The sequence below is a fragment of the Arthrobacter sp. BPSS-3 genome (assembly GCF_044628475.1).
Lineage (GTDB): Bacteria > Actinomycetota > Actinomycetes > Actinomycetales > Micrococcaceae > Arthrobacter.
Map to the genome: position 1 here is coordinate 56167 of NZ_JBIMMV010000008.1, position 108690 is coordinate 164856.

The 108690-nt window shown below is 70.5% G+C and carries 115 protein-coding genes and 1 pseudogene (2 of these 116 cut by a window edge); 57 read left to right on the plus strand and 59 right to left on the minus strand.

The window, feature by feature from the left end:
* The 3 genes in view from ACFVY3_RS13045 to ACFVY3_RS13055 are tightly spaced (at most 54 nt apart) and all read left to right on the plus strand, a layout consistent with a single transcriptional unit that may run on beyond the window.
* A protein-coding gene (locus tag ACFVY3_RS13045; protein WP_400160028.1) for a hypothetical protein crosses the window boundary here: on the plus strand, positions 1-64 show its final stretch. 263 nt of this gene lie to the left of the window's left edge; only the last 64 of its 327 coding nucleotides appear in the window; the start codon falls outside the window, past its left edge; it ends in the stop codon at positions 62-64.
* Positions 61-969: a serine/threonine-protein kinase gene (locus ACFVY3_RS13050; protein ID WP_400160029.1), complete on the plus strand. Its 909-nt coding sequence runs from the start codon at positions 61-63 to the stop codon at positions 967-969. Before ACFVY3_RS13045 ends, ACFVY3_RS13050 begins: the two co-directional genes overlap by 4 nt.
* A gap of 54 nt (positions 970-1023) precedes the next feature.
* Entirely contained in the window at positions 1024-1836 is an 813-nt protein-coding gene (locus tag ACFVY3_RS13055; RefSeq protein ID WP_400160030.1) for a putative protein N(5)-glutamine methyltransferase, read from the plus strand.
* Between the two features lie 158 nt (positions 1837-1994).
* Here the strand turns inward: ACFVY3_RS13055 and ACFVY3_RS13060 are convergent, their stop codons facing one another.
* From ACFVY3_RS13060 to ACFVY3_RS13075, 4 genes are all read right to left on the minus strand, one after another.
* Positions 1995-2399 (minus strand): YtxH domain-containing protein, encoded by a 405-nt coding sequence (locus ACFVY3_RS13060; protein ID WP_400160031.1) that lies wholly within the window; start codon positions 2397-2399, stop codon positions 1995-1997.
* A gap of 124 nt (positions 2400-2523) precedes the next feature.
* Complete coding sequence (locus tag ACFVY3_RS13065) at positions 2524-2787, minus strand: GlsB/YeaQ/YmgE family stress response membrane protein (protein WP_290256973.1); 264 nt, start codon at positions 2785-2787, stop codon at positions 2524-2526.
* A 174-nt stretch (positions 2788-2961) separates the two neighbouring features.
* Positions 2962-3171 carry a dodecin gene (locus tag ACFVY3_RS13070; protein ID WP_290256972.1) on the minus strand — a complete coding sequence of 70 codons (210 nt, stop codon included), beginning with the start codon at positions 3169-3171 and terminating at the stop codon, positions 2962-2964.
* Between the two features lie 90 nt (positions 3172-3261).
* The gene (locus ACFVY3_RS13075; protein WP_400160032.1) at positions 3262-4113 is read right to left on the minus strand and encodes an SGNH/GDSL hydrolase family protein; all 852 of its coding nucleotides are present in this window, start codon (positions 4111-4113) and stop codon (positions 3262-3264) included.
* A 145-nt stretch (positions 4114-4258) separates the two neighbouring features.
* Between ACFVY3_RS13075 and ACFVY3_RS13080 the strand changes: the two genes are divergently transcribed.
* The gene (locus ACFVY3_RS13080) at positions 4259-4516 is read left to right on the plus strand and encodes a metal-sensitive transcriptional regulator (RefSeq protein ID WP_290256971.1); all 258 of its coding nucleotides are present in this window, start codon (positions 4259-4261) and stop codon (positions 4514-4516) included.
* Between the two features lie 52 nt (positions 4517-4568).
* On the opposite strand, the gene ACFVY3_RS13085 is transcribed toward ACFVY3_RS13080, so the two are convergent.
* Positions 4569-5279, minus strand: coding sequence for a FadR/GntR family transcriptional regulator (locus tag ACFVY3_RS13085; protein WP_290256970.1), 711 nt, complete (start codon positions 5277-5279; stop codon positions 4569-4571).
* A 169-nt stretch (positions 5280-5448) separates the two neighbouring features.
* Between ACFVY3_RS13085 and ACFVY3_RS13090 the strand changes: the two genes are divergently transcribed.
* From ACFVY3_RS13090 to ACFVY3_RS13130, 9 genes are all read left to right on the plus strand, one after another.
* On the plus strand, positions 5449-6936 hold the full coding sequence (locus tag ACFVY3_RS13090; protein ID WP_400160033.1) for a four-carbon acid sugar kinase family protein: 1488 nt from the start codon (positions 5449-5451) through the stop codon (positions 6934-6936).
* 29 nt (positions 6937-6965) lie between these two features.
* Complete coding sequence (locus ACFVY3_RS13095; RefSeq protein ID WP_400160034.1) at positions 6966-7859, plus strand: NAD(P)-dependent oxidoreductase; 894 nt, start codon at positions 6966-6968, stop codon at positions 7857-7859.
* A gap of 86 nt (positions 7860-7945) precedes the next feature.
* The gene (locus ACFVY3_RS13100) at positions 7946-9412 is read left to right on the plus strand and encodes a GntP family transporter (RefSeq protein ID WP_400160035.1); all 1467 of its coding nucleotides are present in this window, start codon (positions 7946-7948) and stop codon (positions 9410-9412) included.
* On the plus strand, positions 9412-10284 hold the full coding sequence (locus tag ACFVY3_RS13105; RefSeq protein ID WP_400160036.1) for a class II fructose-bisphosphate aldolase: 873 nt from the start codon (positions 9412-9414) through the stop codon (positions 10282-10284). The genes ACFVY3_RS13100 and ACFVY3_RS13105 overlap by 1 nt, the downstream gene beginning before the upstream one ends.
* Positions 10285-10341: 57 nt before the next feature.
* Positions 10342-10746: a DUF1304 domain-containing protein gene (locus tag ACFVY3_RS13110; protein ID WP_400160037.1), complete on the plus strand. Its 405-nt coding sequence runs from the start codon at positions 10342-10344 to the stop codon at positions 10744-10746.
* A 99-nt stretch (positions 10747-10845) separates the two neighbouring features.
* Positions 10846-12180 carry an acyltransferase gene (locus ACFVY3_RS13115; RefSeq protein ID WP_400160038.1) on the plus strand — a complete coding sequence of 445 codons (1335 nt, stop codon included), beginning with the start codon at positions 10846-10848 and terminating at the stop codon, positions 12178-12180.
* On the plus strand, positions 12177-12521 hold the full coding sequence (locus ACFVY3_RS13120; RefSeq protein ID WP_290256963.1) for a GNAT family N-acetyltransferase: 345 nt from the start codon (positions 12177-12179) through the stop codon (positions 12519-12521). The genes ACFVY3_RS13115 and ACFVY3_RS13120 overlap by 4 nt, the downstream gene beginning before the upstream one ends.
* Positions 12522-12604: 83 nt before the next feature.
* Positions 12605-13486, plus strand: a complete 882-nt coding sequence (locus tag ACFVY3_RS13125; RefSeq protein ID WP_400160039.1) for a hypothetical protein — start codon at positions 12605-12607, stop codon at positions 13484-13486.
* A gap of 77 nt (positions 13487-13563) precedes the next feature.
* On the plus strand, positions 13564-14349 hold the full coding sequence (locus ACFVY3_RS13130; RefSeq protein ID WP_400160040.1) for an SDR family NAD(P)-dependent oxidoreductase: 786 nt from the start codon (positions 13564-13566) through the stop codon (positions 14347-14349).
* Here the strand turns inward: ACFVY3_RS13130 and ACFVY3_RS13135 are convergent.
* The 3 genes from ACFVY3_RS13135 to ACFVY3_RS13145 form a co-directional block, all read right to left on the minus strand.
* A complete protein-coding gene (locus ACFVY3_RS13135; protein ID WP_400160041.1) occupies positions 14342-15406 on the minus strand; it encodes an FUSC family protein in 1065 nt (354 codons plus the stop codon). The two genes, ACFVY3_RS13130 and ACFVY3_RS13135, sit on opposite strands and share 8 nt — an antisense overlap.
* Positions 15407-15599: 193 nt before the next feature.
* Positions 15600-17183, minus strand: a complete 1584-nt coding sequence (locus ACFVY3_RS13140) for an MFS transporter (RefSeq protein ID WP_400160042.1) — start codon at positions 17181-17183, stop codon at positions 15600-15602.
* A gap of 257 nt (positions 17184-17440) precedes the next feature.
* Positions 17441-17932 (minus strand): GNAT family N-acetyltransferase, encoded by a 492-nt coding sequence (locus ACFVY3_RS13145; protein ID WP_400160043.1) that lies wholly within the window; start codon positions 17930-17932, stop codon positions 17441-17443.
* Positions 17933-18011: 79 nt separating this feature from the next.
* Here ACFVY3_RS13145 and ACFVY3_RS13150 point away from each other — a divergent pair, with 79 nt between their 5' ends.
* Entirely contained in the window at positions 18012-18269 is a 258-nt protein-coding gene (locus ACFVY3_RS13150; protein WP_290256956.1) for a hypothetical protein, read from the plus strand.
* 46 nt (positions 18270-18315) lie between these two features.
* Here ACFVY3_RS13150 and ACFVY3_RS13155 read toward each other — a convergent pair whose 3' ends face one another.
* Positions 18316-20838: an ATP-dependent DNA ligase gene (locus ACFVY3_RS13155; RefSeq protein WP_400160044.1), complete on the minus strand. Its 2523-nt coding sequence runs from the start codon at positions 20836-20838 to the stop codon at positions 18316-18318.
* 40 nt (positions 20839-20878) lie between these two features.
* Between ACFVY3_RS13155 and ACFVY3_RS13160 the strand changes: the two genes are divergently transcribed.
* The gene (locus ACFVY3_RS13160) at positions 20879-22015 is read left to right on the plus strand and encodes a Ku protein (protein WP_400160045.1); all 1137 of its coding nucleotides are present in this window, start codon (positions 20879-20881) and stop codon (positions 22013-22015) included.
* A 36-nt stretch (positions 22016-22051) separates the two neighbouring features.
* On the opposite strand, the gene ACFVY3_RS13165 is transcribed toward ACFVY3_RS13160, so the two are convergent.
* From ACFVY3_RS13165 to ACFVY3_RS13195, 7 genes are all read right to left on the minus strand, one after another.
* On the minus strand, positions 22052-22339 hold the full coding sequence (locus ACFVY3_RS13165) for a Rho termination factor N-terminal domain-containing protein (RefSeq protein WP_377971229.1): 288 nt from the start codon (positions 22337-22339) through the stop codon (positions 22052-22054).
* Positions 22340-22490: 151 nt separating this feature from the next.
* Positions 22491-22796 carry a hypothetical protein gene (locus ACFVY3_RS13170; protein WP_400160046.1) on the minus strand — a complete coding sequence of 102 codons (306 nt, stop codon included), beginning with the start codon at positions 22794-22796 and terminating at the stop codon, positions 22491-22493.
* A gap of 112 nt (positions 22797-22908) precedes the next feature.
* Positions 22909-23187: an HPr family phosphocarrier protein gene (locus ACFVY3_RS13175; protein WP_400160047.1), complete on the minus strand. Its 279-nt coding sequence runs from the start codon at positions 23185-23187 to the stop codon at positions 22909-22911.
* Between the two features lie 46 nt (positions 23188-23233).
* Positions 23234-25288, minus strand: a complete 2055-nt coding sequence (locus tag ACFVY3_RS13180; protein ID WP_400160048.1) for a fructose-specific PTS transporter subunit EIIC — start codon at positions 25286-25288, stop codon at positions 23234-23236.
* A gap of 2 nt (positions 25289-25290) precedes the next feature.
* A complete protein-coding gene (locus ACFVY3_RS13185; protein ID WP_400160049.1) occupies positions 25291-26277 on the minus strand; it encodes a 1-phosphofructokinase family hexose kinase in 987 nt (328 codons plus the stop codon).
* Positions 26274-27086: a DeoR/GlpR family DNA-binding transcription regulator gene (locus tag ACFVY3_RS13190; protein ID WP_400160050.1), complete on the minus strand. Its 813-nt coding sequence runs from the start codon at positions 27084-27086 to the stop codon at positions 26274-26276. The genes ACFVY3_RS13185 and ACFVY3_RS13190 overlap by 4 nt, the downstream gene beginning before the upstream one ends.
* Positions 27087-27375: 289 nt before the next feature.
* The gene (locus tag ACFVY3_RS13195; protein WP_290256947.1) at positions 27376-27639 is read right to left on the minus strand and encodes a DUF6458 family protein; all 264 of its coding nucleotides are present in this window, start codon (positions 27637-27639) and stop codon (positions 27376-27378) included.
* Positions 27640-28010: 371 nt separating this feature from the next.
* On the opposite strand from ACFVY3_RS13195, the gene ACFVY3_RS13200 reads away from it, so the two are divergent.
* The 5 genes from ACFVY3_RS13200 to ACFVY3_RS13220 all read left to right on the plus strand — a co-directional run bounded on the left by ACFVY3_RS13200 (position 28011) and on the right by ACFVY3_RS13220 (position 33954).
* Positions 28011-28628: an alpha/beta hydrolase gene (locus tag ACFVY3_RS13200; protein WP_290256946.1), complete on the plus strand. Its 618-nt coding sequence runs from the start codon at positions 28011-28013 to the stop codon at positions 28626-28628.
* A gap of 142 nt (positions 28629-28770) precedes the next feature.
* The gene (locus ACFVY3_RS13205) at positions 28771-29796 is read left to right on the plus strand and encodes a LacI family DNA-binding transcriptional regulator (protein ID WP_400160051.1); all 1026 of its coding nucleotides are present in this window, start codon (positions 28771-28773) and stop codon (positions 29794-29796) included.
* 85 nt (positions 29797-29881) lie between these two features.
* Entirely contained in the window at positions 29882-30625 is a 744-nt protein-coding gene (locus ACFVY3_RS13210; RefSeq protein ID WP_377971238.1) for an HAD family hydrolase, read from the plus strand.
* 59 nt (positions 30626-30684) lie between these two features.
* Positions 30685-33015 (plus strand): glycoside hydrolase family 65 protein, encoded by a 2331-nt coding sequence (locus ACFVY3_RS13215; RefSeq protein ID WP_400160052.1) that lies wholly within the window; start codon positions 30685-30687, stop codon positions 33013-33015.
* A gap of 183 nt (positions 33016-33198) precedes the next feature.
* Entirely contained in the window at positions 33199-33954 is a 756-nt protein-coding gene (locus ACFVY3_RS13220) for a class I SAM-dependent DNA methyltransferase (protein ID WP_400160053.1), read from the plus strand.
* A gap of 199 nt (positions 33955-34153) precedes the next feature.
* Here ACFVY3_RS13220 and ACFVY3_RS13225 read toward each other — a convergent pair whose 3' ends face one another.
* Positions 34154-35164, minus strand: a complete 1011-nt coding sequence (locus ACFVY3_RS13225; RefSeq protein ID WP_400160054.1) for an isopenicillin N synthase family dioxygenase — start codon at positions 35162-35164, stop codon at positions 34154-34156.
* Positions 35165-35545: 381 nt separating this feature from the next.
* Between ACFVY3_RS13225 and ACFVY3_RS13230 the strand changes: the two genes are divergently transcribed.
* The 4 genes from ACFVY3_RS13230 to ACFVY3_RS13245 all read left to right on the plus strand — a co-directional run bounded on the left by ACFVY3_RS13230 (position 35546) and on the right by ACFVY3_RS13245 (position 39256).
* Positions 35546-36919: an NAD-dependent succinate-semialdehyde dehydrogenase gene (locus ACFVY3_RS13230; RefSeq protein ID WP_400160055.1), complete on the plus strand. Its 1374-nt coding sequence runs from the start codon at positions 35546-35548 to the stop codon at positions 36917-36919.
* A gap of 229 nt (positions 36920-37148) precedes the next feature.
* The gene (locus ACFVY3_RS13235; RefSeq protein ID WP_290256933.1) at positions 37149-37967 is read left to right on the plus strand and encodes a hypothetical protein; all 819 of its coding nucleotides are present in this window, start codon (positions 37149-37151) and stop codon (positions 37965-37967) included.
* Positions 37951-38700 (plus strand): LamB/YcsF family protein, encoded by a 750-nt coding sequence (locus ACFVY3_RS13240; protein ID WP_377971254.1) that lies wholly within the window; start codon positions 37951-37953, stop codon positions 38698-38700. The genes ACFVY3_RS13235 and ACFVY3_RS13240 overlap by 17 nt, the downstream gene beginning before the upstream one ends.
* A gap of 7 nt (positions 38701-38707) precedes the next feature.
* Positions 38708-39256, plus strand: coding sequence for a GNAT family N-acetyltransferase (locus tag ACFVY3_RS13245; protein ID WP_400160056.1), 549 nt, complete (start codon positions 38708-38710; stop codon positions 39254-39256).
* Positions 39257-39274: 18 nt separating this feature from the next.
* Here ACFVY3_RS13245 and ACFVY3_RS13250 read toward each other — a convergent pair whose 3' ends face one another.
* Together ACFVY3_RS13250 and ACFVY3_RS13255 are read right to left on the minus strand one after the other, a co-directional pair.
* Positions 39275-39694: a hypothetical protein gene (locus tag ACFVY3_RS13250; protein WP_400160057.1), complete on the minus strand. Its 420-nt coding sequence runs from the start codon at positions 39692-39694 to the stop codon at positions 39275-39277.
* Between the two features lie 67 nt (positions 39695-39761).
* Positions 39762-41072 (minus strand): DUF445 domain-containing protein, encoded by a 1311-nt coding sequence (locus tag ACFVY3_RS13255; protein ID WP_400160058.1) that lies wholly within the window; start codon positions 41070-41072, stop codon positions 39762-39764.
* Between the two features lie 50 nt (positions 41073-41122).
* Here ACFVY3_RS13255 and ACFVY3_RS13260 point away from each other — a divergent pair, with 50 nt between their 5' ends.
* On the plus strand, positions 41123-42010 hold the full coding sequence (locus ACFVY3_RS13260; RefSeq protein ID WP_400160059.1) for a glycerophosphodiester phosphodiesterase: 888 nt from the start codon (positions 41123-41125) through the stop codon (positions 42008-42010).
* 24 nt (positions 42011-42034) lie between these two features.
* Here ACFVY3_RS13260 and ACFVY3_RS13265 read toward each other — a convergent pair whose 3' ends face one another.
* A complete protein-coding gene (locus ACFVY3_RS13265; RefSeq protein WP_290256928.1) occupies positions 42035-42181 on the minus strand; it encodes a hypothetical protein in 147 nt (48 codons plus the stop codon).
* Between the two features lie 93 nt (positions 42182-42274).
* On the opposite strand from ACFVY3_RS13265, the gene soxR reads away from it, so the two are divergent.
* Positions 42275-42793 (plus strand): redox-sensitive transcriptional activator SoxR, encoded by a 519-nt coding sequence (gene soxR, locus ACFVY3_RS13270; RefSeq protein ID WP_290256927.1) that lies wholly within the window; start codon positions 42275-42277, stop codon positions 42791-42793.
* Between the two features lie 39 nt (positions 42794-42832).
* Here soxR and ACFVY3_RS13275 read toward each other — a convergent pair whose 3' ends face one another.
* Together ACFVY3_RS13275 and ACFVY3_RS13280 are read right to left on the minus strand one after the other, a co-directional pair.
* Positions 42833-44425 (minus strand): ABC transporter permease, encoded by a 1593-nt coding sequence (locus ACFVY3_RS13275; RefSeq protein WP_400160060.1) that lies wholly within the window; start codon positions 44423-44425, stop codon positions 42833-42835.
* Positions 44418-45329: an ATP-binding cassette domain-containing protein gene (locus tag ACFVY3_RS13280; RefSeq protein WP_400160061.1), complete on the minus strand. Its 912-nt coding sequence runs from the start codon at positions 45327-45329 to the stop codon at positions 44418-44420. The genes ACFVY3_RS13275 and ACFVY3_RS13280 overlap by 8 nt, the downstream gene beginning before the upstream one ends.
* A 159-nt stretch (positions 45330-45488) precedes the next feature.
* Here ACFVY3_RS13280 and ACFVY3_RS13285 point away from each other — a divergent pair, with 159 nt between their 5' ends.
* The 4 genes from ACFVY3_RS13285 (at position 45489) to ACFVY3_RS13300 (ending at position 47449) form a co-directional block, all read left to right on the plus strand.
* On the plus strand, positions 45489-45941 hold the full coding sequence (locus ACFVY3_RS13285; protein WP_400160062.1) for a hypothetical protein: 453 nt from the start codon (positions 45489-45491) through the stop codon (positions 45939-45941).
* Positions 45938-46696, plus strand: coding sequence for an AzlC family ABC transporter permease (locus tag ACFVY3_RS13290; RefSeq protein WP_290256923.1), 759 nt, complete (start codon positions 45938-45940; stop codon positions 46694-46696). The genes ACFVY3_RS13285 and ACFVY3_RS13290 overlap by 4 nt, the downstream gene beginning before the upstream one ends.
* A complete protein-coding gene (locus tag ACFVY3_RS13295; RefSeq protein WP_377971270.1) occupies positions 46693-47004 on the plus strand; it encodes an AzlD domain-containing protein in 312 nt (103 codons plus the stop codon). Before ACFVY3_RS13290 ends, ACFVY3_RS13295 begins: the two co-directional genes overlap by 4 nt.
* A gap of 79 nt (positions 47005-47083) precedes the next feature.
* Complete coding sequence (locus ACFVY3_RS13300; RefSeq protein WP_400160063.1) at positions 47084-47449, plus strand: hypothetical protein; 366 nt, start codon at positions 47084-47086, stop codon at positions 47447-47449.
* Positions 47450-47511: 62 nt separating this feature from the next.
* Here ACFVY3_RS13300 and ACFVY3_RS13305 read toward each other — a convergent pair whose 3' ends face one another.
* The 3 genes and pseudogenes from ACFVY3_RS13305 to ACFVY3_RS13315 form a co-directional block, all read right to left on the minus strand.
* Complete coding sequence (locus ACFVY3_RS13305) at positions 47512-48438, minus strand: NADP-dependent oxidoreductase (RefSeq protein ID WP_400160064.1); 927 nt, start codon at positions 48436-48438, stop codon at positions 47512-47514.
* A gap of 174 nt (positions 48439-48612) precedes the next feature.
* Positions 48613-48694 (minus strand): annotated as a pseudogene (locus ACFVY3_RS13310) (YkvA family protein); the annotation flags it as partial.
* 223 nt (positions 48695-48917) lie between these two features.
* On the minus strand, positions 48918-49586 hold the full coding sequence (locus tag ACFVY3_RS13315) for a helix-turn-helix domain-containing protein (protein WP_364136106.1): 669 nt from the start codon (positions 49584-49586) through the stop codon (positions 48918-48920).
* A gap of 84 nt (positions 49587-49670) precedes the next feature.
* Between ACFVY3_RS13315 and ACFVY3_RS13320 the strand changes: the two genes are divergently transcribed.
* A complete protein-coding gene (locus tag ACFVY3_RS13320) occupies positions 49671-50024 on the plus strand; it encodes a thiamine-binding protein (RefSeq protein WP_290256914.1) in 354 nt (117 codons plus the stop codon).
* Between the two features lie 8 nt (positions 50025-50032).
* Here the strand turns inward: ACFVY3_RS13320 and ACFVY3_RS13325 are convergent, their stop codons facing one another.
* The gene (locus ACFVY3_RS13325) at positions 50033-50257 is read right to left on the minus strand and encodes a hypothetical protein (RefSeq protein ID WP_400160065.1); all 225 of its coding nucleotides are present in this window, start codon (positions 50255-50257) and stop codon (positions 50033-50035) included.
* A complete protein-coding gene (locus ACFVY3_RS13330) occupies positions 50254-51696 on the minus strand; it encodes a glycosyltransferase (protein ID WP_400160066.1) in 1443 nt (480 codons plus the stop codon). The genes ACFVY3_RS13325 and ACFVY3_RS13330 overlap by 4 nt, the downstream gene beginning before the upstream one ends.
* Positions 51697-51895: 199 nt before the next feature.
* Here ACFVY3_RS13330 and ACFVY3_RS13335 point away from each other — a divergent pair, with 199 nt between their 5' ends.
* From ACFVY3_RS13335 to ppsA, 5 genes are all read left to right on the plus strand, one after another.
* Positions 51896-52990, plus strand: a complete 1095-nt coding sequence (locus tag ACFVY3_RS13335; RefSeq protein WP_400160067.1) for a hypothetical protein — start codon at positions 51896-51898, stop codon at positions 52988-52990.
* Positions 52984-54423 carry a PIG-L family deacetylase gene (locus tag ACFVY3_RS13340; protein ID WP_400160068.1) on the plus strand — a complete coding sequence of 480 codons (1440 nt, stop codon included), beginning with the start codon at positions 52984-52986 and terminating at the stop codon, positions 54421-54423. Before ACFVY3_RS13335 ends, ACFVY3_RS13340 begins: the two co-directional genes overlap by 7 nt.
* Positions 54420-55214 (plus strand): glycosyltransferase, encoded by a 795-nt coding sequence (locus ACFVY3_RS13345; RefSeq protein ID WP_400160069.1) that lies wholly within the window; start codon positions 54420-54422, stop codon positions 55212-55214. Before ACFVY3_RS13340 ends, ACFVY3_RS13345 begins: the two co-directional genes overlap by 4 nt.
* A 142-nt stretch (positions 55215-55356) precedes the next feature.
* Complete coding sequence (locus ACFVY3_RS13350) at positions 55357-58005, plus strand: cation-translocating P-type ATPase (RefSeq protein ID WP_400160070.1); 2649 nt, start codon at positions 55357-55359, stop codon at positions 58003-58005.
* Between the two features lie 62 nt (positions 58006-58067).
* Positions 58068-60467, plus strand: a complete 2400-nt coding sequence (gene ppsA, locus ACFVY3_RS13355) for a phosphoenolpyruvate synthase (protein WP_400160071.1) — start codon at positions 58068-58070, stop codon at positions 60465-60467.
* A gap of 22 nt (positions 60468-60489) precedes the next feature.
* On the opposite strand, the gene ACFVY3_RS13360 is transcribed toward ppsA, so the two are convergent.
* From ACFVY3_RS13360 to ACFVY3_RS13375, 4 genes are read right to left on the minus strand one after another with little or no spacing between them, the layout of a single operon-like run.
* A complete protein-coding gene (locus ACFVY3_RS13360; protein ID WP_400160072.1) occupies positions 60490-60825 on the minus strand; it encodes a carboxymuconolactone decarboxylase family protein in 336 nt (111 codons plus the stop codon).
* A gap of 12 nt (positions 60826-60837) precedes the next feature.
* Complete coding sequence (locus ACFVY3_RS13365; RefSeq protein ID WP_400160073.1) at positions 60838-61695, minus strand: aldo/keto reductase; 858 nt, start codon at positions 61693-61695, stop codon at positions 60838-60840.
* On the minus strand, positions 61692-62126 hold the full coding sequence (locus tag ACFVY3_RS13370; protein WP_400160074.1) for a cupin domain-containing protein: 435 nt from the start codon (positions 62124-62126) through the stop codon (positions 61692-61694). The genes ACFVY3_RS13365 and ACFVY3_RS13370 overlap by 4 nt, the downstream gene beginning before the upstream one ends.
* 11 nt (positions 62127-62137) lie before the next feature.
* Positions 62138-63403, minus strand: coding sequence for a multidrug effflux MFS transporter (locus ACFVY3_RS13375; protein WP_400160075.1), 1266 nt, complete (start codon positions 63401-63403; stop codon positions 62138-62140).
* Positions 63404-63504: 101 nt separating this feature from the next.
* On the opposite strand from ACFVY3_RS13375, the gene ACFVY3_RS13380 reads away from it, so the two are divergent.
* Complete coding sequence (locus tag ACFVY3_RS13380; RefSeq protein ID WP_400160076.1) at positions 63505-64371, plus strand: helix-turn-helix domain-containing protein; 867 nt, start codon at positions 63505-63507, stop codon at positions 64369-64371.
* Positions 64372-64384: 13 nt separating this feature from the next.
* Here ACFVY3_RS13380 and ACFVY3_RS13385 read toward each other — a convergent pair whose 3' ends face one another.
* Positions 64385-66271, minus strand: coding sequence for a heavy metal translocating P-type ATPase (locus tag ACFVY3_RS13385; protein ID WP_400160077.1), 1887 nt, complete (start codon positions 66269-66271; stop codon positions 64385-64387).
* A 168-nt stretch (positions 66272-66439) separates the two neighbouring features.
* On the opposite strand from ACFVY3_RS13385, the gene ACFVY3_RS13390 reads away from it, so the two are divergent.
* Together ACFVY3_RS13390 and ACFVY3_RS13395 are read left to right on the plus strand one after the other, a co-directional pair.
* A complete protein-coding gene (locus ACFVY3_RS13390; protein WP_400160078.1) occupies positions 66440-67459 on the plus strand; it encodes a polysaccharide deacetylase family protein in 1020 nt (339 codons plus the stop codon).
* A gap of 74 nt (positions 67460-67533) precedes the next feature.
* Positions 67534-70698, plus strand: coding sequence for an HAD family hydrolase (locus tag ACFVY3_RS13395; RefSeq protein WP_400160079.1), 3165 nt, complete (start codon positions 67534-67536; stop codon positions 70696-70698).
* Positions 70699-70741: 43 nt separating this feature from the next.
* Here ACFVY3_RS13395 and ACFVY3_RS13400 read toward each other — a convergent pair whose 3' ends face one another.
* The 6 genes from ACFVY3_RS13400 to ACFVY3_RS13425 all read right to left on the minus strand — a co-directional run bounded on the left by ACFVY3_RS13400 (position 70742) and on the right by ACFVY3_RS13425 (position 75952).
* A complete protein-coding gene (locus ACFVY3_RS13400; RefSeq protein ID WP_400160080.1) occupies positions 70742-71746 on the minus strand; it encodes a zinc-dependent alcohol dehydrogenase family protein in 1005 nt (334 codons plus the stop codon).
* Positions 71728-72573, minus strand: coding sequence for a universal stress protein (locus ACFVY3_RS13405; RefSeq protein WP_400160081.1), 846 nt, complete (start codon positions 72571-72573; stop codon positions 71728-71730). The genes ACFVY3_RS13400 and ACFVY3_RS13405 overlap by 19 nt, the downstream gene beginning before the upstream one ends.
* A gap of 76 nt (positions 72574-72649) precedes the next feature.
* Positions 72650-73822 carry a YihY/virulence factor BrkB family protein gene (locus tag ACFVY3_RS13410; RefSeq protein ID WP_400160082.1) on the minus strand — a complete coding sequence of 391 codons (1173 nt, stop codon included), beginning with the start codon at positions 73820-73822 and terminating at the stop codon, positions 72650-72652.
* Between the two features lie 80 nt (positions 73823-73902).
* Positions 73903-74478, minus strand: a complete 576-nt coding sequence (locus ACFVY3_RS13415; RefSeq protein WP_400160083.1) for a DUF3618 domain-containing protein — start codon at positions 74476-74478, stop codon at positions 73903-73905.
* 14 nt (positions 74479-74492) lie between these two features.
* Positions 74493-74924: a phage holin family protein gene (locus ACFVY3_RS13420; RefSeq protein ID WP_400160084.1), complete on the minus strand. Its 432-nt coding sequence runs from the start codon at positions 74922-74924 to the stop codon at positions 74493-74495.
* Positions 74921-75952, minus strand: a complete 1032-nt coding sequence (locus ACFVY3_RS13425; protein WP_400160085.1) for a hypothetical protein — start codon at positions 75950-75952, stop codon at positions 74921-74923. Before ACFVY3_RS13425 ends, ACFVY3_RS13420 begins: the two co-directional genes overlap by 4 nt.
* 194 nt (positions 75953-76146) lie before the next feature.
* Between ACFVY3_RS13425 and ACFVY3_RS13430 the strand changes: the two genes are divergently transcribed.
* The gene (locus ACFVY3_RS13430) at positions 76147-77109 is read left to right on the plus strand and encodes a spermidine synthase (RefSeq protein ID WP_400160086.1); all 963 of its coding nucleotides are present in this window, start codon (positions 76147-76149) and stop codon (positions 77107-77109) included.
* Here the strand turns inward: ACFVY3_RS13430 and ACFVY3_RS13435 are convergent.
* A complete protein-coding gene (locus ACFVY3_RS13435; RefSeq protein WP_400160087.1) occupies positions 77106-78014 on the minus strand; it encodes a LysR family transcriptional regulator in 909 nt (302 codons plus the stop codon). The genes ACFVY3_RS13430 and ACFVY3_RS13435 overlap by 4 nt on opposite strands.
* Before the next feature lie 163 nt (positions 78015-78177).
* Here ACFVY3_RS13435 and ACFVY3_RS13440 point away from each other — a divergent pair, with 163 nt between their 5' ends.
* The 3 genes from ACFVY3_RS13440 to ACFVY3_RS13450 all read left to right on the plus strand — a co-directional run bounded on the left by ACFVY3_RS13440 (position 78178) and on the right by ACFVY3_RS13450 (position 81162).
* Positions 78178-79554 carry an MFS transporter gene (locus ACFVY3_RS13440; protein ID WP_400160088.1) on the plus strand — a complete coding sequence of 459 codons (1377 nt, stop codon included), beginning with the start codon at positions 78178-78180 and terminating at the stop codon, positions 79552-79554.
* 55 nt (positions 79555-79609) lie between these two features.
* Complete coding sequence (locus tag ACFVY3_RS13445; protein WP_400160089.1) at positions 79610-80359, plus strand: 3-hydroxybutyrate dehydrogenase; 750 nt, start codon at positions 79610-79612, stop codon at positions 80357-80359.
* A 170-nt stretch (positions 80360-80529) separates the two neighbouring features.
* The gene (locus tag ACFVY3_RS13450) at positions 80530-81162 is read left to right on the plus strand and encodes a flavin reductase family protein (RefSeq protein ID WP_400160090.1); all 633 of its coding nucleotides are present in this window, start codon (positions 80530-80532) and stop codon (positions 81160-81162) included.
* Between the two features lie 31 nt (positions 81163-81193).
* Here the strand turns inward: ACFVY3_RS13450 and ACFVY3_RS13455 are convergent, their stop codons facing one another.
* Positions 81194-81496 (minus strand): DUF4193 domain-containing protein, encoded by a 303-nt coding sequence (locus ACFVY3_RS13455; protein ID WP_290256887.1) that lies wholly within the window; start codon positions 81494-81496, stop codon positions 81194-81196.
* A 241-nt stretch (positions 81497-81737) separates the two neighbouring features.
* On the opposite strand from ACFVY3_RS13455, the gene ACFVY3_RS13460 reads away from it, so the two are divergent.
* Complete coding sequence (locus ACFVY3_RS13460; RefSeq protein ID WP_400160091.1) at positions 81738-83144, plus strand: rhodanese-like domain-containing protein; 1407 nt, start codon at positions 81738-81740, stop codon at positions 83142-83144.
* A 149-nt stretch (positions 83145-83293) separates the two neighbouring features.
* A complete protein-coding gene (locus ACFVY3_RS13465) occupies positions 83294-83500 on the plus strand; it encodes a DUF4177 domain-containing protein (RefSeq protein ID WP_290256885.1) in 207 nt (68 codons plus the stop codon).
* Between the two features lie 40 nt (positions 83501-83540).
* Here ACFVY3_RS13465 and ACFVY3_RS13470 read toward each other — a convergent pair whose 3' ends face one another.
* From ACFVY3_RS13470 to ACFVY3_RS13495, 6 genes are all read right to left on the minus strand, one after another.
* The gene (locus ACFVY3_RS13470; protein ID WP_400160092.1) at positions 83541-83924 is read right to left on the minus strand and encodes an STAS/SEC14 domain-containing protein; all 384 of its coding nucleotides are present in this window, start codon (positions 83922-83924) and stop codon (positions 83541-83543) included.
* 139 nt (positions 83925-84063) lie between these two features.
* Positions 84064-84825, minus strand: a complete 762-nt coding sequence (locus ACFVY3_RS13475; protein ID WP_400160093.1) for a sulfite exporter TauE/SafE family protein — start codon at positions 84823-84825, stop codon at positions 84064-84066.
* Positions 84822-85430, minus strand: coding sequence for a rhodanese-like domain-containing protein (locus ACFVY3_RS13480; protein WP_377972544.1), 609 nt, complete (start codon positions 85428-85430; stop codon positions 84822-84824). The genes ACFVY3_RS13475 and ACFVY3_RS13480 overlap by 4 nt, the downstream gene beginning before the upstream one ends.
* A 181-nt stretch (positions 85431-85611) precedes the next feature.
* Positions 85612-85914, minus strand: coding sequence for a rhodanese-like domain-containing protein (locus ACFVY3_RS13485; RefSeq protein WP_400160094.1), 303 nt, complete (start codon positions 85912-85914; stop codon positions 85612-85614).
* Positions 85915-85997: 83 nt separating this feature from the next.
* A complete protein-coding gene (locus ACFVY3_RS13490; protein ID WP_400160095.1) occupies positions 85998-86345 on the minus strand; it encodes a metal-sensitive transcriptional regulator in 348 nt (115 codons plus the stop codon).
* A gap of 2 nt (positions 86346-86347) precedes the next feature.
* Positions 86348-86659 (minus strand): rhodanese-like domain-containing protein, encoded by a 312-nt coding sequence (locus ACFVY3_RS13495; protein WP_400160096.1) that lies wholly within the window; start codon positions 86657-86659, stop codon positions 86348-86350.
* A gap of 134 nt (positions 86660-86793) precedes the next feature.
* On the opposite strand from ACFVY3_RS13495, the gene trxA reads away from it, so the two are divergent.
* Positions 86794-87159: a thioredoxin gene (gene trxA / locus ACFVY3_RS13500; protein ID WP_400160097.1), complete on the plus strand. Its 366-nt coding sequence runs from the start codon at positions 86794-86796 to the stop codon at positions 87157-87159.
* On the opposite strand, the gene ACFVY3_RS13505 is transcribed toward trxA, so the two are convergent.
* A complete protein-coding gene (locus ACFVY3_RS13505; RefSeq protein WP_290256877.1) occupies positions 87156-87299 on the minus strand; it encodes a hypothetical protein in 144 nt (47 codons plus the stop codon). The genes trxA and ACFVY3_RS13505 overlap by 4 nt on opposite strands.
* Positions 87296-87931 (minus strand): hypothetical protein, encoded by a 636-nt coding sequence (locus ACFVY3_RS13510; RefSeq protein WP_400160098.1) that lies wholly within the window; start codon positions 87929-87931, stop codon positions 87296-87298. The genes ACFVY3_RS13505 and ACFVY3_RS13510 overlap by 4 nt, the downstream gene beginning before the upstream one ends.
* 171 nt (positions 87932-88102) lie before the next feature.
* Here ACFVY3_RS13510 and ACFVY3_RS13515 point away from each other — a divergent pair, with 171 nt between their 5' ends.
* Positions 88103-88555, plus strand: a complete 453-nt coding sequence (locus ACFVY3_RS13515; RefSeq protein WP_400160099.1) for a hypothetical protein — start codon at positions 88103-88105, stop codon at positions 88553-88555.
* On the opposite strand, the gene ACFVY3_RS13520 is transcribed toward ACFVY3_RS13515, so the two are convergent.
* The 3 genes from ACFVY3_RS13520 to ACFVY3_RS13530 all read right to left on the minus strand — a co-directional run bounded on the left by ACFVY3_RS13520 (position 88552) and on the right by ACFVY3_RS13530 (position 89801).
* On the minus strand, positions 88552-89142 hold the full coding sequence (locus tag ACFVY3_RS13520) for a DinB family protein (RefSeq protein WP_290256874.1): 591 nt from the start codon (positions 89140-89142) through the stop codon (positions 88552-88554). The genes ACFVY3_RS13515 and ACFVY3_RS13520 overlap by 4 nt on opposite strands.
* Before the next feature lie 130 nt (positions 89143-89272).
* Positions 89273-89464, minus strand: a complete 192-nt coding sequence (locus ACFVY3_RS13525; RefSeq protein ID WP_290256872.1) for a helix-turn-helix domain-containing protein — start codon at positions 89462-89464, stop codon at positions 89273-89275.
* Positions 89465-89507: 43 nt separating this feature from the next.
* Entirely contained in the window at positions 89508-89801 is a 294-nt protein-coding gene (locus tag ACFVY3_RS13530; RefSeq protein ID WP_400160100.1) for a hypothetical protein, read from the minus strand.
* Between the two features lie 270 nt (positions 89802-90071).
* On the opposite strand from ACFVY3_RS13530, the gene ACFVY3_RS13535 reads away from it, so the two are divergent.
* The 4 genes from ACFVY3_RS13535 to ACFVY3_RS13550 all read left to right on the plus strand — a co-directional run bounded on the left by ACFVY3_RS13535 (position 90072) and on the right by ACFVY3_RS13550 (position 94871).
* The gene (locus tag ACFVY3_RS13535; protein ID WP_400160101.1) at positions 90072-90896 is read left to right on the plus strand and encodes an IclR family transcriptional regulator; all 825 of its coding nucleotides are present in this window, start codon (positions 90072-90074) and stop codon (positions 90894-90896) included.
* Positions 90897-91057: 161 nt separating this feature from the next.
* Positions 91058-92842, plus strand: a complete 1785-nt coding sequence (locus ACFVY3_RS13540) for a urocanate hydratase (protein ID WP_400160102.1) — start codon at positions 91058-91060, stop codon at positions 92840-92842.
* A gap of 9 nt (positions 92843-92851) precedes the next feature.
* Positions 92852-94444, plus strand: coding sequence for a histidine ammonia-lyase (gene hutH, locus ACFVY3_RS13545; RefSeq protein ID WP_400160103.1), 1593 nt, complete (start codon positions 92852-92854; stop codon positions 94442-94444).
* 190 nt (positions 94445-94634) lie between these two features.
* Positions 94635-94871: a hypothetical protein gene (locus tag ACFVY3_RS13550; RefSeq protein WP_290256867.1), complete on the plus strand. Its 237-nt coding sequence runs from the start codon at positions 94635-94637 to the stop codon at positions 94869-94871.
* An 87-nt stretch (positions 94872-94958) separates the two neighbouring features.
* Here ACFVY3_RS13550 and ACFVY3_RS13555 read toward each other — a convergent pair whose 3' ends face one another.
* On the minus strand, positions 94959-95213 hold the full coding sequence (locus tag ACFVY3_RS13555; protein WP_400160104.1) for a hypothetical protein: 255 nt from the start codon (positions 95211-95213) through the stop codon (positions 94959-94961).
* Between the two features lie 191 nt (positions 95214-95404).
* On the opposite strand from ACFVY3_RS13555, the gene ACFVY3_RS13560 reads away from it, so the two are divergent.
* The gene (locus ACFVY3_RS13560) at positions 95405-96709 is read left to right on the plus strand and encodes a cation:proton antiporter (protein WP_400160105.1); all 1305 of its coding nucleotides are present in this window, start codon (positions 95405-95407) and stop codon (positions 96707-96709) included.
* A 57-nt stretch (positions 96710-96766) separates the two neighbouring features.
* Here ACFVY3_RS13560 and hutG read toward each other — a convergent pair whose 3' ends face one another.
* Together hutG and ACFVY3_RS13570 are read right to left on the minus strand one after the other, a co-directional pair.
* Positions 96767-97759 (minus strand): formimidoylglutamase, encoded by a 993-nt coding sequence (gene hutG, locus ACFVY3_RS13565; RefSeq protein WP_400160106.1) that lies wholly within the window; start codon positions 97757-97759, stop codon positions 96767-96769.
* A gap of 170 nt (positions 97760-97929) precedes the next feature.
* Positions 97930-99372: an NCS2 family permease gene (locus ACFVY3_RS13570; protein WP_290256863.1), complete on the minus strand. Its 1443-nt coding sequence runs from the start codon at positions 99370-99372 to the stop codon at positions 97930-97932.
* A 113-nt stretch (positions 99373-99485) separates the two neighbouring features.
* Between ACFVY3_RS13570 and ACFVY3_RS13575 the strand changes: the two genes are divergently transcribed.
* Entirely contained in the window at positions 99486-100121 is a 636-nt protein-coding gene (locus tag ACFVY3_RS13575; RefSeq protein ID WP_400160107.1) for a copper resistance protein CopC, read from the plus strand.
* A gap of 25 nt (positions 100122-100146) precedes the next feature.
* On the opposite strand, the gene ACFVY3_RS13580 is transcribed toward ACFVY3_RS13575, so the two are convergent.
* Positions 100147-100818 (minus strand): FAD-binding protein, encoded by a 672-nt coding sequence (locus ACFVY3_RS13580; protein ID WP_400160108.1) that lies wholly within the window; start codon positions 100816-100818, stop codon positions 100147-100149.
* 307 nt (positions 100819-101125) lie between these two features.
* On the opposite strand from ACFVY3_RS13580, the gene ACFVY3_RS13585 reads away from it, so the two are divergent.
* The 4 genes from ACFVY3_RS13585 to ACFVY3_RS13600 all read left to right on the plus strand — a co-directional run bounded on the left by ACFVY3_RS13585 (position 101126) and on the right by ACFVY3_RS13600 (position 105343).
* A complete protein-coding gene (locus tag ACFVY3_RS13585) occupies positions 101126-102163 on the plus strand; it encodes a universal stress protein (RefSeq protein WP_364136219.1) in 1038 nt (345 codons plus the stop codon).
* Between the two features lie 66 nt (positions 102164-102229).
* Entirely contained in the window at positions 102230-103366 is a 1137-nt protein-coding gene (locus ACFVY3_RS13590; protein ID WP_400160109.1) for an outer membrane lipoprotein carrier protein LolA, read from the plus strand.
* 80 nt (positions 103367-103446) lie between these two features.
* Positions 103447-104421: an ABC transporter ATP-binding protein gene (locus ACFVY3_RS13595; RefSeq protein ID WP_400160110.1), complete on the plus strand. Its 975-nt coding sequence runs from the start codon at positions 103447-103449 to the stop codon at positions 104419-104421.
* Positions 104422-104593: 172 nt separating this feature from the next.
* Complete coding sequence (locus tag ACFVY3_RS13600) at positions 104594-105343, plus strand: ABC transporter permease (RefSeq protein WP_400160150.1); 750 nt, start codon at positions 104594-104596, stop codon at positions 105341-105343.
* Between the two features lie 13 nt (positions 105344-105356).
* Here the strand turns inward: ACFVY3_RS13600 and ACFVY3_RS13605 are convergent, their stop codons facing one another.
* The 4 genes from ACFVY3_RS13605 to ACFVY3_RS13620 all read right to left on the minus strand — a co-directional run.
* On the minus strand, positions 105357-106802 hold the full coding sequence (locus ACFVY3_RS13605) for a C40 family peptidase (RefSeq protein WP_400160111.1): 1446 nt from the start codon (positions 106800-106802) through the stop codon (positions 105357-105359).
* A 195-nt stretch (positions 106803-106997) separates the two neighbouring features.
* Positions 106998-107432 carry a metallopeptidase family protein gene (locus ACFVY3_RS13610; protein WP_400160112.1) on the minus strand — a complete coding sequence of 145 codons (435 nt, stop codon included), beginning with the start codon at positions 107430-107432 and terminating at the stop codon, positions 106998-107000.
* A gap of 9 nt (positions 107433-107441) precedes the next feature.
* Entirely contained in the window at positions 107442-108434 is a 993-nt protein-coding gene (locus tag ACFVY3_RS13615; protein ID WP_290256854.1) for a DMT family transporter, read from the minus strand.
* A gap of 89 nt (positions 108435-108523) precedes the next feature.
* Positions 108524-108690, minus strand: partial view of a LysR family transcriptional regulator ArgP gene (locus ACFVY3_RS13620; protein ID WP_400160113.1) — the final stretch only. It continues 715 nt past the right edge of the window; 167 of the gene's 882 nt are visible here — the last part of the coding sequence; the start codon falls outside the window, past its right edge — the gene reads right to left on this strand; its stop codon occupies positions 108524-108526.

Genomic DNA, 108690 nt, shown 5'->3' on the forward strand with positions numbered 1-108690 from the left:
CTCCTGCGGCTTCCAAGTCGACGGCATCCTCCACCCCTCCAACGCACTGGCCTCCCTTTCGTGAGCGCCGTTCCGGTCACCGAGACCCTCCTGCCGGCAGCCGGGCTGCCCGGCCTCGACGCCAGCCTGCTGGCCCTCCCCAACGAACCCCAGGGCCGCTTTCTGGTCCACGAGCGGCTGGGCCGCGGCGCAACGTCCACGGTCTACCGCGGCAGCGACCTCGCCACCGGCCGGCCGGTCGCCATCAAGGTCGCCGAGGGGCCGGCCGAAAAGGACGCCTCCCGGATCCTCGACGAGGCACGGGTCCTCGCCTCCCTGGACCACCCCGCCGTCGTCCGCTTCGTTGCGGCCGGCACCGTCCCCGAGGGCGACCGGTGGGCCGGCCGGCCTTACCTGGTGGAGGAATATGCCAGCGGCGGAAGCCTGAGCGACCGCATCCACCAGGGCGCCACCGAGCCCGCCGCCGTCGCGTCGTGGGCCGCCGATGCCCTCGCCGGCCTCGACCACGTCCACGGCAGGGGCCTGGTCCACCGGGACATCAAACCCGCCAACATCCTCGTTAGCCAGCTGCGGCGCAGCTCGGTACGGCTGGCCGACTTCGGCATCGCCGTGACGGCCGGCACCACCCCCGAGGCCGGCATGTCCTCCGGTACGGTGCACTACATGAGCCCGGAGCAGGCCAAGGAACAGCCGCTCCACCCCGCCACCGACATCTACGCCCTGGGCCTGGTGCTCCTCGAGTGCCTCACGGGGGAGAAGGCCTATCCGGGGACCCCGGTGGAGTCGCTCGTGGCCCGCACCCTCCGCAGCCCGGCGATCCCCGCCACGCTGGGCAACGGCTGGACCGGCCTGCTGAAGTCGATGACGGCCATGAACCCCGCGGACCGGCCCAGCGCCGCCGCCGCCCGCAAGAAAGTCCTTCGGCTGGTACCGGCACGCCCGCAGCCGTCCCTCCGGGTGGTGGGCTGACCCCGACCGCACCGCTAGCATGAAGTTCCCTACCCGCGGCGGACGGAACGGCCCATGCAGCACACCGGTACCCGGCGGCAGGACATCATTCGGCGGCTCCGCAGCGCCGGCTGTGTCTTCGCCGAAGAAGAAGCTGACCTGCTGCTCGGCGCCGCCGCGGACACGGATCAACTCGAAAGCCTCGTGGACCGCCGCGTCGACGGGCTCCCGCTGGAACACCTGCTGGGCTGGGCGGACTTCTGCGGGCTGAGAATTGCCGTGGATCCCGGGGTCTTCGTCCCCCGCCGCCGCACGGAATACCTCGTCCGGCGCGGAGTGACGCTGCTGCGGGAGCTCGACGCCGGTCCCGGGCGCCCACCCTTGGTGGTGGACCTGTGTTGCGGATCGGGAGCGGTGGGGGCGGCGCTGTTGGCGGCCGCCGGCCCGCTGGAGCTGCACGCTGCGGACCTTGACCCCGCCGCCGTCGCCTGTGCGCGGCGTAACCTCAGTGCAACCGTCGCCGCTGTCCACACCGGCGACCTGTTCGAAGCCCTGCCCGAGGAGCTGCGGGGTCGCGTGGACCTGCTGGCGGTGAACGCGCCGTACGTGCCCACCGATGCCATTGCCGGAATGCCCCCGGAGGCCAGGCTCCATGAACCCCGGATCTCGCTTGACGGGGGAGTGGACGGCCTCGCGCTGCACCGGCGTATTGCGGCCGGCGCCACGGACTGGCTCGTCCCGGGCGGCTGGCTCCTAATCGAAACCAGCCGGAGCCAGGCCCGCGCCGCCCGTTCCATCTTGACGGACAACGGCTTCGCCGCCCGGATCCGCACCTCCGCCGCGCTCGATGCCACGGTGGTGGAAAGCCGACTGCCGCCCGGAGCGTAACTCCGGGCGGCAGTCGTGGCCTCTCCGGTCGGGTGAACTCGCGCGGGGTCGGCCCTTATTTCGCTGCAGTCCCGGATTCTCGCTGCGGTTTCGGGCGGACGCACCCCGGATCCGGCGGGCGCCTGTCCGAAACCGCAGCGAAAACCGCTAGCTGCGGCCTAGTTCGGCGTGACGTGCTTCGGCGCCTCGTCGGTGCCGAGGTTCGGGGTGCCCACGTGGGTGCTGTGCGCCGGGATTGCGCCCGTGGGTTCTGCCGTGGCGGTGTCCTCACGAGGGGCGGCGTCGGCTGCGTTCGTGGCGCCGTCGTCCGCTGAGCCGTCGTGGTGGACCTTCGAGGTGATGACCGTTCCGGCGCGGCGGGCCGCCTCGGCCAGCTGGCCCGATACTTCCGGGGCCTTGTCCTTGACCGCTTCAGCGGCCGCGGAGACGCCGTCCTGCACCGGCTTGCTCTGCCAGAGTTCCGACGCGCGGGTCTTCAGCTTCTCGTACGCGGCGCGGCCCGAGCGGGACCCCAGGATGTAGCCGGCGGCAAGGCCTGTGCCGAAAACAAGTTTGTTCTTCATACTGCGCTCCTATTCCGTGCTGATTTGTGGATATCCGCGGCGGCCGGATGACCCCCGGCGGATATCCGGGAACAAAAAACCGGCCCCGGGAGTAAATCCCGGAGCCGGTTCCTGGTGCTCCGACTTAGCGGTGCGAACGGCGGGTGATCATGCCGTAGATGAGCAAAACGATGATCGAACCAACGATCGCCAGCAGCCAAGTGGTCAGCGAGAAGAAGTCCTGCAGACCGGTGCCGAAGATTGCGCTGCCGATGAAGCCGCCCAGGAGGGCGCCAACAACGCCGAGGACCATCGTGATGACCCAGCCGCCGCCCTGACGGCCCGGCAGGATGGCCTTGGCGATTGCGCCGGCGATGAGACCCAGAATCAGAAATCCGAGAATACCCATTTGCTGTCCTTCGCTTTCTGTTGAGGAGACACCCGGGTTGCCGGGTGCGCTTCGTCCTTCTGGGTAAATACTAATCATGCTTACTATCAAATTGCCACCCGGGCGGAGGAAATCGCCGCAAGGGAGATGCAATCGTTAGCAGGCGTCCAGCAGAAAGCACGGCAAGACGGCGGGTCAGCGCTCCAGCCGGAAGCCGAGTTTGATGGTGACCTGCCAGTCGGCCACCTCGTTGTTTTCCAGGTGCCCGCGGATCTCCTTGACCTCAAACCAGTCCAGATTGCGCAGGGTCTTGGCGGCCTCGGCGATGCCGTTACGGACGGCCGCATCGACGCCCTCCGTCGAGGTGCCGACTATTTCGGAAATGCTGTAGGTGTGGTTGGACATCTTCGCTCCTCGGGATCGTCGTCGGTCCGTTGACCCGGCCGCGGCGGCCGGGGGCCGTCCCTGCAGGCTAGCGGACCGGACCGCCCCGGACTAGAGGCTGCCGGCGGGGGAAGCGGTCACCCGCAGTACCGGGCCGGGGTCCGGGCGCTTCGGCGCGGCCGGGCTCTCGGGCGGGTGCGGCCGGAGCCGCTGGGCCATCCACGGAAACAGATAGTGCGTCGCCCAGGACAGGTCCTCGGTGCGGGTCTGGCGCCAGCCGGGCGCGGGCAGCGGCTTGGGTCGCAGCGGCACCAAGGTGTGCGGAACCTGCAGGGTGTCCAGCACCATGCCCGCAATGGTGTGGTGGCCCAGCGGCGAAAAATGCAGCCGGTCCGGGTCCCACATCCGCGGATCGCTGAGTTCCCGCATGGTCCACAGGTCCGCGATCACGCCATGGTGGCGTGCCGCGATGGTCCGAATGTTCTCGTTGAACACCGCCACCTTCCCGCGGATGCGGCCAAAAACGGGCGTGTGGCCCCAGTCGGGGCCGGTGAAGATCACCACGGTCGCCCCCGTGGCGGACAGGGCGGCGACGGCGGCGTCCAAGTCGACGGCGAGACGGTCCGGGTCGCGGCGGTGGAAGACCAGGTCGTTGCCGCCCGCGGAGAGCGTCACCAGATCCGGCTGCAGCGCGATGGCCCGCTCCAACTGCAGGTCGACGATCTCCTGCAGCACCAGGCCGCTGACGGCGAGATTGGCGTAGGAAAAGTCGGCACGGAGGGCGGCGAGCTCCTCCGCAATCCGGTCCGCCCAGCCGCGGATGCCGCCGGGACTGCCCGGTTCAGGGTCCCCCAGGCCGGCGGTGAACGAGTCACCCAGGGATACCAGCCGCTTCCAGTGGCCGCCGCCCGGCGCGTCGTTGCCGAAGGGGAGTGCCGGATCGAGGAATGCTGCCGAGTTCACAAGCTCAGAAATACGCCCGGACCGACGCCGGGGCAAGGTACTTTCGGCCCCCACGGGGGGGATTCCCGATACCTGCCGGGGGTATGCATGATACGGCAGGGGGTATATGATAGACGGTAATCCACCACTTTTCCGGGAGGCTCCCATGGAACTCGATCCCACGGACATGAAGTCCGTCATTAACCGGCTTCGCCGCGCCCAGGGCCAGCTTGCCGCCGTGACCCGCATGCTCGAGGAGGGCCGCGACTGCAAGAGCGTCGTGACCCAGCTCGCGGCCGTCTCCAGCGCCCTCGACAAGGCCGGCTTCTCCATCATCGCCACCGGCCTGCAGCAGTGCATGCAGCAGGAGGACCCCAGCCTGGACCGCGCCGAACTGGAGAAGCTCTTCCTCTCCCTGGCCTAAACAGGCTTGGGGCGCCGATAGCCCGGCCATTGGGCGGCATGAAGAGGCGGCGTCAGCCCGCCGGGGCCGCCAGCACGTAGGTCCGCAGGTCATCCAGCGTCTGCTGCATGTGGGCGTCCATGGCGTCGCGCGCCAACCTCGGGTCGCGGGTGGCCAGTGCCGCCGCAATCTTTCCGTGGTGCTCGATCGCGTGGGCCTGGATCTCACGCACCTCGGAGGTCTGGGTCCGGCGCCGCTCAAGGACCCGGTGCAACGGCGCGAACAGCACCGCCGCGAAAACATTCTCCGAAGCGCGCAGGATCAGGTCGTGGAAGGCGAGGTCCGCGGCGACGAAGGCTGCGACGTCGTGGTGTTCGTGGGCGGCGCGCATTGACTCCACCTGGCCGCGGAGGGTGTCCAGGTCGGCGTCGCTGATCCGCGAGGCCGCCAGTTCGCAGGCCCCCGATTCCAACATCCGCCGCAGTTCGATGAGCTGGACCGCCGTGGCGGCGTCGTTGGTGCCCTCCGAGGCCGCGCGCAGCACGGCCTCCAGTGATGCCCAGCGGCTCAGCGGGTTGACGAACGTGCCCCGCCCGCGCTCGACGCTCAGGATGTGCTGGGCCTCCAGGGTCTTGATCGCCTCACGGACGGTCATCCGGCTCACGTCGTGCCGCGCGCTCAGCTCGAGCTCGCCCGGGACCGGGGAGCCGGGCGGGAATTCGCCGGCGATGATGCGGTCCAGCAGCTCGTCGGCCACGACGCCTACCAGCGATTTCCTAGCCAAATCTCCCCGTCCAACGTCATCCACACGCGTGCCCGACAAGTCTACTTGCGCGTCTCTGTGCCTTATGCCACACTAACACTCACTTGTTAGATGTCAGACATCTTACAAATGCGGTTGGAGACCAGCCGCGCAGATTCCACCGCAACAGAGTTTCCACAATGGAGTGCACGTGCCCTTAGCAGCAGAGCCCTTAGAGGCAGATGTCCTGGCCGCCTTTCCGGCGGAGGTCCCGGTACCGGCAGCCCTGGTGGCCGACGGCGTGGCCGCGGCCGCCGCGGCGGGCCCCCGCACCCTCGTGGTGCTGGATGATGACCCCACCGGCACCCAGTCCGTCGCCGACCTCCCCGTCCTGACCCGGTGGGAGGTGGAGGACTTCGTCTGGGCCTTCTCCCACCGCATCAACGGCCGTCCCGCGGACGCCGTCTACGTCCTGACCAACACCCGCAGCCTGGACCCGGCCGAGGCCGCCGCCCGCAACGAGGAAATCGTCCGCAACGCGCTCGCCGCCGCGCAGGCCGAGTCCCTGAGCGTGGGCTTCGTCAGCCGCAGCGATTCCACCCTCCGCGGTCACTACCCGCTGGAGCCGGACGTCATCGCCGCCACCGTCAGCGCAGTCGACGGCGGGGCCACAGACGGCGTCGTGATCGTCCCGGCCTTCCCTGACGCCGGCCGCGTCACGATCGGCGGGGTGCACTACATGCGCGCCGGCGCCACCGGCCGCCTCACGCCGGTGGCAGACACCGAGTTCGCCCGCGACGCCAGTTTCGGCTTCGCCAACTCCGAGCTCGCCCGCTACGTCGAGGAAAAGTCCGGCGGCCGCTTCAGCGCCGGCTCCGTGATCGTCCTGGACCTGGACACCATCCGGGCCGGGGACCCGCAGGCCTCGGCCCGCGCCATCGCGGACGCCATCGACGCCGCCGTCGACTCCACCCCGATCGTGGCGGACATCGTCTCCGAGAACGACCTCCGGCTCCTCTCCCTGGGCCTGCAGGAGGCAGAACGCCGCGGCAAGAAGCTGCTCTACCGCGTCGGCCCGCCGTTCGTCCGCGCCCGGATCGGGCAGGAAATCCGCACCGAACTCACCGGCGCCGAGGCCTACGCCGGGAACCAGCCCTCCGGGGCCGGCGGCCTGATCGTGGTGGGTTCGCACGTGGGCGTCACCACCCGCCAGCTCAACGCCCTGACTGCCCAGCACGGGTCGGCCCGGATCGTGGAGATCGACGTCGAACAGCTCCTGGACGACCGCGCCGAGGAGCACCTGGACGCCACGGTCGCCCGCGTCGTCGACGCCCTGCACGGCGCGGACGTCATCCTGCACACCAGCCGCCTCCTGATCAAGGCCGACGACGCCAGGGAGAGCCTGCGGATCGCCCGCACCGTCTCGGCCGCCGTCGTCGCGGTCGTCAACCGGACGCTGAAAACCTTCCCGCCCCGCTTCGTGATCGCAAAGGGCGGGATCACCTCCTCGGACGTGGCCGCCCACGGCCTCGAGATCCGCCGCGCGATCGTCCGCGGCCCCATGCTCCCGGGCATTGTCTCCCTCTGGGAGCCGGTCGACGGACCCGCCAAGGGCATCCCGTACGTCGTCTTCGCCGGCAACGTCGGCGACGACGAATCCCTCGCCCAGGTCACGCGCAAACTCAGCGCCACCTTCTAACCAGCCGCACCCTTTCAACGGAGAAAACCATGAACTACCAAGTCACCGTCCTCGGCCTCGGCGCCATGGGCCTGCCGATGGCAGCCCGGCTGGCCACGGAACTGACCGTCCACGGCTTCGACATCGCCGAGCCCCGCCTGCGGCTCGCCGAAGAGGCCGGCGTCCGCACCTTCGGCTCCGCCCGTGAGGCCGCCGAGGGCGCCGACGCGCTGTTGCTGGCCGTGCGCAACGGCGAGCAGCTGGACGAGGTCCTCTTCGGCGCAACCGGCGTCGCCGGGGTCCTCAAGCCCGGTGCCGTCGTCATCCTCGGCAGCACCGTGGGCACCGACGCCGTGCCCGCCACCGTGTCCCGGCTGGCCGAGTACGGCGTCAGCCTGGTGGACGCCCCGCTCTCCGGCGGCCCGAAGCGCGCCGGCGAGGGCGACCTGCTGATCGTCGTCGGCGCCGAACCCGCCGCACTGGAAGCCGCCCGCCCGGTGCTGGAACTGCTCGCCTCCACCCTGACCGTGGTGGGCGACAAGCCCGGCGACGGTCAGGCGCTCAAGACCGTGAACCAGCTGCTGTGTGGCGTTCACATCGCCGCCGCGGCCGAGGCGATGGCCCTGGCCGACGCCCTGGGCCTGGACCAGGCGAAGACCCTCGCCGCCCTCGAGGCCGGCGCCGCCGGGTCCTTCATGCTCTCCAACCGCGGCCCCCGCATCCTCGAGGCCTACACCGAGGACGGCGCGGAGGTCCTGAGCCGGCTGGACATCTTCGTCAAGGACATGGGTATCGTCGGCAAGGCCACCCGCGCCGCCGGGCTCGCCGCGCCGGTCGCCGCCGCCGCCGAACAGCTCTACCTCCTCGGTCAGGCCCAGGGCCTCGCCGCCGAGGACGACTCGGCCGTCATCAAGGTCGTTGCCCCCGCAAAGCGCACCGCCTAAGCCTTCCGACCCCCGACCCCGGCCGCGGCGGCCCCCAACGCCGCGGCCGGCCCCCTCCCTCCCGCCTGTCAAAGGAGACACCCTCGATGAACCCCCTGCTCAATTCCCTGATGGTGGGCGCGGCCGACGCGCCCGTCATCAAACCGGCCGTGGAGCTGGGCACTCCGCTGCTGCTGACCATCGCCGCCGCCGGCGTCGCCCTCCTGCTGGTGCTGATCATCCGCTTCAAGATCCAAGCCTTCGTGGCCCTCCTGACGGTCAGCATCCTGGTGGCCGTCGCCGCCCAGATCCCGCTCAAGGACGTCTTCACGGTCGTCTCCAACGGCGTCGGCAGCACCATGGGCAAGGTCGCCCTGCTGATCGCCCTCGGCGCCATCCTCGGCCGCATGATCGAGGTCTCCGGCGGCGTGCAGTCCCTCGCGGACCACTTCACCGCGAAACTCGGTGCCAGGCGCGTGGCCGTGGCCCTCACCGCCGTCGGCTTCCTCGTCGCCATCCCCGTGTTCTTCGAGGTCGGCATCATCGTCCTCGTGCCGATCGTCTACGCCTTCGCCAAGATCGCCAAGGTCCACCCGGTGAAGTTCGGGCTGCCGATGGCCGGCATCATGCTGGCAATCCACGTCGCCGTCCCGCCGCACCCGGGCATCGTGGCCGGCGCGGGCGTCTTCGGCGCCGACATCGGCCTGATCGCCCTGATCTCGCTGGTCATCTGCGTCCCGCTGGGCTTCCTGTCCTACTGGGTGGCCTCGATCATGAACCGCAGGGACTACGAACTGCTGCCCGCGGTCAAGACCCAGGTGGACGAGTTCGGCACCAAGTCCCTGGTGAAGGTGGGCCACGACGGTCCCGGCGCCGCCGCCGTCGCCCCGCCGCGGCCGGGCCTGATCATCTTCCTGATCGCCACCCCCATCGTCCTGATCCTGCTCGGCACGGTCGGCACCCTCACCATAGCCAAGAGCAGCGCCTGGTACGGCATCGCCTCCTTCGTCGGCAACCCGTTCTTCGCCCTGCTGGTGGCCGTTGCGCTCTGCTTCTTCCTGCTCGCCGTCCGCCGCCGCTGGTCGCTGACCGAGACCGGTGAAATCTTCGAGGGCGCGCTGCCCCCGATCGCCTCGATCCTCATGGTGGTGGCCGCCGGCGGTGTGTTCGGCAGCGTCCTGCAGGTCTCCGGCATCGGCCAGGCCCTCTCCCAGACCCTCGACACCCTGGGCGTGCCGCTGCTGCTGCTGGGCTTCATCATCTCCCTGGCCCTCCGCGCCGCGCAGGGCTCGGCCACCGTGGCGATCGTGACCACCTCCGGCCTGCTGTCCTCCGCGGTGGCCTCCGGCGGCTACACCCCGGCACAGATCGCGGTGCTGGTCATCGCGATCGGCTTCGGTTCGCTCGGCCTGTCCCACGTCACCGACGCCGGCTTCTGGGTGGTGGTCCGCTACTACGGCCTCACCGTCGCCGACGGCCTGCGCACCTGGACCGTGCTGACCACCGTGCTGGGCGTGGCCGGCTTCGCGCTGACCTTCGTGGCCTGGCTCCTGGTCTCGGGCCTCAGCGCCTGATGCGTACTCGTCTGGACACCCTGGTCGCCGGCGCCCTGCAGCAGGGCTCGGCCGTCCCGGCCTTCACCTGCTACGACTTCACGACGGCGCTGGCCGTGGTGGGCGCGGCGGAGGAGGCCGGGCGGGGCATCATCCTGTTGGTGGCGCCGAAGACCGCGGGGACCCCCGAGGGGTTGCGGCTGATCACGGCCCTCCGAGGCCTGGCCGACCACGCCGGCGTCCCCGTCGCGGTCCAGCTGGACCACGCCGCGGACCCGCAGCTGATCCTGGATTCCGTCGACGCCGGGGCCGATTCGGTGCTGGTGGACGGCTCCGCGCTGCCCTACGAGGAGAACATCGCCCTGGTCCGGGACGTCCGGGCCCGGCTCGAAGCGCAGGGCAGGGACGACGTCGTCATCGAGGCCGAGCTCGGCGGCCTGGCTGGCGACGAGGACCGCGCCTTCGGCCCCGACGCCGGCGGGAACGCCGCCGGTGACGAGGCGGGCCTGACCGATCCCGGCCAGGTGGAGGACTTCGTGGCCCGCACCGGCGCACGGCTGCTGGCCGTGGCCGTGGGCAACGTCCACGGCAAATACCGCGGCGAGCCCCGGCTGCGCTGGGACGTCCTGCAGGAGGTGGCCGTGCGGGTCCGGGTGCCGCTGGTGCTTCACGGCGCCTCCGGGATTCCCGCCTCCGAGCTGGCCAAGGCCGCTGCGATGAACGTGGGCAAGGTCAACTTCAACACCGAGCTGCGCACCGGCGTGCTGCAGGCCCTCACCGAGCAGCTGCCCGCGCACCGGGCCGACGGCGAGAACCTGCAGGGCCTGCTGGGCCACTGGACCGGCTCCGCCCGGAGCTTCGCGGCCGCGTCCCTGGCCGCCCTGGCCCGGTAGCACGGGTACCCGGCCACGCAGGAAGTCTGCAAAGCGGCGGGAGGCTAGGATCAACCCATGATCCTGGCCTCCCTCGTCTTTGCCCTGCTGGCAGCCCTGCTCCACGTCTACATCTTCATCCTGGAGTCCTTCCAGTGGACCCGGCCCGCGACCTGGAAGCGGTTCGGCCTGGCCTCGCAGACGGACGCGGAAACCACCCGCCCCATGGCCTACAACCAGGGCTTCTACAACCTGTTCCTGGCCATCGGCGCGTTCGTGGGCGCCGGCTGTGTGGCCCTTGGCGGGTCCGGGACGTCCGCGGCCGTGGTGGGCTGGACCCTGGTCCTCAGCTGCTGCGGCTCGATGCTGCTGGCGGCCCTGGTGCTGGCCCTCAGCGGCAGGAAGTACCTCCGGGCCGCTGCCACCCAGGGCACCCTGCCGCTGCTCGCCGTCGTGCTGGGCCTCGCCGCCATCCTCGCCTAGCCCCGCCCTTCCGCACTCGGCACCTCCCGCCCTTACCCCGGCGCACGGCGCTGGGCCACAATGGTGCTATGGACAGCGTGAGGGCGGTGTAGCCCCGCCATGGCCGGGGGCTCCGGGCAGCGGGGGACCGGATCCCGGAGCACGGACGGCCGTGATCCGGCGATCGACCTCGCCCGCCTGTTCTGCCTGGCCCTGGTGGTGGTTGGCCACACGCTGATGGTCAGCCCGGTGCTGCACCCGGACGGCACGGTCACCTCGGAGAACACCCTTGGCAACGAACACTGGTTTGAGCCCGTGGTCTGGGTGCTGCAGGTGATGCCGCTGTTCTTCGTGGCCGGGGGCGTGACCGGGCTCTACGCGTGGCGGCGGCTGCGCTCCATCGGCGGAACGGCCTCCGAGTTCATCCAGTCCCGTCTGCTGCGGCTGATCCGCCCGGCCGCGGTGCTTCTGGCGATGATGTTCACCGGTCTGTGGGCGGCCCGGTTGGCGGGGGTGGACCCGCAGGTGGTCCAGCTGCTGGCCAGCGGCGCGGGCATGCCGCTGTGGTTCCTGGCCGCGTACCTCGCCGCACAGCTGAACCTTCCCTGGCTGGCCGCCCTGCATACGAGGGCACCGTGGCTGACGCTGGCCGGGCTGGTGGCGCTGGTGGTGGCCGTTGACTGTCTTCGCGGCGCGGTGCCCGGCCTCGCCTACGCCAACATGGTGTTCCTCTGGTGCGCCGTGCAGCAACTCGGTTTCCTGCTGGCCGACGGGACGCTGCGGCTGGGTCCGGCAGCCCTGCTGGGCCTGGTGGCCGGCAGCAACGCCGTCCTGGGCGCCGCGGTGGTGCTGCGCCTCTACTCGGGGAACATGCTGGTGAACCTCAACCCGCCCAACCTCACCCTCTTCCTGCTGGCCGTCTCACAGGCCGCGGCCCTGCAGCTGCTGCGGCCCTGGCTGGTCCGGCTGGCGGCCCTCAGGCCGGTCGGGGCCGTCCTCGCCGCCGTCGGCCGCCGGTCTATGACCATCTACCTCTGGCACCTGCCGCTGATCGCTGCCCTCTCCGGGCTGCTCCTGCTGACCCGCCTGGCCCTGCCCGCCGGCGGCAGCGCCGCCTGGTGGTGGACCCGTCCGCTGCTGCTGCTCGCCGTCGCCCTCCTGCTGCTGCCCGTCCTGGCCCTCTTCGGAAGGCTGGAGGAGCGGCCGACGGCGCCCGGGCCGCCCCGGTCCCGGCCGGCCACCGCCGTGGCCACCGCCGCCGTCGTGGTCTTCCTGCCGGTGGTCCAGGCCGCCGTCAACGGACTGACCGTGGGGCTGCTGGGCGGCGGTGCCGCCTGCTTCGCGCTCGCCGCCCTGCTGCTGGGCCGCATACCGGTGCGCGCCCCGGCGCCCGGTCGGCACGGTGCGGGGGACCCATTGCCACCCCCGGAGATACATGCCAAGGTCGAACCATGACCGAGAGCGCGGCAAGAACCGAAGACACCTTTGGCCCGGACGTCACCACCACCCGCAACGACGCGCTGCACCGGTACGAGCTGCACGTCGGCGGCGAGCTCGCCGTGCAGGCCCGGTACATCGACCGCCCGGGTCACGTGGACTTCACCCACACGGAAACCGAGGAACGGTTCGCCGGCCGGGGACTGGCCAAGGTGCTGGCGCACTTCGCCCTGGACGACGTCGTCGCCTCCGGCAAACGGATCATCCCGCACTGCCCGTTCATCTACCGCTACCTGCGCAAGCACGAGGGATACAACCAGTGCGTCGACTGGCCGGAGCAGCCGCCCGCCGGTGCCTGACAGCTTGTGAGCCCGGCAACAAGCTCGTATGGTTAGCTCTGAGTTATGCAGTTGGCTCACGGACGTGTCTTTTGGAGTATCCCGTGAACCACAAACTGCGTGTGCTTGTCCGTGTTGATGCCGATACCGGCCACGTGACCCTGGAAGCCTCAGGGTGCCTCACCCAGGACAGCTACCCCGCCCTGCTGCACATCATGCGGCGTTCCAGCCGCCTTGCCGCCGGTGCGGACGTGACCCTGGACCTGTACGGCGCCTCCCACCTCGATCCCGAGATCCTGCTGTCCCTGAGGGAATCCTCGTCCGCCCGGGCTGAGGGTTTCGCGCTGGAACTGCTGGAGCCGGCGGAACTGCCGGTCTGCCTGGCCCACGTGGGGCCGGCCGCCGGGGAGCTTGCCGACGACGACGAAGCCGGCGCCCTCAGCGACGACCGGCTGGGCGCGCCGTCCACCACCGCCGACGTGGACGAGGACCCGGTGGAGACCGGGGAGCGCATCCAGGGCCTGGAGCTGGCCCAGTACTTCGAGGGGACCCTGGACCCGGCGGTGACCGTGCGGGCACTCTCCGACGACGCCCTCGGCCAGCTGGCCGACGCCCTGTACAGGCACCTCGACACCACCCACCCCTCCTTCGGCGCGCACACCTGGTATGACCTCGCCGCCGAGGAACTGCAGCACCGCCACCGCCGTGAGGACGGGCTGCCCGGGGCCGGCTCCGCCGAGCTGACCTCCGGGCTGGCCACCGACGCCTCCGCAGAGCTGACCCCGGAGGACATCTCCGCCATGGACCAGGCCGCCGAGATGCTCGCCGGGGAAGACCTCGACGAGGCCGATCCCTCGGCCACCGAACGCGCCGCGGCCGAACTGGCCGTCCGAACCCAGGACCGTAACCCGCTCCGGGCTGCCGTCGACGGGGATAACGACGACACCCCCGACGGCGAACGCGCCGCCGGCCCAATTTCCGCCTGAGCCGTTTCTATCCGAGTCTGATGTTGCCTGAGCCTTTTGTGCCTGATTGCAGGCGGGACCGGGACTAGGCTTCAGCTATGACAGCAGAGACCCCCGGAGCCACGCCCGCATCCACTGCCCTGGTCACCGGCGCCACCGCCGGGCTCGGGGCCGAGTTCGCCCGCCAGCTGGCCGAGCAGGGCCACCGGCTGGTCCTCGTGGCCCGCGACGCCGGGCGGCTGCGTGCCGTCGCCGAGGAGCTGGAGAACAGCTTCGGTGTGACGGCAGAGGTGCTCCCGGCCGATCTGACCGAGGACACGGGCGTTGCCGCCGTCGTCGCGCGCCTCGCCGATCCCGCCCGCCCGGTGGAGATCCTGGTCAACAATGCCGGCATGGGCCTGCTCCGCTCGTTCGCCGAGAACCCGATCGAGGACGAGAAGCGCCACCTCAAGCTTCACGTCGAGACGGCGATGGAGCTCTCGCACGCCGCCCTGCAGGGCATGCTCCAGCGGGGCTCCGGCCGAATCATCAATGTGGCCTCCGTCGCCGCGTTCCTGCCGCGGGAAACCTACTCGGCCGCGAAGGCCTGGCTGCTGAGCTTCAGCCGGTGGGCCAACATTGCATATGCCTCGCGGGGCATACAAGTGACGGCCGTCTGCCCCGGCTTCACCCACACCGAATTTCACGATCGGATGGGCATGGATAAGTCCGTGGCGCCGTCCTGGATGTGGCTGAGCGCTGAACAGGTGGTCCGTGAGGGCCTGGCGGACAACGCCCGTGGCCGTGGCGTATCCATCCCCAGCCGGCGCTACAAGGCGCTGGTCGCAGCCGCGCGGCTGCTGCCGGCGAAGCTCGTCGCCGGACCTCCCCGGCGGGCTAAGTAGCGGCCCGGCGGCGGATCAGCAGCACGACGGCGATCCCCACGCAGGCGCCGAGCAGAGTCTCCACCGCCCGTTCGGCCACCAGCAGGTGCGGATCGGCCGGCGAGGAGAGCTGGGTCATCAGCAGGATCACCGGGGTGAAGAACACCATGGCCAGCCCGTAGTGCCGGGCCATGAACAGCTCCGTGCCGAATTGCAGCACGATCACCAGCACCGCAACGGTGGCGGTCTCGCTGCCGGGGAACAACCGCAGCGGCGAGCCCGCCCAGGGGAAGAGCACTGCCGCCACCACCAGCAGGCCCAGCAGCGTGCCCACGATCCGGTGCAGGCCTCGGTAGACGCTGCTCGGCAGGTCGGCTCCGGCCAGCGGCACCGCCGCCGCGGCCATGGCCCAGTGCGGGTGGCCGCTGCCGCTGAGGACCCCGATGCTGCCGGCCGCCCCGACGGCGGCCAGGTAGCGGGCGGCGTGGATCCAGGCCGCCCGGCGGCGGGCTCCGCGCAGGGGCGGCACGGTCCGTCCCGCGCCGCGCACCCAGGCCCGGGTGCGGAGCCAGCCGGCGAAGCCGACCAGGATGGAGAACGCCGCGGACCCGGCGCCGATCAGGACCGCAGCCGGTCCCGGAACGGGGGTGGGGATGGACGCGCACGCGCCGAGCGCCAGGAGGCCAAAGAACGGCCCGTTCGGTTTCAGGTTCACCCGGTCCGCGAAGAGTGAGCCGACGGCGGCGAGGCCGGACTCCACGGCCACGAGAGTCCAGGAGTGCAGGTGGTTGACCGAGAGCAGCACGCCCACGGCCAGGCCGCCCACCAGGACCAGCGCTGCCTGGAGTTGGTGCCGGAGCCTGAGCTGGTGCGGTTCGGAGCGGCCGTACATGCCGGTCAGGGCACCGAAGACGGCGTAGACGATCAGGTCCGCCCGCCCGGCGGCCAGCAGTGCCAGCGAGGGAACGGCGACGCTGAGCGCCACGCGTAGCGCCGAGGCGTGGTCCCGGTTGGCCGGTCCCAGCGAGTGCAGACCCTTGGCGTGGCGGAGCAGGGAGGACAGCGGCGTGGACAGCAAGCGGACCTCCTGCGGTGTGTTGTGGTGGGGAAGCGGGTGGGGGAGAGCGGATAGGGGTCGAGGCCGGGACGGCATCGAAGCGGGCCGGGAGCCGCCAAAGGCCCGCCGCGGCCGCCGCCCCGGTGGGGACGGACGGGCCGCGACGGGCCTCGGAGGGCGGGGCGCTGGGCCGGGGTGGCTAGGCCGGGGGTGGCTAGGCCGGTGCGCCGACCTTGCCGCCGTCGGCGTCGCCCGCGGCAACCAGGGGCATATCCATGTGTTCCAGGTCGATCAGCGGGTTCTCATCCTGGGTGGCGACCAGTTCCCGGGCCTCGGCCTGGGTGTCCACGCTCGGCATGGAGCCGGGCAGCGGCATCTGGGCGGATTCGCGCAGGAAGTAAATGGCGACGGCGCCGATCGCCGAGGTGGCCATCAGGTAGTACGCCGGCATCATGTCGTTGCCGGTGGCCGAGATCAGGGCCGCGACGATGAACGGCGTGGTGCCGCCGAAGATCGCCACCGAGAAGTTGTACGCGATGCCCATGGCGCCGTAGCGGCTGGCCGTCGGGAACTGGGCCGGCAGGGCGGAGGCCAGGTTGGCCACGTAGAACGTCACGGGGAACGCGATCAGCGCCAGGCCCGCCAGGGTGGACCAGATCTCGCCGACGCCGATCAGCATGAATGCCGGGGTGGCCAGGACCACGGTGCTGATGGCACCGATCCAGAGCACGGGCCGGCGGCCGATCCGGTCGGAGAGCTTGCCGGTCAGCGGGATGCAGAGGCTCATGACCACCAGTACAGGGATGGTCAGCAGGGTGCCGTGCACCTCGTCGTAGCCCTTGGACTCGGTGAGGTAGGTCGGCATATAGGAGGTCAGGGCGTAGCCGGCGGTGTTGGCCGCGGCCACCAGGATCATGGCGGTGATGATCGAGCGCCAGTAGGCCTTCACGATGCCCACCGGTCCCTTGGAAGCGGCGTCATCCGCGGCGGAGGCGTCCTTGGAGAGGTTCTCCTGGGCATCCAGGGTGGCCTGGAACTGCGGGGATTCCTCGATCTTGCTCCGGAAGTACACGGCGACGGCGCCGAGCGGGCCGGCCACGAGGAACGGGATGCGCCAGCCCCACTGCTCCATGGTGTCCTGGCCCAGGGTCAGCTGCAGGACGGACACCAGCGCGGCACCGAGGGCGAAGCCCAGGTAGCTGCCCATGTCCAGGAAGCTGGCGAAGAAGCCGCGGCGCTTGTCCGGGGCGTATTCGCTGACGAAGGTGGTGGCGCCGGCGTATTCGCCGCCGGTGGAGAAGCCCTGGATGAGCTTGAAGACCACCAGCAGCACGGCGGCCCAGATGCCGATCTGCGCGTAACCCGGGAGCAGGCCGACGGCGAAGGTGCTTGCCGCCATGATCAGCAGGGTCGCGGCCAGGACCTTCTGGCGGCCCACCTTGTCGCCCAGCCAGCCGAACACGACGCCGCCGAGGGGGCGGGCAATGAACGTGGCAGCGAAGGTGCCGAGCAGGAAGAGGGTCTGGACGGTCTTGTCCGCCTCGGGCAGGAAGACCGGGCCCATGGTGGTGATCAGGTAGCCGAACACGCCGACGTCGTACCATTCCATGGTGTTGCCGACGATGGTTCCGCCGAGGGCCTTCTTCAGCATCGGCTGGTCAACGACGTTGACGTCGGACTCGCGGAGCCGGCGGCGGCGGAGGCGTGGCTTCTTGGCGGCGACGGGTGCGCCAGGGTTGGTTCCGGCGGCGTTGGCTACGCCTGCGGAAGAGTCGGTCGTGCTTCGGTCTTTGGGCATTTGGGAGGCTCCTGTGGAGGTCATTTGCTTGCGACTTCTAGCTGCCCCGCTCTGGGCAGGCTCTCAATTTTACGGGATTTCCGTAGTCATTCCGATTTTTGTGCCGTAGGATGACCCTTTTTCGGCAGCCGGACGCCCGGGGCGGGCGCGGAGCCGTGGCCGCATATTCCGCGTCATCACTGGGAAGTAAGCAGTGGGCTTATTAGTTTGGTAACAATTGGGCCGCGACCGCCCCGAAGCCCCGGATTTCGGGAGTTTTACCGCCGTTCCAGCCTGATTTCGGGGAGCTCGAACCAGTCCTTGGGGAGCAGTTTCCGGGTGCCGTCCGGGGTGAAGCCGTGCCGGGCGTAGAAGGCCCGCGCCCGGGGGTTGTCTTCGAGGACCCACAGGTAGGCCGGGCCGGGGCCGACGGCGGCGTGCAGCAGGGCCGCGCCGAGGCCGGAACCGTAGGCGCCCCGCAGCGTGTAGATCGCGTAGAGCTCCCGTTGGTCCGGCCGGTCCTCGTCCCGTCCGGGGCCGCCGTGGGCGAACCCGACGATCCGGCCGCCGTCGTCGAGGGCGATCACCGGCGCGGACGGGCCCACCAGGGAGGGCCGCCGATTCTCCGTCCGCTCCGGCAAGGAGGCGCGGCGGGCGGCGAAGAACTCCGCCGGGAGGACGTGGGAGTAGCACTCCTCATGGGCCAGCGTGTGCATCTCGACCAGGGCTTCGGCATCGGCGGGCGTGGCCTGCCGCAGGTGGTATTCCATGCCCCCAGCCTAGAGACATGGCGACGGCGGCAGACCTACCATGGTGGGACGCTTCATTTCATCGCGGAAAGGAAGAGTCATGGCGGATCATCACTCGAAAGAGCAGCTTGAGCCGGAGGTCGCCCAACACCTCACCGAGTCCATGGACAAGGTCCCCGGCCCGGAGATCAAGCGGCCGGCCCCGCCGTCGCCGGCGGACGGCCACCCGTGGCCGGACGGCAGCGGCAAGCACCACCACCCCAGGGACCGCGACTCCGTCCACTCACAGCAGGGCCAGCAGGTGGCCGACGCCGCCATGCACCGCCAAAGCCGGCCGCAGATCCCTCACCACGACTAGGCCGGGTTTCAGACGGTGGCCGCCGTCGGATTGTCCGGGCCCGCCGTCAGCCGGATTCGACGACGACGTCGGCCGGATTTTTGTCCAGCCTCCAGCCGCGCCAGACGGGGTGGCGGAGCTTCCCGGTGCCCGTCCACTCGCCGAACGTCACCTCGCCCACGAGCTTGGCCGAGACCCAGTGCGCGTCGGCGGCGTCCGCGGCGGGCACCTCGTCGAAGGGTGGCGTCTTGCGCGGGATCGCGTCAAGGGTCCGGCGCATCTCGGCGAGCTCGCGGGTGCTGAAGCCGGTTCCCACGCGGCCGACGTAGCGGAGTCCCGAACCGTCGGGGATCCCCACCAGGAGGGACCCGACGGTGTCGCTCCGGCCGCCGTTGCCCGGCCGCCAGCCGCCCACCACCACCTCCTGGGTCCGCTCGAATTTCAGCTTCAGCCAGGACCGGCTGCGCTGGCCGACGTAGCGGCCGCCCGTGCGCTTGGCCATGATGCCCTCGAGGCCCAGTTCCTGCGCGCTCTCGAGCAGATGCCCGACGTCGGCGTCGATCACCTCGGAGAGCTGCACCGGGCAGTCGCTCCGGGGCGCGGCAGCGAAGAAGGCATCCAGCCGTTTCCGCCGGGATGTCAGGGGACGGCGGCGCAGGTCCTCGCCGCCGTCGGTGAGGAGGTCGAACAGCATCAGCCGCACCGGGGTGGCGGCCCGCGCCTTGGCCACGTCGCCGGCCTTGGTCAGCTTCATCCTGCCCTGCAGCAGCCCGAAGTCGGGCCGCCCGGACGGGCCGACGGCGATGATCTCGCCGTCGGCGGCGAAGTCCTGCGGTGGCCAGCAGGACCGGTCCGTCAGCTCGGGGTAGCTGGCGGACATGTCGATCCCGTTGCGGCTGATCAGGCGGATCCGCTGCGCGTCGCCGAGTACCAGGGCCCGGACGCCGTCCCACTTGAGCTCGAACTGCCAGTCACTGTCGGTCAGGTCCCCGCGCGTTCCCGGGCTGGCCAGCATGGGGGAGAGCTGGGCCGGATCCGGGGCTGCGGCCTCCGCCGTGCCGCCGTCGCGGTCGTCGCCCGCCCCGCCTTCGTCGTCACCCTCTCCCTGCCCGCCACCGTCCGGCCCGGGTCCGTCGCCGTCATTCGAATCCTCGTGGTGTTCCTTCGCCTCGTCCATCAGGTGGATCAGCCACTGGTCCTTGGCCTTGCCGGTGTGGATGAGGGCGAAGCGCCGGCTGCCGCCCAGCCCGCCGCCGTCCTGCCCGGTGAGCGTGGCGATGACCTCCTTGCCGGCGATCCACTTCTCGCACTCGTACGTTCCGCGGTCCCAGATGCTGACGGTTCCGGCGCCGTACTGGCCCTTGGGGATGGTCCCCTCGAAGTCCGCGTAATCCATCGGGTGGTCCTCGGTCTGCACCGCCAGGTGGTTCTTGGCCTTGGACACGGGCACACCCTTGGGCAGCGCCCAGGAGACCAGCACGCCGTCGCGCTCCAGCCGGAAGTCGTAGTGCAGCCGGCTGGCGTGGTGTTCCTGGATGACGAAGCTCTCCCGGCGGGTTTCTTCCGCGGCGCGGTTGCGGTGCCGCTCGGCGGTGAACGGTTCCGGGGTGGCGGCGGCGTCGCGCTTGGTGCGGTACTTCTCCAGGCGCGGGTCGGTGTCCCCGCCGTCGCCCGGGGCAGCGGCACGGGCGCCGCCGTCGTGCTTTCCGGAAATCACGGCGAACGGGTCCTTGCCGGCGGCCGCCCGCTTCATCACCTCGCGGTAGTCCAGCTGGTGCAGGGTCGGCGCCGCGAGCTCCCGCCAGGTGCGGGGCGCGGCGACGGTGGGCCGGAGCCGGCCGCGCAGCGAGTACGGGACGATCGTGGTCTTGGCCGCGTTGTTCTGGCTCCAGTCGACCAGGACCTTGCCGGTGCGGAGGGTCTTCTTCATGTCGCTCACGGCCAGGTCCGGGTGGTCGGCCTCGAGCGCCCGGGCCAGCTCGTGGGCGAAGTCGGCGATCTGGTCCGAGCTTTGCGTGCCGTCCAGGGCGGCGTAGAGGTGGATGCCCTTGCTGCCGCTGGTCACGGGCACGGGGTCCAGGCCCAGGTCCCGGAGGATGGCCCGGGCCAGGGTGGCCACTTCCACACATTCGGCCAGGCCCGCGCCCTCGCCCGGGTCCAGGTCGAGGACCAGGCGGTCCGGGGGCAGCGGATCGCCGCCGGAATCCACCCGCCATTGCGGCACGTGGATCTCGAGGGCGGCGATCTGGGCCAGCCAGGTGAGGGTGGCCGGATCGTTGACCAGGGGGTACTGGACGGTTCGGTCCTTGTGGGTGATGGACGCCCGCGGCACCCAGCCGGGGGTGGAATGGTCCAGGTTCTTCTGGAAGAACATCTCCCCGGGCACGTCCGCGGTGCCGACGCCGTGCACCCAGCGTTTGCGGGTGGCCGGGCGGTCCGCGGCGGCGGGGATCAGGACGGGTGCGACGGCGGCGTAGTACGCCAGCACGTCGGCCTTGGTGGTGCCGGTCTCCGGGTACATCACCTTGTCCAGATTGGTCAGCACCAGCTCCCGGCCGTCCACCCGGACCCGTTCCTTGCCCTCAGCCACGGGGCTTCACCTCCGTGCCGGTCTGGTGTTCACTTGAGCCATGAGAGCCATCTGGAAAGGCGCGATAGCGTTCGGCCTGGTCAACGTCCCCGTCAAGGTCTACAGCGCCACCGAGGATCACGACATCAGCCTGCACCAGGTGCACAACGCCGACGGCGGGAGGATCCGCTACCAGCGCCGCTGCGAGGTGTGCAGCAAGGTCATCGACTATGAGGACATCGACAAGGCGTACGAGGACGATGGCCGGACGGTGATCCTCAGCCGCGAGGAACTGAAGTCCATTCCGGCGGAGAACAGCCACGAGATCGAGGTGGTGCAGTTCGTCCCTGCCGACCAGCTGGACCCGATGATGTTCGAGAAGAGCTATTACCTGGAGCCGGATGCCAAGTCGCCGAAGGCGTACATGCTGTTGCGCCGGGCGCTCGAGGACACGGACCGGGTAGCGGTGGTCCAGTTTGCGCTGCGGGAGAAGACCCGTCTGGGCGCCCTGCGGATCCGCGGCGACGTGCTGGTCCTGCAGAGCCTGCTCTGGGCCGACGAAGTACGTGAGGCCAACTTCCCGGCCCTGGAGACCACCGTCCGGATCTCCGCCCAGGAGCGGGAGATGTCCGCTGCCCTGGTCGATTCGATGGCGGCCGACTTCGATCCGGCGCAGTTCACCGATGACTACCAGCTCCAGCTGCGGCAGCTGATCGACGCCAAGATCGAGCAGGGCGACTCGCTGGACACGGAGGAGACCTTCGGCGCTCCGGCGGCGGAGGCGGGCACCGGCGAGGTGATCGACCTGATGGACGCCCTGAAGCGGAGCATCGAACGCAAGCGCGGCGGCGGGTCCGACGGCGAAGCCTCTGAGGGCTCGTCCGGCGGGTCCGGGGGCGCCACGTCGGGCACGACGAAGACTGCCGCCGCCAAGGCTGGCACCGCCAAGACCGGCACCGCTAAATCCGGCACCGCCAAGACCGGCACCGCTAAATCCGGCACCGCCAAGACCAGCGCAGCCAAACCCGCGGCCGCGAAGACGGGCACCGCGAAGTCGGCCGCCGGAACGTCGGCCGGAACCAAGTCTGCCGGCACCAGAACTGCCAGTACAAAGACGGCCGCTGCCAAGACAGGCGCCGCTAAGACCAGCGCCGCCAAGTCCGGGACCGCGAAGACGGCGGCGCGGAAGGGCGCCTAATCCGGGGGCGGCCGCCCGGGGCAGCGCCGACACCGCCTAGGAGTTCCGCAGAGCGGAGATGAGCTCGCTCTTCTTCTTGGCCGAGTAACCGGTCAGGCCGATTTCCTTGGCGCGCTTCTTCAGTTCCGGGACCGTCCAGTCCTCATAGTCGCCGGAATGGCCGCCCTTGCTGCCCACGTTGGAACGCCCGCGCTTGGCCGCGGCGTTGGAGATCCGTGCCGCCTTCTGCTTGGAGGCGCCGTCCTCGAGGAGCGCCTCATACATCTCGGGGTCCTTGATGCTGGGGCTCTCGGAGCCCTGCGGTGCGCCCTTCTTGGTCGGCATGCCTACCCCTCCTGATCGGTCCTGAACCGTCCTGAATCCGTGCGGCGCCGGAGCCGGCCGGCCTCCTGCGCCCTTCCTGCCCACGCTAATCACGGGCGGAAGCGAACACAAGCATTTCGTCAGCATGCTGACCAATCGTCTGTGGGGCCCGTTACATCCGGGAACCGTGGTGACCTGCGCGGCGTCGTCCCAGCCGGAAGCCGAGCCAGAAAGCCAGTGTGAGTAGTCCTGCCCCCACCAGCAGGTAACCCGCAAGGGCCAGGTCGTCCATCAGGATGAAGTCGCCCGAGAAGAATGACTGGTCGGCCAGCGGGGCATAGGCAAACCAGCCGGCACTCCGGCGCGGTGCTTGGAGTGCGGCAATCCCGGCGGCGATGGCTGCCATCCCAAGGAGCGGCACTAGGAGTACTTGCCAGCGAAAGCGCGAGCCGGCCGGATGAGATTCCCCCGAAGTCATGGCCCCAGCCTAGCTCCGCCGCCTTGCATCCCAAGGAAGCCCGGGCCTTAAAGCGAAAGGCCGCCGCCCCGTCCCGCGAGGGGAGGGGACGGCGGCCTTCCGGCGTCGGTGACTACTCGGCGTCGTGGTCCGTTTCGAGGATCTGGACCAGGCGGTCGAGGGCGGCGTCGGCGCCGTCGCCTTCGGCCCGCAACACCACAACCTCGCCGTGCGAGGCGCCCAGGCTCATCAGCGAGAGGATGCTGGCGGCGTCCATGGCCTCCTCCGCGGGTTCGCCGAGCCGGGCGATGGTGATCTCCAGATCGAACTCGCCCGCGGCCTCGGCGAAGATGGCGGCCGGGCGGGCGTGCAGGCCCACGCGGCTGGCGATGGTGGCGTTACGTTCGGTCATTGTTGCTCCTAGATTTTCAGCGTGGAATGGTCTGTGGTGAACCGGCTCAGACGGTGACGGGGACCGGTTCCACCGTATCAACGGTCTTCTTGACTGCCCAGCGCTTCAGCGCGATCACCGACAGGGCGGTAACCACGGTGCCGACGGCGATCGCAACGACGAACATCAGGAAGTTGTCGATGGCGAAGAAGACGAAGAGTCCACCGTGCGGGGCCTTGGATCCGACGCCGGCCGCCATCGAGATGGCTCCGGTCACCGCGCCGCCGAGCATGCTTGCGGGGATGACGCGCAGCGGGTCGGCCGCGGCGAACGGGATGGCGCCTTCGGAGATGAACGAGGCACCCAGCAGCCAGGCGGCCTTGCCGTTTTCCTGCTCGGCCAGGCTGAAGAGCTTCTTGTTCAGGACGGTCGAGGCCAGGGCCATGGCCAGCGGCGGAACCATGCCGGAGGCCATCACGGCGGCCATGATCTGCCACGGGGCCTGGTTGTCGATCGAGGCGGCGCCGAGGCCGGCGACGGCGAACGAGTAGGCAACCTTGTTGACCGGGCCACCGAGGTCGAAGCACATCATCAGGCCGAGGATCACACCGAGGGCGATCGCGCCGGCGCCGGTCAGGCCGGAGAGCCAGGAGTTCAGGCCGTTGGTGATGGCCACGATCGGGCCGCCCAGGATGACGAACATCAGGCCGGAGGCCACCAGCGAGGCCACCAGTGGGATGATCACCACGGGCATCAGGCCGCGCAGCCAGCGGGCCACCTGCAGGCGGCCGATCACGAGGGCGATGTAGCCGGCCAGCAGGCCGCCGACGATGCCGCCGAGGAAGCCGGCACCCATGAAGCCTGCGACGGCGCCCGCGACGAAGCCGGGGGCGATGCCCGGACGGTCGGCGATCGCGTAAGCGATGTAACCGGCCAGCGCCGGGACCAGGAAGCCCAGCGAGAGGGCGCCGATCTTGAACAGGACGGCACCGAGGTAGGCGCCCAGCGGGCCCCAGGCGTTGTCCGGGTACTGGGTGGGCAGGTTGAAGAGGGAGTTCTGCAGGACGATGTTGTCCGCGAACTTCGTGATCAGGTAGCCGCCCATGAGGAAGCCCAGGGCGATCAGCAGGCCGCCGCCGGCGACGAACGGGATCATGTAGCTGACGCCGGTGAGCAGGGCCTTCTTCAGCTTCTGGCCGACGTGCTCGCCGCGCTCCTCGGCCTCGTGCTCGGCCTGTTCCTCCGCGCCGAAGTGCGGGACGCGGCGGGCGTTGGGGTTGTCCGCGGCGGCGAGGGCCTCCTGGACCATCTTCTCCGGCTCGTCGATGCCGCGCTTGACCGGGGCGTTGATGACGGGCTTGCCGGCGAAGCGCTCCTTGCCGCGGACGTCGACGTCGACCGCGAAGATCACCGCGTCGGCGGCGGCGATCACGGCCGGGTCGAGGGCCTTGGCGCCCGAGGAACCCTGCGTCTCGACCTGCAGGTCGACGCCGACCTCCTTGGCCGCGGCGACGAGGGAGTCGGCGGCCATGTAGGTGTGCGCGATGCCGGTGGGGCAGGCGGTGACGGCGACGAGGCGCTTGGCCCGCGCAGCACCGGCGGTGCCGGCAGCAGCGGCGCCGGTGGCTGCGGCTGCCGGTTCGGCGGGAGCTGCGGCGTGGGCGGCGGGCTTGTCGGCCAAGGCACCCTCGACCAGTTCCACGACCTCGGCCTGGCTGGACGCGGCGCGGAGGGCGGCGGTGAAGTCCTTTTTGATCAGGGACCGGGCGAGCTTGGAGAGCAGCTTCAGGTGCTCCTGGTCGGCGCCTTCCGGGGCTGCGATGAAGAAGATCAGGTCCGCCGGGCCGTCCTTGGCGCCGAAGTTGACCGGGTTGGAGAGGCGGGCCATGGCCAGCGTGGCCTCCGTGACCGCCGTCGAGCGGCAGTGCGGGATGGCGATGCCGCCGGGCACGCCGGTAGCGGTCTTGGACTCACGGGCGAAGGCGTCGGCGAAGAGGCCCTCGACCTCGGTGGCGCGTCCGTTGGCTGCAACCTTGCCTGCCAGGTGCCGGATCACGTCCTCGGGTGAAGTGCCGAGATTCTGGTCGAGCTCGACCAGTTCGGGAGTGATGAGCTGGGTCACTGTCAATCCTTTGTCAGGGCCGTGATGGTTACGGCATCGGGGGTGGTTTGGTGCACTGCCGGGACTCGGGAGCCGGGCAGGGAGGCGGCGGCGGCACCGTGGGCCACCGCCTGACGAAGGCAATCAGCCGGGACGGCGCCCTGGCTTGCGGCGAGCAGGTAGCCGGCCAGCGACGAATCGCCGGCGCCCACCGTGCTGACCGCGGTGACCGGCGGGTGCGTGGCGAGCCACGCGCCGTCGGCCGTCACAAGAACCGCACCCTTGGAACCGAGGGTGGCGAGTACGGCACCCACCCCGGAGCGGACGACGGCGGCGGCGGCCGTGGCGGCTGCCTCCGGGTCGGCCTCGAGCTCCTCGGCGGACTTGTCCGTGGCGAAGCCGGCCGCTGCAGCCAGTTCCGCCAGTTCCTCGGCGTTGGGCTTGAGCAGGTCCGGCATGCCGAGGGGGTCGCCGGAGACCGCTGCGGCGAGGGGTTCGCCGGAGGAGTCGACGGCGATGAGGGGTGCCTCGGAGCCGTCGTGGGTGGAGCGCAGCCGCCGGGTGACGGTGGCGTAGAAATCGGCCGGGACTCCGGGCGGGAGTGAGCCGGCCAGGACCACCCAGCTGGCGCCGCGGGCGGAGTCCAGCAGCAGCCCGATCAGGGCCTCCTGCTGTTCGGCGCTCAGCACCGGGCCGGGTTCGTTGATCTTGGTGGTGACGCCGCCGGGTTCGGTGAGGGCCACGTTGCTGCGCAGTGGCTCCCCGATCGGCAGGGCGGCGAAGGGTACCTCGGTGTCCCGGAGCCCGGCCAGGACCGGGTCGGCCTCCGCGCCCGGGAGCACGGCGAGGGTCTTCAACCCGGAGGCCACGAGGGCCCGGGAGACGTTGACGCCCTTGCCGCCGGATTCCTGCCGGACGGAGAGGGCGCGCTGGACTTCGCCGCGCTGCAGGGGACCCGGGAGGGCGACGGTGCGGTCCAGGCTGGGGTTGGCGGTGAGGGTGACGATCATGCGACCACCACCTCCACTCCGGCATCCGAGAGTGCGGCCGCGAGGGCCGGACTGGGGTTCGAGTTGGTGATCACGGTGTCCAGATCTTTCAGGGAGGCGAACTGGACCAGCGTTTCCGCGTCCAGCTTGGAGGAGTCGGCCAGCACCACGATGCGGCGTGCCGAGCGGACGAAGGCGGCCTTGACGGCTGCTTCTTCAGGATCGGGAGTGCTCAGCCCGAAGGCCGCGGAGATGCCGTTCGTGCCGATGAAGGCGATGTCCGGGCGGATCCGGCCGGCGGCTTCCACGGTGGACTGGCCGACGGCGGCCTGGGTCAGGCCGCGGACCTTGCCGCCGAGCAGGTGCAGGGCGATGCCGGTCTCGCCGGAGAGCTTGGCCGCGATCGGCAGGGCGTGGGTGATGACGACGAGTTCGGCGTCGGCACCGTTGCTGCCGGCGCCGGTGGTGCCTGCCGCCGAGCGGGCGGCCAGCATGCCGGCCAGGGCCTCGGTGGTGGATCCGGCGTCGATCAGGATGCTGCCGGAACGGTCCTCGGGGATCAGGGCCAAGGCCGCCGCGGCGATCCGGGTCTTCTCCGAGGGGCGCTGGACCGTGCGTTCGAGGATGCTCTCCTCGGTGGTGCTGATCCGTTCGGGGGAGACGGCGCCGCCGTGGACCCGGCGGACGCTGCCGGCGGCCTCGAGGGCGGCCAGGTCGCGGCGCACGGTTTCGGTGGTGATGCTGAAGCGCTCGGCGAGGTCCGTCACGCTGGCCCGGCCGCTGGCGGCCACGAGCTCAACAATCAGTTGCTGGCGTTCCTCGGCGAACACTTGCCCTCCATTGCGGCGTTGACGTGGCTGCGGATCCTGCTGGCCCCAACTTCGGTGACCGCTGTCACATCGAAGTGGAATTGATTGACTTTATCTTTGATCATGTGGCTTTGTCAACGAAAAACCACAAGAACAAAGAACGTTGGTGTGGGGGTTTAGGTGGCGGGGCCCGGAGGGGTGGGGCGGATGCTGCTTAAACGCCGGATGCCGGGCCGGACCTGTGGGGTCCGGCCCGGCATCCGGGCGGTGCTATGCGGGGGCTGCGCCCGCCGGGATGGCGGGCCTCTGGCTAGATGCCGGCGTCGCGGCTCTCGTTGCGGGTAATGGTCTCGCCGGTGTTGGGGTCAACCACCGAGCGGGTCTCGCTGACGCGGCGGGTGCGGCTGCGGCCGGGGGAGGCCAGGATCAGCGAGGCGATCAGGCCGATCACGCCGACGATCATCAGGATGTACCCGATCATGGTCTGGTCCACGTTGGGGATCAGTCCGGGGGTGATGGCCCAGGCCAGGATGGCACCGAGGGCGATCAGGAAGATGGAGGATCCGATTCTCATTTCTTGCTCCTTAGGGGTCCGGATGGACGGTGTCACTGGCTGAGTCTGGTGAAGTCCTGTGGTGCAGTCGGTATCGAAGAGTCCGGGTCGCGACCAGGGCCGCCGCCTGAAGGGCTGCGGCCAACGCTAAGCATGCTGTCCATTGTCACGCTACAGCCCGGCACCCCCGGATACAACGATTTCGGCCCCGGCTTGATGGAAAAACTGCAGGTGAGGGCGGTTTTTCGCGTCACTTCCGGGTTTCCGCGCCCCTTCCGGACCGGCGCGGCCCGGACCTGGGGTGCGCCGGTCCGGAAGCGCAGCGGATTTCCGGAACCGGCGCGGCAGGCCCGGTTCGACGGCGCGGCCCGGGTTCTCGCTAGGCTGGCCGGATGGAGACGGTTGCCTGGTCCAGGCCGGAGGCGGAGCGGGAGGGCACCCCGCTGCTGGTGATGCTGCACGGTTACGGCACGGACGAAACCCGGATGTCGAACCTTTTCGGCAGCCTGCCGCCCGAGTTCACCTGCGCCGCACTGCGGGGTCCGAAGGTGATCGGCGACGACTACGGCTGGTTCCTGCTGGACTACTTCCTCACCCACGACTTCGCGGACGTGATTTCCGCCGCCAACCGGGTCTTCGCCTGGATCGACTCGGTCAAGGACCGGCACAGCAGCGTCAGCCTCCTCGGCTACTCCCAGGGCATGGCCATGGCCAGCACCCTGCTGCGCCTGCGACCCGAAGGCTTCCGCGCCGCCGTCGGGCTCTCCGGGTTCGTACTGGAGAACGAACTGCTGGCCATGAGTGAGTCGTTTGAGGCCCGCCCGCCGTTCTTCTGGGGCCGGGACAAGGACGACGTCGTCATCAACGACGCCGCCACCGAACACACGGCCGAATGGCTGGAAGAGCACACCCAGCTCACGGCCCGCAGCTACCCGGGGATGGGGCATTCGATCTCGGCGGCCGAGCTGGTGGACGTGGGGGCGTTCCTGCGGCACTACGTCCTGCGTTGACGGAGCCCGGGCCCGGCGGATAATCCATTCGATGGCCCGAATCCGGGTACTTGCGCCCTGTTTTTATAAGCGTTTACACTCTAATTTGGCCAATTTGATCGGCCCACTACTTGCTGGGGAGAAAGGTCTAGGCCCGTGTCGCATGGCTAAGGCACCGCGCGTGACCATCCAGGACGTGGCAGCCCTCTCCGGGCTCTCGATCTGCACCGTCTCCCGTGCACTCCGCAACCTCCCCAATGTGTCCGAAAAGGCGCAGGCCAAGGTCGCGGACGCGGCAGGCAAGCTGGGCTACCGCGCATCCAGCGCAGCCTCCCGCCTGGCCGGAGGCTCCACCGGCGCCGTCGCCATCATCGTTCCCACCGCCACCGCGTGGTTCTTCGCCCAGGCCGTCGAGGCCGCGGAGGAGGTCTTCGCCGACAGCGGCTACGATACGGTGCTGATCAGCCTCCGGAACCGGCCCAGCGTGCAGCGCAAGCTGTTCAGTGACTTGGCCGGACTGGCCCAGCGCGTGGACGGGGTCCTGCTGCTCAACGTGGCGCTGGACGCCGCCGAGGTCGCGGCCCTGGAGGACTGCGGCCTCGCCGTCGCCAGCGTGGGCATGCAGTCCGTGCCGTGGGACAACGTCGGGATCGACGACGAGGAAGCGGCTCGGAAGGCCACCGGCCACCTCCTGGACCTGGGCCACTGGGACCTGGCAATGCTGGCCGGCACGGAGCCGCCGTCGAGCATCGTGGTCACCGCGGACGCCCGGCGCCGCGGCTTCGAACGGGCGCTCGCGGAGCACGACCTGACGCTGGACCCGGACCTGGTCCTGGATGCCGGCTCCAGCATCGAGGGCGGCCGCCGGGCCATGACCGAGCTGGTCGAGAACCGCAGGCTCCCCTCCGCCGTGTTCGCCGGCTGCGACGAAACGGCCTTCGGTGCGCTGATGGCCCTGCGCGACCTGGGCATGTCGGCGCCGAAAAACGTCTCGATCATCGGGATCGACGACCATCAAATGAGCTGGTTCCTGGGCCTGACCACCGTGGCCCAGCCGGTCGCGGACCAGGGCGCCTTCGCCGCGAACCTGCTGGTGGAGCGCCTGCTCCGGCCGGAACCGCCGGCCCGCACCGTTCACCTGCTCGAGACCAAGCTGGTGGAGCGGCGCAGCACCCGCCGACGACGCTGACCACACCCCCGGCCGCGCGGCCGGGCAGCAGACCCCCGGCTCCACCCCCGAATCTCTACATCCGTCTGGAAGGACACCCGAACCCATGACTGCCACTTCCCCCGAGGCCCTGCCGGCCGACGCCTTCGCCGGCGCCTCCGCCGTCCTTTTTGACCTCGACGGCGTGCTGACACCCACCGCGGTGGTCCACGAGCGCGCCTGGCAGGAACTCTTCGACGGGTACCTCAAGGACGTCCCCGGGGCGCAGGCCTACCGGGAGAGCGACTACTTCGACCACATCGACGGCAAGCCCCGCTTCGACGGCGTCCGCGACTTCCTGGCTTCCCGGGACATCGTTCTGCCCGAGGGCCCGGCCGACGACGACCCGGCCCACGACACCGTGCACGGCCTGGGAAACCGCAAGAACAAGGTGTTCAACGACATCGTCGCCGCCGGCGGCGTCCAGCCCTACGAGGGCTCGGTGCGCTTCATTGAGGCCGCCCTCCAGCGCGGACTCAAGCTCGCCGTCGTTTCCTCCTCCCGCAATGCGGTCCCGGTGCTGAAGGCGGCGGGACTCTCGGACTACTTCCCGGTGGTGGTCGACGGCGTCGTCGCCCTCTCCGAAGGCCTGCCCGGCAAGCCCAGCCCGGCCACGTACCAGTACGCGGCCCGGCTCCTGGAGCTGCCGAGCGAGGAATGCATTGTTGTCGAAGATGCCGTCTCCGGTGTCCAGGCTGGAAGCGCGGGGAGCTTCCACTCGGTCATCGGCGTGGACCGGGGAGCGGGCCGACAGACCCTGCTCGACGCCGGCGCCACCCTCGTGGTCAGCGACCTCGCCGAGCTGCTCTAGCCCGCAGCCGCCACCCACCCCACCCGCACCAGACCCTCCGCCCCAGAAGGACCCCCACCATGGCTCTCATCACCTCGGACCGCGCCAGGTTCCCCAACGACCCCTGGCAACTCGTGGAGACCGCCCACGTCCCCGGCAACGCCGGCACCCTGGAGACCCTGTTCAGCCTCGGCAACGGCCACCTCGGTATCCGGGGCGCGCACTGGGCCGCCGCCGACGCCGAACTGCCCGGAAGCTTCATCAACGGCTTCCACGAAATCTGGGACATCAAGCACGCGGAGAACGCCTATGGCTTCGCCCGCACCGGCCAGCGGATCCTCTACATCCCCGATGCCAACAACTTCGCGGTGGTGATCGACGGCGAGATGCTCAGCCTGGAGGAGTCCACGGTCCTGGACTACCGGCGCAGCGTAAACTTTGCCACCGGCATTTACGAGTGCCGGATCGTCTGGCAGTGCCGGTCCGGGTCCACGGTGACCACCACCGAACGCCGCGCCGTGGGCTATCAGGCCCGCGGCACCCTCGGCATCTCGCTGGAGGTCTCCGCCGACCGCGAGATCTCCGCGGACGTGACCTCCGCCGTCGTCAACCGCCAGGACCAGCCGGTGGAGGACCACTCCGCCCACGACCCGCGCCGCGCCGGCCGGCACGCCGGACGCGTGCTGCTGCCGCTCCGGCTCGACGGCGGCGACGGCTCGCTGCGCCTCTCCTGGGAGGCCGCGGAGTCCCGGCAGCGGCTGGGCATGGCCGTGGACCACTGGACCTCCGCCAACGTCCAGCCCTTCGACACCCAGGTGGACCAGGACGACAGCAGCGTCCGTTACGTCCTGGCCGTCAGCCCGGACCAGCCGTTCCGGCTGGAGAAGAGCGTCAGCTACGCTGTGGCCCGCGGTGTGGAGGAGGACCCGGCGGAGACCGCCGAGCGCGAGCTGTTGCCGGTGGCGGACATCTTCGCCCAGAGCGAGGCGCACTACCGCGAGTACTGGACCACCAGCGACATCGTGGTGGGCGGCCGGTCCGAGCTGCAGCAGGCCATCCGCTGGAACCTCTTCCAGCTGGCCCAGGCCACGGCCTGCGCCGACGTCGCCGGCATCCCCGCCAAGGGCGTCTCCGGCTCCGGTTACGACGGGCACTACTTCTGGGACCAGGAGGTCTACCTCCTGCCGTACCTGACCTACACGAACCCGCACAACGCCCGGCAGGTCCTGGAATTCCGTCACGAACTGCTGCCCGAGGCGCGGGTCCGGGCCAAGGAACTCAGTGTGGACGGCGCGCTCTTCCCCTGGCGGACCATCAACGGCCTGGAGGCCAGTGCCTACTACGCTGCCGGCACCGCGCAGTTCCACATCGCCGCCGCGATCGCCTTCGCCACCAACCGCTACATCTGGGCCAGCGGGGACGCGGCCTTCCGCGAAACCCAAGGCTCCGAGCTGCTGATCGAGACCGCGCGGATGTGGGCCTCGTTGGGCTTCTTCGGCAAGGACGGGCTGTTCCACATCCACGGCGTGACCGGCCCGGACGAGTACACCGCCGTCGTCAACGACAACCTCTACACCAACGTCATGGCGCGCTTTAACCTGCGTGCCGCCGCGGCGCTGGACCACCCGGGGATCGACGACGCCGAGCGCGAACTGTGGGAGCAGGCCGCCAACCGGATGCACCTGCCCTACGACGGCGACCTGCAGGTCTACTCCCAGGACAACGACTTCATGACCCTGGAGCCGTGGGACTGGAACACCCCGCGCTCGAAGTACCCGCTGCTGCTGAACTTCCACCCGCTGGTGATCTACCGGCACCAGGTGCTCAAGCAGGCGGACACGGTGCTGGCGATGTTCCTGCAGTGGCAGGACTTCAGCGCCGAGGAGAAGCGCCGGGCGTTCGACTTCTACGACCCGATCACCACCGGGGACTCCACCCTGTCCGCCTGCGTGCAGGGAATCATGGCGGCCGAGGTGGGCTACGGCAAGGCCGCGCTGGACCACTTCCTGCACGCTGTCTACATCGACCTGGACGACACCCACGGCAACACCATCGACGGCGTCCACATCGCCTCGACCGGCGGCGTGTGGAGCTCGCTGGTCAGCGGTTTCGCCGGCCTCCGGGACCAGGGCGAGGTGCCGTACTTCGATCCGCGGCTGCCCGCCGAGTGGGATTCGCTGGACTTCCACCTGAAGCTCCGCGGCGGCCTGCTGCACGTGCAGCTGGACCACCGGGAACTGCGGCTGGCCATGGTCGATGGCGGCCCGCTGGAGGTCGACGTGCGCGGTGAACGCCGCACCGTCGGGGCCGACGCCGTGTCCTTCGCCGTGCAGCCGGTGGAGAGTCCCGAGCCGACGGTCTTCCCCGGCCCGGCGACGGCGTCCATCCCGGTGATCCACGCGGCGGGGTAGGGGAGCAGGAGGCTAGCTCCTCCCCGCGCCCACTTCCTCGTGCCCGTTTCGACGGTTCCCCGCGGATTCGACGCTTCTGAGCGTCTATCCGGCAGGGAACCGTCGAAACGGCGGGCGCTGAAGGGCGGTCCGGGAACGCCCACTCTCCTTCCGGACCGGGGTTCCGGGTGCAATAGTGGCGGGATGATCAACCAGCAGCAGCTCTGGGACGCCGACGCCGCCTCCCGCTATGACACACCCGGCGAGGGGATGTTCGCCCCGGAGGTGCTCGAACCGACAGTCGAGGTCCTTGTGGAGCTCGCAGCCGGGGGACGGGCGGTCGAGTTCGCCATCGGAACCGGCCGGGTGGCCCTTCCCCTGGCCGCGGCCGGCGTCCCGGTGACCGGCATCGAGCTCTCCGATGCCATGATCGCAAGGCTCCGAGAGAAGGCCGGTCCGCAGGAGATTCCCGTGGTGCGCGGTGACATGGTGGAGGCCTCGGCGGGGGAGGGCTTCGCCCTGGCCCTCCTGGTCTTCAACACGATCTCCAACCTCCTGACGCAGGAGGAGCAGGTCCGGTGTTTCCGGAACGCCGCCCGGCATTTGGCCCCCGGCGGATGCTTCGTCGTCGAACTCTGGGTGCCGCAGCTGCGCTCGCTGCCGCCCGGCCGCGGGGCTACGGTGGAGGTCAGCGAGCCCGGATACCTGCTGGTGGACACCTACGACGTGCTCCAACAGCTGGTGGTCTCCCACCATGTGCGGTTCGATCCGGAGGTTTCCGGCGGCCGAGAGGCACGGATGGGCCGCACGCCGCACCGGTACATCTGGCCGGCGGAGCTGGACCTGATGGCGCGGCTGGCCGGCTTCGAACTGGAGTCCCGCTGGGCGGACTGGGACCGGAGCGAGTTCACGGCGGACTCCCGGAGCCACGTCTCGGTCTACCGGCTGCCCGCGGGCTGAGGCCTGCGCCAAACGGCGGACGACGGCGGCACGCGGCGGCGCTGGCCTCGCCGTCGTCGAACTAGCCAAACACTGCCCGTTTCGACGGTTCCCCGCGGATTCGACGCTTCTAGGCGTCTATCTGGCAGGGAACCGTCGAAACGGCGAGAGCGTGCGCCCCGAGGGTTCGGTCCAGGCGGCGGAAGCGGAACGGCGGAACCTACCCCTGCAGGTCGGCATGGTGGATGGCGGCGACGTTCGGATGTGCCCGCAGCCGGTAGCGCAGCGCGTTATCGCCGTAGGTTTCCAGGATGGGGCTGTCGGTCGGATCCACGGACAGGCCGCGGGCCTTCTCCTGGAACTCCGGGTTCATGGCCAGCTGCGGCATGGTGGCGTCCAGCGCCGGGTTGTAGAAGAACGGCAGTGAGATCCGGTCCGTGCCCCTGGCCGGGGAAATGACCCGGTGCAGCGTGGCCTTGAGGTAGCCGTTGGTGGCCAGTTCCAGCATCTCGCCGATGTTCACCACGAAGGTTCCGGGCACCTGCGGCGCGTCGATCCACCGGCCCTGGTACTCCACCTGCAGGCCGCCCTTGTCCGGCTCCACCAGCAGGAGGGTGAGGACGCCGCCGTCGCGGTGCGAGCCGACGCCCTGCTTGGGTTCGTCGCCGGATTCGCCCGGGTAGCGGACGATCTTCAGCATCGGGAACGCGCGGTCACCGAAGGCGTCGTCGAAGCTGTCCTCGGGGGCGCCCAGGGACACGGCCAGCGCGCGGAGCAGGTTCAGCGAGATCGTGCTCAGCTGGTCCGTCCAGGCCGCGACGACGTCGCGCATCCCGGGCAGCTCCGACGGCCACAGGTTCGGGCCCTCCAGCCGCCAGTAGTCGGCGACGCCGTCGCCCGCTTCCACCGCGGGCCGCTCGACGCCGATGTCGATCTGCTCGCGCCAGTCCACTGCCCGGTCCGTGAGCTCGGCGCCCATCCGGGTGTAGCCGCGGAACTGCGGGCTGTGGATGTTCTCCACGGCGAGCTTCTGCTCCTCCGGCAGGTCAAAGAACCGCCGGGACGTCTCGAGCATGGCGTCCACCAGGTCCTGGGGGATGCCGTGGTCGGAAAGGTAGAGGAACCCGACGTTGTGCATGGCGTCGCGGAGTTCGTCCCGGAACCGGGAGGATTCCTCCGGCCCGGCGTTCAGCCGGGAGTAGTCCAGAACGGGGAGTGATTCGAGTGACACGGTCCTATAGCCCTTCGTGGCGCGATGTGGAAATCGAAGTCCTTAATTTCTTCAACGTTACGACCGGATGCCCGCGGCGGCAGCACTGCATTTCGAAATGCGTCACCGCCTTGTGCGGGCCGGGGCGATGGGGTATTTCCGACGACGGCGGTGCGTCCAGCGGCGACGCCGGCGCCAACGGCGGACCCGCCGCCGGCGTGCAGGAGATCACGGTTGGAATACAGCCGGGGACCGCGCGGTTGCCGCCTAAAGGATGGGCCGCGCACCTGCTGCGGCCAGTCTTCACCCGGGGCGGGGACCGCCGCGCGGCGCCGCATCGGCGTCGTTCGCGGCCCGCGCCCACACCGGCTCAACCCAGCCAGAAACGGAGATGGTGGACCAATGACTGCCTACAAGACAGTGAACCCCGCGACCGGAGAGACGGAAAAGGAATTTCCGCTCGCAACGAAGGAAGAGGTCGAGACGGCGCTCGCCGCCGCGCAGCAGGCGTTCCTCGAGTGGCGCAAGGCGCCCGTGGAAGAGCGCACCAAGGTGATCGCCCGGGTCGCCGAGCTGTACCGGGAACGCCAGGACGAGCTGGCGCGCCTGATCGCCAAGGAAATGGGCAAGCCCGTGGTCGAGGCCCGCGGCGAGGTCAAGCTGGTCGCCTCGATTTACGACTACTACGCCTCCGAGGGCCCCGAATTCCTCAAGGACGAACCGCTGGAGGTCAAGGGCGGCGGCGACGCGCTCGTGCGCTCCACCCCGATCGGCCCGCTGCTGGGCATCATGCCGTGGAACTACCCCTACTACCAGGTGGCCCGCTTCGCCGCGCCCAACCTGGTCCTGGGTAACACCATCCTGCTCAAGCACGCCGGCAGCTGCCCGCAGTCGGCCCTCGCGATCGAGGCGATCTTCCACGACGCCGGGCTGCCGAAGGGCGCCTACACCAACCTCTTCCTGGACAACGACCAGGTGGCGGAGATCATCGCGGACTCCCGGGTCCAGGGCGTGTCCCTGACCGGCAGTGAGCGGGCCGGCGCGGCCGTGGCCGAGGTCGCCGGGCGGAACCTCAAGAAGTACGTCCTCGAGCTCGGCGGCAGCGACCCGTTCATCGTGCTCGACTCCGATGACCTGGACGCCACCGTCAAGGCCGCCGTCGGGGGCCGCATGGGCAACGCCGGCCAGGCTTGCACCGCGTCCAAGCGGTTCATCGTCCTCGAAGACCTCTACGAGCCGTTCGTGGAGAAGTTCACCGAGCGGATGGCCCGGATCAAGCCCGGCGATCCCCAGCAGGAAGACACCCGGTTCGGTCCGCTGTCCTCCCAGAGCGCCGCGGACGGCCTGGTCGAGCAGATCCAGGACGCCGTGGACAAGGGAGCCACCCTGCGCACCGGCGGCCACAAGGTGGACGGCCCCGGCGCCTTCGTGGAGCCCACCGTCCTCACCGACGTCACCCCGGAGATGCGCGCGTTCTCCGAGGAGCTGTTCGGCCCCGCCGCCGTCATCTACAAGGTGGCCAGCGTGGAGGAAGCGATCGACCTGGCCAACGGCTCGCCCTACGGCCTGGGCGGATCGGTGTTCAGCGCCGACCCTGCGAAGGCCCAGGACGTCGCCGACCAGCTGGACACCGGCATGGTGTTCATCAACTCGGTGGCCCAGACCCAGGCTGACATGCCCTTCGGCGGCGTGAAGCGTTCCGGCGTCGGCCGCGAGCTGGGCCGCTTCGGCATGGACGAGTTCGTCAACAAGAAGCTCATCCGCACCCCGCGCTAAACGCCGACGGCGCCGCCGGCCGCCGTGCGAAAAGCTTCGGCGCTGCCGGCCACTCACGGCCGCGGGGGGGGGGGGGGGGGGGGCTCCCCTCTCCTCCCCCTTCCCGCTCCCCCCCCCCCCCCCCCCCCCCCCCCCCCCCCCCGCGCCCGTCGCCGTGCCCGATGCGGGCGTGGCCTAGTCTTTAACCTAGGACAACGTTCAGCACCCTTATGGTTTATGAGAGGCGATGATGGCCAAGCGCAGCAACCCGGCGATGAAGATTGCCCAGCAAGCCGCCCACAGCGCGATGTTCGACGCCGAGGGCAAGCCCAAGCCCGGCGTGCACAACGTGCTCCTGCGGGCCGTGGAGATCCAGCGGCCGCTGGTCCTGGCGAACCTGCGGAGGCTGCAGAAGAAGCACCCGCACGCCAGCGCCGCGCAGCTCGCCGCGATCCTGGAACGCAACTACCTCATGGCCGTCACCGGGGGAGGTGCCCTGGTGGGCGGCTCCGCCGTCGTCCCCGGCGTCGGAACCGTGGCCGCGCTGGGGCTCTCCGCCGCCGCGACCGCCGGCTTCCTGGAGGCCACCGCCCTGTTCGCCACGTCCCTGGCCGAGCTGCACGGCGTGCGGCTGGAGGATCCGGAGCGCGCCAGCACCCTGGTCATGGCGATCATGCTCGGCGAGGAAGGCACCACGCTGCTCAGCTCCCTCAGCGGCCAGGCCGCGGGCCAAGGCAAGGGCCCCACCCAGGCATGGGGTTCCCTGTTCGCCCGGCGCGCCCCGCTGGCCGGCTTCGGTTCGGTCCGCGAGCAGATCCAGCGGGCCTTCCTGCGCAACCTGCTCAAGCGGCAGGGCACCGCGTTCCTTGGCCGGGCGCTGCCGTTCGGCGTCGGCGCCGTGGTGGGCGGTGTCGGCAACCGCATGATGGGCCGCGCCGTGATCGAGAACGCCAAGGAGGCCTTCGGGCCCATGCCCATCACCATTCCCGGCGACCTGCACTCCGCTGACATGAACACGGGCGACGCCGGAACCGGGCTGAAAGGGGCGCGCGGTGGATCTGAACGCTGACCTCGGGGAGTCGTTCGGCTCTTGGACCATGGGCGACGACGCCGCGATGTTCCCGCTGGTCACCAGCGCCAGCGTCGCCTGCGGGCAGCACGCCGGTGACCCGGTGACCATGCTGGACACCTGCCGCGCGGCCTACGAACTCGACGTCCGCGTCGGCGCCCACCTGGGTTACCCGGACCTGGGCGGTTTCGGCCTGCGCGCCATGGACATCAGCTTCGATGACCTGTTCGGCTCGGTGCTGTACCAGCTCGGGGCGCTCGACGGCGTCGCGCACGCTGTGGGTGCCTCCGTGGACTACGTCAAGGTCCACGGCGCGCTGTACGACCGCACGGTCCACGACGAGGAGCAGGCCTCCGCCGTCGTCGCCGCCGTCCAGGCCTACGATCCGGGCCTGCCGGTCCTGGGGCTGGAGGGGTCCGCCCTGCTGCGGCTCGCCGCCGAAGCCGGCAGCCCGGTCTTCCACGAGGCCTTCGCGGACCGCGCCTACCGTCCGGACGGCACCCTGGTGCCGCACCTGGAGAACGACGCCTTCATCGAGGATCCGGACGAGATCGTGCGGCGGGCGGTTCGGCTGGCGCTGAAGGGCGAGGTCGAGGCGATCGACGGGACCGTAGTGAAACGCACGCCGCACTCGCTCTGCCTGCACGGCGACACCCCCGGCTCGGTGGCTGTGGCCGCCGCCGTTCGCTCCGCGCTGGAGCAGGCCGGCGTCGAGCTGGAATCCTTCGCATAAGTACGCCGTGGACGCCGTCGCGCGCACGCCCCCTGTCCGGACCGCGGACCTGAACGGTCCGGATGCCGCCGCTGTTGGCGGGCTGGTGGCCGCCTACCTATTGCAGACCGAGCGGGAAAAGGCGGCGCAGCTTGGCGGAGCGCCGTTTTCCGGGGTACTTCCGGAGCGGTACCGCCGTGAGGTGGATGACCCGGCGGGAGCCTATGCCGGCGCGAACGTCCTCGTGGCGGACGCGGGGACGGGACCGGCCGGCGTTATCACGGTTCACCGCGCCGGAACGGCCTGGGAGATCAAGCGGATCGGGGTTAGTCCGGCAGCCCGCGGCCTGGGGGTCGGTGCGGCATTACTCGACGCCGCGCTGGAGTTCGCCGACGAGGCCGGGCACGATCCCGTCCGGCTCACGGTGTGGGACTGGCGGGAGGACGCCATTGGGCTCTACCGGAGGCGCGGATTCGTACCCGTCCCGTCGTGGGAGGACAGGGCCCGGCTCATCTGCATGGAGCGTGCCGCTGCACCCCGAGCTGAGCACTCGCTTGGCAGCTGCGAGGACGATTGAGAAGCCGGCCGGCGGGATCTAAACAGCGGATTCTCCGCTTGACCCCGAGGGGGTGTACCACTCCCACTCGCCGTCGTCGGTGATGCTGCCTCCCATGGCGCCGAACATCCAGGGGGTGATTCCCGTGGGATCGCCGCCGACACGGACAAACATCCCGCGTTTCGTACGGGCGCTGCTGAAGTGAGCGGGCAGATACAGGCCCACTCCCAGGCCACATCCGAGCAGGAAAAACAGGATCGACAGGATGCCGATGGGGTGACGGTGGGTGAGGAACACGTACCCGACCGCCGCCCCGACGCCGACCAGAAGGCCCCAAAAAACCGTCCAGAATGCCGCCCGGAACCGGAGGCTTCTGTTGCTGGGCCGCTGATTGGGATCGTTGTTGCGGTGCAGGCCGGAAGGTGTTCCCTCGGAACCGGCGTCGGACGTTCGCTTCACAGAAGCAGTCTAAACGGGCCGAGTGCCCCGCCTGGTGAGGGTCCCGTGCGCCCGTTCGGCCCCGTTCCTACCCGAACACCAAATTCGCGACCGTGAAGATGGCGAGCCCGGCCAGCGCCCCCACAACGGTGCCGTTGATGCGGATGAACTGCAGGTCCTTGCCGACCTGGAGCTCGATCTTCTCCGAGGTTTCCTCCGCGTCCCAGCGCGCCACGGTGTCCGTGATGACGCCGGCAATGTCGGAGCGGTAGTTGTTCACCAGGTACCCGGCGGCGTCGCCCACCCAGGCGTTGACCTTCCCGGCGAGTTCGGGGTCCACCGTGAGGCGGGTGCCGAAGTCGTGGACGGCCGCCTTGAACCGGATGGTCAGCTCGCTGTGCGGATCGTCGACGGCGGTCAGCAGCGCCGCTTTCACCGTGCCCCAGGTGCGGGAGGCGAGCTCGCGGACCTCCGGGTCGCCCAGGACCTGGGCCTTGACGCCCTCGGCCCGGGCAATCATCACTGGGTCGTGTTGCAGGTCCTGCGCCAGCGACTTCAGGTAGGTGTCGATGGAGCGCCGGACCTGGTGCTGCGGGTCGGCCTGCACCGCGCGGGTGAACTTCAGGATCTCCACATACACCTTGTCGCCCACCAGCCCGTCCACGAAGCTGGGCACCCAGGTGGGGGAGCGGTCCGTGACCACCCGGTTGACGGTCTCGTGGTTGTCCCGGACCCAGTCCACCGTGCGGTCCACCAGCAGGTCCACCAGCGCGTGGTGGTGCCCGTCCTCGAAGATCCGCTCCGCGAGCCGTCCCACGGGAGGCCCCCAGGGCGGGGTGAGCAGATGCCGGCGCACCATGCCCTCGATGACGGCCTGGACGTCGTCGTCGTTCAGCACCGTGAACGCGCCCCGGATCACCGCGGCGCCCTCCTTCGCCACCCGCTCGGCGCCGCCCGGGCCGGAGAGCCAGCCGCCGACCTTGCGGGCGACGTCGACGCTGGCCAGCTTCTCCTTGACCACCTGCTCTGAGAGGAAGTTGGTCTCCACGAACTCGCCCAGCGACGCCCCGATCTGGTCCTTGCGCCGGGGAATGATGGCGGTGTGCGGGATCTTCAGGCCCAGCGGGTACTTGAACAGGGCGGTCACGGCGAACCAGTCCGCCAGTGCACCCACCATGCCGCCCTCCGCCGCGGCGCGGACGTACTCCAGCGCCGGGTACTGCTTTTGCAGGGCGAAGGCGACGACGAACACCACCGCCATCCCGATCAGGAGCGAGGCCGCCAGCATTTTCATCTTCCGCAGCGCGGCTGCCTTCGCGGCATCGGCAGGGGAGAGCCGGTGGTTCGCGCCCGCCGTTATGGCGCCGGCACGGGATGGTCGCTCAGAGTTCACCTGCATGTGCCCAGCCTAGCCGGGCCCCCGGACTCCGGGTCCGCTAACGTGTTCGCATGACCATTGAGGAGTCCGCTGCCGCCCGCCCGCTCGTCTACGCCCACCGGGGAGCCAGCGGGGCCTTCGCGGAGCACACCCGCGCCGCCTACCTGCAGGCGATCGCCGACGGCGCCGACGGCGTCGAGTGCGATGTCCACCTGACCCGCGACCAGCACGCCGTGCTGCTGCACGACGCTACCCTGGACCGCACCTCCAACGGCACGGGCCCGGTGGCCGAACGCACCCTGGACGAACTCCGCGAGCTCGACTTCAGCTCCTGGAAGGGCGCCCGGATCCCCGAGGCGTATGGGGCGAAGTCCGAGCAGTTTCTGACCCTGCCCGAACTGCTCGACATCCTGCGCACCGCCGGCCGCGAGATCGGGCTGGCCATCGAGTTCAAGCACCCCAGCCCCTACCAGCTCAAGCTCGAGGACCGGGTGCTGGAGGTCCTCACCGCCGAGGGCTGGGACCCGGCCACCGGCATGCTGGATAACATCCGCGTTTCCTTCATGAGCTTCAACCCGGATTCCGTCCGGCACCTGCTGCAGACCGTCCCCGCCGAGGCCATCTGCCAGCTGGTGGACGACGTCGACGTCGACGAAGTGCGGGAGAGGTTCAGCGTCGGCTCCATCACCGGCAACGCGATGGCCAACGTCATGAAGGCCGCCCAGCTCGAGGGCGAGGAACTGCTGGACCAGGGTGCCGTGGGCCTGGCCGGCCCCGGCATTGACTACGTCCGCGAATTCCCGGACACGGTCCGCCGCTGGCTCGAGTCCGGCCGCCGGTTCCGGGTCTGGACCGTCGACGCCCCCGAGGATGTGGACCTCTGCCGGGAGCTTGGCATCCAGGAGATCACCACCAACCGCCCGGCCGAGGTCCTGGAGCGGATCTCCGTCAGCCTGTAGCGGCCGGTCCCCGTTCCACCGCCCCTAGCGGAACTGGGACAGGGAGGACAGGGCGGCGTCCACCGATCGGTTCTCCCACGGCCGGCGCTGGCGCAGGGTTTTTCCCGGGAGGGCCTGGTCCCCTTCGGGGGTGACGGTGGCCTGGCGTGCGGTCTTGCGGGAGGTCCTCATGGTGCTGCTTTCGTTCGTAGCGGTTCTGTCAGGCTCCAGTGAACAACCTCAAGTGAACTTGAGGTCAAGCCGGGCGCGTGCCAGACTGCACGGGTGCCGTCCGCTACTGATTCCCTGCTCTCCGTCGGTGAGGTCGCGTCCCGCGCCGGGATCACCGTGCCGGCCCTGCGCTACTACGAGGACCGCGGCCTAGTGCAGTCCCAACGCACCAGCGGCAACCAGCGCCGCTATAAGCGGACCACCCTGCGCCGTCTGGCCGTGGTGGCGGCCGGCCAGCGGGTGGGGCTGAGCCTGGAGCAGATCAAAGCCGCCCTCGACGGCCTGCCCGCGGACCGGGCCCCGAACCAGGCGGACTGGACCGCCATCAGCCGGGACTGGGCGGGGCTGGTGGCGGAGCGGATCCGCGAACTGGAGGTTCTGGGGGAGTCCCTGGACAGTTGCATCGGCTGCGGCTGCCTGTCGCTGGGCCGCTGCTCCCTGGTCAACCCGGGCGACGAGGCCGCCGCCGAGGGGACCGGTTCCCGCTGGGCCCGGCGCGCCCGCCGGGCGGCCGGGGCGGACCCGGGCGCAGGCGGGGGCGCACATGAGGTCCAGGGCCCGGCTGAGGTCTAGGCCGGCCCCGCAGCACCCGGCAAAGCCTGGCCCGCATACCTACGCCGCCACGTCCCGCCGCCGCCAGCCCGCGTACCCCAGCACCGCCAGGGCCACGGCGACGGCGGTCAGCCACGCCATTGCGGGCACGGCGTCGGCGGTCACCGGCAGCAGCGGCGAATGCCGGAACGGGGAGGCATCCATCAGCCAGCCCGGGGCGTTCCAGAGCACACCGAACTCGCCCAAGGCCACGAATGCCAGCAGCAGCACCCACACCCCGGCGGCCAGCCGCGGCAGCCAGCCGAACACCGCCAGCGCCAGCCCGGCCAGCACCCAGGCGGCCGGGATCTGGGCCAGGGCCGCCACCGTGGACCGGCCCACCAGCGCCGGGTCCTGCACCGTCAGCGCCGCCCCGATGCCGATCGAGACCCCGGCCAGCACCATCAGCACGGCGGACCCGGCCAGAGCGAAGCCGAAGTGGCTGGACGCCCAGCGGGCCCGAGTCGCCGTCGTCGCCAGCAACGCCTCCGCATGGCCCGCGGACTCCTCGGCCCGCAGATGGTTCGCCGCGGAGACCGCATACGCCGCCGCCAGCAGGCCCATGATGCTGATCTCCGCGGCAAGGAAGGCGTCGCGCAGCGCGGCCGCCCCGCCCAACAGCCGGATCAGGTCCTGGGCGTTTGCCGAACTCAGCATCTCCGCGACGTTCCCGATCAACGATCCCACCACCACCCCGAACACCACGAACGCGATCGCCCACGCCAGCCACACCTTGTACTGCAGCCGCACGGCCAGGGCCCACACCCCGGACACGGACCCCACGGCCGGGCCGGGGCGTTCGGCCCGCAACCCGGCACCCAGGTCCCGCCGGGCCCGCAACGCGAAGGCCGCCGGAATGAGGACGGCACTGAGCAGGACCGGCAGTACCAGGACCCACCAGTGATCGCCGGCGAAGGCCCGGATTTGCTGGTTCCAACCGATGGGGGAGAGCCACGACAGGAACGAGGGTCCGGGTTCGGCCAGGTCGCCCACCGCGCGCAGTCCGTAGGTCACCGCGATCATGCCCACGCTGAATCCGTTGGCGGCCCGGGCGCCGGCCGTCAGCTGGGCGGCAACCCCGGCCACGGCGCTGAACGCGAGCCCGGTGGCGGCCCAGCCCATCCCGAACGCCAGCGACCCCTCAGCGGGCAGCCCGCCTGCGGCCAGCCCCGCGGCGGTCAGCAGCCCCACGCCCAGGCTGCCTGTGAGGGCAATGATGAGCGCGGCGGCCAGCGGGGCGTCACGGCCCAGCCGTCCGCCGCCGAGCAATTCCAGCCGTCCGCTCTCCTCGTCGGCCCGCGTGTGGCGGATCACCAGCACGGCCATCAGGACCGCCAGGATGGCGGTCATGAACGCCGTGTACTTGATCAGGGAGAGCGCGCCGAGGGACGCCGGGTCGTAGATCCGGCCGAACATCGCCACCATCGAGGCCGTGGCGTTGAGCGCGTCCGCCGCCTCGACGCGGCTGCGCACGTCCGGATACAGCTCGGCGCCGGCCCGCGCCGTGGAATAGGCGACGACGGCGAAGCCCAGCACCCAGCCGGGCAGCAGCCAGCGGTCTCGCCGCAGCCCCAGCCGCAGCAGCGTCCCGGTCCCGGCCAGGGTCTCAGGCATCGGAGGGACCCCGGCCAAAGGTTCCCGCCCCGTAGTGGCGCAGGAACAGGTCCTCCAGCGTCGGCGGCTGGCTGGTCAGGGACCTCAGGCCCGCGGCGGTCAGGGCCTGAAGGAAAGGGGCCAGTCCGGCCGGATCCACCTGTGCGCTGACCCGGTGGTTGACCACGGTGACGTCGTGCACGCCGGGCAGCCGGTCCAGCCCCGGCGGGAGGGCCGCGACGTCGGCGGTGACGGCGGTCCGGGTGAGGTGCCGGAGCTTCTCCAGCGGGCCGGTCTCCACCACCCGGCCGGCGCGGATGATGCTGACCCGGTCCGAGAGCGCCTCCGCCTCGCTCAGGATGTGGCTGCTCAACAGCACGGTCCGGCCCTGGTCCCGGAGCGCACGGACGCAACCGCGGAAGGCCTCCTCCATCAGCGGGTCCAGGCCGCTGGTGGGCTCGTCCAGCAGGAACAACTCGGCGTCCGTGGCCAGGGCTGCCACCAGCGCCACCTTCTGCCGGTTGCCCTTGGAGTAGGCGCGCGTCTTCTTGGTGGGGTCCAGCTCGAACAAGTGCAGCAGCCGGTCCCGTTCCGCCCGGTCCTGGCCGCCCTGCAGCCGGCCCAGCAGCTCGATCACCTGGCCGCCGGTGAGGTTTGGCCAGAGCGAGACGTCGCCGGGGACGTAGGCCAACCGGCGGTGCAGGGACGCCACGTCCTTCCACGGGTCCAGGCCCAGTACCCGCGCCGTCCCGGCGTCGGACCTCAGTAACCCCAGCAGGAGCCGCAGAGTGGTCGACTTGCCCGAGCCGTTCGGCCCCAGGAACCCGTGGACCTCCCCGGCGGCCACGGTGAAGTCCAGACCGTCCAGCGCCGTCACGGTTCCAAACCGCTTGACCACACCCGCCATTTCCACGACGTTGCCCATAGCCACCACGGTACCCCCGGAGCCGGCTCCCGGATCCCCTGCGGAAGGTCCCGTTTCCCGTGCCGGTTTGCGTGCCCGTTCCCCACAGCGGCGCGGCCGCGACGCAGTCGGCGGGACCCGTTTTCGTTGGCGCCGCCGCGGTTGTGGTTGCATGGATGCATGCCTTTTCGCTGGTCCCCCGGGGCAACCCGAACCCTGTCCGCCACCGCCCTGAGCGGACTGTTGCTGGCCAGCGCCGCAAAGCACTTCCGGGATCCCGGCTTCTTCGCCCCGCTGGTCCCGTCTTACCTCTGCCGGGACGACTCCGGCGAGCACCGCAACGGTCCGCTGGCGGTCCTCTCCAGGGACGAATGGGTTGCCGCCACGGGACTGCTCGAGGGCGCCGCGGCCGCAGGCCTCCTGCTGCCCCGGACCCGCCGAATCAGCGCCGGCTGCGTCACCGCCCTGTTCACCGCGTTCCTGACAGCCCACGTTGACGCGCTCCATACCGCCCTCGGGCCGGCGGGATCTCCCAAGGCCCGAACGCTGCACGGGATCCGGCTCCCGTTGCAGGCGCCGCTGATCGCCTGGTCCTGGAGCCTGGCGAGGGCGCCCCGGCAGACACGCCGGTGAGGACCGCGCTCACCCCGGCGGTCCGGATCGGGCTGTCCATCAGCGTCGCTACCGGGCTCTACGGCATCTCCTTCGGCGCCCTTTCCGTCGCCTCAGGGCTGGACTTCTGGCAGACCATGGCGCTGAGCCTGCTGCTGTTCAGCGGCGGCTCGCAGTTCGCCTTCATCGGCGTGGTGGCCGGCGGCGGCTCGGGACTGGCCGCCATGGGCGCGGCCACCCTGCTGGGCATGCGCAACGGGATTTACGGCATGCAGTTGAACGCCTTGCTGCAGCCCAAGGGCTGGCGGCGCTTCGCCGCGGCGCAGGTCACCATCGACGAATCCACTGCCACCAGTACCGGCCAGACGGACCCGGACGAGCAGCGCCGGGGGTTTTGGACCGCCGGCGTGGGGGTGTTCGTGCTGTGGAACATCTTCACCGCGGTGGGTGCGCTCGCCGGCAGCGCGCTGGGGGACCCCAAGCAGTGGGGGCTCGACGGCGCCGCGGTGGCCGCCTTCTTGGGCCTCCTCTGGCCGCGGCTGAAGGGCCGCGAGCCCGTGGCGATCGCCGTCGTCTGCGCGCTCGCCACCGTGCTGGCCGTCCCGCTGGTTCCCGCCGGGGTGCCCATCCTGGTGGCCGCGCTGGTGGCCGCCGTGTTCGGCTGGTTTAGTTCCGGCCCGCGTGACGAGGGCCTGGAGCCCGACGTCGACCCCTACCCCGGGGGTGAGCACGGGCGTGGGCGCAACGCCGGGGCGGCCACGGGGGAGGGCGCATGACGCTTTGGCTATGGCTGCTGCTCTCCTGCGTGCTTGCCTATGCGTGGAAACTGCTGGGCTACCTGGTGCCCGCCGCGTGGCTGAAAAACCCGCGGATTTCCCGCGTGGCCGGGGTGATGACCATCGGGCTCCTCGCCTCCCTGACGGTGGTCAACGCGGTGGCCTCCGGGCAGGCGCTGGCCCTCGACGCAAGGGTGGGCGCGCTGGCCGCGGCCGCACTGGCCCTGCTGCTCAGGGCGCCGTTCCTGGTGGTGGTGCTGGCCGGCGCCGGTGCGGCGGCCGGGTTGCGGCTGCTCGGCTGGGGGTAGCGGCGCCTACTGGTGCGCGAACGCGTGCCCGGCCTTTAGCCCCTAGCCAGTGCGCGGCGGCCGGTGACAGCATCTAGTGATGACCACCAACGAGCCTGACAATGCCGCTGCCCGCGACCCGGAGGGTTCCGGGCCGGAGCATTCTGCCCCGGAAGGGGCGCAACCGGACCCGGCTTATCCGGCGAAGGGCCACGACCGTGCGGCCGCGTCTCGCGCCGCCGGCGGCATCCCCACCGGGGCCGTGTCCACCCGCGACCTGCAGGAACTGGCGCGGCGCCGCCGCGAGGCCGAGGAGAAGCTCCAGCAGCACCTCGAGGAGGCCAAGCACAAGCCGGCCCACCACGACGGGGAGCAGCACCATGACGACGCAAGCCACTCCGGCGGGCAGCGTGACGACACCCACCACGACACCGGCGGTCCGGGCGGGGAACCCGGACACGGCTGAGGGCAGGCGCCGGAAGACGGCACCTGCCCTCAGGTCACCCGCCCGTCCGGGCGGACACGCTGTTACTCGCCGTCGACCGTGACGACGATCTTGCCGCGGGTGTGGCCTTCCATGTTGTCCCGGAAGGCGTCCGCGGTGCGCTCCAGCGGGTAGGTCTTGGCGACCTCCACGCGCAGGCCGCGGCTGTCCACCAGGTCCGCGAGTTCCTGAAGCTGGGCGCCCACCGGGTTGACCCACATCCAGGTTCCGCCGTGCTGTTCGACCTCGGCGTCCGCGATCGAGGCGTGCTTGCCGCCCTCGGCCAGGACGGCCAGGGTGGCGTCGAGGACACCGCCGACGAAGTCGGCCACGATGTCGACGCCTTCCGGGCGGAGTGCGCGGACGCGGTCGGCAAGGCCCTCACCGTAGGTGACGGGTTCCGCGCCGAGGGAGCGGAGGAAGTCGTGGTTCTTCTCCGAGGCGGTGGCGATCACGGAGGCGCCGAGGGACTTGGCGATCTGGATGCCCAGGGAGCCGACGCCGCCGGCTCCGCCGTGGATCAGGACGGTCTTGCCTTCGCCCGTGCCGAGCCGGGTCAGGACCTGGTAGGCGGTCAGGCCGGCCAGCGGCAGGCCGGCGGACTCGTTCCAGTCCAGGGTGGCCGGCTTGCGGGCGAGGACCCGCTCCGGGAGCGCGATGTACTCGGCGAAGCTGCCGCCGTGGACGTAGTCCTTGCGGCCATAGGCGATGACCTCGTCGCCGGGCTGGTACTGCGGGGCGTCAATGCCCACGGATTCCACCACGCCGGCGACGTCCCAGCCGGGGATCGCGGGGAACTGCAGGTCCATCATGCCGTCGAGTCCGCCGGAGACGATCTTCCAGTCAACCGGGTTCACGGAGGCTGCCTTGACTTTGACCAGGACCATGCCGGGGCCAACCTTGGGCATGGGCTGGTCGGTCAGTTGGAGGACGTCGGGGGTGCCGTATTCGCTGTACGTGATTGCTTTCATGCTCACGTCAACGGACGCGTCCGGGCCGCTATTCCGGCCCGCCGTGGTGAAAGCGGTCTCAGTGGGCGGCACCCAGCCCGGCGAGTTTCAGGATCAGTTCCAGGCCCTCGGGCGTCCCCGGCCAGTGCCGGCGCACCGCGTCGGTGCCCGCCCGTTTGACCACGGAACGCAGCGCCAGGGCGACGATCACGACGTCGTCCGCGTAGCCGATCACGGGCAGGAAGTCCGGCACCAGGTCGATCGGGGAGAGCAGGTACAGCAGCAACAACACCAGCCGGACCCGTACCCCCACGGCGACGGTGCCGTCCGCGATCAGCCGTTTCACCAGCCGGAGCAGATCCGGCAGCAGCCGGAGAGCGTCCCTCATGGTCACGGTTTCGGGGTGCCGGCGCGCGTAATTCCACAGCAGGACCAGCAGCGCGGCGTAGACCAGCATCAGTCCGCCGATCACGCCGGCGAGGGTTTCCCAGCTCATGGTCTCAACGGTACGTGGCCCCCGAGGGCGAACCGAACCCCACGCCGAACGCCGTGCCGTACTGGGTTCCGGGTACCAGGGTCTGGGGCGGCAGCGGGCGGTCCGGCCGCTCGGCCCGGATGGCGTCCTCTAGCAGGGCCACCGGGCGGCGCCAGGCGTCCGAGCCGGCCTCCATGGTGTCCACCACGCCGATCAGCATGGCCAGCAGCCGGATCATGTCCGCCATGGAGATGTCGCTGCGCAGCGTGCCCTGGCCCTGCCCGCGTCCCAGCAGGATCGCGACGGACTCGATCAGGTCCCCGGTGATCCCGGTCAGCACCCCGCGGCGCCCGGCCACAGCTCCGAGGAGATTGGCCTCATCGCTGGCCACCGCCATCAGTGCTTCCACGATGCGGAACAGGCCCTCGGCGGCATCGGTCCCGGCCAGGGCATCGTCGATCACCGGGTTCACGCGCAGTTTCAGCTGCTGGTGCAACGCGGCGAGGACCAGTTCCTCCTTGTCCGCGAAGTTCCGGAAAAGGGTGGCGGGGCCCACGCCGGCGGTCACGGCGATGGTCTGCAGCGGTACCTCCGGCCCGTGCTCACGGAAGCACTGGCGGGCCGCGGCAATGATCTTATTGACGTTGCGTGCAGCGTCCGCGCGGAGCGGCCTGCGGTCTACTGCCCGGTTCATTTGCTCAGGGTAGCAACGCCGGGGCGGCGCGAACCGGTTACCCGCGGGTTCACATATTTATGACGCGGAGGGCACACTGGAGCCATGCTGCTTGCCTTTTCTGTTGCCCCGTCCGGCCGTCCCCCAGTCGCCCCCACCTCCGGTTCCGCTGCCGCCCCCGAGACGGCTCCCGGCGCGGACGACGCGTCGGTGCACGACGCCGTCGCCGCCGCGGTGCGGATCGTCCGCGAGTCCGGCCTCCCGAACCACACCGACGCCATGTTCACCACCATCGAGGGCGAATGGGACGAGGTGTTCGACGTCGTCAAGCGCGCCACCGAGGCGGTGGGCCGCTACGGCAGCCGCGTGTCCCTGGTGATCAAGGCGGACATCCGCCCCGGCTACACCGGCGAACTGACCGGCAAGCTGGACCGGCTGGAGCGGGCCCTGGGCGAGTAGGCCCCGCCCTAGTCTGCGTCAGGGTAGATGCTGCGACTCTCGGCGCGCTCATTCCGGGTGCGGATCCACTCCGTGGGGTGGACCTTCGGGAGGACTTTCGCCAAGGCCAGGGCTGCGTACATCACGGTGTTGATGGCGACGAAGGTGGCGAGAACGGCGAACCAGCCGGTATGAAGGAGCGATTCCGGAAACAGCAGTCCCGCGGGGACGGCGGACGGGAACGAGGGACTCATGCCTGCTCCGCTTCTTCGGAGGCCCGTGCCGGCGCCGGGGTGAGGTGCTTCCACGTCGCCGTCCTGCCCAGGGCGATGTCCGCCACGCCCTTGAGGTAGACGATGTTGAGGAACATATCGAAGAACAGTTCGGGGAAGAGGGTTGCGGCCAGAAGCCGTGCCCGCCACCCGCCGGACCACACGGTGAGAACCCGCTCTGCCATGAACAGCAGGCCTAACCCGAGCCAGAAGGGGAACCAGATCCAGGCATCGAGGGCGAACACCATCAGGAAGATCAGGAGCAGGTAGGAACCCAGGGCGATCACGCCGTACCCGATTCCCAGTTGCTGGGCCCAGTACCGCATGGTTGGCGGCGTGACGCCGTAGGCTCCGATATTTTCCAGCGCACCACGCTGCCAGCGGAGCCGCTGGGCCCACAGGGTCCGCCAACCGGGCATCAACTCGGTGACGACAGTGCACTGGGAAGGCGAAATCATCAGCCCGCCCAGGGACTTCAACGCGATGGTTAATTCATTGTCCTCGGTCAGTGCGGCAGTGTCGTAGACGTCCCCCGGGGCGCCCGGGATCGTGACGCCGCGGCTGGCCGCCACGGTGCGCAGCGCCCGGGACCGGAAAAGCGAGGCGGTTCCGGTGAGCACAAAGACGCGTCCGCGGCGGCGGCTGATTTCGCGCCCGTAGCGCAGGTATTCGTTGCGCTGGAACTGTCCGATCAGACCGTGGCCCTCCTCGCCATAGAAGAGCCCGCCGACCGCCATCAGGGCCCTGTCCGCGGTAAAACGGTCCACGGCGGCCGCAAGGAAGCCGTCATCGAGCACGGTGTCGGCGTCCATGATCATGACGACGTCGTTGTCCCCGAGCCCCGGGAGCAGGCCGGTCAGGACCTGGTTCAGCGCGCCGGCCTTCTTGTGCGTGTTGCCGACCGATTCGATGACCTCCACACCGGCAGCCCGGGCCCGTTCGACGGTCCGGTCAGTGCAGTTGTCCGCCACGACGATCACCCGGTCCGGTGACCTCGACTGCTGCAGCAGGGAGGCGATGGTCTGCCCCACGGAAGCTTCCTCGTTGTGGGCGGGGATCAGGACCGTCACCGTGACCGGGCCGGCGAACTCACCGCGGGTTTCGGCCATCACCACCCGGGGAGCGAGCGGACCGGTGAGGGGGTCCAGCGACCGCCGGGAGCGGTTGACGATCCTCCGGTCCACGGTCGCAACGCCGGCCGCCAGGAGGAGGGCCATCGACATGGCCGCCAGAATCACGCGGGGGGCCGGGGCATCGGTGTTGTAGAGGATGCTCCAAAAACCAAACACCAGTCCCTGGGCGGGGGATTCGCTGAGCGCCGGGCCGCCGGCGGCCACGGCAAACCACAGGAGCGCCGCTGCTCCTCCGGCAATGACAGCGATGACAATCCCAACAGCTCGGTTCAGCCTTCCCGCACGCATGCGCACGATAGTACCAGTGGCCCCACCAGCAGCACCTGTCACATGGGGGGGATTTGCGACTACGGTACCGGGACGCGGGAGCCCGGTCATGCAGATGGCGCCATCCCCGCCGATGGTAAGTAAGCTGAGATTCAATCGGGGGAAGGCGCAGCGGCGCTGGCCGGCTCCCCCGGAGCCAGCCACGAACCGTAAAGGACCCATGAACGCGACCCAGGACCCCCGCCCGCCCAAGGCCGTGCGGATCAGCTCCGGACCGGACGCGCTCGCCGGGCTGGATCCGTTCCTGGCCGCCGTCGCGGCCGCCGTCGGGGACGTTCCCGCCCTGCTGTCCCTCGCCGCGGACGCCGGATCATGGGCGCCGGCGCCCGGCACCGGCCGCACCGCGTTCCTCTGGGAACTGCTCGCGTCCGTCACCGCCGTCGACGTCGCGGCCGGCCGCATCCTGGAACCGCACCTGGACGCGGCCGCGATCCTGCAGCAGGCCAGGGACGCGGGGGAGGCCGGCGACTCCACGGACCTCGAGGGCACCTGGGGTGTCTTCGCCGCGGAGGCGCCCGGCCTCAGCCTCACCGCCGCTGAAGAGGGCGGTCGGACCCTGCTGACCGGCGCCAAGCCGTGGTGCTCGCTCGCCGGCCAGCTGGACCGGGCAGTGCTGACCGCCCACCTGCCGGGCGGAGGCCGCGCCGCGTTCGCCGTCGACCTCCACCACAGCGGCGTGACCGTGGCGGACCCGGGCTGGACCAGCCTGGGACTGCGCGAGGTCCCGAGCGGCACCGTGCACTTCGACGCCGTCCCCGCCAGCCCGCTCGGCGGCGAGGGCTGGTACTACCGGCGTCCCGGCTTCGCCTGGGGCGGCATGGGCGTGGCGGCCTGCTGGCTGGGCGGCGCCGTGGCCGTGGCCCGCAGCTACCGGGACGCCCTGAAAGCCGCGGCAGACCGCGGCCGGGCCCCGGACCAGGTGGCCCTCGCGCATCTGGGCGAGATAGACCGCACCCTGGCCGGGCTCACCGCCTACCTGGCCCGCACCGCGGACCGGATCGACACCGGGGACCTCTCCGGAAGCGGCGCGTGGCCCGAGGCGCTGCGCGTCCGCGGCGCCGTCGCCACCGCCGTCGAGCGCATCCAGGCCCTGGTCGGCCAAAACCTGGGCCCCGGACCGCTGGTCTTCGACGCCGCCTACGGCAAGCGCATGGCCGACCTCGCGCTGTACATCCGCCAGCACCACGCCATGCGCGACGACGCGCAGCTGGGCTCATTGGTCTTCAATGGCTTCGAGGGCGGCGAACCATGGTGAGCTTCACGCACCAGGACACCGGCACCCCGGAGAGCGCCTGGGCCCGCTCCGGCGCCGCGGCGCTGCCCGAGCTGCCGTTGAACGACGGCGAGCTCGCCGCCACCGCGTTCCTGGTGCTGGCCGCCCACCCCGACGACGAAACCCTCGGCGCCGGCGGCCTCATGGCCCGGCTGCACGCCCTGGGCGCGGACGTGCGGGTGCTGCTCTGCACCGCGGGCGAGGCCTCCCACCCGGATTCGCCCACGGTGACGCCCGAACGGCTGGCCGAGGTGCGGCTCCGCGAATTCGACGGCGCCCTGGGACACCTGCTGGGCGGCCCCCGACGCCGCTATCTGGGATTGCCGGACGGCCGGCTCGCGGAGCACCGGGCAGAGATCGTGGCGGCCATCCGGGAGGCGGCCGCGGACACCGGGAAGCTTGCCGAGCGGATCATCCTCGTGGCGCCCTACCGGCACGACGGGCACACCGATCACGACACCCTGGGCGCGGCCGCAGCGGAAACCGCAGCGGCGGATGGCTACGGCCTGCTGGAGTTCCCTGTCTGGTACTGGCTCTGGGCCAGCCCGGAGGACCCGGCCTGGCAGGACTGGCAACGTTTCCCGCTGCAGCCGGCGGAGCACCAGGCCAAGGCGCGGGCCATGGCGGCCCACACCTCCCAGGTGGCCCCGCTCTCGGAGCAGCCCGGGGACGAGGTGCTGTTGCCGCCGGGCTTCCTGGCGCACTTCGAGCGGCACTGGGAAACCTTCGCCTGGCACCAGCCCCGGCCGCCCGCCGCCGGGGATGCCGCCGGGGACACCGCCATAGACACGGCCGCCCGCGATGCTGGCTCCCACGGCGCAGCCGCCGGCTACGCCGCCGCCGACGCCGAACGGCTCTTCGACGCGGTCCACGGCCGCGACGAGGACCCCTGGGGCTACACCGGCACCTGGTATGAACAGCGCAAACGCGCCCTGACCCTTGCCGCGCTGCCGGAGCAGAACTACGAGGCCGGGCTGGAAATCGGCTGCTCGATCGGGACGCTGAGCGTTGAACTGGCCGAACGCTGCGGAACCTTCCTGGCCGTCGACGCCAGCAGCACCGCCTTGGCCCGCGCCGCCGAACGGCTGGAGCACCTGCCCGCCGCGCAGACCCGGCACCTCACCGTCCCGCACGGCTGGCCCGACGGCGGGTTCGACCTGATCGTCGTCTCCGAGGTGGGCTACTACCTCTCCCCGGAGGAGCTGGACGAGCTGTTCCGGGGGGTCGAAGCCTCGCTGCTGCCCGGCGGCACCCTGGTCCTCTGCCACTGGCGGCACCCGCTGGACGGCTGGGTCCTGGACGGTGACACGGTCCACGCTACGGCCCGCGACCGGCTCCGCTGGGCCGGGGCCGGGCTCTACCGGGAACGCGACTTCGTGCTGGAAATCCTCCGGGCGCCGGAGCAGCAGCCATGACCGTCGCCATGACCGCCCGGCGGCGCCCCGCGATCGACACGGTCGCCGTCGTCCTTCCCGTCCACAACGAGGACCAGCACCTGGACCGCGCGCTGTCCGCCGTGCAGGCCGCCGCGGACCAGCTGGCCAGCGCCCGCCCGGAGGTGGTTGTCCTGGTAATGGTGGTGCTGGACTCCTGTACCGACGGGTCCGCGGAGATCGCCGGACGCTACGTCGAGGCCGACCCCCGCTTCCAGATCCTCACCGTCGGGCTCCGCAGCGCCGGGGCCAGCCGGGCGGCCGGCATCCGCACCGCCGTCCTGGGCCGCCCCCGCCGGCATCCGGGCCAGCGCTCCACCCCCGCGCCCTGGCGCGGCAAGACCTGGCTGGCGAATACCGATGCCGACTCCCGGGTCCCGCCGCACTGGCTGGTCCGGCAACTGGAATTCGCCGACGCCGGGGCGGACGCCGTCCTGGGGTCGGTGGAACCTGACCCGGTGGGCATGGACCCGGACCTGCTGCGCCGCTGGCTGGAGCGGCACCCGTTCGAAGAGAACCACCCGCACATCTACGGGGCCAACTTCGGCGTCCGGGCCTCCGCCTACCTCGCCGCCGGCGGCTTCCCCAAGCAGCAGTCGCACGAGGACCGCACCCTGGTCCAGGGCCTGCGCAGCCTGGCGTTCACCGTCCTGGCCACCGACAGCGTCCGGGTGCTGACCTCCGGGCGGACGCAGGCGCGGGCACCGCAGGGCTTCGCGGCGTACCTGCGCTCCCTGGGCCGGCAGGCACCGCCGGCGGCCACCGGCAGCTAGGCGGCCGACGCCGCAGCCGGGGCCTCCAGGCCCCTCCGGAACAGCCGCACGCCGGGGACTTTCGGCCCTAACCCGGGGCCGGGAGCGGGCGGATCGTCGAATCCATGACACGCCGGGGCGGAGCCGGAACACGGTGCTGCCGATGACGGGCCTGACCTCGGCGGAGGCGGCCCGGCGGCTGGAGCGCACCGGCCCCAACCGGCTGCCGGAGGCCCGGGCCGTGCCGGGGTGGCGGCGGCTGCTGGCAGAACTGACGCACTTCTTTGCCGTCATGCTGTGGGCGGCGGCCGTCCTGGCCTTCATCGCCGGGATGCCGCAGCTGGCCATCGCGATCGTGGTGGTGATTTTGGTCAACGGCGTCTTCGCCTACATCCAGCAGGAACGGGCCCAGCATGCCGCGGCGAAACTGCGCGAGCTGCTGCCAGCCATGGTCTCGGTGCGGCGGGACGGCCGGGTGGTCAAGGTGCACACCACGGAACTGGTCCCCGGCGACGCCGTCGTGCTGGTGGCCGGCGACCGTGTCCCCGCGGACCTGCGTCTCATCCTGGCCGCGGGCTGCTCGGTGGATGAGTCCATGCTCACCGGTGAAAGCGAGCCGGTGCCCCGCGCCGCCGGGGAGGTGCTATACGGCGGCACGTTTCTGGTGGTCGGCTCCGCCGAGGGGCTGGTGGAGGGCACCGGGGCCACCACCCGGCTGGCCGAGATCGCCTCCCTGACCGGCCGCGTCGAACCGCCGCCGAGCCCGCTGGCCCGGGAGCTGCAGCGCATTGTCCGGATCGTGGCCACCGTGGCGCTGGGGATCGGGGCGCTGTTCTTCCTGCTGTCCCTGCTGGTGGGGATCTCCTGGCGGGATGCCTTCCTCTTCGCGATCGGCGTCGCCGTGGCACTGGTCCCCGAGGGCCTCCTGCCCACGGTCACCCTCTCCCTGGCCATCGGGGCGCAGCGGATGGCCGGCCGCAAAGCCCTGGTCCGGAACCTGCAGGCCGTCGAGACGCTCGGCTCCACCACCTTCATCTGCACCGACAAGACCGGCACCCTCACCCAGAACCGGATGAACGCCGTGGAGGTCTGGACCCCCGCCGGGACCCTGGACATCGCCGGTCAGGGCTACGAACCCGAGGCCCACGTCAGCGCCGGCGGAGCCGCCCCCGCCGGGGACGCCCTCCGGGCCGCGTGGCGTCTCGGCACCGCCGCGCGGGCGGCCTCCGTCGGCCGGGCCGTCCGTCACGAGGGCCGGTGGATCGCCGAGGGGGACCCGATGGAGGCGGCCATCGACGCCCTTGTCACCCGGCTGACGGGCAATGGGATTGCTCTGACGGCCGAAGAAACGGACGGCGGCGGCGCGGGCAACGACGCGACGCCGGACCGGCGCTTCGCCTTCGACCCCCGCCGCCTGCGCGAGTCCGCGCTCGCCGGGACCACCCTCTACGTCAAGGGCGCGCCCGAGTCCGTCCTGCCCGTCTGCCGCGGCGGCAACGGCGCATCCCGGGAACTGGTGGATCGGATGGCCTCCCGCGGACTGCGGGTCCTCGCCGTGGCCGAGCGGGGGCTGCCGGGCCCCGCCCCCGAGGGTGCCACCGCCGATGAGCTGGAGCAGGACCTGGAGCTGCTGGGCCTGATCGGCCTGCACGACCCGCCCCGGGCGGAGGTCCGCGTGTCCCTGCAGGCCGCCCGCGAGGCCGGCATCAAGGTGGCCATGGTCACCGGCGACCACGCCTTCACCGCCGCCGCCATCGCGCGGGAGACCGGCCTGATCGGCTCCCCGGAACTGGTGCTGGAGGGCCACACCCTCCCGGAGGATGACGAGGTGCTCGCCGCCCTCCTGGACCGCGACGGCGTCGTGGTCAGCCGCGTCTCACCCGAGCAGAAGCTCCGCGTGGCCCGGCTGCTGCAGCGCCGCGGCCACGTCCTGGCCATGACCGGCGACGGCGTCAACGACGGGCCCGCCCTGCAGCAGGCGGACATCGGCGTCGCGATGGGACTCAGCGGCACCGACGTCGCCCGCGAGGCCGCGGACCTGGTGCTCCTCGACGACGACTTCGCCACCATTATTGCCGCCGTCGAACAGGGCCGCGCCACCTACGCCAACATCCGCCGCTTCCTGACCTACCACCTGACAGACAACGTCGCGGAGCTGACGCCGTTCGTCTTCTGGGCGCTGTCCGGCGGCCGGTTCCCCTTGGCGCTGAGTGTCCTGCAGATCCTGGCCCTGGACATCGGCACCGACCTGCTGCCCGCCCTGGCCCTGGGAAGTGAGGCCCCCAGCAAGGGCGCCCTGAAGCGGCCACCGGAGCGCCGGCACCTGATGGACCGGGCACTGATGGTCCGGGTGTTCGGGCTGCTCGGCCCAGTGGAGGCGGTGCTGGAGATGGCCGCCTACACCGCGGTGCTCCTCGGCGCCGGGTGGAGCCCCTGGACGCCGGGGGCCCTGCTGCCGCCGTCGGACGCGTTGATGGCCGCCTCCGGTGCCGCCTTCACCACCGTGGTGCTCGGTCAGTTGGCCAACGCCTTCGCCTGCCGCAGCGCCACCGTCCCGCCGTGGCGGCTGGGCTGGGCCAGCAACCGGCTGCTGCTGTGGGCGGTGCTCGCGGAGCTGGTGCTGCTCACCGTTTTCCTCTTTCTGGGCCCGGTGGCAGATCTGCTGGGCCAGGCGCCGCCGACACCGGGCGGCCTGGCCGTCGCGCTCGCCGCCATCCCCGCGGTACTACTGGCGGACTGGGCGTACAAGGCGTTCCGGCACCGCGAGTTCCGGCACCGCCGGGCCGGCGTCCGGGGGGCCCAAAGACTCTGACCCCGCGGGGCCGCCCACAGCAGGATCGGAGCATCGACGGACTACCACCGAGGAGCGACCGCATGCCCGGACACGTGTTGTGGTTTGAGGAGATCGGCATGGCCGATGTGCCCCGGGTGGGAGGCAAGAACGCGTCCCTGGGTGAGCTGATCGGGGCGCTGAAGGCCCGCGGCGTGCGGGTGCCGGACGGCTTCGCCACCACGGCGGAGGCCTACCGGCTTTTCATCGACGCCAACGGCATCGAATCCGGGATGCGGGAACGCCTGGACGCCTTCCGCGCCGGGACGGCCACGCTGCGCGAGACCGGAGAGGCCATCCGCGAACTCTTCCTCGGCGGTGAATTCCCGCCGGACCTGGCCGAGGCGCTGCGCGACCATTACCGGGAGCTGGGCCGCCGCTCCGGGACGGACCGGCTCTCCGTGGCGGTCCGCTCCAGCGCCACGGCGGAGGACCTGCCGGACGCCAGCTTCGCCGGCCAGCAGGAGACCTTCCTCAATGTCGCCGGGGAGCGGGAACTGCTGGACGCCTGCCGCCGCTGCTACGCCTCCCTGTTCACGGACCGGGCCATCAGCTACCGCGAGGTGAAAGGCTTCGACCACCTCGACGTCGCCCTCTCCATCGGCGTGCAGCGGATGGTGCGCTCGGACATCGGCGCCTCCGGGGTGATGTTCTCGATCGACACGGACTCCGGCTTCCCCCGCGCAGCCGTGATCAGCGCCGCCTGGGGCCTCGGGGAAACGGTGGTGCAGGGCAGCATCAACCCGGACAAGTACCTGGTCTTCAAGCCGCTGCTGGGGGAGGCGTCCGCGGCCGCCGGCATCCGCCCGATCATCGAGAAGACCCTCGGCGCCAAGGAACGCAAGATGGTCTACAGCCGGGGCGGCCACGCCCGCACCCGCACCGTGGACACGTCCGAGGCGGAACGCCGCGCCTTTGTCCTGACCGATGAGGAGATCCTCAGGCTCGGCCGCTGGGCGGTGACCGTCGAGGAGCACTACGGCCGGCCGATGGACATGGAATGGGCCCGGGACGGGGAAACCGGTGACCTGTTCATGGTCCAGGCCCGGCCTGAGACCGTCCAGTCGCGCAAGGGCGGGTCCCGGTTCACCGTGCACCGGCTGCTGGAAACCGGGCGGGTCCTGGCCGCCGGGGCGGCGATCGGCGATTCGATCGCGCAGGGCACCGCCTGTGTGATCCGCAGCGCCGCGGACATCGAGGGATTCCGCGACGGCGCCATCCTGGTCACCGAGATGACGGACCCGGACTGGGTGCCGATCATGAAGCGGGCCGCCGGGATCGTCACCGACCACGGCGGACCCACCAGCCACGCCGCCATCGTGAGCCGGGAACTGGGCGTGCCCGCCGTCGTCGGCACCGGGAACGCGACGGCGGTGCTCCAGGAGGGCCAGTCCGTCACGCTGTCCTGCGCGGAGGGGGACCAGGGGCGCGTCTACGCCGGCAGCCTGGCGTTCGAGACCGAGGACGTGGACCTGGGCGAACTGCCGGAGACCCGGACCCGGATCATGGTCAACATCGCCAGCCCAGCCGCCGCGTTCCAATGGTGGCGGCTGCCCGCGGACGGTGTGGGACTGGCCCGGATGGAGTTCATCATCAGCTCCCTGATCCGGGTCCACCCGATGGCGCTGGTCCACCCGGAGCGGGTCACGGACCCTGGCGAGGCCGCGCAGATCCGGGAGCTGACCCGCGGGTATGCGGATCCGCGGGACTACTTCGTGGACGTCCTGGCCCTCGGCATCGCCAAGATCGCCGCGCCGTACCATCCCCGGCCGGTGATCGTGCGGCTCAGCGACTTCAAGACCAACGAATACGCGCACCTGGTGGGCGGGACGGCCTTCGAGGAGGCGGAGGAGAACCCGATGCTGGGCTTCCGCGGCGCCTCCCGCTACTACGACGAGCGCTACCGCGAGGGGTTCGCCCTCGAATGCCGTGCGCTGAAACGGGTCCGGGAGCGGCTGGGCTTCGGCAATGTGATCGTCATGGTGCCGTTCTGTCGCACCCCGCAGGAGGCGGACAAAGTGCTGGCGGTGATGGCGGAGAACGGCCTGGTCCGCGGGGAAAACGGCCTGCAGGTGTACATGATGTGCGAAATCCCGGCCAACGTGGTGCTCGCCGGGAAGTTCGCCGCCCGCTTCGACGGGTTCTCCATCGGCTCGAACGACCTGACCCAGCTGGTCCTCGGGGTGGACCGGGACTCGGGGCGGCTGGCGGCGCTCTTCGACGAGCGGGATGAGGCGGTGATGGCGATGATCAGCGAGGCGATCCGCCAGGCGCACGTGGCCGGGATCAAGATCGGCATCTGCGGTCAGGGCCCCAGCAACCACCCGGAGTTCGCGCAGTTCCTGGTGGGGGAGGGCATCGACTCGATCTCGCTGAACCCGGACAGCTACCTCAGGACCGTCCCGCTGATCGCCGAGGCGGAGCGGCGGCCAGCGGGCGGGTGAGGAGCGTCAGGCCCGGACTGGCCTACCGCGGGCCACCGCCGCCATAAATGTCAGTTGCCATGCGGAACGCGGCCCAGGCCTTGGGCCACCCGGCGTAGAAGGCCGCGTGAGTCAGCACCTCGGCCATCTCGTCGGCAGTGACGCCGTTCGCCTTGGCCCGGCCGATGTGATGCTGGAGCGAGCTGTCCAGCACCCCGCTGGCCATCAGGGCCGTCACGGTGACGATGCTGCGGATCCGCGGGGAGAGTTGTTCTTCGCGGGCCCAGACCTGACCGAAGAGGACGTCGTCGTTGAGCGCGGCGAACGTCGGGGCGAAATCACCGAGCACGTCCCGGCCGGCCGTTACTTTTTCAGGCATTGTGGGTCTCCTCTATTTTCCGGAGTAAACGGGGAACGCGGCGTGCTCGCCGTAGTTCTTTTCATCGAGGGTGCGGAGGGTTTCCATGTCCTCGTCCGAGATTGTGAAGGTGAGTCCGGCGTTTGACCGCATGTGGGCCGGGTTAGCGGTCTTGGGCAGCGACACGGCGCCCAGTTGCAGCGTGTAGCGGATGCACAGCTGTGGCACGCTCGCCCCGTATTTCTCGGCGATCGCCGCGATCTCCCGGTTCTTCAGGACCTGGCCGTGGGCGATCGGGGAGTAGGCCTCCACCGCGATGCCCCGCGACTGGCAGTAGTCGATCAGCTCGGTGGGGGTGTTTCCCGCGTGCACGAGGATCTGGTTGACGTGCGGGGCAACGGTTCCGTGGTTGAGGAGGTTCTCCAGATCGGCCTGCAGGAAGTTGGAGACTCCGATCGCGCGGATTTTCCCTGCCCGGTGGGCTTCCTCCAGGGCGCGCCAGGCGGCGAGGTTGCCCTCGGAGTAGTCGCCGCCACGGAAGTCGTCCCAGGGTTGCGGGGCGTGGATCAGCATCAGGTCGACATACTCAAGCCCCAGCTGCTCCAGGGACCGGTCGATGGCGGCGACGGCGCCGGGGTAGTCCTTGATTTCGGCGGCGAGCTTGGTGGAAACGAAGAGTTCGTTCCGTGCCACCCCTGAGGTGCGGACGCCGTCGCCGACTCCGCGCTCGTTTCCGTAGGCCTGGGCGGTGTCGATGTTGCGGTATCCGACCGCGATGGCCTGGCGCACGGCCTCGGCGGCCTTGTCATCGTCGATGAACCACGTGCCCAGCCCCAGGGTGGGGACCTCGACGCCGTTCGAGAGGGTAAGAGTTTCGTTCACTATGGTCATGCTGTTTCTCCGTTCTGGGACAGTCCGCCGTACACCTCGTCGGTCACCGGCTCGAGCCATTCGTTGCTGACGTCGTTGCCCGGGGTGATGAAAGCGACGTGGGAGAACCACGAGTCCGCCTTCGCTCCGTGCCAGTGTTTGGTGCCGGCGGGCACGTGGATGACCGTTCCTGGTTCCAGGCTGACGGGGGCCTCGCCGTCGGCCTGGTACCAGCCGCTGCCCGCGGTGCAGAGCAGGACCTGGTCGCCTCCACCGTCTGTGCCGTGGTGGATGTGCCAGTTGTTGCGGCATCCCGGCTCGAAAGAGACGTTGCTGACGGGGACCGGGCCCGAGGCGAGGGGCGCCAGATAACTCTGGCCGGTGAAGTACTGCGCATACGCGTCGTTCTTCTGGCCCAGCGGGAAGATCTGGCTAAATTCTGTGCCGTGCATGGTGTTTCCTTTCAGTGATGGGAATGCTCTGGAACGGGTGTTTCAGAGGACGGTCTTTCCGGGCCTGCCGGACGCGACGCACGGGGCAGCAGGACCAGGGCGGTCGCAGCTGCCAGGATGATCGCGGCGGCGGTCACCAGGCCCAGCGGGAGGATGCTGAGTGCTCCGGCGAGTCCGACCAGCGGGGCGGCGACTCCACCGAGAGCGAAGCGGGCGGCCCCAAGGAAGGACGAGGCGGCGCCGGCGATGGTCGGATAGCCGGCCAGTGCGATGGTGGTCGAGGGCGGGCTGGTGACCGCGGTCCCGCTCACCAGGAGAAGCAGGGAAACCATCACCGCGGGCAAGGGAAGGTGGGTGATACCGGCGGTCAGAATTCCCCCGGCTCCGGCCGCGCACATGGCCAGGCCGACCATGAGGGTCCCGGTGATGCTCCACCGTTCGCTGGACCGGCCGGCGAGGTAACCGAAAGCCATGAACCCCGCAGAATTCAGGCCGAAGGCCATGGCGTATTGCTGAGGCGAGAGGCCGTAGACGCCCTGCAGGACGTAGGTGGCGCCGCTGAGATAGGCAAACAGCGCCGCATAGACAAACCCTTGAACCACGACAGCGCCGACGAACCCGCGGTCCCGGAACAAAACCCGCATATCGCGGCCCACCTGGCCGAACCCGCTCGGGGTGCGCGACCCCGCGGGCAGCGTCTCGCCAAACCCGACGACGACCCAGGCCAGAATCGCCGCACCAATGACCGCAAGGACCTGGAACAGTCCCCGCCAGTCCATCACCGCGGAGAGCGCACCGCCCACCAAGGGTCCCACGATGGCCGCAAAGCCGCCGATAACGGTCAGCCGGCCGTAAAAGCGGATCAAGCGGCCGCCGTCGTACACATCGCGGCCCGCCGCCTGGGCGATCACGATCCCGACGCCGCCGGCCACTCCCTGGACCAGCCGGGCGAGCACCAGCACCTCAACGGAGGGGCTCATCGCACACAGTGCCGACACGATGACGTACGCGGTCACCCCGATCAGGAGCGGCTTTCGCCTGCCAAAGCAGTCAGAGAGCGGGCCTGCGACCAGCTGCCCCGCCGCCAGCCCCAACAGGCACGCGGTGACCGTCAGCTGTGCCGTGGACGTCTTCGCGCCAAGGTCGGCGGTGAGGGCAGGGAGAGCCGGAAGATAGAGGTCCATGGAGATGGGTCCAAAGACCGTCAGCACCAGCAACAGCGCCGCCAACCACCGGCCATGGCGGCCCGTCTGGTTGAGGGTGGAGGAATCAGTCATGTATCCAGCAAAACCCTTATCGGCAGGCCGAAGAAGTCCCTGTCAAGAGGTGTACTGGCAGGGCATCCCTCCGCCGCCGGGATCGTCGTATCGTCATAGGCATGGACAATCGAGCCGAGGTGCGCGAGTACCTCATGTCACGTCGGGCCAAACTCACCCCCGAGCTCGCCGGGATACCCTCCGGCCCGAACCGGCGGGTCAAGGGACTGCGCCGCTCGGAGGTGGCCATGCTCGCCGGCGTCAGCGTGGAGTACTACTCCAAGCTCGAACGCGGAACCATCGCAGGGGCCTCCGCCTCGGTGCTGGACGCCATCTCCGAGGCCCTGCAGCTGAACGACACGGAAAGGGCCCATCTGTTTGACCTGGCCCGGGCCGCCGACGGGATTCCCACCTCGGGCCGTTCGCGGCGCCGCGGCATCACCCGGACTTCCGCCCTGCGCCCGAGCCTCCAATGGGCACTTCGTTCCATCACCGACGGTCCCGCCTTTGTCCGGAACGCGCACCAGGACATGGTGGCCACCAACGATCTGGGCCGTGCTTTCTACTCGCCCGTGATTGGCGACGGCGGACGCACACCCAACCTGGCCCGCTTCCAATTCCTGGACCCGGCCTCCAAAGACTTCTATCCCGATTGGGACCTCTTCGCCGACATGTGCGTGGCGATCATGCGGGCGGAAGCCGGCCGGGACCCGCACAACAAGCTCCTCCAGGACCTCGTCGGCGAATTGTCCACCCGAAGCGACGTCTTCCGCCGGCTTTGGGGGGCCCATGACGTGCGCACCCACGGGTCGGGGACCAAACGCTTCACGCACCCGGTGGTCGGGGAGCTCACCCTGGCCTACGAGGAGCTCGCCCTCACGGCCGATCCCGGCCACGTGCTCCTTGTCTACTCGGCCGAACCCGGGTCACCCTCAGCGGAACGGCTGAGCCTCCTCGCCTCCTGGGCCGCCTCGCAGCCCATCGCCTGATAACCTGCGCTTTCTACGGTCCCTTCGTCCCCGTGCCCGTCTCCGGTGCCGGGTTCCGGCCCGTGTCCGTGCCGCCCGCACTCAGCGCCCGGAGCGCGTTCAGGATGGTGGCCAGGTCCACCACCTCCTGGGACAGGGCCCCGGCGATCGCCGGGACGTAGCCCGCGGCGGCCGCCACCATCAGGGCCACGCTCATCGCGATGCCGATCCAAATGCTCTGCAGCGCCACCTTCACGGTGCGCTGGCCGATCCGCACCGCCGAGGCCACCTTGGACAGGTCATCCAGGATGATCACGACGTCGGCCGACTCGCCAGCCGCCGTCGAACCCCGCGCGCCCATCGCGATCCCGACGTCGGCGACGGCAAGGACGGGGGCGTCGTTGACGCCGTCGCCCACCATCATCACCGGCCGCAGCGGCAGGGACCGCACCGCCTCCACCTTGTCCGGGGGCAGGCACTCGGCCCGGACGTCCGTGAGGCCGGCCGCGTCCGCGATGTGCTCGGCGGTGGCCAGGGCGTCGCCGGTGAGCATCACGGTCTGCGTGACACCCAGGTGCTGGAGCTCGCCCAGGGTGCGGCGCGCCTCGTCCCGGAGCGGGTCGCTCATCACCAGGCAGCCGACGAATTTTCCGTCCACCCCCACATAGATGCCCAGCTGCCCGGACACCAGATCCGTCTCCACCACGCCCTCGGCCGCTTCGGCCACAAAATTCGGTTTCCCCACCACCACGTCCCGCCCGTCCAGCCGGGCCCGGACGCCGTGCGTGGCGTACTCGGTGGCCTCGGAGGCGCTGTGGAAGCCCAGCACGCGGGCCCTCGCGGCGTCCATCACGGAGGCGGCGAGCACGTGGGAGGAGTACTGCTCCGCGGACGCGGCCAGGCGCAGCACCTCGTCCTCGTCCAGGGTGCCCGTGGTGCGGATTTCCACCAGCGCCGGCCGGCCGTAGGTCAGGGTGCCGGTCTTGTCGAACGCGGCGGTGCGGATCCGGCCCAGCAGCTCCAGCACCCCGGCGTACTTGACGATGATCCCGCCGCGGGCGGCGCGGCTCATCCCCCCCAGGAACGCCACCGGCGCGGCGATCAGCAGCGGGCAGGGCGTGGCCACCACCAACACCTCGGCGAAGCGGGCGGGGCTGCCGCTGATGATCCAGCCGACGGCGCCCAGCACGTACGCCAGGCCCGTGAAGGGGACGGCGTAGCGGTCGGCCAGCCGGACCATTGGCGCCTTGCTTTCCGCGGCTTCCCGGACCAGGGCCACGATCCGGCTGTACTGGGAGTCCTCCATCCGGGCCGTGACGCGCATCCTGATGGCCGCCTCGCCGTTCAGGGACCCGCTCATCAGGTTTTCCCCGGCGGCCCGTTCCACGGGCAGGCTCTCTCCGGTGAGGGACGATTCGTCGAAGGTGCCGGAGTCGGAGAGCAGGACCCCGTCCAGCGGAACCACCTCGCCGGGGCGGACCAGCAGGATGTCGCCGATCCGTACGTCGGTGGCGGCCACATCCTCGTGCTGGCCGTCGGCCAGGCTGCCATCCCCGTGGGTGCCGTCCGCCGCCACACCGGCGCGCTCGCGGTGCGCCGTTTGCGGGACGCGTTCGAGGAGTGCGGTCAGTTCCGCCTTGGCCCGGCCCGCCGCGAAGTCCTCCAGCGCCGTGCCGCCGGCCATCATCAGCACGATGATCATGGAGGCGACGAACTCGCCCACCAGCACGGTGCTGACGATCGCGGTCACGGCCAGGATGTCGATGCCCCAGGTGCCGCCCATCAGCCGGCGGACCATGCCCACCGCCAGGTACGCGGCGACGGCCAGGGCGTAGAGGCTGGCGGTCCACCGGGCGATGCCCTCCTGGCCGGACACCAGCAGCAGGATCACGCCCAGCAGGACGGCCAGGGTGCCTGCCACCAGCGGGTACCGGAAGAGAGTTTTAACGGGGGTCCTGCCTTGCCTCAGCGCCGATTCCGGGATGTGCCTCTCCCTGCATCCTACTGCCCGGGGACGGCGGGTTTCCGGGGCCGTTGGAGGGGTCTTTGAGCCCTATCCCGGGCAGCGGATCCGGGGTCACGGTGGGGCATGTGGTCGATCCCCGTCGGCGGTCAGCGCCGGCTCCTGGCGGCGGTGCTCGCCGTCCTGCTCGTGGCGGCCGCGGTGGCCGGAGCGGTGCTGCTGGCCTCGGGGCCGCGAGGTTCGGGCCCGCAGGGCGGATCCCCGGCCACACTGTCCGTGCCGCCGTCGTCCTCCGCTTCCACGGAGTCACCGTCCGAGGCCACGACCACGGCGGCCCCGTCACCGGCCACGACGACGGCGGCCGCGCCTGAGCCGGGCGTACCGGCGCCGCCCGCCGCGGAGCCACCCGCGCCGCCCGTACCTCCCGCGCCACCGGCACCCCAGCCTTCCGCCCCGCCCGAACCGGCACCTGAGCCACCGCAACCGCCCGCCCCGCCCGCGGACCCGTTTCCGGCCGCGCTCCGGGGCGCCGACGTCGAGGTCATCCCCGGCGCCGGGCCGGTGGTCGCCCTGACCTTCGACGCCGGGGCCAACTCCGCCGGGCTGCCCAGCATCCTGCAGACCCTCTCCGCGACGGGTGTGCGGGGGACGTTCTTCCTCACCGGCGCGTGGGCGTCCGGCAATCCGGCGGGGGTGGCCGCGATCGTGGCCGGAGGGCACCGGATCGGCAACCACTCGATGACCCACCCCGGCTTCACCGGCCTGACCGACGCCCAGATCGCCCAGCAGCTCGCCGGCGCGGAGGCCGCCATCAGCGCCGCCGGCGGGACCGCCCGGCCGCTGTTCCGGTTCCCTTTTGGCGAGCGGGACGCGCGCACCATCGCCGCCGTCAACGCCCTGGGCTACGTCGCGGTCCGCTGGACCGTGGACACGCTGGGCTGGAAGGGAACCAGCGGCGGCATCAGCGTCCAGACCGTGCTGGACCGGACCCTCGCCGGGCTGCGCCCCGGCGAGATCGTCCTTATGCACATCGGCTCCAACCCCGACGACGGCAGCACCCTCGACGCCGACACCCTGCCGCAGCTGATCTCGCAGCTCCGGGCGGCCGGCTACGGCTTCACCACCCTCGATGCCCTCCTCCGCTAACGGTGCCGGTTAGGTGCACCGCTGACCGTGACGCGGGCCTGTCGCACGCCCGGGAAGGCTGGTACGAATAACGCATGACGGTCTCGCCCACAGTCGCCGCAGCACTGGCGCCGGTGGACGCCGTCGTCTTCGAACTCGACGGCGTCCTGCTGGATACCGCCGAACAACGCGCCGCGGCCTGGCGGATCCTGCTGGACGAGGTCCTGCGTGACCCCCGGCTGCCGCCCACCGCCCGGCGCGGCCCGCCCACCGGCGCCGACTTCACCGCCTATCTGGACGGCCGAACCCCCGCCGAGGGGGTGGCGGACTTCCTGGCCTCCCGCGGGGCGGCGCTGCCGGCCGGACACCCCGCCGACCCGCCGGGGGAGTGGACGGCGGCGGGGCTGGGCGCCAGGCAGGACCAGCTCTTCGCTGCGGCGCTGGCGGCCGACCCGCCACGGGCCTACCCCGGCTCCGTCGCCCTGCTGGAACGGCTCCGGGCCGGCCGCGTTCCGGTGCTGCTGGCCACCTCCGCCCCGCACGCGGAACCGCTGCTGGCCGCCGTCGGACTCGACGGCGCCTTCGACCAGATCGCCGACGGGCAGACCGCCGCGCACCGGGGCCTGCCGGGGAAACCCGCCCCCGCCCTGCCGCTGGAGGCGGTCCGGAAGCTGGACATCCCGCCCCGCCGGGCCATGGTGATCGAAGCCTCGGTGGCCGGGGTGCGGGCGGGACGCCGAGGCGGCTTCGGGCTGGTGGTCGGCATCGACCGGGACGGACACCGCGCGGACCTGGAGGCCGCCGGCGCGGACATCGTGGTGGAGGACGTCAGCGAACTGGACATAGGCCTGGTCATCACCCACCCCTGGCTGCTGGTCTACGAGGGCTTCGATCCGGCGCACGAGGGGCACCGGGAAGCGCTGACCACCCTGGGCAACGGCTACCTGGCCACCCGCGGGACGGCCCCGGAACAGCGCGCCGGCCCCATCCACTACCCCGGGAGCTACTTGGCCGGTGTGTACAACCGGCTCACCAGCACGGTGGAGGGCCAGCGGACCACGGACGAGCACATGGTGAACATCCCGGACTGGCTGCACCTGGACCTGCGGATCGAGGACGGGCCGTGGTGGTCGGAGGGCGGGCTGCGGCTGCGCCGGGAACGGCGCACCCTGGACCTGAAACGCGCGCTGCTGACCCGGGAGGCGGAGCTGGAGGACGACGCCGGGCGGCGGCTGCGGGTGGTGCAGCGGAGGCTGGTATCGATGGCCGAACCGCACCTCGCGGCCCTGGAGACCGTTATCAGCGCGGCGGGCTGGAGCGGCCGGATCAGCATCAGCAGCGGCTGCGACACCGCGGTGCGCAACGCCAACGTCCCCGAGGACGCCGGCCTCGCCCAGCGCCACCTGACCGGGGTGCAGGCGGTGGAAAACCCCGCCAACGCACCCGGCCCGGGCGCCGTCGGCCTCGACGTGCAGGTCCGCACCAGCCGCAGCCGGATCGGGATCGCGCTGGCCTTGCGCACCGAGGCCTCCGGCCCGGCGAACACCGCCTACCACCAGTCCGCCGGCCTCTACGCCCACCGCCTGGAGGCCGCCGTGGGGGAGGGAGCCCCGGTCACGGTCACCAAGACCGTTGCGGTGGCCACCTCTCGGGACCATGCGGTGTCCTCGCCGCTGGCGGGAGCGCAGGCGGTGCTGGCCCGCGCCGGCACCTTCGACCAGCTGCTGGCCGACCACGAGCGGGCCTGGTCCCTGCTGCTGGCCCCGTTCATCATCGACTCGGATGCCCCCTCCCAGGCCCAGCTGATCCTCAACCTGCACGTCTTCCACGTGCTGCAGACCCTCACCCTGCACACCGCCGAGCTGGACGCCGGCGTCCCGGCCCGCGGCCTGCACGGGGAGGGCTACCGGGGGCACGTCTTCTGGGACGAGCTCTTCGTCCTGCCGGTGCTGAACTCGCGGCTGCCGTCCCTGGCCCGCGAGTTGCTGGACTACCGGTGGCGCCGGCTGGGGACGGCGCGGGACGCGGCCCGGGCGGCAGGCCTCTCCGGCGCCCTGTTCCCCTGGCAGAGCGGCAGCGACGGCACCGAACAGACCCCCAGCCTGCTGTACAACAGGCTGTCGGGCCACTGGCTGCCGGACTACTCCCACCGGCAGCGGCACGTGGGGCTGGCCGTGGCCTACAACGCTTGGCAGTACTTCGAGGCCACCCAGGACCGCGGCTGGCTGACCCAGCACGGCGCCGAACTGATCGTGGAGGTGGCCCGGCTGTTCGCGTCGATGGCCGAGCACGACCCCGCGGACGACCGCTTCCACCTGCGCGGCGTCATGGGCCCGGACGAGTACCACACCGGACCCCCGGAGCACCCGGACGCGGGCCTGGCGGACAACGCCTACACCAACGTCATGGCCGCCTGGGTCTTCGACCAGGCCGAATGGATTATGCGCTCGGTCAGGGGCTTTGACATGGAGGACCTGAAGGCCCGGCTGGGGATCACGACGGCGGAGATCACCCGGTGGGCGCGGCTGAGCCGGCGGATGTTCGTGCCCTTCCACGGCGAGGGCATCATCAGCCAGTTCGCCGGCTATGGCGAGCTCCGGGAGCTGGACTGGGCCGGGTACCGCCGCCGCTACCGGAACATCGAACGCCTGGACCTGATCCTCGAGGCGGAGGGGGACAGTCCCAACCGCTACCGGCTGGCCAAGCAGGCTGACGTGCTGATGCTCTTCTACGTCCTGGGCGAAGACCAGCTCACCGGGTTCCTGGCCCGGCTCGGTTACCCGGTCACCCCGGAGCAGTTGGCCGCCACCGTGGACTACTACCTGGCCCGCACCGCGCATGGCTCCACCCTCAGCCGGGTGGCGCACGCCTCGGTCCTGGCCCAGCGGGACCCTGAGCAGGCCTGGGCCACCTTCCGTGAGGCGCTCGACGCCGACCTCGACGACACCCAGGGCGGCACCACCAGCTCGGGCATCCACCTGGGTGCGATGGCGGGAACCATCGACGTCGTCCAGCGCAGCTTCGCGGGCCTCCGGATCACCCGGGACGCGCTGACCTTTACGCCCCGTCTCCCGGCCGAGCTGCGCCGGGTCGGCTTCCAGGTCCGGTACCGGGACCAGTTGCTGGCGGTGCACCTGGAACCGGGACGGCTGGCCGTCACCGCAGCCCCGGGCGACGCCGCGCCGGTGCTGGTCCGGGTGGGGCAGCAGGAGGTGTTCCTGCAGGCCGGGCAGCGGCACGAGTTCCGGGCGGAGCAATGACGGCTCCTCGCGCACTGGGCGCCCGGCCCGACGCCGATGGCGCTCAGTCCCTCACCCGGATGACGGCGGCGCCGGTCACCCGGTCCGCGGCCAAGTCCCGGAGGGCCCGGCCGGCATCCTCGAACGGATAGGCGGTGGTGCTGGGCCGAAGCGGTATCTCCGCGGCGATCCGGAGGAACTCCTCCCCGTCGGCCCGGGTGTTGGCGGTGACGCTGCGCAGCTGACGTTCCTGGAAGAGCTCGGCGGCGTAGTTCAGGGCGGGGATGTCGCTGAGGTGGATGCCGGCGACGGCGAGGGTGCCGCCGCGGTCCAGCGCCCGCAGCGCCGGCGGCACCAGGGTTCCCACCGGGGCGAACAGGATGGCCGAATCCAGCGGATCCGGGGGCGGCTCGTCCGCGTCGCCGGCGAACACGGCGCCCAGCTCCAGCGCGAGGGCGCGGGCCGCGGGGGAGCGGGTCATGACATAGACGCTGGCTCCCCGGTAGAGGGCCACCTGCGCGGCAAGGTGGGCGGAGGCACCGAAGCCGTAGATGCCGAGCCGGCCGCCCACGGGAAGGTCGGCGCGCAGCAGGGCCCGGTAGCCGATGATCCCGGCGCACAGCAGCGGGGCGGCCTCCTCGTCCCGGAAGGATTCGGGGAGCCGGTAGGCGAAATCCTGGGCCACGGTCACCAGTTCCGCGTAGCCGCCGTCGCGGTCCCAGCCCGTGAAGGTGGGCGTTAGGCAGAGGTTCTCCTGCCCGCGGACGCAGAACCGGCACACCCGGCAGGTGCCCCCGAGCCAGGCGACCCCCACGCGCTCGCCGGGCTGGAACCGGTCCGCCCCCGGTCCGGACGCGACGACGTCGCCCACCACCTCATGCCCGGGCACCACGCCGGGCCGCCGCGGGGGCAGGTCCCCCTCGGCCAGGTGCAGGTCGGTCCGGCACACGCCGCAGACACGCACCCGGACCAGAACCTCACCGTGGCCGGGGACGGGGTCGGGCCGTTCGCCGGCCACCAGCGGACCGGTGTCCGCGGGCCCGGGCCGGCCTACCCACCAGGCGCGCATGGGTCTTTCCGGATAATGAGGACGTTGCAGGGTGCCTGGTTCAGGACCGCGGACACGGTGTTCCCCGGGCCGGTTCCGCGGTGGTGGGTCCCCAGGACCAGGACGTCGGCCCCGGCCGCAGCGGCGGAGAGCTCGCGGGCCACGTGCCGCCCGGGGATCAGGGCGCCGGTGACGTCCAGCCCGGGGGCCAGGCAGCGGGCCTCGGCGACGGCGTCCGCTAGGAACGCGTCCCCGGCCCGGCGGGCGCCGCGCTCCGGCGCGACGTGGAGAATCTCGAGGCCGGTGCCCGTCGCGGCGGCGAGGGCCGCGGCCTGGGCTACGACGGCGGTCCGTGCCGGGTCGGCGTCGATGGCGGCCGTCACCGGTTGGCCCGGCAGGGTGAGCCGCCTGACCACCATCAGTGGGCAGGGCGCGGAGGCTGCGAGGTCGGCGCAAACGGAGCCGGCGATCCTGCCCAGCACGCCGCCGAGTCCCCGCCTGCCCACCACCAGCAGTGCCGCCCCCCGGGCCGCGTCCTGCAGCACCTGGGCCGGAAGCCCCGGCAGCATCCGGGCGGTGACCGTCAGGCCGGGGGCGGCGGCTCGCGCAATGGCCGCTCCGGAGTCGCGGATGGTCTCTGCGGCGTGGCGAAGCCCGCTGCCGGCCACGCCGCCGACCGGGCCCAGGTTGGAGGTGAAAACCGGCCAGACCCAGGCGTGCACCACCTCGAGGGGGCGCTTGACGGCGGCGGCGCGCCGGGCCGCCCAGCGAACGGCCAGCCGGGCGGAATCGGAGTCGTCATAACCGGCCACGACGGCGGCGCGCGGGCCTGCTGCGGTTGCCGGCATGGATCCTCCCGGGTAGGCGGACGGCACCCCAGCAGTGCGGCTTCAACTCAGTACAGACCGCCCGCCCGAGCGGAGGCTAGGGGCTTTTGTCCCCGCGGCGGCCGTCAGACCCGTGACCGGTGCCGTGACCCGCGGCCTGCTCCTCAGACGCCTGGCGGGCGTGCTCCTCGCGCAGCTCCCGGCCCCGGCGGATGTCCTCTTCCTCCTGGGCCTGCAGCTTGTCGCTCTTCTTGGTGTCCCGCGGCGGCAGCTGGATGGTTTCCTCGGCCTCGATCCCGGCCTGCAGTTCGCGGCCGCGCTCGGTCTCGGCGTCGAATTCGGCACCGAACAGCAGCGACATGTTGAGGATCCAGAGCCAGAGCAGCGCCACAATGACGCCGCCGATCGCGCCGTAGGTCTTGTTGTAGCTGTTGGAGTAGGCGACGTAGAAGCCGAAGGCCACCGAGGCCAGCAGGAAGACCACCAGGGCGATCGCCGAGCCCATGCTCAACCAGCGGAACTTCGGCTGCTTCACATTGGGGGTGGCGTAGTAGAGGATGGCGATCGCGACGATCAGCAGCACCAGCATGACCGGCCACTTGGCGATGTTCCACACCATCAGGAAGGCGCCACCCAGGCCGATCAGGTTGCCCACGGACTCGGCCACCGGCCCGCTGAGGACCAGCATGGCGGCGATGACCACCACCAGCAGGAGGTTGACCACGGTGACGCCCAGCATGGTGCCGCGCAGCTTCAGGAACGGCCGGCCCTCGTCGGTCTCGTAGACCCGGTTCATGGCGCGGCCAAAGGCGCCCACGTAACCGGACGCGGACCAGATAGCCGTCAGGAGGCCGAGTACGAACGTCAGGCCTGCCGCGGAGGAGCTGGTCAGTTCCTGAATCAGCGGGCGGATCGTGTCCACCGTCTGCCCCGGCGCGATGCCCTGGACGATGTCCAGCAGCGCACCGGTGGTCTTCTGCGCGTCGCCGAAGAGCCCCAGCAGGGACACCAGTGCCAGCAGGGCGGGGAAGATGGAGAGCACCGAATAGTAGGTCAGCGCTGCCGCCAGGTCCGGGCACTGGTCCTTGGTGAACTCGCGCAGGGTTTTTCGCGCGATGTACTTCCAGGAGGGTTTGGTGACGTCGGTGGGGCGGTCCGGCTTGCGGGCGTCCTCAGGAGACGGGGACGTGCGGGCCTTGGCGGTGCTGCTGGTGGCGGTCTCGGCGTCGTCCATGGAGCCAGTGTGCGCCTGGGTGAGGTTCTTGGCCATCGGAATCTTCTTTCGTGGTTAAGCGCAGCGGCCGGCTGCCTCCGCATCAGCGGGGGCAGCCGGCCGCCATCCGGGTCAGGCTAAGCCTGCTGGACATTGTCCTTGGCGTCGGCGGCGCGGTCCTTGACGTCGGCGACGGCCGTCTGGCCCTCGCCCTTGACGTTCTGGGCCGCGTCGGTGGCGGTGGCCTTGACGTTTTCCACGGCTGCCTGGGCGGGTTCCTTGAGACCCTCGGCCACGTGCTGTGCCGCCTGGCCCAGCTCCGTGGTGAGCGGCTCGGCTGCCGACTTCAGTGCATCGGCAGCCTCCCGTTCCTTCTGGCTGGCCGGGATCAGGGCGGAGACCAGGAGGCCGGCGCCGAAGGCGATGAGGCCTGCGGCGAGCGGGCTGCCCTGGGTCTTGGCCTTCACCTGGCGGGGTGCGTCGGAAACAGCAGAGCCGGCATCGCTGAAGTGCGCTCCGGTGCTGCTGCCGGCGTGGTCGGCTGCTCCCATGACTTTCTCCTTCGCTCCGAAGACTGCGTCTTTGACCTTGTCGGTCTGGCGCTGGACGATGTTGGACGGGGTGACCTTGTCCGCTACGGCGTCGACGTTGGTTCCGAGCCGTGCGCGGGTTGCTTCAATGTCGGCACGGATGGCATCCGGGTTCTGACTCATTGTCTTTCCTCGCTTTAGTGGCTGGGCTTGAGAGTGGGGGGAATTTCCTGGATGGTCTCGGCGGTCTGGGGGAGACCCTTGATCGCCTTGAGCTCCTTGCGGCCAATGGAGGCCATGACGGCGCCGATGATGCCCCAGATGACGGCGACAATGACGCCGGACCATCCGAGTCCCATCAGGGTCCCGAGGCCCCACCAGAGGGCCAGGGAGAGGAACAGCAGGACAAAGTGGCCCGCCACTCCGGCGCCGGCCAGCAGGCCGCTGCCTTTCCCGGCCCGGCTGGTGGTCTGCTTCAGTTCCGCCTTCGCGAGCTCCAGTTCCTGGCGCATCAGGGTGGAAAGATCCCGGGTGACGTCCCCGAGCAAATCACCCAGGGAGGTGGTCTCCGCTTTCACGTGGGCGTCCGTGGCCTGGGCGTGGGCGCCCAGCGGCATCTCGGTGCTCATCGGCGTCCGCCGTCGAACGGGTCCTTACGGTCCGGGTCGACGCCGGGATCGACGCGGTACGGATCCGCCTCCAGCGGGTCCTCGGCCCAGCTCCCGGCGTGGGCGCCGGAGCCCTCTCCCTCCAGCGGGTTGGGCGGGTAGGTGTCCGCGTTGGCCGCCGTGGTGGCTTCCGGGTACTGCACCGGCGGCGGCGGAACCGCGACGCCGGCATCGGGCACCCGGGTGACGGGCTGCGGTGCGCGGGAGGCGGCGCCGGCGGAGCCGTTGGCGGACTGCTCCGGGGCACCGGCGCTGAGGCTGCGGCTCAGGCGGCCGGCCAGGATGCCGGCGCCGGCGGCTGCCAGCAGGAAGGCGCCGGGCCGCTGGCGTGCAAAGGACTTGACCTCGGTCAGGAGCGAGCCCGGATCCCGGTTCTCCAGCCAGGTGGCGACGGAGGCGGAGCGCTCGGCGGCCTGGCGGACCAGGTCGGTGGCGACGCCGGGCTGGTCCGAGGCGCGGGCCATGGTGTGGAGTTCGCTGGAGATCGAGTGCAGCCCCTGGGCGGCCTTCTGCTGCTGGTTGCCGGCCTGCTCGGTCAGGTCCGTACGGGCCTGGTCCAGCAGGTCGCGGGCGTTGCTCTTGACCTCGGAGGCGACATTGGCTGCCTCGGTCTTAGCGGTCTCGGCGACGTTCTGGGCCGAGTCAACGGCCTGGTCCTTGACCTCAGCGGCCTCATCCTTGGCCGCGTCGGTCTTGGACGACGTTCCGGTTCCGCCGGTGCTGTACGAGTCGGTGCTGTACGAGTCGGTGCTGTAGGAGTCAGTGTCGAAGGAGCCGGTGCCGGAGGACGCCTGTCCGCCAGCGTAACCGCCGGTGGTCCCTGCAGCCGGGTACTCCGTCGCGGGGTAACCCGTGCCGGCATGCTCCGTGCTGACATGCTCCGTGCCGGAGTTTGCCGCCGATGGGAACGTGGTGCGGGGGCGCAGCTCGTCCTGCGCGTCACCCGGCGTGCCGTAGGTGCCGTCCTGGGGCCATTGGTTCTCTGTCATCGTCGCTCTCTTTCCTTGAAGATCCGCTTTTAGATCTGAGGCCCGGCCGCCGTGCGGCAGCACCGGAACCCGAATAGTAAGCATGATTACTAACAAATAGTAAGCAAACTTTGCTTCCGTTCACAAGGGCCGCCCGGGACTTGGTCCGGGACGGGCCGATAGGGTTGGGGCATGGGCGAGAGGGCTGACGGCTGATGGCGAAGAAGGGCAGGGCCGCCCGGCGCGGAGCCGCCGCGGCCGAGGAAACGCAGGGGCGGCAGGCCGGTTCCGGGGCCCCCGACACGGCAAGGGGGGCGGGTAAAACCGGGCCCGTGGCGGGTGTCTACAATATCGATACCGGAGACTGCGAACTCGTTCCGGACCAGGACAATTCCACCGGCTGGCTGCTGCGGATCAACGGCGTGATGAGCTCCCATATCGACCTGGCGGACCCGTTGTTCCTGGACTTCGAATACATGCGCTGGATTGCCGCCCTGGTCGAGTCCCGCTGGCCGACGGCGGCCTCGCCCCGGCTGCGTGCGCTGCACCTGGGCGGCGGGGCGTGCTCGCTGGCCCGTTACGTCCATGCCGCCTACCCGGAGGCCCGGCAGGTGGTGGTGGAGCTGGATGGCAAGCTGGCGGAATACGTCCGCGGCTGGTTCGACCTGCCCAAGGCCCCGCTGCTGCGGCTCCGGGTCGGGGAGGCCCGGGTGGTCACCGAATCGCTGACGCCCGAAACCCGGGACCTGATCATCCGGGACGTTTTCGCGGGCTCACAGACCCCGCGGCCGCTGACCACCGCCGAGTTCGTTGGCCATGCCAAGCGTCTCCTTGGCCCGGGCGGCGTCTACGTCGTTAACTCCGGGGACGCCCCTGCGCTGACCAACGCCCGCGAGGACGCGGCCGCCATCGCCGGGGCCTTCCGGCACACCGTCATCATCGCCGACCCGGCCATGCTCAAGGGGCGGCGTTACGGCAATATGATCATCGCCGGGAGCGACGAACCGCTCGGTGGGGATCCGGGCCTGGCCCGGCGGCTGCTGGGCGGCGGCGTGCCGGCTCACCTGTGGGACGACGCTCAGGTCCGCTCCTTTGCCGCCGGCGCGGCCGTCCGGCACGACGCCGCCCCCGCCTCCCTGGAGAATCCAGCCCAGCCGGAGAGCCCGGCGCACCCCTAAGCCCGGGACATGCCGAGACCCATCAGTGCGTCGTGGTGCGCGTCCGTCCCCTCGCGGAGGGCCTGGACGACGGCGGCCACCGCGGGCCGGCGGAGCGAATCGGGCCGCAGCACCATCCAGTAGGGCAGCATCTCGGCGACCTGGTCCGGCACCAGCCGCACCAGGTCCGGGTGCAGGTCCGCGGCGAAGCAGGGCAGGAACCCCACCCCGGCGCCGGCCCGGGTGGCCTCGATGTGCACGAAAACGTTGGTCGAGCTGAGCCCGTCGCGCATGGTCGGCACCAGCCTGCGCGGGGCATCGAGGTCATCCACCTGCAGCATCGAGTCGACAAAGTAGACCAGCGGGTGGCTCTCCAGTTCGGCGAGCGAAGCGGGCGTACCGTGCTCGGCCACGTAATCGCGGGAGGCGTACATCCCCAGCATGTACTCGCCCAGCCGCGAGGCCTCGGCGCGGTGCACCTGCGGTTCGCCCACCACCACCTCGATGTCCAGGCCGGAGCGCTGCTGCAGTGCCCGCCGGGTCACGGTGATGATTTCCACGCTCAGCCCGGGGTGCTGGCGGCGCAGCTTCGCCACCGCCGGGGCGGCGATGTAGGCGCTGAAGGCATCCGTCGCGGTCATCCGGACGACGCCGGTCACCGGGTCCGGCGTCTTCCCCGGTTCCTCGAGGGAGCGTACGGCGCCCTCCACCTCCTCGGCGACGGCGACGGCGGCGGCTCCCAGGTCCGTCAGCTCCCAGCCGCCCGCGGCGCGGGAGAGGACCCGCCCGCCCAGCGCCTTCTCCAGGGCGGCGATCCGGCGCGAGACCGTGGTGTGGTTCAGGCCCAGGGACTGCGCCGCCGTCGTGAATTTCGCCGAGCGGGACACGGCAAGCAGCACCAGGAGGTCGTCCGGATTGAGATGCATATCTGCAATTCTGCACACACATCGTGCCGCTTTGGCCATTGAGCGGCGAAGAATCTGCGGCGATACTCGATGAAGCCCATTTTCAGTGCCGTGCATCACAGCTGATTGCACCGCGACGGTAAGCACCACACACTGTGTCGCCGTGGACACCTAGGAGTTATTTATGAGCGTAGAACAGCGCTCCGCAACACCGCCTGCCGCCCGCAAGGGCGAGGGCCTCAAGAAAATCGTCGCCGCCTCCATGGTGGGAACAGTCGTCGAGTGGTACGAATTCTTCCTCTACGCCACCGCAGCCACCCTGGTCTTTGGCAAGTACTTCTTCCCCTCCACTGGCAACGACCTGGACGGCATCATCCAGGCCTTCCTGACCTACGCCGTCGGCTTCATCGCCCGGCCGCTGGGCGGCATCGTCTTCGGCCAGATCGGCGACAAGCTGGGCCGCAAGCCCACCCTGCAGCTGACCATCGTCATCATCGGCGTGTCCACCTTCCTGATGGGCTGCCTCCCGGGCTTCGTCGACATCGGGTACCTCGCCCCGGCCCTGCTGGTCATCCTGCGCTTCATCCAGGGCTTCGCCCTGGGCGGTGAGTGGGGCGGCGCGGTCCTCCTGGTCGCCGAGCACAGCCCGGACAAGGGCCGCGGATTCTGGGCCAGCTGGCCGCAGGCCGCCGTGCCGGTGGGCAACCTGCTGGCCACGCTGGTGCTGTTCATCATGTCCAACACCCTGAGCGCCGCCGACTTCCTCGGCTGGGGCTGGCGCGTGGCGTTCTGGCTCTCCGCCGTGATCGTCTTCGTCGGCTACTACATCCGCACGAACGTCTCCGAGGCACCGATCTTCCTGGAGGCCAAGGCGCAGCTGGAAGCCGAGCAGGCCGCCAGCTACGGCGTCCGCGAAGTCATCCGCAAGTACCCGAAGGGCATCCTGCAGTCCATGGGCCTGCGCTTCGCCGAGAACATCATGTACTACCTGGTGGTCAGCTTCTCGATCGTCTACCTGAAGACCGTGGACAAGTACGACACCTCGTCCCTGCTGCTGGCCCTGCTGATCGCGCACCTGGTGCACTTCCTGATCATCCCCCAGATCGGCCGCCTGGTGGACAGCTGGGGCCGCAAGCCCGTGTACCTCGTCGGTGCCATCTCCGGCGCCACCTGGCCGTTCTTCGCCTTCCCGATGTTCGACACCAAGAACGCCGTCGTCATCGTCCTGGCCGTGACCATCGGCCTCTGCCTGCACGGCTTCATGTACGCCGGCCAGCCGGCCCTGATGGCCGAGCTGTTCCCCACCCGGATGCGTTACGCCGGCGTCTCCCTTGGCTCCCAGGTCACCTCGATCTTCGCCGGTTCGCTGGCACCGCTGCTGGCAACCGCCTGGCTCAAGGACACCAACTCCTGGCTGCCCATCGCCATCTACCTCGTGGTGGCATGCGTCATCACCGCGGCCACCGTGCTGACCCTGAAGGAAACCAAGGGCATCGCACTGGAGGACGTGGACCGGGCCGACGCCGAGCGCGAAGGTCTGGCCGTAGCCACCGTCCGCTGACCCGGACAGCAGCACCCGCAGCACTCGTCAAATTCTGAACTGGAAGGCTGGGTATATGGAAAACTCACTCAACGGCCGCAAGGCCTTGGTCACCGGCGGAGCGAGCGGCATCGGCGCGGCTACGGTCCGCGCCCTGGCCGCCCGCGGCGCGAAGGTGGTGGTGGCCGACGTCAATGAGGCCGCCGCGACCGCCCTCGCGGACGAGGTGGGCGGCTCCGCCTGGGCCGTCGACCTGTTCGACACCGGCTCTCTGCAGTCGCTCAGCCTGGACTGCGACATCCTGGTCAACAACGCCGGGATCCAGCGGATCAGCCCCATCGAGGACTTTGATCCGGCCGATTTCCGCCGAATCCTGACCCTGATGCTGGAGGCCCCGTTCCTGCTGATCCGCGCCGCGCTGCCGCACATGTATGCGAACAACTTCGGCCGGATCATCAACCTCTCCTCGGTCCACGGGCTGCGGGCCTCGCCGTTCAAGAGCGCCTACGTCTCGGCCAAGCACGGCCTGGAGGGCCTGAGCAAGGTCACGGCGCTGGAGGGCGGCGCGCACGGCGTCACCTCCAACTGCGTCAACCCGGGCTACGTCCGGACCCCGCTGGTGGAGTCGCAGGTGGCGGACCAGGCCAAGGTCCACGGCATCCCCGAGTCCGAGGTGCTGGCCAAGATCATGCTGACCGAGGCGGCCGTGAAGCGGCTCGTGGAACCGGAGGAGGTCGCCTCGTTGGTGGCCTGGCTGTCCTCCGACGACGCCGGCATGGTCACCGGCGCGAGCTACACCATGGACGGCGGCTGGTCCGCCCGCTAGGGGCGGCCGGCTGACGGTTCCGAAAGAGGGAAGATCGGTGGGAATCCGTCCGGGCGCGATGCCCGGGCGGATTTCTGCCGTTAAGCGGGAGTGGGGGCGCCGGCGAGCCGGCACCCCGCCCCGGTGCCCCGCGTCCCGGGTCCCGGCGCGGGCCTCGCTAGGCTGGGCCCATGCGCAAGGATTTCAGCCCCTCGGACCTGTCCTCCGCCGAGTTCTACCGGCTGCTCACGGCTCTGGTGGTGCCGCGGCCCATCGCGTGGGTGTCCAGCACGTCCGCGGAGGGTGTGGACAACCTCGCGCCGCATTCGTTCTATACGGTGGCGTCGGTGACGCCACCCATCCTCCAGTTCACCTCGGTGGGCCGGAAGGACACGTTGCGGAACATCACGGAGCGCGGGGAGTTCGTGGTGAACTTCGCACCCGCCTCGCTCATGGCCGAGGTCAACGCCACCGGCACGAATTTTCCGGCCGACGTGAGCGAGTTCGACGCCGCCGGCCTCACCCGGGAGCCGGGCAGGACAGTCTCTGTTCCGCGTGTGGCCGAGTCGCCCGCGGCCTTCGAGTGCCGGCTGCATGCGACGCAGCCGATGGGGGATTGTGTCCTGATTTTCGGGGAGGTCACCCATGCCGTGGTGGCCGGGGACGTCCTGGCCGGTGACCATCCGCTGATCGACCGGCTGGGCCCCCTGTCCCGGCTGGGCCGGGACGAATGGGGCCTGCCGGGACCTGTTGAGGAACTCAAGCGGATCCGCCGGTCCGAGTGGCCGGGCTCTTTCCGCCGTCGCGACGAACGCGGCGCCTAGCCGGTTCTTCTGTGGTGGCGGTGAGCCGCCGTCAGCCTTCGCAATCGGTGCAGTAGGCGTGACCGTCCTTTTCGCGGGCGATCTGGGACCGGTGCCGGACCAGGAAGCAGGAGTAGCAGGTGAACTCGTCGGAGGCCTGCGGGATCACCTGGACGATCAGTTCCTCGCCCGAAAGGTCGGCGCCGGGGAGTTCGACGCCGTCGACCGTGTCGGCCTCGTCGAGTTCCAGCACGACGCTGCGGGCGTCAGGGGAGTTGGCGGACTTCAGGGCTTCGAGGGAAGCGTTGCGGGATTCGGCGACGTCGGGGCGTACTTCGTCGTAGTCGGTTGCCACGTGGGGTGTGCTCTTTTCTTTGCTGTCTGGTTGCTGGTTCAGGTACAACGCGCTCGACCCCCATTTTGTGCCCGCCCACCGAAATCTCTTTCCCTGCCATCTCTTGGAGGCCGTCCGGGCTCATGCTCGCGGGCGTCCACAGCCTGGATTGCCAGCGCTTGCAACATACCCCCGGGGGTATTATCGTTGTGTGTAGACCACCGGAGGATCCTCCTCCTGGACGCCAACGAAAGAGAGTCCCATGCTTATCGAGCGCATCTATGACGAAGACCTCGCCCAGGCCAGCTACTTCATTGGCTGCCAGGCAAAGGGCCGGGCCCTGGTGGTCGATCCCCGTCGTGATATCGCCGTGTACAAGAACCTGGCGGCGGCCAACGGGATGACCATCGTCGCGGTGACCGAGACCCACATCCACGCCGACTTCCTCTCCGGCACCCGCGAGCTGGCCGCCGCCACCGGCGCCACCGCGTACGTCTCCGGCGAGGGCGGGGCGGACTGGCAGTACGGCTTCGACGCCGAGCGCCTCAACGACAACGACGAGATCACCCTCGGCAACATCACCGTCAAGGCCCTCCACACCCCGGGCCACACCCCGGAACACCTCTCGTTCCTCATCACCGACGGCGCGTTCGCGGACCGGCCCGGCTACCTGCTCTCCGGTGACTTCGTGTTCTCCGGCGACCTGGGCCGCCCGGACCTCCTCGACGAGGCCGCCGGCGGCGTCGACACCCGCTTCGAGGGCGCCAAACAGCTCTTCGCCAGCCTGCGGGACAAGTTCCTGACCTTGCCGGACCACGTCCAGGTCCACCCGGGCCACGGCGCCGGCAGCGCCTGCGGCAAGGCTCTCGGCGCCATTCCGTCTTCCACTGTGGGCTACGAGCGCCTCTACGCCTGGTGGGGCCCGTATCTGGCAGCCAACGACGAGGAAGGCTTCATCAACGAACTCCTCGACGGGCAGCCGGATGCGCACGCCTACTTCGCCCGCATGAAGCGCGAAAACCGTGAAGGCCCCGCCGTTATGGGCGAGCGTGCACCCCTGGCCGAGTTGGATACGGCCGACGTCGCCAAGGATCTCGCCGCGGACAAGGTCATCTTCGTTGACACCCGCGCCAACGCCCAGGTCCACGAGGGCACCGTCACCGGTTCGGTCAACGTCCCGGCCGGCAAGTCCACCGCAAGCTTCGGCGCCTGGGTGGTCGACCCCGAAAAGGACAAGGCCCCGCTGGTCCTGCTCGCCCCGGACCAGACCGCTGCAATGGAGATGTGGGACCACCTGGTCCGCGTCGGCATCGACAAAGTCGCCGGGTACGTCACCGGGCTCGAAGGCCTGCCGGTCTCCGTGCCGCGTCTGATCCAGCCCGAGGAACTCGAGGGCTTCGAGGCCGCCATGGTGCTGGACGTCCGCAACAAGACCGAGCACGCCGCCGGCCACATCCCCGGCTCCTACCAGCTCAGCGGCGGCCGCGTCATGTGGCACCTGGACGAGCTTCCGGCGGAGGGCACCATCGTCTCCTACTGCCAGAGCGGCGTCCGGAACTCCGTAGCGGCCAGCGCCCTGCGCCGCGCCGGCTACGACGTCGTCGAACTCGACGGCAGCTACGCCGCCTGGGCGGCACAGCAGCAGAAGTCCGCTGTCAACGCCGGCTAATCACTGCACCACAAGGGCGGCGGCCCGGGGAAACCCGGGCCGCCGCCTTTTTGCGTGCCCGGAAACAACCCGCCCGTGGTCTTCCCTGGAGCCGCCGGGCCGGGCTTGTAGGCTTGCTGCCACTTGTCCCGTTACGGAAGGCGCCCTTCATGCACTACGTCGTTTTGCAGGTCATCCTCAAGGAAAAACTATGGGGAACCGGATCGGGAAACCTGACATCTCTCGAGAAGACCATCAATGACCAGGCGGCCAAGGGCTACCGGCTGCACACCATCACGACTGCGAGCAGCGGCAGCAAGGGACTCGCCGGCGGGGACCGGATTCAAGCGACGCTGGTGTTCGAGAGCCTGGGATAGCTTTCCGGCGGCCGGCTGAGTGGTCGGTAGAGGGGCCGGCTCAGTGGCCCTGGCCGGCCGGCTGGGCGGCGAGGCTGTCCAGCCAGGCCAGGGCTTCCGGCTCGGAGGTGAAGTAGGCGTGCGGGCAGTGGTCGTGACGGCTGAGGGCCGCCCCCATGATGGTGTCCACCACGCTGGAGCCGATCATCGCCACGGCGGAGGCGGCCTGGGCGTGGGCAAAGGCGGCCCGGGCCGGGTTGCTCAGGGTCACTCCGGCAATCTCCAGCAGCAGCGGCCGCGGGGTTGGGCTGAGGCTCCGCATCGCCTCGATGGAGGCACGGGCGTCGTCGGCGTCCACCTCGGACTCAGGGGCCCAGGCCAGGTGGAAGTATTGCCCGCGAAGGCCCAGCCGGCCCTTCCCGTCCGCGATCAGAATCTCGTTCATTTACGCCTCCTGCGCCCAACCTACCCCGGGCGGGTCACGATCAGCGGCGGGGGCACGCGAAAGCGCCGGACAACGGATTGCTGTCCGGCGCTTTCTCGGTGCTCCGATTCCGGTGATGCGGGGGATGCCCGTGTCGCCGCTAGGTGAGCAGGGCTTGGGCGGTGACGTAGGCGGCGACGGCCAGGACCAGGATGCCGAAGCTGCGCTTGAGGATCCGGTCCGGGATGTTCGTGCCGAGCCGTCCGGCCAGCAGGGACGCGGCCATGGCGGCCACGGCGAAGGCGGCCGTGACGGCCCAGTCGATGTGCAGGTCGCCCAGGTGGGCGGCGAAGCCGGCAACCGAGTTGATCACGATGATCACCAGCGACGTCCCCACGGTGGCCGCCATCGGCAGGCCGAGGACCAGCGTCAGGGCCGGGACGATCAGGAAGCCGCCACCCACGCCCAGCAGGCCGGTCAGGAAGCCCACGACGGCGCCGGTGGCGATCGCCTTGGGCAGGCAGCTGCGCCAGTGCACCCCGCCGCCGGGAAGGGCGCAGGACCCGCCGGCGGCCTTGGTCGGGATCATCATGCGGACGCCCGCGATCACCATGATGGCGGCGAACGCCAGGAGCAGGACCTTCTGGTCCAGCAGCCGGTTGACGTAGGCGCCAAGGTAGGCGGTGGCGGTGCCGGCGGCGCCGATGATCACAGCCAGGCGCCAGTTCACGTTGCGGAGCCGGGGCACCACCGCGACGGCCGAGGAGGCGCCGACGACGACCAGCGAGGTCGGGATCGCCGCGGAAAGCGGGAGCCCGACGCCGTAGACCAGGGCGGGAACGGCGAGGATGGAGCCTCCGCCGCCGACCAGGCCGAGGAGGCCGCCGACGATCAGGCCGAAGGCCGCCGCGGTGATGATCATGACTTGGCGCCCAGGTTCTGCAGAGCCTGGTGGGCGGTGGGCTCGTTGGCGGAGCGGTTCCACGGCATCTTGGAGAGCATCTGGCCCATGGCACAGCTGTTGGTCGCCGCGGAGAAGGTCAGGCCCGCGCCGATCCCGCCGGCCAGCAGGCCGAGCTTGGGGGAGAGGAGCTTGCTGCCGACGACGCCGGCGAGCACCAGTGAACCGGCCGTCATCCGGACCTGGCGTTCCAGGGCCCAGGTGTTCTTGCCCTTGACGACGTTGCCGCCCGCGGCGGCGTAGGCGGGAACCCCGCCGGTGAGGACGCTGGCGCTGCCGAGGCCGACGGCGTCGAGGTGCTTGCGGGCCTGTTCCGCGCGGTTGCCGGACTGGCAAACCAGCACCACGCGGGTGCCCATCTTGGCGGCGAATTCTTCGGCATGTTCGCTCAGCAGGGGCAGCGGCACGTGGTAGGAGCCCTTGATGTGCATCGAGTCGAATTCGGCGCCGCCGCGGACGTCGATCACCATCAGGTCATCGTGGTTGTCTTCCCAGGCCTTCAGCGTTGCCGCGTCGATGGACTTGGGAGCCGTGGCGGCGGGGGTGGGGACGTTCGTGGAAGTCATAATCTCTTTCGGTCTAGCAAGGGGTGGACCGGGGTGGTGCCGACGGCGCACCCACGGAGGCGGGGACGACGTCGTCCGCCTGCCGGCTCCTGTGCCCGGCATGCCGGGTACAGGTGGCGTGGCAGGTGGAAGCCCGGACGGCGCAGTTGGGGGTCCGCGCCGCCCGGGCGGTCTGTGGGGATTAGGCGACCGGCAGGCCGTTCGCGGACCAGTCGAGCATGCCGCCGGTCATCGTGTAGGCGGTGAAGCCCGCGGCGGCGAGCTGGTCGGCGGCGGCGGCGCTGCGCCGGCCGCTGCGGCAGACGGCCACCACGGGGCGGGACTTGTCCAGCTCGGCAACCCGGGACTGCAGTTCGCCCAGGGGGATGTGCCGCGCGCCGGCGACCATGCCCGCGGCGACCTCGTCGGCTTCGCGGACGTCGACGATCTGGGCGTCAGTGCCGTTGTTGATCTGGGCATTCAGTTCGTTGGTGGTGATGTCCATGGTGTGGCCTTTCGGGGGTGCCAGGGGATTCGGGGTCAGGGGAAATTGGGGATGCGCGGGGGTGCAATAGCCCGTGCCGCGGCTCAGGTAAGGCGAAGAAAGAGTGCCTGGAGTTCCTCGAGCGTCGGCGGCGCCGCTGCGGCGGGGCCGGTGGCGCCCGTGCCGACGTCGGCGGCCATCGCGGCTGGCGGCGTCGTTCCGGTGTTCATGGCCGGGGCGAGGCAGTCGCGCATGGCGCTGGAGATGAGTTCGAAGCCGGCCTTGTCCAGGGCCCCGCGGACGGCCGCCAGCTGCGTGACGGCCTCCCGGCAGTCCGTGCCGGACTCGATCGCGTCGATCAGTGCGGTCAGCTGCCCGCGCGCCCGCTTGAGCCGGTTGACGGTCCGGTGCTGGGATGCTCCGGGCGACGGTGCGGCCACGGAGGCGGCCATGCCTAGCGCCCGGCCTGGTAGGTCACGGGGTGGCCGTTGCGGTACCACTCGGTGATGCCGCCCATGATGTTGACCGCGTCATACCCGGCCTCCGTAAGCGCCGCCGTCGCCCGCGAGCTCCGTCCACCGGACGCGCACATGATGTACACGGTCCGGCCGGCGGGGATGTCGCCCATGGACTGCTGAAAGCGGGAGAGTGGGACGTTCCTGGTGCCGGGCACGGAGGCCTCGGCGTACTCTTCCTTCTCGCGGACATCGATGATCGGGACGCCGGAACCCAAGGCAGCCAGGTCGTCCACGGAAATGCTCTTCATGTCCACAGTCCTTTCATGGGGGGCGGAGGCCGCCGCGGTGGCCTTCATCTCCTTCCATGATGATACCCCCAGGGGTATTTAGAAAGTTGCGGCCGACGCTTGCCTAAATACCCCCGGGGGTATAATTTAGACGCATGGCAACCATTGACATCACCGAACAGACCTTTGAGTCCACCATCTCCGGCAACGACATCGTGCTGGTCGACTTCTGGGCAGCCTGGTGTGGCCCCTGCCGCATGTTCGCCCCGACATTCGGCAAAGCCTCAGAAGCCCACCCCGACGTCGTTTTCGCCAAGGTGGACACAGAGGCCGAGCCAGCCCTCTCCGCGGCGGCCCGGATCACCTCCATCCCCACCCTGATGGCGTTCCGCGAGGGCATCCTCGTCTTCTCCCAGCCCGGCGCGATGAACGCCAGCGGCCTTGAGCAGCTCATCACCGCCATCAAGGAACTCGACATGGACGACGTCCGCGCAAAGATGGCCGAGGCGCAGGCCTCCTAGCGGGTTTCCTGGTTCTGCTCCTCGGCCTGCCGCTTCTCCTCGGCCTGGAGGATGCCGTCGCGGACCGCAGAGCGGACCACGCCGTGGAGGACGTAGAAGAAGATCGCCGCGAAGGTAACGGTCAGGACCAGGCCGTTCACTCGGGCGTCCCGTCGGGCCAGTAGGCCTGGGCGTCCGCGGCCGCGTCGCGCAGGGCGGCCCCGTCCAGGGTGATGGAACTTTCTTCGATGCCCATCGCCGTCCACTGCGTCACGAGGCGCAGGTCTCCCGCCGGCGGCAATGGCCAGAGCCACAGTGTTCCGGTGCCGGAGAGGTCATGGTCGCCGCCGTGGCCGCCTCCGCTCCTGAACGTGAACACCGGGCCCTCCGGTTGATGCCCCATCGGCGGCCCCGCGTACTGGTCAACAGTCGAAATGCTGGCCCTGGTCCCGTCCGGGAGTTCGACGCCGAACAGGAAGATGTCCTTGCCCGAGACGGATGGACCCGGCGGCCCGAACCGGTTGAAGAAGCCGGCATTCATTACGGCCCATTCCTGGTCGTCCTCGTCGGTTCGGCGGATGGTCCAGGTCAGGTTGAAAGTGCACCCGGTGGAATAGGCGCTGACCGACTCGACGGCGACGACGCGGCCTGCGGAGCGGTGGAGGAAACGACCGACCGGGACGATGGCCGGCAGCTCGTAGCGCGGTGGCCCTGACCAGGGCGGCGGCACGAATTCGGGCATCCGCGGCCGTGGGGGCATGGCTGGAATGGGATAGTCCTGGAAGAAGGTCACGGGTGGTCCTTTGCGTCCGCTGGCTGTAACAGGCCGAGGGGCGCTGGGCGTGGTGGGCCCCGGATCCCCCAATCCGTCCTAGGCCGCCCAGTCTAGCCGCGGCGGTGGTAGCGGCTGCGGACCTGCCCTGCGGGAGTTGCCGCAGCCGCATCGACCCGGAAGACTGCCGGGATGGGGCGGGACGAAAAGAGTGGCGACGAACTGCGCACCGGCATGTCGGTCAAATATCGGGCGGTGCTGGCCGTGATCGGGCTGCTGGCGGCCGCCGTCGTGACCCTGTCCACCGGTCAGGCGTGGGCGGGTGTGGCGATGCTTTTGGTTTTTGTCTCCGTGGGGAGAATGACCGCCCGCATCCGCTGCGACGGGACCGGAGTGCACCTCAAAGTCGCCGGGCTCTTCTCCACCACCGTTGCCTACGCTGACATTGTTGACGTCACGCCCGGGCCGGAGACCGGCCTGGGCGAAGGGATGGGCCTGAGGGTCCTCCGTGGCGGCGGTACCGGCTATCTGGTGGGCGGCCCGACGCTGAGGATACGGGCCAACGGTGCCTGGGTCCTGGTCTCCTGCGCAGATCCGGACGCCGGTGTGGAACTGATCCGCGCGCGGGGCGGGCTGGCTCTTTAGCCCTGGGTGCCCTCGCCGCGCGCCACGGCTTCGAGGCGGTTGTAGTAGTTGCCCCACCAGGCCTGGTCTTCTGCGGGCAGGTTGCTGTAACCGTCCCGGTGTCCGGCGCTGCCGTCGGCCAACTCCCGCACGATATCGGCGTGCCCGGCGTGCCGGTGCGTCTCCGCCGTCACGTGCACCAGGATGCGGGCCAGGGTGACGGGATTGCTGGCTTCGCGCCACCACGGAACGAACCCGGCGGCCGTGAGCGGAAGCCGGGCGATGGTCTCGTCGGCATGGGCCCAGACGCGCCGATACAGTCCGATGATGTCCTCGCGGGTCTCCCCGGGAGTGGCCCACATGTCAGCGTTCGGCTCGGCGTCGGGTGCGAGCCAGCTCAGTGTTTCCGGGAACGGCCGGTCGAACACCGAACCGAAGTACTCGGCCTCGACCCCCGCTAAATGCTTGATCAGCCCCAGCAGATTCGTGCCCGTGGGCGTGAGCGGCCGGCGGATGTCGTAGTCGGAAAGACCGTCGAGCTTCCAGACCAGTGCGTCACGGCCCTCCTGCAGGTAGCGGCACAGGTCCGCTTTCGCTCCATCGCTCATGACCGCGATCCTGTCCGCGATGCGGGGTGATTGCAAGTCAACGGGCGCGCCTCAGCGCGGTGGGACCTTCACCCGAAGCGAGCCTCATTCGACGCATTGCCGCAAAGAATGCGGAACGCGGCGGCTCGGCTCACACCGCGCCGGTGGCGGACTGACGGATGTATCCCTCCACCGCAGCCTGGGAAATGCGGTAGGAGCGGCCGAACCGGACGGCGGCCAGGGCGTGCGACTTGACCAGGCGGTACACGGTCATCCGGGACACGCGCATGATGTCGGCGACCTCGGCGATGGTCAGGTAGGCGGGGCGGTCGGCTGGAAGCATGGAACAGACTCCTTCTGGGACGCGGGAACGGAATATGCGGTACTCAGTCGGGCAGACGGACGGTGCGGTGGTCGAAGAACACGAGCGTTCCTGCCGGCGTGCCGGGGACCCTGACCCCCACATAGGGTGGCCGGATGACCGTCACCCGTCCCTCGCGGCGGCCGTTGAAGGGGTCGTCCCCGACCACCACCTGGCCCACGCGGAAGCGGACCCGGGGCGTGCCGAGGCGGCTAATCACGGCACGGAGACGGCGGTGTCCCCGGGCTGCGGCCGGAGACGCCGCGGCGCGCGGTTCAGGGGGAGCGGACTGGAGGTGGCTGGCGGCGTGAACGCCCATCGGAGTGCTCCTTCCGGCGGATCGAAACGTCTCCCCACGGTAGGCACCCGCACCCACCCTTCACACGAGTAACAGGTACCCCATCTTTCTCAAGGACTACTTGCTTGCCGCCGACGGCGGAGCGCCCGCCGGGGGACGGCGGCGGCCGTGGTTCCGGTGGAGGTCTTATCTGGGATTACAGACACTTGAGAATCATGGGGTCCGCCGCCGGACTTCTGCCGATGCATTCTTAAGTACGGGATACCGGACATCCCCTGCCGAAGGACGGACATGACAACTGCACCGCACGCCCCCGCCACGCCCGCCGCCAGGGCTGCCTCCAAGGTTCCCGCCGCCGAAAACACCCTGCGGATCCTCAAACTGCTGGCCTCCAAGCGCGGGCCGATGGCGGCGTCGAACATCGCCACAGCGCTGGACCTGCCGCGCTCCAGCGTCTACCACCTCCTGGGAGTCATGGAGGCCAACGGCTTCGTGCTGCACCTGCACGAGGAACGCCGCTACGGACTGGGCATCAGCGCCTTCGAGCTCAGCTCGGCCTACTCCAGGCAGGAGCCACTCTCCCGTCTGGGCCGCCCCATGCTTGCCGCCCTGGTGGACAGGATCGGCGAAAGCGCCCACCTGGCCGTCCTGCACGGCCGCGACGTCCTCTACATTGTGGAGGAGCGCGCCAAAAACCGCCCCTCCCTGGTGACCGACGTCGGCGTCCGGCTTCCCAGCCACCTCACCGCCAGCGGCCGCGCCATCCTGGCCGCCCTGCCGAAGTCCCAGGTCCGGGCCCTTTACCCGAATGCCGCCGCGTTCAGCGTCCGGCACGAGAGTGAAACCGCTATCATCAAGTACTCGGCCCTCTCCTCGCACCTGGACCAAGTCCGGCAGCGCGGCTACGCCACCGAACACGGCGAGGTCACCCCCGGGTTCGGCTCAATCGCCGCCGCCGTCACGGACCACGCAGGCTGGCCGACCGCTGCAGTCGCCGTGACCTTCCTCGAGGACAAGCTGCCGGCCGAGCAATGGCCGGCACTGGCCGCGCGGGTCAAGAAGGCCGCCGACGATCTCTCGGTCCGGATCTACGGCCGCCCCAGCCCGACTCACTAGCGGGCCGTTGTGGGCCCTGAAAAAGGCTTTAGCTGCGAGTCAGCCGGGTCTGGGATTCCGGACAGCACCCCCGTCAAAGCCCTGTGACCGGCGCCACCGGCAGGCTTTAGTAGATACAGAACCTCTCCCCGGAACCACCCCACACCACGAAGGAGCCCCTCATGGCACCCGCCGATTTCACCACCGGTGCCCGCCCGGTCAAGGCAGCCCGCGGCACCGAGCTCACCGCCAAAAGCTGGCAGACCGAGGCCCCGCTGCGCATGCTGATGAACAACCTGGACCCCGAGGTGGCCGAACGCCCGGACGATCTGGTGGTCTACGGCGGCACCGGCCGGGCCGTCCGGTCCTGGGCCGCCTTCGACGCCATCACCCGCACCCTGGAAACCCTCGAAAAGGATGAGACCCTGCTGGTCCAGTCCGGCAAGCCGGTGGGCGTTTTCCGCACCAACGAGTGGGCCCCGCGCGTGCTGTTGGCCAACTCCAACCTCGTCGGCGATTGGGCGACCTGGCCGGAATTCCGCCGGCTCGAGGCCGAGGGGCTGATGATGTACGGCCAGATGACCGCCGGGTCCTGGATCTACATCGGTACCCAAGGCATCCTGCAGGGCACCTTCGAGACCTTCGCCGCGATTGCCCGCAAGCTCACCGGGGACGCAAACGGCACCCTCGCCGGCACCCTGACCCTCACCGGTGGCTGCGGCGGCATGGGTGGCGCGCAGCCGCTCGCCGTCACCCTCAACGACGGCGCCTGCCTGATCGTCGACGTCGACGAATCCCGGCTCCGCCGCCGTGCCGGCAAGCGCTACCTCGACGAGGTGGAAACCGACCTCGACGCCGCGATCGCCAAGGTCCTGAAGGCCAAGGAGGAGCGCCGCGGCTGGTCCGTTGGGTACGTCGGCAACGCCGCCGAGGTGTTCCCGGAGATCCTCCGCCGCCACAACGCCGGCGAACTCACCGTGGACATCGTCACGGACCAGACCTCCGCGCACGACCCCCTGAGCTACCTGCCGGAGGGCATCACTGTTGAGGAATGGCACCGCGAGGCGGAGGCGGACCCGGAGGGCTTCACCAAGAAGGCCCAGGCCTCCATGGCCCGCCACGTCCAGGCCATGGTCGAATTCCGGGACGCCGGCGCCGAGGTCTTCGACTACGGCAACTCCATCCGTGACGAGGCGCGCAAGGGCGGCTATACCCGGGCCTTCGAGTTCCCCGGCTTCGTCCCCGCCTACATCCGGCCGCTGTTCTGCGAGGGCCTGGGCCCGTTCCGCTGGGTGGCCCTCTCCGGAGACCCCGAGGACATCCGCGTCACGGACGAGGCCATCAAGGAACTGTTCCCCGAGAACAAGCACCTGCACCGCTGGATCGACGCCGCCCAGGAACGGGTGGAGTTCGAGGGCCTGCCCGCCCGCATCTGCTGGCTCGGCTACGGCGAACGTGCCAAGGCCGGCCTGCTGTTCAACCGGCTGGTGAAGGAGGGCAAGGTCAAAGCCCCCATCGTGATCGGCCGCGACCACCTCGATTCCGGCTCCGTCGCCTCCCCATACCGCGAGACCGAGGCAATGGCCGACGGCTCGGACGCGATCGCCGACTGGCCGCTGCTGAACGCCCTGCTCAACACCGCCTCCGGTGCCACCTGGGTCTCCCTGCACCATGGCGGCGGCGTCGGCATCGGCCGCTCGATCCACGCCGGCCAGGTCTCGGTCGCCGACGGCACCGACCTCGCCGCACAGAAGCTCGAGCGCCTCCTGACCAACGATCCCGGCATGGGCGTCATCCGCCACGCCGACGCCGGCTACGCCCGCGCCGTCGAGGTCGCCAGGGAACGAGGCGTCCGCATCCCCATGCTCCCCACGGACTCCCTAGCCTCGCAAGCTCGGCCAGGGGACCCTGTCCGCGTGGGCCCAGAGTCCGCAGACTCCGCAGACTCCGCAGAAGCAACGAAGTAGGTACATCCGATGACCATTACCACCCACGAACCGCTCACCGTCACCCTCGGCGCCGGCGGCGTCACGCCCGAGGACGTCGTCGCCGTCGCCCGCCACGACGCCCGGGTGACCATCGCCCCGGACGCGCTCGACGCCGTCGCGAAGGTCCGCGCCCACATCGACGGGCTGGCCAACAGCGAGGTCCCGGCGTACGGCATCTCCACCGGCTTCGGCGCCCTGGCCAACCGGCACATCCCCGCCGAACTGCGCACCCAGCTGCAGAAATCGCTGATCCGCAGCCACGCCGCCGGCATGGGCCCGGCCGTGGAACGCGAGGTGGTCCGAGGCATCATGTTCCTGCGCGCCAAGACCCTCGCCTCCGGCCGCACCGGGGTCCGGCCCGTGGTGCTGCAGACCATGGTGGATGTGCTGAACGCCGGCATCACGCCGGTGGTCCGCGAGTTCGGCTCCCTCGGCTGCTCCGGCGACCTCGCGCCGCTGTCCCACGTGGCCCTGGTCCTGATGGGCGAGGGCGAGGCCACCGGCCCCGACGGCACCCGCTACGGCGGACGCGGCGAGGCCCCGGTCGCCGAGTTGCTGGCCGCGCACGGCATCGAACCCGTCACCTTGGCCGAGAAGGAAGGCCTGGCCCTGGTCAACGGCACCGAGGGCATGCTGGGCATGCTGCTGATGGCCATCGCGGACCTGCGGCTGCTGCTGACGACGGCGGATATCACCGCCGCGCTCAGCGTCGAGGCGCTGCTCGGCACGGACCAGGTTTTCCTGCCCGAGCTGCACGCCGCGCTCCGGCCACATCCCGGGCAGGCAGCCTCCGCTGACAACATGCTGAGGGTCCTCTCGAACTCCCCGATCGTGGCCTCGCACCGGGTCAACGACACCAAGGTCCAGGACGCGTACTCCCTGCGCTGCGCACCCCAGGTGGCAGGCGCCGTCCGTGACACCGTGGACCACGCCGCCCTGGTGGCGTCCCGGGAGCTGGCCGCCGCCATCGACAACCCCGTGGTGCTCCCGGACGGCCGGGTCAGCTCCAACGGTAACTTCCACGGCGCCCCGGTGGCCTACGTCCTGGACTACCTGGCGATCGCGGTCGCGGACCTGAGCTCCATCGCCGAACGCCGCACGGACCGGATGCTGGACCCGGCCCGCTCGCACGGGCTGCCCGCGTTCCTGGCCTCCGACCCCGGCGTGGATTCGGGCCTGATGATCGCCCAGTACACCCAGGCCGGGCTGGTCTCGGACAACAAGCGGCTGGCCGTCCCGGCGTCGGTGGACTCGATTCCGAGCTCGGCCATGCAGGAGGACCACGTGTCCATGGGCTGGCACGCCGCGCGCAAGCTGCGGCGCGCGGTGGAGAACCTGCGCCGGGTGCTCGCGATCGAACTGGTCACCTCCGCCCGGGCCCTGGACATCCGAACCCAGCTCTCCGACGGCTCCCTCGAACCCGGGCCGGCGGGCTCGGCCGTGATCGCCGCCCTCCGCGGTGTGGTGGAGGGGCCGGGAACGGACCGGTTCCTCTCGCCGGAACTGGAGGCCGCGGACCGGCTGGTGGGCTCCGGCGCCGTCCGTGACGCCGCCGAATCCGCCGTCGGAAATCTGGCCTGACGGCGCAGAAAATGCAGGGACGCCGGGCGTTTCGGGGACCCCCCGAAATGTTCGGCGCCCGGTCCGCCGAGGCGGGGCGGAATGTAGTAAAACTATGACCGGCGCCACACCGGTGCGCGCAGTGGATTCAGAGCATGGATTCACACCACAGATTCACACAGCAACAAGATCTACAAAGGGGTAGACGTTCATGAAAGCACGCGGGACGGTCCTGTCCAGGCGCTCGGCATTCGCGGCCACGGTCTCGGACTGGCGGAGCCTCACGGCGGGGGACCGGGTGGACATCCTTAAGCACGCCCAGCTGATCGCGGCCGGGTCCGTGGAAGAAGTCTCGGACAGCGGGAACGTCCTCTGGCTGGTGCCGGCGGCGCCGGGCGAGGCGCAGCTGTTCCTGAAGTCCGACGGCGTCCAGGTCCGGCGCAGCTAGCGCAGCACACGCAGACTGCCCGGACCCGGACATGCGGAAGGCCGGTGAGGAGGTTCCTCACCGGCCTTCCGCATGTCCAGGAGTCCGCTACGCGGCGATGGCCTCGTGGCTCTCGTGGCTCTCGTGGGTCTCGCCAAAGGGCACGGTGTCATCGAGGGACACGGTGTAGGCGCCCGGCTGGTGCCGGGTGACCCGGATGCCGCAACGTCGTTCAACGGCCGCCGAGGCGATCAGGGTGTTGACGGCGTTTTCGAGGCCGCTGTGGACTTCGCGCGCACTGTCAAACGAGAGGCTGATGGACGTGGCATCGGGGCCGGCTGCCCGCATGGTGTGTGTGTTCATTACTGGTCTTTCGTTGAATCAGGCCGTTTGGCCGCCCTCCATTCTAGTCTGCGGGGCACGATGGGCCCGTCCGGAGCCGGTAGGGTGCAAGAAGCGGTACACGATTGAGGCAACGGCACGCTCCCCTGCGGGGGCCGCGCCCGGACCCCCGGCCCGGGCCCGCAATCCGGTTTCCACAGGAGGGCATGCGCATGTTTGAAGCTCCCAGCATCGTTTTTACCGCGGCCGGGATCGCCGTCTTCGTGGCCGCCATCCTGCCGAAGCTCCTGCGCAACGCACCCCTGTCCATGCCGATGGTCTTCCTCGGCGGCGGCATGCTGGCCTTCACGCTCATCCCCTCGCTGCCGGACCCTGACCCGTTGCAGCATGGGGACTTCGTCGCCCACCTCACCGAGGTCTGCGTCATCATCTCGCTGATGGGCGCGGGCCTGGCGCTGGACCGTCCCGTCGGCCGGAAGGCGTGGTCCACCACCTGGCGGATGCTGGGCCTGGCCATGCCGCTGTGCATCGTGGGCCTGACCCTGCTGGGGCTCTGGTTCCTGGGACTGGGACTGGGTGCGGCACTACTGGTGGCCGCGGCCCTGGCTCCCACGGACCCCGTGCTGGCCTCCGAGGTCCAGGTGGGGGAGCCGGCGGACGAGGATGAGGAGACCGAACGCGAGGACGAGATCCGGTTCGGGCTGACCTCCGAGGCGGGGCTCAACGACGGTCTGGCCTTCCCGTTCGTGTACCTGGCCATCGCCATCAGCTTCGTCGGCGCCGCACCCTCGGCCTGGTTGGGCCACTTCCTGGCCGTGGACCTGCTGTGGCGGATCGTGATCGGCGTCCTGCTCGGCTTCGGCACGGGCAAGCTGCTGGGCCGGCTCTTCTTCACCGCCCGGCACGAGACCATCCGGCTCTCCAACCACTCGGAGGGCTTCGTGGCCCTCGCGGCCACCTTCCTGGCCTACGGCGTCACCCAGCTGCTGGACGGTTACGGGTTCGTGGCGGTCTTCGTCTGCGCCCTCACCATCCGCGCGGCGGAGCGCACCCACGGCTTCCACCGGGTCATGCACTCCTACGTCGAACAGCTCGAGCGGCTGCTGACCGTGGTGATCCTGGTCTTGCTGGGCGGCGCGATCGCCCGCGGTCTGCTGGCTGGCATCGGCTGGACCGAGGTGCTGGTGGCGCTGGCGTTCCTGCTGGTCGTGCGGCCGCTGGCCGGGTGGCTGGGGCTGGCTCGGGGCAAGACCGGCCCGCGGGAACGGATCGCCATCTCCTTCTTCGGCATCCGCGGCATCGGCTCGCTCTACTACCTGGCATTCGCCGTGGCACACGGAAACTTCGCCGCCCAGGCCCAGCAGCTCTGGGCGTTCGTCGGCCTGGTAGTGGCGATGTCGATCGTGTTGCACGGGGCCACCACGGCCCCGGTGATGAACCGGCTGGACCGGCTGCGCGAGCGCCGCGCGATCGAGGTCCACGGCGATGAGGACCGCGCCCCGCACACCCCCATCTAGGTAAGTCTGGGGACCTTGGCAGTGGCCGGGGCACCGCGGCAGTGCCCCGCCCCGGCGTCAGCGGAGCAGCGTGTCTATCAGCCGCGCGGCGACCTTGGCGGTGCGCGCATCGACGTCGTACTCCGGGTTCAGCTCCGCGACGTCCACATGGAGCAGCTTTCCGCTCGCCGCCACCTGCCGGCAGACTGCCGCGATCACCGCCAGCGGCACCCCGTAGGCGGCCGGGGCGCTGACCCCCGGCGCCACCGACGCGGGCAACACGTCCAGATCGATCGTCAGGTAGAGCGCATCCACGCGGTCCAGGAAGCGGGCGACGAACGCCGCAGCGGCGTCCGCGGTGCAGTCCTCGTCCAGCAGGTACTCCACACCCAGGCGTTCGGCTGTGCGGAACAGGGCGGCGGTGTTGTTGGGTTCAGAGATGCCGACGGCGGCGTACTCCAGCGCTCGCCCCGCGGCCGTTTCGGCGCGGGCCATCTGCAGGAACGGGGTGCCGGAGCTGGGGACCGGTTCGTCCCGCAGGTCGAAGTGGGCGTCCAGATTCAGCACGCCCACGCGGAGCCCGTCCCGGACCGCTCCGCTCCCGGCAACGCCCAGGTAGCTGGCGAAGGCGGTTTCGTGGCCTCCGCCCAGCACCACCGGCAGCGCACCGGCGTCGAGCAGGCCGCTGACGATCCGCCCGGCCCGGACCTGCCCGGCCTCCAGTTCATCCCCCTCGACGGTGATGTCCCCGGCGTCGTGGACGGTCCGGCCGGAGTGGAAAGCCAGGGGGCCGAGGGCGGCGCGGAGGGCGGCCGGGGCCGCGGCCGCGCCGGGGCGGCCCTTGTTCCGCCGGACGCCGGCGTCGCTGGCGAACCCAAGCAGGACCGCGGCGCGGGAATCCCCGGACGTGGGTGTGGCTGTGCCTCCTGCCCGCTCCGGGGAGGCTTCCGGGGAGGCCGCCGGGTAGGGCGTGACCGCCTGCCACCAGCGGCGGTGCTCGGCGCCGTCGCCGTCGAACCTTCCGGACCAGGGCTGGGGCGCGACGTCGGGAGCGGGGGAGAGGGGAGGCATGCTCCTAGCTCACCGCAGCGGCCGGCGGAAAACCAGCGCACCCGCCGTCGTCCTGTCCGGAATCCCGGAAATCGCCCGGCGCCCGGGACAACCCGGGACTTAAACGCCGGAGGGCACCCCGCCGCGGTGAAACACTGCGGCGGGGTGCCCTCCGGAAGAGCACGCGGCTCCTAGTGGATGCCCAGCGCGGCCTCGATCGGGCCGATGCCAAAGAACAGCAGGAACGCGGCGGCCACGGCCCACATCAGCGGGTGGATCTCGCGGGCCCGGCCCTGGAAGAGGCGGATCAGCACGAAGGAGATAAAGCCGGCGCCCAGGCCGTTGGCGATCGAGTAGGTGAACGGCATGAGGGTGAAGGTCAGGAAGGCCGGGATCGCGATGCCCCAGTCCTGCCAGTCGATCTTGCCCACCTGGGAGACCATCATGAAGCCCACCACCACCAGGGCGGGGGCCACGGCCTCGAACGGAACCAGGTTGATCAGCGGGGTGAAGAACATGGCCACGAGGAACAGCAGGCCGGTGACCACGGAGGCCAGACCGGTGCGAGCGCCCTCGCCGATACCTGCGCCGGACTCGACGTAGATCTGGTTGGAGGAGACGGACGCGCCGCCGCCCACGATCGCGCCCAGGGCATCGATCTGCAGGACGCGGTCAACGTTGGGTATGTTGCCGTCCTTGTCGATGGTGCCGGCCTCGGTGGCCAGGCCCACCATGGTGCCCATGGCGTCGAAGAAGATGCTGAGCAGGATCACGAAGGCCAGCAGGGTGGCGGCGACGACGCCGAGGTGCTCGAAGGCGCCGAACGGGTTGGCCTTGCCGATCAGGGACAGGTCCGGGGCGGCCCACTCGGAGAACTTCGGAGCCACCAGGGACCAGCCCTGCGGGTTGTAGTTCTTGCCGTCGAAGCTGGGGCCGATGTGCAGGGTGAATTCCAGGATCACGGAGAGGATCGTGGAGGTGATGATGCCGATCAGGATGGCGCCCTTGACCTTGCGGACCACCAGCGCGATGGTCAGGATCAGGCCGACGACGAAGACGAAGGTGGGCCAGCCGAGCAGCTTGCCGTCGAAGCCCAGGCCCACGGGAACGGTCGTACCGGCGACGTCGGGAATCCGGCGGACGAATCCGGCGTTGACCAGGCCGATCAGGGCGATGAACAGGCCGATGCCCACCACGATCGCGGTCTTGAGGCCCTCCGGGACGGCCTTGAACACGGCGGTCCGGAAGCCGGTGAGGACCAGGATCAGCATGGTGACGCCGGAGAGGACCACCAGACCCATCATGTCCGGCCAGGTCAGGCCCGGGTTGGTGGCGACCGTGACGGCCACGAAGGCGTTGACGCCGAGGCCCGTGGCCAGGGCGAACGGGTGCTTGGCCCAGGCGCCCATCAGGATGGTCAGGATGCCGGCCACAAAGGCCGTGACGGCGGCGACGGCGGGGAAGCCGAGGGTGCCGCCGGATGAGTCCGCGCCCGAGAGGATCAGCGGGTTGAGAACCACGATGTAGCTCATGGCGAAGAACGTGGCGAACCCGCCGCGGATTTCACGGGAGAAGTTCGACCCCCGTTCGGAAATCTTGAAATACCGGTCGAGTGCAGAGCCCTGCTTAAGCATTGGTCCTCCGGGAGGGAAAAGGGTGTTGGCTAAATCCTATTAGGAGTGACGGCGCCCACCTGCCAGATTCGCCTAGTCTGTAAGGAAGCCAACACTCAAGGAGTCGCTCCGTCATGCCTTCTTACCGCTACACTCCCGCTTCCGCCCTGATCCGTTGCCTGACCGCGGTGCTGCTATTCGTCGCGGCCGCGCTGGGGCTGACCGTCCTGGCGGCAGCGCCAGCGTCCGCCCACGACTCGGTGGAATCCACCAGCCCGGCGGCCGACGCCAGCCTGCCCGCCCCGCCGGAAAAGGTCTCCATCACCCTCAGCAACCACCCCCTGGCAATCGGTTCGCAGATCAAGGTCAACGACGCCGGCGGCACCAACTGGGCGGACGGCGACGTGCAGATCGTGGACAACGTCGCGTCCCAACCGCTGAAGCCGGGCGCTCCCGCCGGCCGGTTCACTGTGCAGTGGCGCGTGGCCAGCTCCGACGGACACCCGATCGAGGGAACCTTCGGCTTCACCGCGGCGGCCGCGGCTCCGGGAGCGGCAGCGTCGGCGGGCGCGTCCATGGGCGCCAACACCGTCCCGACCATGGGCACCGCCGAGCCAGGGACGACCATCGCCCCGACGCCGGTGAAAGACGCATCGGAGCCGTTTCCGTGGAGCATCGTGATCTTCGTGGCCGTCGCCATCGGCATCCTGGTGGCACTGGGCCTGATGGCGAAGCGCCGGCTGCAGGCCGGAGACGACGACCGGGCCTAACCCGGTCTCGTTGTCGCCGAGCGGGTCAGGCGGGCAGCGCCAGCTGGCCGCCGAGCAGGGACGGCAGGCCCTCCGGGTGCACCTTGGCCGAGATGGCCTGGCCGACGACCTTGGCCTGCCGCAGCACTTCCTTCGGCGTCGGGGTGATCAGTTCGCCCACGCCCACGAGGTACATGCCGAGGGCGTGCATGGCGGCCATCAGGTTCTGGCCGACGGCGACGCCGAGCTCCACCAGCATGCGCCGCAGTTGGCTGTGCGCGCAGCGGGTAAGCACCAGGTGGTCTGCGTAGAGGATTCCGCCCGGGGTCCGGACCGCCCAGCCCTGGGACGGCGCCATGGCGTAGTCGGAACCGGAGGTGCCCGCCAGGCAGGCGGTTCCCGCCCCGGCGCCGTCGGCCATCAGCCGGTCCAGCTGCAGGGCGCGGACCGAGCCGCGGACGTCAAGGTTGTGGCTGGCGGCGTAGTTGCGGAGGTGGCGGAGGATTTCGTTGCGTTCGCGCAGCGTGGCCGCGTCGGCCGCGTCGCAGCGCTGGAGGGACGAGGTGTTGGCCGGGTTGCCGGCCCCGAGGAGGTCCAGGCCGTCCACCACAATGGCGTCGACGCCGCGGCGCTGTAGCTCGCTGGCCACCGCCAAACCGGACAGACCCGTACCGATGACCACAGTGCTGGTCCGTTCGATTCCGCCGTTCACAGGCATGCTCGACACTGCAGGGTCCCTCCTCGAATAATGCCGGATCCGGGCCCGTGCCCGGACAGCTTTCCGGACCCGCCACAGGGCACCCCAGAGGGATGATCAGATCTGAAAGACGAGTCTCGGTTCAGCAATGCCTCAGAGGATACCCAACAATTCTGACCGTGAACAGACCCGCGTTAAAGACTTTGACGCAATGCCCGGGAGCGGGCATGCGGGCGGTCCGGCTGCGGTCCGCGGAGGTGCGCGCCGCCGCCCCTGCGATCTGGCAGAATAGCCGCAACACAGCCACATTCGCGAGGAGGCGGACCCCATGGCCGAGGAACAGACGCACCCATACCGCGACGGCGATTCCGGCGGGGAACGCCCCGCCGTGCGCGGCATCGTCGTCGGCGTTGACGGCTCCGAGCACAGCCACTGTGCCCTCGTGTGGGCGGCCAGGGAAGCCGAACGACGGCAGGAACCGCTGCACATCGTCACCGCCTACTCGGTGCCCGTCTTCGCCGCCTCCGGGCTCGACGGCGGCTACGCCACCGTGGACGACTCCGTCATCCGCGAGGGCGCAGAAGCCATCCTCAAGCAGGCCATGGACAAGGTGGCCGGGTACTCGATCGACGTTGACGCCTCGGTGGAGAACGGCGACGCCTCCGGGGTCCTGCTGGAGATGACCGAGACCGCTGACCTGCTGGTCTTCGGCACCCGGGGCCGGGGCGGATTCGTGGGCCGGCTGCTCGGCTCGGTCAGCAGCGCCCTGCCCGCCCACGCCAAGTGCCCCACCGTGACCGTGCCGCTGGTCTGCGGCGACCGGCTGGGCGAGACCACCGAGGACCGGCACGTCCGGGCGGAGCGCGAGAAATCGGGCCACCAGCCGGTGGAGAACGTCGTGGTGGTGGGCGTCGACGGCTCCGACCAGGCCCGGGTGGCCGTCCTTGAGGCCGCCGCCGAGGCGGAGCGGCTCGCCGCGAAGCTGCGGATTGTCTGCGCCGTGCCGCAGTACAGCGGCTCGCTCGCCTGGGTTCCCGCCCCGATGGACCGGGAGGCCCTGTTCGCCGACATCCGGGTCCAGCTCGACGCCGGCGTCGCCTGGGTGAAGAGCCACTTCCCCAACCTGGAGGTGGAGACCAGCCTGGTGGACGGCTCGCCGGTGGACGTCCTGGTCGAAGCCAGCCGCCACGTGGAGCTGGTGGTGGTGGGCACCCGCGGCCGCGGCGGCTTTGCCGGAATGCTCCTGGGCTCGACTTCGGACGGCATCCTGCACCACACCAAGGGACCGGTCATGGTGGTCCCGGACCGGGAGGATCCGCGCCTGGCGGACCGGGCCAACTTCGGGCCGGTGCTCGGCCGCTCCTGAGCGTGATGCCCGTCACCGGCGGGCGTAGAGTTAATACATGAACTGCCATGCAGGAGCGCGGTCGTCATGACCCGCACGTGGCTGCGCTGGATGCCAGCCGCCGTCGTCCCCGCCGTGATCGCCGCCGGAGTCCTGGCGGGGTCTGTCCCGGCCAGCGCCAAGGATCCGCTGCCTTCGAAGACCCCGGCCGCGGTGATCGCCCTCATGGCCGGGCAACACCAGGCCGCGTTCTCCGGCACGCTGGACCAGGCCTCCAGCCTGGGCCTTCCCCAACTGCCCACCACCGGGCCGGGAAGCTCCCCGGAGACCGCCTGGCTCGAGCTGCTGACCGGACCGCACACGGCGCGCGTCTACCGCAACGGAACCGAGAACCTCCGCGTGCAGGTGCTGGACCGGCTCGCCGAACGCGACGTCATCCGCAGCGGCAACGACCTCTGGCTCTACTCCTCCAAGGACAACTCCGCCGCCCACGCCGTCATCCCCGCCGACGCCGGACACCAGGGCATGGGCAAGGGCGCCGGATCCGGGACCGACGCCGGGGCGGTCCCCACGCCGGATGCGCTGGCAGCGAAGCTCCTGGCCGCGCTCGAACCCACCAGCGATGTGGCCCTCGCGCCGGACGTCGACGTCGCCGGCCGCTCCGCCTACCAGCTGGTCCTCACCCCGAAGAGCTCGGACACGCTGATGGCCTCGGCGGCGATCATGGTGGACGGCCAGACGGGGCTGCCGCTGGGCGTGGAACTGAAGGCCCGCGGCCAGGCGGACCCCGCCTTCCGGGTGGCGTTCAGTGCCATCTCGCTGACCGCCCCGGACGACGGAATCTTCCAGTTCACCCCGCCGGCCGGCGCCAGTGTCAAGGAACTTCCCGCCCGGGATCCCTCCGGGCAGGATCACTCCGGCCAGGCCGCCCACAAGCCGTCCGGAACCGGCAAGGACCCGGAGGCCGGGAAGCGCAAGGTCAGCGGCAGCGGCTGGGACTCCGTGCTGGAACTGCCCGCCGGCACCCTGACGCCCCCGGCATCCGGCGCCGCCGGTGCCACGCCGGGCAATGCGGCGGCCCTGCTCCAACAGGCCGCGGTCCCCGTGGCGGGTGGCCGGCTGTTGTCCACGGCACTGCTGAATGTCCTGATTCTCGACGACGGACGGGTGTTCCTGGGGGCCGTGCCGCTGGCGCGGCTGCAGGCCGCGGCCGGCGGCCAGTGACCGACCGCTCCGGGCGTGCCGGGAACCCCGTCTCCCCGGTGCGGGAGACGCCTCCGGGGAGTGCGGCGGCGCCTGGGCGTGTGGCGGAACCGGGTCCCGGGCCGTCCGGCCTCAGCATCGAGACCCGCGGCCTGAGTAAACGGTTCGGCCGCCAGCTGGCGGTCGACGGCGTCGACCTGGCCGTCCCGACGGGCTCCGTCTTCGGGTTCCTCGGCCCCAACGGCTCCGGGAAGACCACCACCATCAGGATCCTGCTGGGCCTGGCGGCGGCCTCCGCCGGAACCGTCCACGTCCTGGGCGAGGAGATGCCGCGGCAGCTGCGGTCCGTGCTCCCACGAGTCGGCGCCCTGGTCGAGGGCCCCGCCTTCTACCCGTTCCTCTCGGGCACGGCGAACCTGCTGCGGTTCGATGCCGCGGACCCCGAGGCCCCGGCCCGGACCCGGCACGCCCGGGTCCACCGGGCGCTGGAACGGGTGGGACTGACCCACGCCGCGGACAAGCCGGTCAAGGCCTACTCCCTGGGCATGAAGCAGCGGCTGGGCATCGCCAACGCGCTGCTGGCCCCGCGCGAGCTCCTGGTCCTGGACGAGCCCACCAACGGCCTGGACCCGCAGGGCACCCGCGAGGTGCGGCACCTCGTGCGGTCCCTCGCCGCGGACGGCACCACCGTCTTCGTCTCCAGCCACCTACTGGCCGAGGTGGAACAAATCTGCACGCACGCCGCAATCATGAGCGCCGGACGCGTGGTGGCCCAGGGGACGCTGGCGCAGCTCCGGCAGGACGGCCACGCCCGGGTGCGGCTGCGTACTCCCGACCCGGACGACGCCGTCCGGGTCCTCCGCGGCCTGGGACTGGCCGCCGGGGCCGGACAGGACGGGGAAGTCACCGCGCCGCTGCCGGAAAGGCCGGCCGTGGCGCCGCAGCCCCCGCCGGAAGATCTGGTCTCCGCCCTGGTGGCCGCGGGCGTCAGGGTGCGGGGCTTCGCGGTGGAGCAGGGCAGCCTGGAGGACCGCTTCGTGGAACTGACCGGGGAGGGCTTCGATGTCGCCCGCTGAACCGGCGCCGCGGGAGACGCCTGCATCCGAATCGGGGCCCGCGGACCAATCCCGGTCAGTGAGCCAGCCCCGGACAACGCCCCGGCCGTCCGCATCGACCAGGCCCGTGCCGGTGCTCCGGCTGCTCGGCTCGGAGCTGGCCGTGCTGTTCCGCCGCCGGCGTACCTGGGCCATGCTGGTGGCGCTCGCGGCCATCCCGGTCCTGATCGCCGTCGCCGTCCGGCTCTCCTCTGCCGTGCCGCCGGGGCGCGGCCCCGCCTTCCTGGACCGGATCAGCCAGAACGGACTGTTCGTCGGGATCACGGCCATGGTGGTGGCCGTCCCGTTGTTCCTGCCGCTGACGGTGGGAGTGGTGGCCGGGGACACCCTCGCCGGCGAGGCCGGCCAGGGCACCCTGCGGTATCTGCTGGCGGCCCCGGCCGGACGCGGCCGCCTGGTGCTGGTGAAGTACCTTGCCGCGGCGGCGTTCGCCGTGGCCGCCCCCGCCGCCGTCGCCATGGCCGGCGCGGGGATCGGCGCCCTGCTCTTCCCGGTGGGGCCGGTGACGCTGCTCTCCGGGGACACCATCGGCGTCGCCGAGGCGGTGGGCCGGCTGCTCCTGACCGCCGCGTACCTGGCGGTGTCCCTGCTGGGGCTCTCCGCCGTCGGGCTGTTCGTTTCTTCCCTCACCGACGTGCCGGTCGGGGCGATGGCGGCCACCGTGGTCCTGGCCGTGGTCTCGCAGGTGGCGGACGCGCTGCCGCAGCTGGACTGGCTCCATCCCTGGCTGCTCAGCCACCGCTGGCTGGACTTTGCCGACCTGCTCCGGCAGCCGGTCGGCTGGGATTCGTTCGGCGCCAACGCGCTGCTTCAGGCCGGGTATGTGGCGGTGTTCGGCGCCTTGGCCTACGCCCGGTTCGCCACCAAGGACGTCCTGTCCTGACGCCCGGACCGCGTCAGTAGCGGGCCGCGTAAGGGTAGAGCTGCATGCCGGACATCGCGGCGATGTCCGTGACGGTGATCCCGGCGTCCGGGTTCAGGGCCTGGACCACCCGGCCGCCGCCCAGGTAAATGGCCACGTGGTAGAAGCCTGGGGCGGAGCCCCAGACCAGCAGGTCGCCCGGCTGGGCGGCGGAGAGCGGAACCTTCACCGGCGCCTGGGCGAACTGGTCCGCCGCGGTGCGCGGGAGGCGTTTGCCGGCGGCGGCGAAGGCGTTCTGGACCAGCCCTGAGCAGTCGAAGCCGTAGGCTCCCGTGCCGCCGTACTGGTAGAAGTAGGGCGCGCCCACCTTGGCCAGGGCCGAGGAGATCGCCACCTGGTTGGAGCCGCCGGTGGACGGCGGCAGGACCGGCGCGGGGGCCGGCTGTTCCGGGGCGGGCTGGACGGGAGCCGGCTGGACCGGTGCGGGCGCGACCGGCGCCGGCGCGGCGGCCGGCGGTGCCGGCTGGGCCGGAGCGGGCTGGGCGGGTGCGGGCTGTTGAGCCGCCGGAGAGTTCAACTGGGTGTTTCCGGTGGTGCCGGCCGGCTGGTTCCCGGATTGCGGCGCGGACGGGGCGGTGCCCGCCTGTCCCGTCTGCGGGGCCCTGGCCGCCGCTGCCGTCACCGCGGCCAGCTGCGCCTCCTGGCGCTGGCGTTCCAGCCCGTCCACCCGCTCGGTCTCGAGGGCGGCGGTGGTGTTGCGGAGGGTGGCGAGCTGGCCCACCAGCACGGTCTTCTGCGCCGCGGCCTCGGTCACGGCCCGCTGTCGCTCGGTGTTGGCCCGCTCGGCGTCGGACTTGCGGGATTCCGCGGTGGCCGCGGCGTCATCGGCCGCGCGGCGGGCCTCGGCGGCGGCGTCTTTGGTGGAGGCGGCTGCCGCGGCGGCGGTTTCCGCGGCCTGGAACGCCCGGGTGCGGCTGGCCGCGACGGATTCCAGCGTGGCGGCCTGCTGCAGCGTCTCGCCGTTGCCGCCCACCAGGCTGCCCAGGCCCGGAGTCATGCCGCCGTTGCGGTACAGGTCGCCGGCGAGCTGCCCGATGACCTTGCGGGCCTTGGCCTGCTCGGCCTCCGCGGCGGAGGCCTTCGCGTCCGCGAGCGCGGCGGCATCCTTGCGGATCTGCAGCTGCACCAGCGCGTCGGTGTAGGCGTTGTTGGCGGCCAGGGAGGCGGCCATGCCGGTGTCGCGGGCCACGGAGGCGTCGGCAAGGAGGCCGTCGATCCGGTCCACCTCGGCGGCGGCAGCGGCGGCGTCGGACTTCGCGGCGGCGATCTCCTCGGGGGACGGCAGCTCGGGCGAGGCGGGGACCCGCTGGACGGTGGCCGGGGCGGCGGTGGCCGCGTGCGCCGGGAGCGCGGCGGCACCCAGGAGGACGACGGCGGTACACAGGGCCGCGGCCCTGCCGCCGGTTCCGGACCAGATCATGGGAAAACCTCGCTGCAGTCAGGCTGGCGCGAGCGAGGGGAGGAGTGATGGCAACGAAAAAAGACCCTCTGCGGATCGCCCAGCAGGCTTGAGGCTACGTGCCAAAAGCCACTTTGGCAACAGAGGTCACATGAATAACATAAACAACACGAGTGTCATTCGGAAGCGATTGCTCCGGCGTGTCGCGGCGTCGGCTCAGCCCCAGCCGAGCTCATGCAGCCGCGCGTCGTCGATGCCGAAGTGGTGGGCAATCTCGTGCACCACCGTGACCGTGACCTCGTGCACCACCTCCTCGCGGGAGGCGCAGAGATCCAGGATGGGGCCGCGGTAGATGGTGATCCGGTCCGGCAGCGATCCTGCGTCCCACCAGGAGTCCCGCTCGGTCAGGGGCACGCCCTCGTAGAGGCCCAACAGGACCGTCTCCGGGTCCTCGCCGGGCTGCGGGACGTAGTCGTCTTCGATAAAGACGGCCACATTGTTCATCGTCGCGGCCAGCCGCGGGGGGATCCGGTCCAGGGCGTCAGTGACCGCCGTCTCGAAGTCGTCCGCCGACATCGAGAACCCGGCGCCGCCGTCGTCGTTGTTTCCGGCGGGCACGATCGGCAGTCCGGGCGGCAGGGAAGCGGTCATGGGAAAACCCTACGCCGGGCGCGGGCGTGACCGGCGGCGGGTCAGCGCGACGCCCGCCAGGCAGATCACGCCGCCCACCAGGCCCCACACGGTGGGGATCTCACCCAGCAGCAGCCAGGAAATGAGGATGGTGGTGCCCGGCACCAGGTAGGTGGTGGCGGCCAGGCGGCCGGCGTCGATCAGGGACAGCGCATAGGCCCAGGTGGTGAACGCGATGGCGGTGGGGAAGACGCCGAGATAGACCAGCCCCAGGGTGGCCGGCAGCGGGGCGGCCTGGACCTCCGTGACGAGCTGGCCGGCGAACGGCAGGCAGCACAGCGCGCCCACGAGGATGCCGAACCAGGTGGCCTGGGCGGCGGGGACCTTGCGCAGCACCGGCTTCTGGATGATGACGCTGACGGCGGCGAGGGCGGCGGCCAGCAGGCAGAGCAGCACGCCGGCCACGTCCCCCTTCGACTGCTGCCCGGAACCGAGCGCGATCACCGCCACGCCGCCGAAGGCCACCAGGCTGCCGATGATCAGCCAGCGCGGGAAGCCTTCCTTGAGGATGATCCCCGCCATCACCGCCACCAGGATCGGGTTGACGTTGATCAGCAGCGCGGCCGTCCCGGCGTCAAGGAGGTGCTCGGCGGCGTTGAGGGCCACGTTGTAGCCGCCGAACCACATCACCCCGTAGGCCAGGATGGGCCACCATTCGCGGCCCCGCGGGATGATGCCGGTGCGGCGCAGCTGGGGCAGCACCACCACGCCCAGCGCGACGACGGCCACGGCCAGCCGGCCCAGGGTGAGGCTGCCGGGGGAGAAGCTGGGGCCGACGGCGCGGATTCCCACGAAGGCCGACGCCCACAGCAGCACGGTGACGACGACGGCGGCAATGCCGCGGCCGCTGACGGCGGGCGGCGTGCCCGGGGTGCGCGGGGGCTCGGGGAGGGCGGGATCCGCGGGTGCCGTGAGGTTGCTGTGCTGGGGGAGTCCAGTGCCGTTGCCGGCCGTTGTTGCCATAGTGCCAATCTAGCTCCCGCCGGAGCGGCCCGGCTGGCGGAAATCGGCCACGTCTCGTCGAGTTCCTGCCAGGCCGGGGTGGGGCCCGCTCAGTGCAGGACGCTGGCGGCGGCCCGGATGGCGTCTGCGACCCCGGTCAGGGCGGCGGACCCCTGCCGCCACTGCTGCCAGTAGAGGGTCACGTCCACCGGGGTCCCGGGGGAGAGCAGGCCGAGGCGGCCGGACCGGAGGTCCCCGTCCAGCTCCAGGTCCGGCA

Bases quoted from the DNA above. Each gene is read 5' to 3' on its own strand.
- ACFVY3_RS13055 (WP_400160030.1), top strand. From the start codon at position 1,024: ATGCAGCACACCGGTACCCGGCGGCAGGACATCATTCGGCGGCTCCGC.
- ACFVY3_RS13060 (WP_400160031.1), bottom strand. From the start codon at position 2,399: ATGAAGAACAAACTTGTTTTCGGCACAGGCCTTGCCGCCGGCTACATC.
- ACFVY3_RS13065 (WP_290256973.1), bottom strand. From the start codon at position 2,787: ATGGGTATTCTCGGATTTCTGATTCTGGGTCTCATCGCCGGCGCAATC.
- ACFVY3_RS13070 (WP_290256972.1), bottom strand. From the start codon at position 3,171: ATGTCCAACCACACCTACAGCATTTCCGAAATAGTCGGCACCTCGACG.
- ACFVY3_RS13080 (WP_290256971.1), top strand. From the start codon at position 4,259: ATGGAACTCGATCCCACGGACATGAAGTCCGTCATTAACCGGCTTCGC.
- ACFVY3_RS13095 (WP_400160034.1), top strand. From the start codon at position 6,966: ATGAACTACCAAGTCACCGTCCTCGGCCTCGGCGCCATGGGCCTGCCG.
- ACFVY3_RS13100 (WP_400160035.1), top strand. From the start codon at position 7,946: ATGAACCCCCTGCTCAATTCCCTGATGGTGGGCGCGGCCGACGCGCCC.
- ACFVY3_RS13105 (WP_400160036.1), top strand. From the start codon at position 9,412: ATGCGTACTCGTCTGGACACCCTGGTCGCCGGCGCCCTGCAGCAGGGC.
- ACFVY3_RS13110 (WP_400160037.1), top strand. From the start codon at position 10,342: ATGATCCTGGCCTCCCTCGTCTTTGCCCTGCTGGCAGCCCTGCTCCAC.
- ACFVY3_RS13115 (WP_400160038.1), top strand. From the start codon at position 10,846: ATGGCCGGGGGCTCCGGGCAGCGGGGGACCGGATCCCGGAGCACGGAC.
- ACFVY3_RS13120 (WP_290256963.1), top strand. From the start codon at position 12,177: ATGACCGAGAGCGCGGCAAGAACCGAAGACACCTTTGGCCCGGACGTC.
- ACFVY3_RS13130 (WP_400160040.1), top strand. From the start codon at position 13,564: ATGACAGCAGAGACCCCCGGAGCCACGCCCGCATCCACTGCCCTGGTC.
- ACFVY3_RS13140 (WP_400160042.1), bottom strand. From the start codon at position 17,183: ATGCCCAAAGACCGAAGCACGACCGACTCTTCCGCAGGCGTAGCCAAC.
- ACFVY3_RS13145 (WP_400160043.1), bottom strand. From the start codon at position 17,932: ATGGAATACCACCTGCGGCAGGCCACGCCCGCCGATGCCGAAGCCCTG.
- ACFVY3_RS13150 (WP_290256956.1), top strand. From the start codon at position 18,012: ATGGCGGATCATCACTCGAAAGAGCAGCTTGAGCCGGAGGTCGCCCAA.
- ACFVY3_RS13160 (WP_400160045.1), top strand. From the start codon at position 20,879: ATGAGAGCCATCTGGAAAGGCGCGATAGCGTTCGGCCTGGTCAACGTC.
- ACFVY3_RS13165 (WP_377971229.1), bottom strand. From the start codon at position 22,339: ATGCCGACCAAGAAGGGCGCACCGCAGGGCTCCGAGAGCCCCAGCATC.
- ACFVY3_RS13170 (WP_400160046.1), bottom strand. From the start codon at position 22,796: ATGACTTCGGGGGAATCTCATCCGGCCGGCTCGCGCTTTCGCTGGCAA.
- ACFVY3_RS13175 (WP_400160047.1), bottom strand. From the start codon at position 23,187: ATGACCGAACGTAACGCCACCATCGCCAGCCGCGTGGGCCTGCACGCC.
- ACFVY3_RS13185 (WP_400160049.1), bottom strand. From the start codon at position 26,277: ATGATCGTCACCCTCACCGCCAACCCCAGCCTGGACCGCACCGTCGCC.
- ACFVY3_RS13195 (WP_290256947.1), bottom strand. From the start codon at position 27,639: ATGAGAATCGGATCCTCCATCTTCCTGATCGCCCTCGGTGCCATCCTG.
- ACFVY3_RS13200 (WP_290256946.1), top strand. From the start codon at position 28,011: ATGGAGACGGTTGCCTGGTCCAGGCCGGAGGCGGAGCGGGAGGGCACC.
- ACFVY3_RS13205 (WP_400160051.1), top strand. From the start codon at position 28,771: ATGGCTAAGGCACCGCGCGTGACCATCCAGGACGTGGCAGCCCTCTCC.
- ACFVY3_RS13210 (WP_377971238.1), top strand. From the start codon at position 29,882: ATGACTGCCACTTCCCCCGAGGCCCTGCCGGCCGACGCCTTCGCCGGC.
- ACFVY3_RS13215 (WP_400160052.1), top strand. From the start codon at position 30,685: ATGGCTCTCATCACCTCGGACCGCGCCAGGTTCCCCAACGACCCCTGG.
- ACFVY3_RS13220 (WP_400160053.1), top strand. From the start codon at position 33,199: ATGATCAACCAGCAGCAGCTCTGGGACGCCGACGCCGCCTCCCGCTAT.
- ACFVY3_RS13230 (WP_400160055.1), top strand. From the start codon at position 35,546: ATGACTGCCTACAAGACAGTGAACCCCGCGACCGGAGAGACGGAAAAG.
- ACFVY3_RS13235 (WP_290256933.1), top strand. From the start codon at position 37,149: ATGGCCAAGCGCAGCAACCCGGCGATGAAGATTGCCCAGCAAGCCGCC.
- ACFVY3_RS13255 (WP_400160058.1), bottom strand. From the start codon at position 41,072: ATGCAGGTGAACTCTGAGCGACCATCCCGTGCCGGCGCCATAACGGCG.
- ACFVY3_RS13260 (WP_400160059.1), top strand. From the start codon at position 41,123: ATGACCATTGAGGAGTCCGCTGCCGCCCGCCCGCTCGTCTACGCCCAC.
- ACFVY3_RS13265 (WP_290256928.1), bottom strand. From the start codon at position 42,181: ATGAGGACCTCCCGCAAGACCGCACGCCAGGCCACCGTCACCCCCGAA.
- ACFVY3_RS13275 (WP_400160060.1), bottom strand. From the start codon at position 44,425: ATGCCTGAGACCCTGGCCGGGACCGGGACGCTGCTGCGGCTGGGGCTG.
- ACFVY3_RS13280 (WP_400160061.1), bottom strand. From the start codon at position 45,329: ATGGGCAACGTCGTGGAAATGGCGGGTGTGGTCAAGCGGTTTGGAACC.
- ACFVY3_RS13285 (WP_400160062.1), top strand. From the start codon at position 45,489: ATGCCTTTTCGCTGGTCCCCCGGGGCAACCCGAACCCTGTCCGCCACC.
- ACFVY3_RS13295 (WP_377971270.1), top strand. From the start codon at position 46,693: ATGACGCTTTGGCTATGGCTGCTGCTCTCCTGCGTGCTTGCCTATGCG.
- ACFVY3_RS13300 (WP_400160063.1), top strand. From the start codon at position 47,084: ATGACCACCAACGAGCCTGACAATGCCGCTGCCCGCGACCCGGAGGGT.
- ACFVY3_RS13305 (WP_400160064.1), bottom strand. From the start codon at position 48,438: ATGAAAGCAATCACGTACAGCGAATACGGCACCCCCGACGTCCTCCAA.
- ACFVY3_RS13315 (WP_364136106.1), bottom strand. From the start codon at position 49,586: ATGAACCGGGCAGTAGACCGCAGGCCGCTCCGCGCGGACGCTGCACGC.
- ACFVY3_RS13320 (WP_290256914.1), top strand. From the start codon at position 49,671: ATGCTGCTTGCCTTTTCTGTTGCCCCGTCCGGCCGTCCCCCAGTCGCC.
- ACFVY3_RS13325 (WP_400160065.1), bottom strand. From the start codon at position 50,257: ATGAGTCCCTCGTTCCCGTCCGCCGTCCCCGCGGGACTGCTGTTTCCG.
- ACFVY3_RS13330 (WP_400160066.1), bottom strand. From the start codon at position 51,696: ATGCGTGCGGGAAGGCTGAACCGAGCTGTTGGGATTGTCATCGCTGTC.
- ACFVY3_RS13335 (WP_400160067.1), top strand. From the start codon at position 51,896: ATGAACGCGACCCAGGACCCCCGCCCGCCCAAGGCCGTGCGGATCAGC.
- ACFVY3_RS13340 (WP_400160068.1), top strand. From the start codon at position 52,984: ATGGTGAGCTTCACGCACCAGGACACCGGCACCCCGGAGAGCGCCTGG.
- ACFVY3_RS13345 (WP_400160069.1), top strand. From the start codon at position 54,420: ATGACCGTCGCCATGACCGCCCGGCGGCGCCCCGCGATCGACACGGTC.
- ACFVY3_RS13350 (WP_400160070.1), top strand. From the start codon at position 55,357: ATGACGGGCCTGACCTCGGCGGAGGCGGCCCGGCGGCTGGAGCGCACC.
- ppsA (WP_400160071.1), top strand. From the start codon at position 58,068: ATGCCCGGACACGTGTTGTGGTTTGAGGAGATCGGCATGGCCGATGTG.
- ACFVY3_RS13360 (WP_400160072.1), bottom strand. From the start codon at position 60,825: ATGCCTGAAAAAGTAACGGCCGGCCGGGACGTGCTCGGTGATTTCGCC.
- ACFVY3_RS13365 (WP_400160073.1), bottom strand. From the start codon at position 61,695: ATGACCATAGTGAACGAAACTCTTACCCTCTCGAACGGCGTCGAGGTC.
- ACFVY3_RS13370 (WP_400160074.1), bottom strand. From the start codon at position 62,126: ATGCACGGCACAGAATTTAGCCAGATCTTCCCGCTGGGCCAGAAGAAC.
- ACFVY3_RS13375 (WP_400160075.1), bottom strand. From the start codon at position 63,403: ATGACTGATTCCTCCACCCTCAACCAGACGGGCCGCCATGGCCGGTGG.
- ACFVY3_RS13380 (WP_400160076.1), top strand. From the start codon at position 63,505: ATGGACAATCGAGCCGAGGTGCGCGAGTACCTCATGTCACGTCGGGCC.
- ACFVY3_RS13390 (WP_400160078.1), top strand. From the start codon at position 66,440: ATGTGGTCGATCCCCGTCGGCGGTCAGCGCCGGCTCCTGGCGGCGGTG.
- ACFVY3_RS13395 (WP_400160079.1), top strand. From the start codon at position 67,534: ATGACGGTCTCGCCCACAGTCGCCGCAGCACTGGCGCCGGTGGACGCC.
- ACFVY3_RS13400 (WP_400160080.1), bottom strand. From the start codon at position 71,746: ATGCGCGCCTGGTGGGTAGGCCGGCCCGGGCCCGCGGACACCGGTCCG.
- ACFVY3_RS13405 (WP_400160081.1), bottom strand. From the start codon at position 72,573: ATGCCGGCAACCGCAGCAGGCCCGCGCGCCGCCGTCGTGGCCGGTTAT.
- ACFVY3_RS13410 (WP_400160082.1), bottom strand. From the start codon at position 73,822: ATGGCCAAGAACCTCACCCAGGCGCACACTGGCTCCATGGACGACGCC.
- ACFVY3_RS13415 (WP_400160083.1), bottom strand. From the start codon at position 74,478: ATGAGTCAGAACCCGGATGCCATCCGTGCCGACATTGAAGCAACCCGC.
- ACFVY3_RS13420 (WP_400160084.1), bottom strand. From the start codon at position 74,924: ATGAGCACCGAGATGCCGCTGGGCGCCCACGCCCAGGCCACGGACGCC.
- ACFVY3_RS13425 (WP_400160085.1), bottom strand. From the start codon at position 75,952: ATGACAGAGAACCAATGGCCCCAGGACGGCACCTACGGCACGCCGGGT.
- ACFVY3_RS13430 (WP_400160086.1), top strand. From the start codon at position 76,147: ATGGCGAAGAAGGGCAGGGCCGCCCGGCGCGGAGCCGCCGCGGCCGAG.
- ACFVY3_RS13435 (WP_400160087.1), bottom strand. From the start codon at position 78,014: ATGCATCTCAATCCGGACGACCTCCTGGTGCTGCTTGCCGTGTCCCGC.
- ACFVY3_RS13440 (WP_400160088.1), top strand. From the start codon at position 78,178: ATGAGCGTAGAACAGCGCTCCGCAACACCGCCTGCCGCCCGCAAGGGC.
- ACFVY3_RS13445 (WP_400160089.1), top strand. From the start codon at position 79,610: ATGGAAAACTCACTCAACGGCCGCAAGGCCTTGGTCACCGGCGGAGCG.
- ACFVY3_RS13450 (WP_400160090.1), top strand. From the start codon at position 80,530: ATGCGCAAGGATTTCAGCCCCTCGGACCTGTCCTCCGCCGAGTTCTAC.
- ACFVY3_RS13460 (WP_400160091.1), top strand. From the start codon at position 81,738: ATGCTTATCGAGCGCATCTATGACGAAGACCTCGCCCAGGCCAGCTAC.
- ACFVY3_RS13465 (WP_290256885.1), top strand. From the start codon at position 83,294: ATGCACTACGTCGTTTTGCAGGTCATCCTCAAGGAAAAACTATGGGGA.
- ACFVY3_RS13470 (WP_400160092.1), bottom strand. From the start codon at position 83,924: ATGAACGAGATTCTGATCGCGGACGGGAAGGGCCGGCTGGGCCTTCGC.
- ACFVY3_RS13475 (WP_400160093.1), bottom strand. From the start codon at position 84,825: ATGATCATCACCGCGGCGGCCTTCGGCCTGATCGTCGGCGGCCTCCTC.
- ACFVY3_RS13480 (WP_377972544.1), bottom strand. From the start codon at position 85,430: ATGACTTCCACGAACGTCCCCACCCCCGCCGCCACGGCTCCCAAGTCC.
- ACFVY3_RS13485 (WP_400160094.1), bottom strand. From the start codon at position 85,914: ATGGACATCACCACCAACGAACTGAATGCCCAGATCAACAACGGCACT.
- ACFVY3_RS13490 (WP_400160095.1), bottom strand. From the start codon at position 86,345: ATGGCCGCCTCCGTGGCCGCACCGTCGCCCGGAGCATCCCAGCACCGG.
- ACFVY3_RS13495 (WP_400160096.1), bottom strand. From the start codon at position 86,659: ATGAAGAGCATTTCCGTGGACGACCTGGCTGCCTTGGGTTCCGGCGTC.
- trxA (WP_400160097.1), top strand. From the start codon at position 86,794: ATGGCAACCATTGACATCACCGAACAGACCTTTGAGTCCACCATCTCC.
- ACFVY3_RS13515 (WP_400160099.1), top strand. From the start codon at position 88,103: ATGGGGCGGGACGAAAAGAGTGGCGACGAACTGCGCACCGGCATGTCG.
- ACFVY3_RS13520 (WP_290256874.1), bottom strand. From the start codon at position 89,142: ATGAGCGATGGAGCGAAAGCGGACCTGTGCCGCTACCTGCAGGAGGGC.
- ACFVY3_RS13525 (WP_290256872.1), bottom strand. From the start codon at position 89,464: ATGCTTCCAGCCGACCGCCCCGCCTACCTGACCATCGCCGAGGTCGCC.
- ACFVY3_RS13530 (WP_400160100.1), bottom strand. From the start codon at position 89,801: ATGGGCGTTCACGCCGCCAGCCACCTCCAGTCCGCTCCCCCTGAACCG.
- ACFVY3_RS13535 (WP_400160101.1), top strand. From the start codon at position 90,072: ATGACAACTGCACCGCACGCCCCCGCCACGCCCGCCGCCAGGGCTGCC.
- ACFVY3_RS13540 (WP_400160102.1), top strand. From the start codon at position 91,058: ATGGCACCCGCCGATTTCACCACCGGTGCCCGCCCGGTCAAGGCAGCC.
- hutH (WP_400160103.1), top strand. From the start codon at position 92,852: ATGACCATTACCACCCACGAACCGCTCACCGTCACCCTCGGCGCCGGC.
- ACFVY3_RS13550 (WP_290256867.1), top strand. From the start codon at position 94,635: ATGAAAGCACGCGGGACGGTCCTGTCCAGGCGCTCGGCATTCGCGGCC.
- ACFVY3_RS13555 (WP_400160104.1), bottom strand. From the start codon at position 95,213: ATGAACACACACACCATGCGGGCAGCCGGCCCCGATGCCACGTCCATC.
- ACFVY3_RS13560 (WP_400160105.1), top strand. From the start codon at position 95,405: ATGTTTGAAGCTCCCAGCATCGTTTTTACCGCGGCCGGGATCGCCGTC.
- hutG (WP_400160106.1), bottom strand. From the start codon at position 97,759: ATGCCTCCCCTCTCCCCCGCTCCCGACGTCGCGCCCCAGCCCTGGTCC.
- ACFVY3_RS13570 (WP_290256863.1), bottom strand. From the start codon at position 99,372: ATGCTTAAGCAGGGCTCTGCACTCGACCGGTATTTCAAGATTTCCGAA.
- ACFVY3_RS13575 (WP_400160107.1), top strand. From the start codon at position 99,486: ATGCCTTCTTACCGCTACACTCCCGCTTCCGCCCTGATCCGTTGCCTG.
- ACFVY3_RS13580 (WP_400160108.1), bottom strand. From the start codon at position 100,818: ATGCCTGTGAACGGCGGAATCGAACGGACCAGCACTGTGGTCATCGGT.
- ACFVY3_RS13585 (WP_364136219.1), top strand. From the start codon at position 101,126: ATGGCCGAGGAACAGACGCACCCATACCGCGACGGCGATTCCGGCGGG.
- ACFVY3_RS13590 (WP_400160109.1), top strand. From the start codon at position 102,230: ATGACCCGCACGTGGCTGCGCTGGATGCCAGCCGCCGTCGTCCCCGCC.
- ACFVY3_RS13600 (WP_400160150.1), top strand. From the start codon at position 104,594: ATGCTGGTGGCGCTCGCGGCCATCCCGGTCCTGATCGCCGTCGCCGTC.
- ACFVY3_RS13605 (WP_400160111.1), bottom strand. From the start codon at position 106,802: ATGATCTGGTCCGGAACCGGCGGCAGGGCCGCGGCCCTGTGTACCGCC.
- ACFVY3_RS13610 (WP_400160112.1), bottom strand. From the start codon at position 107,432: ATGACCGCTTCCCTGCCGCCCGGACTGCCGATCGTGCCCGCCGGAAAC.
- ACFVY3_RS13615 (WP_290256854.1), bottom strand. From the start codon at position 108,434: ATGGCAACAACGGCCGGCAACGGCACTGGACTCCCCCAGCACAGCAAC.